Here is a 115,343-nt window from a genome sequence, read left to right as displayed (position 1 = left end):
AACGATACTGTTTTCCTGCATAGCCAGTTCATTACCAATAACAACCCGTTGACCTTCGACATCGCCTGAGACACCTTTACCCGACGGCGCATTGAAATGAGTGACTGCGGGTATTGCGATCCCCTTTTCCTGTGCTGCTTTAACTACTGCCATACCCAGCGGATGCTGCGAGCCTTTTTCCACTGCGGCCGTTACACGCAAAAGAGATGTTTCCCCACCCGGATTGAGACTGATAATCCCTGTCACCGTCGGCGAACCTTCCGTGAGCGTGCCTGTTTTGTCGACAACCAGCGTGTCCACTTTTTCAAGACGCTCAAGGGCTTCGGCATTCTTGATTAACACCCCGGCCTGGGCTCCTTTGCCCACCCCCACCATTATCGACATCGGCGTGGCCAGCCCCAGCGCGCAGGGACAGGCAATAATCAGGACCGACACAGCCGCAATGAGACCGTGCGCCATCCTGGGCTCGGGCCCCCAGACAGACCAGATCATGAAAGCAACAACCGCGATAAGTATCACCAGAGGAACAAACCAGCCTGAAACGCTGTCAGCCATTCTCTGGATGGGGGCCCGCGAACGCTGTGCATCAGCGACCATCTGAACAATTCGTGAGAGCATCGTTTCATCACCGACTTTCTCTGCACGGATGATAAGACTACCTGTCTGATTAATGGTCCCCCCGATGACAGGGTCACCCTCCGTTTTGGTAACAGGCATAGATTCCCCGGTCACCATCGATTCATCAACGGTTGTTTTGCCTTCGACCACGATACCGTCGACCGGAATACTCTCTCCAGGTCTGATGCGGAGCTTATCGCCAGGCAGGACATCTTCCGCATTAATATCCGTTTCATGACCGTCATGATCCAGCCGTCTGGCGGTTTTGGGGGCAAGGTTCAGAAGCGCAGTAATGGCGCCTGAGGTTTGTTCCCGTGCCCGCAGCTCAAGAACCTGTCCCAGCAGAACAAGCACCGTAATAACTGCTGCGGCTTCAAAATAAACGGCCACCAGGCCATCCATGTTTCTGAACGATGCAGGAAACCAGGAGGGGAAGACGGTTGCAATGACGCTGTAAACCCAGGCTACGCCGGTCCCCATTGCAACAAGGGTAAACATATTCAGGGAGCGGTTACGTAACGACATTCCGGCCCGGGCGAAGAATGGCCAGCCACACCACAACACGACAGGAGAGGCCAGAAGCAGCTGCAGCCATGTGTTGTACTGTGGTGATACTGTATTCCTCAGCGCGGGAAACAGATGAGATCCCATTTCGAGAACCAGAACCGGAAACGCCAGCAACAACCCCAGCCAGAAGCGTCTTGTCATGTCGCGAAGTTCATCACTCTGCCCCGTGGATGCCGTGGCTACGAGCGGCTCCAGTGCCATTCCACAGACAGGACAGCTTCCAGGACCACTACGGCGTATCTCCGGATGCATCGGACATGTCCACACACCTTCAGAATTCTCTTTCTCCGCCTGGCGGTGAGACTGTTTTATCTTATCAGGGCTGACTTCGTGGTGATCGTGATGGTGATGGGAATATTCACTGGCATCTTCGGTAAGATACCGATCGGGATGGGCTTTAAATTTGCTCTCACAGCTGGCGGAGCAGAAATAAAGCTGATGGTCCTGGTATCGCATGCTGCTGTGTGCCTTGTTGGACAGGATAGCCATCCCGCACACGGGATCTCTCACCTTCTGCACTACGTGACTCTCGTCCGGGGATAATGTCTGTTCAGAAGCAGTCTGGTTGTTGTGTTCCACTGCATTGTCATTTTTCACAGTAACTCTCCTTATGCATACCTGAAGCATCTTCTGTCTTCAGGGTATGTCATGGATGCGATTACCACGAATGTCGCCGACATAAGAGAGCCTGCTGCCGGCGTCCTGTTATCAGCCGTTCCGCTGACTATTCGATTCGCTGGAAGACTTTTTTAGCTCCATCCGGTGAGAATGCGATAACATCGTAAGCCTCTTTTCGGGACCCCATCTCCATTCCCGGGCTTCCTGCTGGCATACCGGGGGTGGCGAGACCGTATATACCCGAACCAGACTGCATTGCCTTGTGTATCGTTGTCGCAGGCACATGGCCTTCAATGATCAAATTACCTGCTACCGCGGTATGACAACTTCGTAATCCCGCAGGTACAGCATGCTTTTCTTTCAGGGCTGACAGCGCCTGATCATTCATGACGTGAGTTCGCACTTCAAACCCGTCTTTTTCCATCGCCTTGCCCCACAGGGAACAACAGCCACAGTTTTCAGATTTGTACATATCAATCACTTTTTCACTCGCCATTGCGGGCAGTGAAAGGCCGAGAGCCAGGGCCACCAGGACCACTTTTTTCATACTCACCTCTGTATATTATCGATATAACCCCTGACGTCAGGATGAATCAGTACAGAAGGGCACCCACAGAGGATGCCCTTACAGGGTTATGACACGCTTTTTTTATGTCTGCGCAGCCAGATTAATTTGTAGGCGGCAGGAATTATGAACAGGGACAGCAGCGGAGCCGTGATCATCCCACCAATCATGGGTGCCGCGATACGGCTCATGACTTCTGAACCTGCACCGGTTCCCCAGAGTATTGGCAGCAGACCCGCAATGATCACCGCCACGGTCATGGCTTTCGGCCGGACACGCAGCACGGCACCATGATAGAGGGCTTCATCAAGACCTTCCGGTGTGAACGTCTCTTTACGGGACAATTCCGGGTGCACTTCAATGGCATGACGCAGATACATCAGCATGACCACGCCAAACTCTGCTGCCACCCCGGCCAGAGCGATAAACCCCGTTCCGGTTGCGACAGACATATGGAAGCCCTGCCAGTACAGGAACCATATCCCGCCAACCAGGGCGAACGGCAGGCTCATCAGGATCAGCAGGGCTTCATCAACCCGGCGGAATGCCAGATACAACAGGATGAAGATGATCATCACCGTCATCGGCACCATCAGCTTCAGTTTCTTGTTGGCATGCTCAAGCAGTTCAAACTGTCCGGAGAATGACACGCTGGTACCCGGTCTCAGTTTCACTTTCTGACTGATCGCCGTTTTAATGTCATTAACCACCGACACCATATCCCTGCCGCGCGCGTCAATGTAAATCCAGCTGGCTGGACGGGCATTTTCCGTTTTCAGCATAGTCGGTCCTGAAACGACCTTAATATCCGCAACATCGCCCAGCGTGATCTGCTGCTTCATCGGGGTCAGGATCGGCATCTGTTTCAGAGCCTGCGGGCTGTTCCGGTAATCCTGCGGATAGCGGATATTAATCGGGTACCGGGCCACGCCTTCAACCGTTTCCCCTACCGTCGCGCCGCCGATGGCTGATGAGATGAACAGCTGCACATCGCCCACCGTCATTCCGTAGCGGGAAGCTTTTTCCCGGTTGATATCGATATCGATGTAGCGCCCACCCTCAAGTCGCTCAGCCAGGGCAGACACCACGCCCGGTACCGTTTTGGCTACCGCTTCGATACTCTGCGCCGTTGCATCGATATCGGACAGAACCGTTCCGGACACCTTGATACCTATCGGGCTTTTGATCCCGGTTGAGAGCATATCAATACGGTTACGGATTGGCGGCACCCAGAGGTTTGCCAGCCCCGGTAAACGGACGGTCCTGTCGAGTTCTTCAATAATCTTGTCAATCGTCATGCCAGGACGCCACTGATCCTCAGGTTTGAGCTGGATCGTGGTTTCAACCATTTCGAGCGGTGCGGAATCCGTTGCGGTCTCTGCTTTACCAGTCTTGCCAAATACAGAGGCCACTTCAGGAACGCTTTTGATTAACTTGTCCGTCGTCTGCAGGAGCGCTGCAGCTTCTGCCGGAGAGACGCCCGGCAGGGTCGACGGCATATACAACAGGTCGCCCTCGTTAATCTTTGGCAGAAACTCACCACCCACCTGACTCAGTGGCCAGATAACGGTGAAAATGGACAAGGCCGCAACCAGCAGGGTTGTTTTTGGCCAGTGGAGGACCCGCAATAGTAATGGATGATACGCTTTTATCAGCATCCGGTTCAGGGGGTTACTGGTCTCGGCAGGAATTTTCCCCCGGATCCAGAATCCCATCAGAATCGGAATGACGATGATGGCCAGCGCGGCCGCGCCAGCCATGGAGTACGTTTTCGTGAATGCCAGCGGTCCAAACAGACGTCCTTCCTGACCTTCCAGGGTAAAGATAGGAATAAAGGACAGGGTGATGATCAGCAGGCTGATAAACAGTGCGGGTCCCACTTCCACGGAGGCGTCGGTAATCACCTTCCAGCGGGTGGCGTTGTCAATCTGCTCACCCGGATGCTGGTGATCCCACTCCTCAAGCCGTTTATGCGCATTCTCAATCATCACAATGGCGGCATCCACCATCGCACCGACGGCAATCGCTATTCCTCCCAGAGACATGATATTGGCGTTAAGTCCCTGGAAGTGCATGACGATAAAGGCGATACACAGGCCAAGCGGCAGGGAGATAATCGCCACCAGGGCAGAACGAACGTGCCACAGGAACAGGGCACAGACGATGGCCACCACGATAAACTCTTCCAGAAGTTTGGAGCTGAGGTTATCAATTGCCCGGTCGATTAACTGGCTGCGATCGTAGGTGGTCACGATTTCAACGCCTTCAGGCAGGCTGGCCTTCAGCGTCTCAAGTTTATCCCTCACTGCCGTGATAACGTCGCGCGCATTTTTACCCGATCGCAGGATCACCACGCCGCCTGCAACTTCTCCCTGGCCGTTCAGCTCGGCAATACCACGCCGCATTTCGGGCCCGGTCTGCACGCGGGCAACATCCCGCAGATAAACCGGCACGCCGTTCTCGCCTGTTTTCAGGACGATGTTATTAAAATCGTCGATGCTCTGAAGATAACCGCTGGCACGGACCATATACTCCGCTTCGGCCATTTCAACGGATGAGCCACCGGCCTCCTGGTTAGACGATTCAAGGGCCTGTTTTACTTCGGGCAGGCTGATACCGTACTGGGACAGTTTTACCGGATTGACCTGAATCTGGTACTGTTTCACCACGCCGCCAACCGAAGCGACCTCAGCCACGTTCGGGATGGTTTTCAGCTCAAATTTCAGGAACCAGTCCTGCAGAGAACGCAGTTCTGAAAGGTCGTGTTTTCCGCTGCGATCGACAAGGGCATATTCAAAAATCCAGCCCACACCCGTGGCATCCGGACCGATTTCAGAACTCACCCCGGCGGGCAGTTTTCCCTGAACCTGATTCAGATATTCCAGCACGCGGGAACGGGCCCAGTACAGATCGGTGCCGTCTTCAAAAATGACATATACATACGAATCACCGAACTGTGAAAAACCACGCACAGTTTTTGCGCCAGGTACGGAGAGCATGGTGGTGGTAAGTGGATAGGTGACCTGGTTTTCTACAATCTGCGGGGCCTGGCCGGGATAGCTGGTTTTAATAATGACCTGCACATCTGACAGGTCAGGCAAGGCATCGACCGGCGTGTTAATAATCGTCCATGTACCCCAGATGCTGAGAAACAGGGCCCCCATCATGACCAGGAAACGGTTGGCGACAGAGCGCCGGATAATCCATTCAATCATCGTCGTCTCCTCAGTGCCCTGAATGCATATTTACAGGCTGGTCAGACATTGCTGGCATACTGCTTTCTGTTTTTTCAGGGTGGCGCATACGTTCCAGCGCGCCCGTAATATTGGCTTCGGAGTCAATGAGGAACAGGCCACTGACCACCACGGTATCGCCTTCATTCAGGCCGGAACCGATGCCGGACTGTTGCTGTGATTCATGCAGAACGTGGATCTGTTTCGGCACAAACTTGCCTTCATCATCAACAGTAATCACGCGCTGTTCTTTGCCGGTATCGATAACGGCCTGGCTTGGTATCAGCAGCATCTCCTGGCTCTTGGTATTCAGTTTCAGATAGGCATTCATGCCCGGCTTGAGAAACTCATCCTTATTAGAAACCTGGAGACGGACCTGAAGCGTACGGGTTGTCTGATCCACGCTGGGAAGAATGTTCCATTTTTCGACATGGAATGTTTTATCCGGATAAGCCGGTACCGAAATTTCAAACTGCGACGTATCTTTCAGCAGATATGCGATAGATTCTGGCACTGCAGCGCTGATCCAGACCGGGTCCATCCCCTGAATCTGAGCCACTACTTTATCTTTCGAAATATTCATGCCGGTGCGCAGGTCAAACGCAGTAATGACACCATCAATAGGTGCTTTAATGGTAAAACGGGTCTGGATTGTGCGGGTTGAACGCAGCCTTTGAATATCCTCTTCCGGCATACCAGCCAGACGAAGTCGCTCCAGAACCCCTTTTATCTGGGTTGACGTACCGCCTGTACCGGATAACAGCAGGAACTCACTTTGTGCCTCAACCCATTCAGGAATGGTGATATCGATAAGCGGAGTGCCTTTCTTCACATGATCGCCAATCGTCAGGGGATACACTTTTTCGACGAAACCGTCAGAGCGCGCCTGCACAATGACAAACTGATACTCGTTGTAACTGACATTAGCCGGGATTGTCTGAGAATAATTCAGCATTCCTCGCGTGACTTTTTGCGTTTTTAATCCCAGATTCTGAACCTGCGTTGGATCGATACGGATCCCGCCACTGCTTTTATCGCCGCTTTCATCAGCATATTTTGGCACCAGGTCCATATCCATAAAGGGAGATTTTCCGGGTTTATCAAATTTGGTATCCGGTTTCATCGGGTCATACCAGAAAAGTACCTTTCGCTCGGGTGCCTTTTGTTCGGTTTGTACTGTTTTTTGTGATGAGTTTACATACTGCCAGGCAGTAACCGATATCAGCCCTCCTGCTATGAGGCTGCTGATAATTATTGCAGCATATTTTATCTTTAAAGAAGCCATACAATTTCTCGCTGAAAAATCAAAACACCTGGCATATGCGGCCGATCATTCATTCACAGTAATCCCTTAATGAATGTTCAGACGCACTGGATGTATTCGCTCCGGACAGTCAATCAGGATTGCGTAACGTTAATGCTTTTGAGTAAGGAGATATTGCCCTGCTGAATAAACGAGAAATCGACATGGTTGCCGGTTTTCAGGGCATTGATAGCGTCGTCTGCATTAACAAAAGTGAAGCGCATGGTCATTGCAGGCCAGCCCACCGCAGGGATTGCTTCGTGCGAAATGGTGATCTTTTTACTATTCATATCAATTTCTTTAACGATACCGGTGCCCTTGATAACCTGCTGTACCGAAGCATCACTGGCAGCATTCATATCGCCATGCTGATGTGTTTCAGCATGAAGACCGGCAGAAAACATGACAGAGAAGGCACCAAATAAAACGGCTTTAAGTGAATTACGCATTTTTAATTTCCTGATTAATTGAATAAATTTACTCTACCCAACCGCCACCCAGCGCGGTAAACAGATTAATTTCGTTAACCTGTCGGGAATAGGTAAGATCGAGAATGGTTTGCTGCGTCGCGAAGAGGGAACGTTCTGCATCCAGCACTTCGATGTAACTGACAGCACCACTTGCATACAATCCTCTGGCACGCTGTAGAGTTATCTGTAGTGAATCAAGATAACGCTGCTGTGACTCAAGTTGCTGGCTAAGGCTGTCGCGCAGCGCAAGCGTGTCGGAAACATCCTTAAAGGCTGACTGAATTTTTTGTTCGTAATTAACCACCGACTGTTGCTGGCGAATTTCAGCCAGCTTCAGATTGGCTTTGTTCCTGCCAGCATTAAATATAGGAATTTCAATTTTAGGAATAAAATTCCACATTCCACTTCCTGACGTAAAGAGGCTGGACAGCTCCGTACTGCTTGAGGAGAGACCACTGGTCAGGGTAATGGACGGGAAAAAAGCCGCTCGCGCTGCGCCAATATTGGCATCAGCCGCTTTCAACTGGTATTCCGCTTCCATAATATCCGGACGCTGCAGCAATATTTGTGACGACAGATTTGGTGGCAATTTTACTGGTGCGATCTCCCCACCTTTCATCCCTTTTTCTGACGGAACTGCGCGGTACGTTCCAAGCACCAGTTGCAGGGCATTGTTTGCCTGAGCCAGATCGCCTTCTCGTTTGGCTATTTCGGCGCGGGTACTTTCGATTTGTCCTCTCGCCTGTTCAAGTGCCAGAACGTTCGTACTCCCGGTCACGAGCTGTTGCTCAACGAAAGCATAGGACTGTTCATAATTTTTCAGCGTTTCCCGCGCAATACGGAGTTGTTCGTACGCCAGTTGCTGGCTGAAATAGCTCTGTGAAACGTTGGAGACCAGCAGGATGTGTACGGCCCGACGGGCTTCTTCGCTGGCAAAGTAGTTCTGGCGGTCAGCATCACTCATGTTCTTAAGTTTGCCGAAAAAATCGAGCTCATAGCTGAGCTCCAGTCTCGTGTCGTACTCCTGTGTGGTCGGCTTGTCACCTTTCAGACCACCGCTGTATGTTATCCCGGATGAGGCATTCAGCTGGGGATAACGATCTGCATCCGTGACGTTGAACTGGGCTCGGGCCTCTTCAACCTTCAGGGCAGCCATTCTCAAATCACGGTTATTAGTCAGAGCTTCACCGATCAACCGGGTAACCTGGGGATCGACAAAAAAGTTACGCCAGCCCGTATCCTGATAGCCATTTACCGCTGGCGTCAGGCTGTTATGGGACAGTGAAAACTGCTGGGGTACCGGTGCTGCGGGCCGCTGATATTCAGGCGCAAGCGACACGCAGCCTGCCAGGATGAATATCGTGCTAATGCTGAGTAATTTTAATTTGAACATAACGCTTCTCGTCCAGGCAGACCTGGTAAATGGTTCAAATGAAGTCCAGAGTATTGATAGGGGTACTTTACCTAACGCTCTCTGTTTGCCGGGTGACAGGATAATGACAATGTTGTCATTTTTGCTGTAATCCGTTGATAACGATCGTGGGCGCAATAGAATGACATTAGCAGCCAGCCGGGGAGCAAGATGAAAATATTGATCGTCGAAGACGAAATTAAAACAGGTGAATATCTCAGCAAAGGGCTTACAGAGGCAGGGTTCGTAGTGGATCACGCTGATAATGGTCTTACCGGATATCATCTCGCCATGACAGCCGAGTATGATTTAGTCATTCTGGATATCATGCTACCTGATGTGAACGGCTGGGATATCATCCGCATGCTGCGCACTGCCGGAAAGGGTATGCCGGTCTTACTGCTGACAGCCCTCGGCACGATCGAACATAGGGTCAAAGGACTGGAACTGGGTGCGGACGATTATCTGGTTAAACCCTTTGCGTTTGCCGAACTGCTCGCCCGGGTGAGAACCCTTCTGAGGCGGGGAAACACGATGATCACGGAAAGCCAGTTTAAGGTGGCTGACCTCTCGATTGATCTCGTATCCAGAAAAGTCAGTCGCGCCGGAAACCGCATTGTGCTCACCAGTAAAGAGTTCAGCCTGCTGGAATTCTTCATTCGCCATCAGGGAGAGGTTCTTCCCCGCTCCCTGATTGCCTCTCAGGTCTGGGACATGAATTTTGACAGCGACACTAATGCGATCGATGTCGCAGTAAAGCGACTCCGCGCTAAAATAGACAACGATTACGGGACAAAGCTGATCCAGACAGTCCGGGGCGTGGGCTACATGCTGGAGGTCCCGGATGCATAGCAAACCTTCCAGACGCCCTTTCTCACTCGCTCTGCGGCTGACCTTTTTTATCAGCCTGTCCACGATACTGGCTTTTATCGCCTTCACCTGGTTTATGCTGCATTCTGTTGAAAATCATTTTGCCGAGCAGGATGTCAGCGATCTTCAACAAATCAGCACCACACTGAACCGTATACTGCAGTCCCCGGTGGATCCGGATGATAAAAAAATAAGCAAAATAAAGGAATCAATTGCCAGCTACCGCAACGTTGCCCTTTTGCTCCTCAATCCCAGGGGTGAAGTGCTCTTTAGCTCAGCTCAGGGGGCGGCACTACGCCCGGCAGTGAATTCAGCAGATTTTAGCGAGCACAGCCGCGCACGGGATGTCTTTCTCTGGACGGTGGAGGATCCTGCGGGACCGATGGATACCGGGTCCGAAATGAAGATGGAAACATACAGGATTATCGCCTCCTCTGGTCAGGCGATATTTCAGGGCAAACAGCAGAACTATGTCATGCTGACTGGCCTATCCATTAATTTCCATCTCCATTACCTCGATGCGCTGAAAAAGAACCTGATTGCGATTGCCGTCGTGATAAGCCTGTTGATTGTTCTGATCATTCGAATCGCTGTCCGTCAGGGGCACCTGCCCCTTCGTAATGTCAGCAATGCCATTAAAAACATCACCTCCGAGAATCTTGATGCGCGACTGGAACCGACACGCGTTCCCATTGAGCTGGAGCAACTGGTTATCTCGTTCAATCATATGATTGGAAAGATTGAGGATGTCTTTACCCGCCAGGCCAATTTCTCTGCCGATATCGCGCATGAGATCAGAACGCCCATCACCAATCTGGTGACGCAGACTGAAATCGCACTGAGTCAGGATCGAACACAGAGGGAACTTGAGGATGTCCTCTATTCCAGTCTTGAAGAGTATAACCGGATGACCAAAATGGTCAGCGATATGCTGTTCCTGGCACAGGCAGATAATAATCAGCTGATACCTGACAGGGTCATGTTTGACCTCAGAGCGGAAGTCATGAAAGTCTTCGAGTTTTTCGAAGCCTGGGCCGAAGAACGCAATATCACGCTCAAATTTAACGGGATGCCCTGCCTGGTTGAGGGAGATCCACAAATGTTCAGAAGGGCGATCAATAATCTGTTATCCAATGCCCTGCGTTATACCCCGGAGGGACAGGCAATCACCGTCTCAATAAGAGAGCAGGAGAGCTTTTTTGACCTTGTGATTGAAAATCCGGGGAAACCGATCCCTGAAGAACATTTATCAAGGCTGTTTGACCGTTTTTATCGGGTGGATCCATCCAGACAACGAAAAGGAGAAGGCAGCGGCATCGGCCTTGCGATTGTGAAGTCAATCGTGGAAGCACATCACGGAAGAGTGCAGGTGGAATCAGACGTACGCTCCACGCGTTTTATCTTATCCGTGCCCAGACTGGAGAAAATGATCGGCTTTGTTGAATAAATCAGATTTCGGGTAAGTCTCCCCCGTAGCGGGTTGTGTTTTCAGGCAATACGCACGCTTTCAGGCATACCTGCTTTCGTCATTTTGTTCAGCGCTCGTACCAGGGCCATAGCCTCCGCAACCTGACCATCGTAGTCACGCAGCGTCAGTGAACCCCCGAACAGCTGTTTTACCCGGTACATCGCCGTTTCCGCTATCGAGCGACGGTTGTAATCTGTTGTCCATTTCCACCGCGCATTACTCCCGGTCATTCGCTGATTAGCCACTGCACGGTTACGGTCTGCATATTCACCGGGCCAGTAACCTGCACCTTTTCGGGGAGGGATAAGCGCGCTGATTTTCTTACGCCGCAGTTCATCGTGACAGAGCCGGGTGTCGTAAGCGCCGTCTGCCGCTGCTGCCCTGATTTTTCTGTGAGTCTGCCGGATAAGACCCGGGAAGGCTTCTGAGTCCGTCACATTGTTCAGCGACAGGTCTGCACAGATGATTTCATGTGTGTTGCTGTCAACTGCCAGATGCAACTTTCGCCATATACGACGGCGTTCCTGGCCATGCTTTTTGACTTTCCACTCGCCTTCACCGAAGACCTTCAGCCCGGTGGAATCAATTACCAGGTGTGCGATTTCACCCCGGGTGGGCGTTTTGAAACTGACATTAACCGACTTTGCCCGCCTGCTGACACAGCTGTAATCCGGGCAGCGTAGCGGAACGTTCATCAGAGAAAAAATGGAATCAATAAAGCCCTGCGCAGCGCGCAGGGTCAGCCTGAATACGCGTTTAATGACCAGCACAGTCGTGATGGCAAGGTCAGAATAGCGCTGAGGTCTGCCTCGTGAAGAAGGTGTTGCTGACTCATACCAGGCCTGAATAGCTTCATCATCCAGCCAGAAAGTTATGGAGCCACGGTTGATGAGGGCTTTATTGTAGGTGGGCCAGTTGGTGATTTTGAACTTTTGCTTTGCCACGGAACGGTCTGCGTTGTCGGGAAGATGCGTGATCTGATCCTTCAACTCAGCAAAAGTTCGATTTATTCAACAAAGCCAAAATGATCCCGGAAACCCAATGCTGAAAATAAAGATGTAAATGACAAAGATGTCATTAGCCTGTCATGCAGCAAACAGAAGCCATTCGATATAATTAGTGCAACTTATCAGGAAGGCTGGATTGCTTCATCAATACCCGGCGTCAGAGTACGCCAGGAAATGAATATCCAGCCCTCTTCCGGAGAAATAAACGCTGCCGAACTTGTTTCAGTTATGGAACTGAAAACACCGGTTGTACTTCCCCGGACATCACTAATTCAGAAATGGAGAGTTATCATGAAAAATATCGTATTAGCATCTTTGCTGGGCTTTGGTTTAATTTCATCGGCCTGGGCCACTGAAACCGTGAATATCCATGATCGCGTCAACAATGCACAGGCTCCTGCTCACCAGATGCAGTCTGCTGCGGCTCCTGTCGGGATCCAGGGGACTGCTCCTCGTATGACCGGTATGGACCAGCATGAACAGGCCATTATTGCTCATGAGACCATGACGAACGGCTCGGCGGATGCGCACCAGAAAATGGTGGAAAGTCATCAGAAGATGATGGGAAATAACACGGTATCCACGACCGTCCCGTCAACGTCTTACGCGGCGATGAATGAGCATGAAAGAGCAGCGGTTGCCCATGAATTCATGAATAACGGGCAATCCGGCCCACATCAGGCCATGGCCGAAGCGCACCGCCGCATGATCAATGCAGGCTGAATGCGACGGTAGTATCCGTGCTGTTACCTTTTCCCTGATAGATTTTCCTGAAACAACGTTGCTACATTTTTGCCCCCCGTCAGGGGGCTTTTTTGTCTGACTCAGCTACACTTAACCGGTACCTGTCTGAAAGGAATTATTATATGAAAATCAAAAACACCCTTTTTGTAATATTAATGTTATCCCTGCCAGCCATTTCTGCTGAACATTCGGAAATGAAAATGTCAGATATGCACTCATCGGCATCATCACAGGAATATATGGCTGGCATGAAAAATATGCATGAAAAAATGATGGCCGCCGTTAATGAATCCAATCCCGATAAGGCCTTTGCAAAAGGTATGATCGCACACCATGAAGGGGCAATCGCAATGGCTGAGACCGAGCTCAAATACGGAAAAGATCCCGAAATGAGAAAGCTTGCGCAGGACATCATTAAAGCTCAAAAAGGTGAAATTGAGCAGATGAATAAATGGCTTGACAGTCATAAATAATGAACACTGGAGTGTTGTCTTGCGCACCCTCTTAGGGGTACCCCCGGACACGAAAATATATAGCACTTAACTAATTAAAAACCCGAATAATTTCGGGTTTTTAATGTAACTTTCTTTTCTGAACGGAAATAATAGTCATACAATTTAATTTTCTTGTAATTACTCCTACTTTTAATCAGGTACTGGACGATGGATAACGACTCCCGCCTGAGAGGGAAAATCCGTCTGGTTACTTGGCGCTATACTTAACCGATTGATCGACATGCCATGCTGGTAAAATATTAAAATCCTCCCCCATAAATCTGAACCACATGACAGGATTGATAGTCAGGCAGTATTTCACATTCATTGCTAAAAAATAAAAATAAGCATGCATCTTCTCGAAGATTAATTACCTTCCATCTTGTAAAAAAGAATCAAATCCTCTAATAATATCTCGATTCCCGCTTTTTTTAATACATCTTTCCGCTCGGCATATATTTTCCTCAACATATCTTCAAACCCCTTGCCAAGATGAATTTGTTTATGGCAGTTGCAACATAGTGATATGATATTCTCTTCCACATCCAGTGAATTCTCAAAATAGTCTTGCTTTGACATCGGGACAATGTGATGAGGTTCTGTGTAATTTAGAGGAGAGTTTCGCCTTCTGAACGTTGGATGGTCGCAATTAATTTCACATTTATAATCAGCTTTGTTAAGCGCATTTTTTGAAAAAGATTTACTTCTTGGGTATGAGAGTCCATTTTTGACTTCTATTGCAGCTTTCTTAGGTTTCGCTTTTTCGCTATACTCAAATGTCTGAGTAACGTCAAAGTGATTACTTTCTTCTAGAGCAGTGATCAAATCATTATCTGAGTAAAAATCAATGCTTGAGCTTTCGTTCGTACTAAAAAAATCTAGTTCTTTTATTGCCTGAACAAGTTCTTCACGGATAGTCCATAAATTTCGCTTTGGGTTTCCTTTAATTTCTCTACTTTTCATGACTGTAATGAATTTTGTCCCGGAAGCAATCTTTCCGACTCCTTTAACCTCGAATCGGCCAAGCTGCTTCTGAACTCTTCCACCCAACCCATTGATTACACCATTAGCACTCATACTGTGCAGGTCGTACTTCTTGCCGATATCGAAACATGTACAGGAATGGTCTGGCTCAATGAACCATTTTTTTAACGCTGCAATACTTTTGTCATCAAAAACTTTTTTATCCCTTAATAAAATCTTCCATTCTTCAACGCTAATATCTATATCACAGACGTATTCACCATCAATTACTTCACATATTTTTTCAATCATGTCCATAACTCTCTTGTAACACAGGCTTTGTAATAATGTAAAATCCGTTACACGGCGTTGTATCTAATGTCATTGTCTCTTGGACTCCTACAGTCCAAAACAACTTTGTGTTTTGTTGTCCAAAAACTTTTTGTTGCCGTGAGTTCTCACTGAGATAAATCTCGCCTTGAGCGTATCACATCAGCAGACTTCCTCTCAACCTTATGGACTTAACCCGGTCATTCTTCACGACAAAGAAAGTACGGCATTTTACATGACGAAGAGACGGTCTCAGCTTCACATGACCGGATAACGTTTTTAATGTACTTCATTATTACGGCACGGGTGTTCAACGAGTATTTTTAAATATTAATCATTTTGTTTAACGGGTGGATACCTACAAATTTTAACATTTACTAGGCTTTGTTGAATAAATCAGATTTCGGGTAAGTCTCCCCCGTAGCGGGTTGTGTTTTCAGGCAATACGCACGCTTTCAGGCATACCTGCTTTCGTCATTTTGTTCAGCGCTCGTACCAGGGCCATAGCCTCCGCAACCTGACCATCGTAGTCACGCAGCGTCAGTGAACCCCCGAACAGCTGTTTTACCCGGTACATCGCCGTTTCCGCTATCGAGCGACGGTTGTAATCTGTTGTCCATTTCCACCGCGCATTACTCCCGGTCATTCGCTGATTAGCCACTACACGGTTACGGTCTGCATATTCACCGGGTCAGTAACCTGCACCTTTTCGGGGAGGGATAAGCGCGCTGATTTTCTTACGCCGCAGTTCATCGTGACAGAGCCGGGTGTCGTAAGCGCCGTCTGCCGCTGCTGCCCTGATTTTTCTGTGAGTCTGCCGGATAAGACCCGGGAAGGCTTCTGAGTCCGTCACATTGTTCAGCGACAGGTCTGCACAGATGATTTCATGTGTGTTGCTGTCAACTGCCAGATGCAACTTTCGCCATATACGACGGCGTTCCTGGCCATGCTTTTTGACTTTCCACTCGCCTTCACCGAAGACCTTCAGCCCGGTGGAATCAATTACCAGGTGTGCGATTTCACCCCGGGTGGGCGTTTTGAAACTGACATTAACCGACTTTGCCCGCCTGCTGACACAGCTGTAATCCGGGCAGCGTAGCGGAACGTTCATCAGAGAAAAAATGGAATCAATAAAGCCCTGCGCAGCGCGCAGGGTCAGCCTGAATACGCGTTTAATGACCAGCACAGTCGTGATGGCAAGGTCAGAATAGCGCTGAGGTCTGCCTCGTGAAGAAGGTGTTGCTGACTCATACCAGGCCTGAATAGCTTCATCATCCAGCCAGAAAGTTATGGAGCCACGGTTGATGAGGGCTTTATTGTAGGTGGGCCAGTTGGTGATTTTGAACTTTTGCTTTGCCACGGAACGGTCTGCGTTGTCGGGAAGATGCGTGATCTGATCCTTCAACTCAGCAAAAGTTCGATTTATTCAACAAAGCCCATTTACTAATCAAGATAGCAGTTATACGTACTTTCCCGGCAAAAATCCTGAGGTTTACAGATTCCCTCACCGTAACAGACCCGGTCATTCCCCTGGTCCTCCGGAGAGTCTGGTACGAGTGATAAACGTGAATTCCTGTACCTGAAGTTCAGCCGCTGGCAGATAAGTCGTGAACTATAATTACACTCAGTCAGATCCAAACACCTTTTCATCTGCATATATACTTTGTACATACTAGGAGATTACATGCAGGCACCCGGTATACCGGAGAATGAAGAACAGAGGCTGAAGTCCCTGTATATTACCGGCCTTCTTGATACCCGTGACGATGAGCGTTTTGAACGCCTGACGCGGCTGGCCCGCAAAGCCTTTCAGGTCCCGGTGGCCCTGATAAGCCTGCTGGATCGCGAGCGCCAGTGGCTCCTCGCCTGCCAGGGCGTCGGCGTGCGCGAAACTCCACGTGATATTTCGTTCTGCGGGCACGCCATTCTGCAGGAAGGGCCTTTTATCATTCACGATGCGGCTGCCGATGCGCGATTTCACGATAATCCCCTGGTTACCGGTGAGCCACACATCCGGTTCTACGCCGGCCAGCCGGTGAGCCTGCCGGACGGCACGGTGGCCGGCACGCTGTGCCTGATCCACACCGTTCCCCGCGCCTTCACGGATGAGGACATTGCGTCCCTCCGGGACCTGGCCTGTATCGTGGAGGACGAATTCGAGGCCATCAGCATGGCCATGACGGACAGCCTGACGGGCATTCCCAACCGGCGCGGGTTTTACCGCGCCGGCGAAAAACTCTTCCGCGCAATGAACCGGCAGGATGCGTCGTTCAGCCTCATCTATTTCGATCTGGACAGGTTCAAACCGGTTAACGATCTCTGGGGACACGCGGAAGGTGACGAGGTGCTGAAGATCTTTGCCGGCTTTTTACATCAGCACCTTGAACCGGGTGAAATAGCAGGCCGCCTCGGCGGGGATGAGTTTGCCGCCCTGATCCGGCGAAACGGTAACACTCAGTCTTATCTGCACGCGCTGAGTGCCAGTCTCGATCATTACAATGACACCTCGGGCAAGCCCTACAACATCAATTATTCCTTTGGCGAACTGATCAATAACGCAGACCATTATACGACACTGGCGGAGATGATCGGTAAATGTGACGAAGTGATGTACCTGAAGAAAAAAAGAAAGACCCTGTCGCGGAAAACAGAACCGTGACGTTCTCCTTCCCGGCTGATCCCCTGACCCGGGGTTCAGCCGGACGGCATGAACAATATATTTAACCGCAGGACGCATAAAGTCATTTATATTTGCTCATGGTGCAATAGTCCACTCATCGCAACAATTACTCGTTTTTTGTGTCCATGCTGCAATAATTCCTCTTCTCCACTTCTGAGATCCGAAAAAAGGTAAAGTCGGATCTCTGTAACACACATGTATTTTCCCCGGAAAGTAACGGACGTATACCAGCGTGACAGCGTCATCTGACACTTTCACACATTCGATTTTCCGAATGTATGGTTGTTTTTTTTGTCTCCGGGCGTATGCTTTACGCAACCGAACAGGAGGAATAATGACCCTTACAGCCCTTAAGCTTTTCAAAAACCTGTCCGATGAAACCCGTCTGGGTATTGTCCTGCTGCTCAGGGAGATGGGAGAACTGTGCGTCTGCGATTTCTGCACGGCGTTGGATGAGTCCCAGCCCAAGATTTCCCGTCATCTGGCAATGCTCCGGGAAAGCGGTCTATTGCTGGATCGCAAGCAGGGGAAATGGGTTCATTATCGCTTATCCCCGCATATTCCTTCCTGGGCTGCTCAGGTGATTGAGCAGGCCTGGTTAAGCCAACAGGACGACGTACAGGCCATCGCCCGTAAGCTGGCATCGGCAAACTGCTCTGGTAGCGGTAAGGCTGTTTGCATCTAAAAAAAATTTGCCTGAACATATGTGTTTTTTCGAATGTATGAGGTATTCAGAATGAAGACGTTAACGGTGTTTGACCCGGCAATGTGCTGCAGTACCGGTGTATGTGGTTCAGATGTCGATCAGGTTCTGGTTGATTTTTCTGCTGATGTGCAGTGGCTGAAAGAACGTGGTGTACAGGTTGAACGTTACAACCTGGCGCAGCAGCCCATGAGCTTTGTTCACAATGAGAAAGCGAAATCCTTCCTCGACGCATCCGGCGCAGAAGGGCTTCCGCTGCTGTTGCTGGACGGCGAAACGGTGATGGCTGGGCGATACCCAAAACGCGCTGAGCTGGCTCGCTGGTTCGGTATTCCGCTGGAGAAGGTAGGGTTAGCTCCCACCAGTTGCTGTGGTGGTAATACTTCCTGTTGCTGAATATGTCAGGAGGACATATGAAATTCTTACAGAATATCCCGCCTTACCTGTTTTTTACTGGCAAGGGAGGTGTAGGAAAAACTTCCATTTCCTGCGCGACGGCTATCCGCCTTGCCGAACAGGGTAAGCGGGTTTTGCTGGTCAGTACCGACCCGGCCTCCAATGTTGGTCAGGTATTCGATCAGGCTATCGGTAACACGATTCGCCCTGTGACAGCAGTTCCTGCACTTTCCGCACTGGAGATTGACCCGCAGGAAGCCGCCCGGCAATATCGGGCCAGAATCGTTGATCCTATCAAAGGTCTTTTGCCTGATGACGTTGTTAACAGTATCAGCGAGCAGCTTTCAGGAGCCTGTACGACTGAGATTGCTGCGTTCGATGAATTCACGGGCTTACTAACAGACGCTTCCCTGCTGACCCGCTTTGATCACATCATTTTTGATACAGCGCCGACGGGCCACACGATTCGTCTGCTCCAGCTTCCCGGTGCCTGGAGTAGCTTCATTGAAAGTAATCCAGATGGTGCTTCCTGTCTTGGCCCAATGGCCGGGCTGGAAAAGCAGCGTGAGCAGTATGCTCATGCGGTAGAGGCTTTGTCCGATCCTGAACGTACCCGCCTGGTTCTGGTTGCACGACTGCAAAATTCTACACTGCAGGAAGTCGCCCGCACTCATGAGGAACTGGCTGAGATTGGCCTGAAAAATCAATATCTGGTGATTAATGGTGTGCTGCCTGAAGCCGAAGCTGAACATGACGCCCTGGCCGCGGCGATATGGCAACGTGAGCAGGAGGCACTGGCAAATCTTCCTGCCGGTTTATCTGAGCTACCGACAGATACCCTGTTACTCCAGCCAGTCAATATGGTTGGTGTTTCAGCATTGAAGGGACTGCTGGATACCCGTTCTGAGGCATTACCGCTCCCGGTAACGAATATCCTGTACACGCCTGAAAACTTATCTCTCTCTGGCCTGGTCGATGATATCGCTCGCAGTGAACACGGCCTGATTATGCTGATGGGCAAAGGTGGTGTAGGGAAAACCACGATGGCTGCTGCCATCGCCGTCAGGCTGGCAGACATGGGATTTGACGTGCATCTCACGACCTCTGATCCTGCTGCGCACCTGAGTACAACGCTGAACGGCAGCCTCAAAAACCTGCAGGTCAGCCGCATCAACCCTCACGATGAAACCGAACGCTATCGCCAGCATGTTCTTGAGACGAAGGGAAGAGATCTGGACGAAGCAGGGAAACGGTTACTGGAAGAGGATTTACGCTCTCCCTGTACAGAAGAAATTGCCGTGTTTCAGGCCTTCTCCCGTGTAATTCGTGAAGCGGGTAAGCGCTTTGTTGTCATGGATACCGCCCCTACCGGACACACGCTGCTGTTGCTGGATGCGACCGGGGCTTACCACCGAGAGATTGCCAAAAAAATGGGGAGTAAAGGTCATTTTACTACCCCCATGATGCAGCTTCAGGACCCGGATAGAACCAAAGTTCTGCTGGTTACGCTTCCTGAAACCACACCGGTCCTGGAAGCGGCAAACCTGCAGGCTGACCTTGAAAGAGCGGGGATTCATCCGTGGGGCTGGATTATCAATAACAGCCTTTCCATTGCGGATACGCGTTCTCCGTTGCTTTGTCAGCGTGCTCATCAGGAATTGCCTCAGATTGAGGCTGTTAAGGATCAGCATGCTGACCGTATAGCGCTTGTTCCGGTGCTGGCGTCAGAGCCCGCCGGTATTGAAAAGCTCAGAGAGTTGATGAGCTAATTTTTTGACATATACAGGGCGACAAAGTCGCCCTGTCAGGAGGTTTTATGTTACTGGCCGGCGCTATTTTTGTCCTGACCATTGTTTTGGTTATCTGGCAACCAAAGGGATTAGGGATCGGCTGGAGTGCAATGCTGGGCGCGGGACTGGCTCTGATATCTGGCGTTGTGCATGTGGGCGATATTCCGGTGGTGTGGAATATCGTCTGGAACGCGACGGCGACCTTTATTGCCGTAATTATTATCAGCCTGCTGCTTGATGAGTCCGGCTTTTTCGAATGGGCGGCATTGCATGTTTCGCGCTGGGGTAACGGTCGTGGCCGTTTGCTCTTTACGTATATCGTTCTGCTTGGTGCAGCGGTGGCGGCACTGTTTGCCAACGATGGTGCGGCACTTATTCTGACGCCGATAGTCATCGCCATGCTGCTGGCATTAGGGTTCAGCAAAGGCACGACACTGGCATTCGTCATGGCTGCAGGGTTTATTGCCGATACATCCAGCCTGCCGCTTATCGTGTCCAACCTGGTTAACATCGTTTCTGCAGACTTCTTTGGACTGGGCTTCACCGAGTATGCGTCGGTAATGGTGCCGGTGGATATTGCAGCCATTGTTGCCACGCTGGTTATGCTGCATCTGTTCTTCCGCAAGGATATCCCACCGACTTACGACCTGTCTCTTCTGAAAGCACCGGCAAAAGCGATTAAAGATCTGGCAACCTTCAGAACCGGCTGGATAGTTTTAATACTTCTGCTGGTTGGGTTCTTTGTCCTTGAGCCGCTCGGTATTCCCGTTAGCGCGATTGCGGCTGTTGGCGCTGTGATCCTGTTTGCAGTAGCTAAACGAGGCCATGCCATTAACACTGGCAAAGTGCTGCGCGGCGCGCCATGGCAGATCGTCATCTTCTCATTGGGGATGTACCTGGTGGTCTACGGTCTGCGCAACGCCGGGCTAACCGAATACCTTTCAGGTGTGCTGAATGTACTGGCGGATAAAGGACTCTGGGCTGCGACGCTGGGTACTGGCTTCCTGACGGCCTTCCTGTCTTCCATCATGAACAACATGCCTACCGTGCTGGTTGGCGCTCTTTCTATCGATGGAAGCACCGCAACAGGCGTTATCAAAGAAGCGATGATCTACGCCAACGTGATTGGCTGCGATCTGGGACCTAAAATTACACCTATTGGTAGCCTGGCAACGCTGCTCTGGCTGCATGTCCTTACACAGAAGAATATGACCATCACCTGGGGATACTATTTCCGCACCGGGATCGTTATGACTCTGCCTGTGCTGTTTGTAACGCTGGCAGCGCTGGCGCTACGTCTCTCTTTCACTTTGTAATGAGATACTGATATGAGCAACATCACCATTTATCACAATCCGGCCTGCGGCACGTCGCGTAATACGCTGGAGATGATCCGCAACAGTGGTAATGAACCGACCGTTATTCATTACCTTGAAAATCCACCGTCACGCGATGAGCTGGTCAAACTCATTGCAGATATGGGCATTTCAGTCCGGGCTTTGCTGCGCAAAAACGTCGAGCCTTATGAAGAGCTGGGGCTTGCGGAAGATAAGTTTACTGACGATCAGTTAATCGATTTTATGCTTCAGCATCCGATCCTGATTAACCGTCCGATTGTGGTGACACCGTTGGGAACGCGTCTGTGCCGCCCTTCCGAAGTGGTACTGGATATTCTTCCGGATGCGCAAAAAGGCGCATTTGCTAAGGAAGACGGCGAGAAAGTAGTAGATGAGGCAGGGAAACGGCTGAAATAACCGAAAGGGGGCGATGCCCCCTTTCTCCTGCCTCAGCGTCCGGGTACCGGACTGTCCGGCAGCGTACAGCTCCCTTTTCCCAGCTGACACTGCAGCAACACCGTGTCCAGCCAGCGGCCATGCTTGAAACCGATGTCCTTCAGCGTGCCGATTTCAGTAAATCCGGAGCGAAGATGCAGCGCTACAGACGCGACGTTCGCACAGTCCCCCACAACCGCTATCATCTGGCGGTATCCCTGAGACCGGGCCCATGTTAAGGCATGATCGAGTAAGGCTTTTCCGCCCCCCTGCAGGGCGATATACCAGGGAAATCCACGTGACTGAACGTTTTTCACCCGGGCAAGCATTTCCTGCGTGTTCGGGGGGGCCGTCTCGAAGCTGCCTGTGCCGTGCAGGACATGATGGGCGTAAATACGGCGTATGGCGGGAATGTGCTGCTCTTCAGCATTGATAATGTGCATTGTATGACTCCTGTGACGTTGACTGACACACTACCGGAATTCGCGACGGCAGATTAAGCGCTTCATCTTATGACCTGTATAAGGAAATGTTTTAAGTGGAGGTGGGGCGTCGCCCCACCTGTCAGCCCGCCATTTCAGCCAGCAGGTCCACGCCTACCGGGTCGTCCTTCAGCAGTGGCGTCAGGGCAATGCGCTGTGCATAATGCCCGGCAACGTCGTCGATCAGCGGCAGTTCGCGACGGGCACGGGTGACCAGGAACGGGGAGGACGGCTTCGCGGCCGCGAGGCTGTTATTGATGACCCACGCCCAGGGGTCAATCCCGGCCCGGCGTAAGTCCTGCTGCAGCCCGGCCGCTTCCAGTACCGGCGTGGTTTCGGCAAGCGTCACGATAATGACTCTGGTCTTCTCCGGATCCTGCAGCTGCATCATTGGCGTTATCACGTGATCGTGAGCATGCCCCATCTGGCGCACCATTTCCCGGTGATAGGCCCCGGTTGCATCCAGCAACAGCAGCGTATGCCCGGTGGGCGCAGTGTCCATAATGACAAAATGGTCGTTGGCCTCTTTGATGATCCGGGAGAATGCCTGAAACACGGCAATCTCTTCGGTGCAGGGGGAACGGAGATCTTCCTCCAGTACCGCCAGTCCCTCCGCATCCAGCCCTTTTCCCTGATTTTCCAGCACAAAGCGACGATAGCGCTCAGTCTCTGCCTTTGGATCGATACGGCTAACCTGAAGGCCTGGCAGCGAGCCATCCAGGGTGTAAGACAGGTTGGCTGCCGGATCGGAGGTGGTCAGGTGGACTTTATGACCGCGTCTGGCCAGCGAGACCGCGACCGCAGCCGCCACCGTGGTTTTTCCCACGCCCCCTTTTCCCATTGTCATGACCAGCCCTTTTCCCGCCCGGCTGAGGTCCTCCACCAGGGAGGCAAGCTCCGGTAAATCGACCGTCGTGAGCGTGGCTCCCGGATCCGGCAGAACAGGTGTGCTCTCTGTAAACAGCGCCCTCAGGGCGTCCAGACCAACCAGATTAAAAGGCTTCAGATACAGCATCGACCGGGGAAGATGCGCGAGGTTTTCAGGCATGGCCCGTAAGGCCCGTTCCTCCCGCGCCAGAATACTGTGCGCCAGCGGATCCCGTTCACCGGCAAAGGGAGGCAGCACGCCATTGATGGCAAGGTGCTGATGCTGCAGACCGATAGCCGACAGCTCCTCGTGGGTATGGGAGACCTCTTTCAGGGTCGACGCCTGGGCGCGGGCAACCAGAACCAGTCGCGTGAGTGCCGTATCAGAGAGGGCTTTCACTGCGTCAGCGTACTGGTCCTGTTGTTTCTCCAGCCCTACCAGAGGGCCGAGGTTCGCCGCAGCATCAGGATGTGCATCGAGATACCCGCTCCAGGCGCCCGGCAGCTCAAGCATACGGATGGTGTGTCCGGTTGGTGCAGTATCAAAGACGATATGATCATATTTTTCGCGCAGTTCATGACTGGTCAGCAGTGCGGTAAATTCATCAAATGCCGCGATCTCCGTGGTACATGAACCGGAAAGCTGTTCTTCAATGCTGCTGATGACATCGGCAGGCATCAGTTCACGAACAGGATCGAGCACGCGATCGCGGTAAGCCTGCGCGGCCGCCATCGGGTCAACTTCCATTGCCGCAAGGTTTTCCACGGTGCGGATACCAGTGATCCGGTGGCCCACAGTCTGGCTGAAGACCTGACCGACATTGGAGGCCGGATCGGTACTGACCAGAAGCGTTCTCCGGCCCTGGTCAGCCAGCCATACCGCCGTCGCGCAGGCCAGAGAGGTTTTCCCCACGCCGCCTTTGCCGGTGAAGAAGATAAACGGGGGGATATTCTGTAAAAATGGCATCGTCATTGTTGAGCTCCTCCGGGATTAAGGCATACGGGGAATGCTGCAGCAGCGCGGCTGCGTGCTGTCTTCATTCCAGTCCTGCGTGAGGGAAATACCGGCCCAGCGGGCGATATCTTCCCGGGACGGGAGCTTGCCCGCCATCACCAGCTGGCCGTCAAGCAGGGTAGCGGGAAGGGACTCCATTCCTGACGTGTTCAGGAAGGCCCTGATGACGGGCGTATTCAGGAACTGCTGCGGGTTCTTTGCCAGGCTGTAAAGCTGAATATTCACACCATGCTTTTTCGCCCATTCGGCGCTGGAGTTCCATTTGACGGCTTCATCGCTGACCACGACGCTGCTGGTCGCACAGCAGCCTGCGGCTTCAAAGATCTCAATTTTTGACATGGACTGTTTACCTCAGTGTTGAATGATGGGGCTTTACACTGAGGTAAACGAGTGAGGCGGGAAAAAGATGCGCGGTTAATCCATTTTTTTATGGCAGCAGACGGAAGACGCATCATCCGCTTCCACCTGGCAGAGTTCCGTCATCGTCTCCTTCAGATGTTTCCGGGCGCGAAGCAGGCGCGACTTAAACGCCGTCAGCGTGATCCCCAGCTCGTCGGCCAGGCGCTGCTGGGGACGCCGGTTCAGATCGGCCTCTTCTATCAGCCATCTTTCCTCGTCAGGTAAGGCCTGCAGGGTTTCAGGCAGGCAAATCTCCAGCGTTGAAACCGCATCATGGAAGGCGTCAGGCAGCGGGATCTCGTCTTCCAGCACCACGACGTCTCTGGCGGCACGGTACTCATCCGTCAGCAGATTCCTCGCCGTCCGGTACAGCCAGGCCCGCGGGTTCTCCATTTCACAGAAGCGGTCTGCACAGGCCCGGGCGCGCAGGAAGACTTCCTGAAGCAGATCGGCTGCCTGCTCCCGATCGCCTGTCCTTGATGCCAGAAAACGGGAGAGCTCTGCTTCATGCTGTTGCCAGAACACGCTCATGCAGTTGTTGAATGCCGTTACATCACTCATACCAGCCCTCAGATTTTGCTCTGATTCACCCGCCGGGAAAGTGCTTCTGCCGACTCTTTACGTTCACTGTAGCGATCGACGAGATACGCTGCATACTCCCGGGTCAGCAGGGTAAACTTCATCAGCTCTTCCATTACATCCACAATACGGTCGTAGTACGGGGATGGTTTCATCCGTCCGTCTTCATCAAACTCCTGCCAGGCTTTCGCTACCGAGGATTGATTAGGTATAGTGATCATTCGCATCCAGCGGCCAAGAATACGCATCTGGTTTACCGCATTGAAAGACTGGGAGCCTCCGCAGACCTGCATGACGGCCAGGGTTTTTCCCTGAGAAGGGCGTACTGCGCTCTCTGATAGTGGTATCCAGTCAATCTGGGCTTTCATAATGCCGGTCATCGCACCATGACGTTCAGGAGAGCACCATACCATCCCTTCAGACCAGCGCACCATTTCGCGAAGTTCCATAACCCTGGGGTGCGTATCCGCTGCATCATCCGGCAGAGGGAGACCGGAAGGATTAAAGATGCGGACATCCGCACCCATGGCGGTAAGAAGCCGGGCAGCCTCTTCGGTGGCCAGACGGCTGTAGGACCGCTCTCGAACGGAACCGTACAACATCAGGATCCGGGGAGGATGGTCAACTGTCTTTACACCCAGGCGGACCCCGGTGAGACCTGTATCAAACAGCTCAGGAACAACATTTTTCAGTTCAGCAATCATTTTGTCTCCGGTGGTGACATAAAACCAGGCGGGGCATATTCGTCTGCACAGCACTCTTCTGTCAGAAAGGCAATCAATGCAGCAAGGTTGTCATAACAGGCGTGGCAGAACAGTGTTCTCCCCTGCCTTTCCTGGCGAACCAGTGAGACGGATATCAGTGATGAAAGATGATGACTCAGGGTCGAGGCCGGAATGGCGAGATGTTGCTGCAGTTCCCCCACGGGCAGTCCCTGACGTCCGGCCTTAACGAGTGTTTTGTAAATATCGAGACGAGTGGTGTGGCCAAGTTCTTTCAGCACCATCGCGGCGATTTTCAGCTCCATCCCATTCCTCGTAATTTTACTTCTATATTTCCAGAATAATAGAAATATATAGTGAGCGCAACCACGTCCATAATATGACTCCATCTCCGGGGCCTTACACTTACGCGGCATGGAGAAAACATGATCGGTGTTTATACCTCTCAGAAATGAGGTACGTCACAATATATATGGAAAAATGCATATGAATCCGTCACAGTAGAAACCGATTCCCGCTAAAAATGAAATGACCTTCATCCTTTGCTGACGGGCGCATTATGTCCCGCCGCCGGGAAGCCCAGGCAGGCTCGTTTTCTGACTGCCTATGAATACAGCAAACATACGGTACAGAGAAATGGCAGAGATCATCATTAGAAAAATGCACGAAGAGGACTGGTGTGCAGTCAGGGAAATTTATCAGGAAGGAATTGCAACAAGGAACGCCACCTTTCAGACCGCAGCACCTGAGTGGCTGGAATGGAATGAAGGGCATCTTCAGGACTGCCGCTACGTCGCCACTGTTGATAACAGAGTGGTGGGATGGGCTGCGCTATCTCCTTTTTCCCGCCGGCATGCATACCGCGGTGTCGCAGAGCTGAGCATTTATGTCAGTACTCATTTTCAGGGAAAAGGCGCAGGCAGGGCTTTGCTCTCCGGGCTGATAAAGGGCTCGGAAGGTGCGGGTTTCTGGACGCTACTTGCTGGCATCTTTCCGGAAAACCAGGCCAGTGTTGCTTTACATCGCAGCCAGGGATTCAGGGAAGTCGGCTGCCGGGAAAAAGTGGGTGAAATGAACGGAAAATGGAGAGATGTTCTCATTCTGGAAAGGCGTAGCCGGACAGTGGGTTGCTGAAAAAAAGAATGCCTCTGTTCATCAGAGGCATTCTGTCCTGGAAGGGACTTTATTCCGGTGAGGGTGACTTCAGTTGCGGCATAAACAGCTGGCAGCACGCAACAGCTGCAAGCCCGCCAGACAGCGGAGCGGCCCAGTACAGCCACTGATTATCCCAGTATCCCATGGCCAATGCCGGCCCGAAGCTACGGGCCGGGTTCATGCTTGCCCAGGCTTTGTTGAATAAATCAGATTTCGGGTAAGTCTCCCCCGTAGCGGGTTGTGTTTTCAGGCAATACGCACGCTTTCAGGCATACCTGCTTTCGTCATTTTGTTCAGCGCTCGTACCAGGGCCATAGCCTCTGCAACCTGACCATCGTAGTCACGCAGTGTCAGTGAACCTCCGAACAGCTGTTTTACCCGGTACATCGCCGTTTCCGCTATCGAGCGACGGTTATAATCTGTTGTCCATTTCCACCGCGCATTACTCCCGGTCAGCCGCTGATTCGCAACAGCACGGTTACGGTCTGCATATTCACCGGGCCAGTAACCCGCACCTTTTCGGGGCGGGATAAGCGCGCTGATTTTCTTACGCCGCAGTTCATCGTGACAGAGCCGGGTGTCGTAAGCGCCGTCTGCCGATGCTGCCCTGATTTTTCTGTGAGTCTGCCGGATAAGACCCGGGAAGGCTTCTGAGTCCGTCACATTGTTCAGCGACAGGTCTGCACAGATGATTTCATGTGTGTTGCTGTCAACTGCCAGATGCAACTTTCGCCATATACGACGGCGTTCTTTGCCGTGTTTTTTGACTTTCCATTCGCCTTCACCAAAGACCTTCAGCCCGGTGGAATCAATCACCAGATGCGCGATTTCACCTCGGGTGAACGTTTTGAAACTGACATTAACCGACTTTGCGCGCTTGCTGACACTGGTGTAATCCGGGCAGCGCAACGGAACATTCATCAGTGTAAAAATGGAATCAATAAAACCCTGTGCAGCCCGCAGGGTCAACCTGAACACGCGTTTAATGACCAGAACGGTGGTGATGGCGAGATCAGAATAGCGCTGAGGTCTTCCCCGTGATGAAGGCGTTGCCGACTCATACCAGGCCTGAATAGCTTCATCATCCAGCCAGAAAGTTATGGAGCCACGGTTGATGAGGGCTTTATTGTAGGTGGGCCAGTTGGTGATTTTGAACTTTTGCTTTGCCACGGAACGGTCTGCGTTGTCGGGAAGATGCGTGATCTGATCCTTCAACTCAGCAAAAGTTCGATTTATTCAACAAAGCCAAACAGAAGCCACTGGAGCACCTCAAAAACACCATCATACACTAAATCAGTAAGTTGGCAGCATCACCTTTTGCGTCTATAGTCATGATGTCAAATGAACGCGTTTCGACAGGAAATCATCATGAATAAATATCAGGCAGTTATTATTGGTTTTGGCAAGGCTGGAAAAACATTAGCCGTCACGCTGGCAAAAGCAGGTTGGCGTGTGGCTCTCATCGAACAATCAAATGCAATGTATGGCGGGACCTGTATTAATATCGGCTGTATCCCAACCAAAACATTGGTTCATGACGCACAGCAGCACACAGATTTTGTCCGTGCCATACAGCGTAAAAATGAAGTGGTTAATTTTTTACGTAATAAGAATTTTCATAATCTTGCGGATATGCCCAATATCGACGTGATCGACGGCCAGGCGGAGTTTATCAATAATCATAGCCTGCGTGTTCATCGGCCTGAGGGAAATTTGGAGATTCATGGCGAGAAAATTTTTATTAATACCGGTGCACAAGCCGTGGTTCCGCCAATTCCTGGAATTACCACCACGCCTGGTGTATATGACAGCACCGGATTACTTAATCTAAAAGAATTGCCTGGGCATTTAGGTATTTTGGGCGGCGGATATATTGGCGTTGAGTTCGCCTCTATGTTCGCTAATTTTGGCAGCAAAGTAACCATTTTAGAGGCAGCTTCGCTGTTTTTGCCTCGGGAAGATCGGGATATTGCTGATAATATCGCGACGATTTTACGCGATCAGGGCGTCGATATTATCCTCAATGCCCATGTGGAGCGAATCAGTCACCATGAAAATCAAGTGCAAGTGCATAGCGAGCACGCCCAACTGGCGGTGGATGCACTGTTAATAGCTTCCGGTCGTCAACCGGCTACCGCTTCGTTACATCCAGAAAATGCCGGTATCGCAGTAAACGAGCGCGGGGCAATTGTCGTTGACAAGCGATTACATACCACCGCAGACAATATTTGGGCGATGGGAGATGTTACCGGCGGGCTGCAATTTACTTACATATCACTGGATGATTACCGCATTGTACGTGATGAGTTACTGGGTGAAGGCAAACGTAGTACTGATGATCGGAAAAATGTGCCTTATTCCGTATTTATGACACCGCCCCTGTCCAGGGTTGGTATGACAGAAGAACAAGCCAGAGAGAGTGGTGCTGATATTCAGGTGGTGACATTGCCTGTAGCTGCAATTCCGCGCGCCAGAGTGATGAACGATACCCGTGGGGTATTAAAAGCGATTGTTGATAATAAAACCCAACGTATATTAGGGGCATCACTGCTGTGTATTGACTCCCACGAGATGATCAATATAGTGAAAATGGTGATGGATGCCGGGCTGCCTTATAGCATATTACGCGATCAGATATTTACTCATCCGTCGATGAGCGAATCACTCAATGATCTATTTTCATTAGTCAAATAAACTCAAAATCAGACGCCAGAACAAATATTCTGGCGTCTCAGAGAAAAGAATCTTATTAATTCTCTGTTACTCTATAACTTCTTAATCACTTCATTGATGGTATTTTATATGTTTAAAAAATCGGTGATGCTGCCAACTTAATGATTTAGTGTATGATGGTGTTTTTGAGGTGCTCCAGTGGCTTCTGTTTCTATCAGCTGTCCCTCCTGTTCAGCTACTGACGGGGTGGTGCGTAACGGCAAAAGCACCGCCGGACATCAGCGCTATCTCTGCTCTCACTGCCGTAAAACATGGCAACTGCAGTTCACTTACACCGCTTCTCAACCCGGTACGCACCAGAAAATCATTGATATGGCCATGAATGGCGTTGGATGCCGGGCAACCGCCCGCATTATGGGCGTTGGCCTCAACACGATTTTACGTCACTTAAAAAACTCAGGCCGCAGTCGGTAACCTCGCGCATACAGCCGGGCAGTGACGTCATCGTCTGCGCGGAAATGGACGAACAGTGGGGCTATGTCGGGGCTAAATCGCGCCAGCGCTGGCTGTTTTACGCGTATGACAGGCTCCGGAAGACGGTTGTTGCGCACGTATTCGGTGAACGCACTATGGCGACGCTGGGGCGTCTTATGAGCCTGCTGTCACCCTTTGACGTGGTGATATGGATGACGGATGGCTGGCCGCTGTATGAATCCCGCCTGAAGGGAAAGCTGCACGTAATCAGCAAGCGATATACGCAGCGAATTGAGCGGCATAACCTGAATCTGAGGCAGCACCTGGCACGGCTGGGACGGAAGTCGCTGTCGCTCACAAAATCGGTGGAGCTGCATGACAAAGTCATCGGGCATTATCTGAACATAAAACACTATCAATAATTTTGAGTCATTACCCAGTTAGCAATAACCCCCGCTTGCGGGGGCCATACCCACCAGGAGCAAACGCAGAAAGCCCGAGATACTTCTGCTGTACCGGGGGCTGGCGACATTTCAGGCAACACTCATAGTTGACATCCTCCCCGCCCTAAAGGGCGGGGAGGATGTCAATAATAGCAGACCACATCATGATGTCATTCTGACCGACAGATGCCAGAAGCAGAGGATCCATCCCATTTTATACCTACCTTATAACACTTAGAAAAACAACATGTTAAAAATGTTTATTGGAAACAATTTTATTTCCAATTGTAATGATAACCATTCTCATATTAATATGGCTACGTGATAATTAACTTTTGATGCACTCCGCATGTCTGACCGTGCCACTTCCACAGCTTCCTTAACGTTCGAGTCGCTTTATGGCACCCATCACGGCTGGTTGAAAAGTTGGCTGACGCGCAAACTCCAGTCTGCCTTTGATGCAGATGACATTGCCCAGGACACTTTTTTGCGGGTAATGAGCAGCGAAACGCTCTCGACGATCCGCGATCCTCGCTCTTTCCTGTGCACTATCGCCAAACGCGTGATGGTGGACCTGTTTCGCCGAAACGCGCTGGAAAAAGCGTATCTGGAGATGCTGGCGCTTATGCCGGAGGGGGTAGCGCCTTCACCTGAGGAACGCGAAAGCCAGCTCGAGACCCTACAACTCGTCGACAGCATGCTGGACGGGCTAAACGGAAAAACACGTGAAGCGTTTCTGCTTTCGCAACTGGATGGCCTGACATACAGCGAGATTGCGCACAAACTCGGTGTTTCCGTCAGCTCCGTGAAAAAATACGTGGCGAAAGCCGTCGAGCACTGCCTGCTGTTTCGTCTGGAGCATGGGTTATGAATCCTTCGTTAACCGATTCCCGCCGTCAGGCGCTGCGTTCAGCTTCCCACTGGTATGCCGTGCTAAGCGGCGAGCGCGTCAGCCCACAACAGGAAGCGCGCTGGCAACAGTGGTATGAACAGGATCAGGATAACCAGTGGGCCTGGCAGCAGGTTGAAAACCTGCGCAACCAGCTTGGCGGTGTGCCTGGCGACGTTGCCAGCCGGGCGCTGCACGATACCCGCCTCACCCGCCGTCACGTGATGAAAGGATTACTGCTGTTGCTCGGCGCTGGCGGAGGCTGGCAACTCTGGCAGTCGGAAACCGGCGAAGGTCTGCGGGCAGATTACCGCACCGCCAAAGGCGCAGTCAGCCGTCAGCAACTGGAAGATGGCTCCCTGCTCACGCTGAATACCCAAAGCGCGGCGGATGTGCGTTTTGATGCGCATCAGCGCACCGTCCGGCTCTGGTACGGTGAAATCGCCATTACTACCGCGAAAGATGCGCAGCAACGCCCCTTCCGCGTCCTGACCCGTCAGGGCCAACTCACCGCTTTAGGGACAGAATTTACCGTCCGCCAGCAGGATAATTTCACGCAGCTTGACGTGCAGCAGCACGCCGTGGAAGTGCTTCTCGCCAGTGCCCCCGCGCAAAAACGCATCGTGAACGCTGGTGAAAGCCTGCAGTTCAGCGCCTCTGAGTTTGGCGCAGTGAAACCGCTGGATGACGAGAGTACAAGCTGGACGAAGGGCATCCTGAGCTTCAGCGATAAACCGCTGGGTGAGGTGATAGCCACGCTAAGCCGTTACCGCAACGGCGTGCTGCGCTGCGATCCCGCCGTTGCCGGGCTGCGCCTGAGCGGGACGTTCCCGCTGAAAAATACCGATGCGATCCTGAACGTTATCGCTCAAACGCTTCCCGTTAAAATTCAGTCTATTACGCGGTACTGGATAAACATTTCACCGCTGTAAGAAAAATAATTCTCATTTCGATTGTCCTTTTTACCCTTCTCGTTCGACTCATAGCTGAACACAACAAAAATGATGATGGAGAAGGTATGACGCCGTTACGCGTTTTTCGTAAAACAACACCTTTGGTTAACGCCATTCGCCTGAGCCTGCTGCCGCTGGCCGGTCTCTCGTTTTCCGCTTTTGCTGCACAGGTTGATATCGCACCGGGATCGCTCGACAAAGCGCTCAATCAGTATGCCGCACACAGCGGAATTACCCTCTCGGTTGACGCCAGCCTGACGCGCGGCAAGCAGAGCAACGGCCTGCACGGAGATTACGACGTCGAGAGCGGCCTGCAACAACTGCTGGACGGCAGCGGACTGCAGGTAAAACCGCTGAGAAATAACAGCTGGACGCTGGAGACCGCGCCCGCGCCAAAAGAAGATGCCCTGACCGTGGTCGGCGACTGGCTGGGCGATGCGCGTGAAAACGACGTATTTGAACATGCTGGCGCGCGTGACGTGATCCGCCGTGAGGATTTCGCCAAAACCGGCGCAACCACCATGCGTGAGGTGCTTAACCGCATCCCTGGCGTCAGCGCGCCGGAAAACAACGGCACCGGCAGCCACGACCTGGCGATGAACTTTGGCATCCGGGGCCTGAACCCACGCCTCGCCAGCCGCTCGACCGTCCTGATGGACGGCATCCCCGTCCCCTTTGCCCCTTACGGTCAGCCGCAGCTTTCACTGGCTCCCGTTTCGCTCGGCAACATGGATGCCATTGACGTGGTGCGCGGTGGTGGTGCGGTGCGTTACGGACCGCAGAGCGTGGGCGGCGTGGTGAACTTTGTTACCCGCGCCATTCCGCAGGACTTTGGTATCGAGGCGGGGGTGGAAGGTCAGCTCAGCCCAACCTCTTCACAAAACAACCCGAAAGAGACGCACAACCTGATGGTGGGCGGCACAGCGGACAACGGTTTTGGCACCGCGCTGCTCTACTCCGGCACGCGCGGCAGTGACTGGCGCGAGCACAGCGCCACCCGCATCGACGACCTGATGCTGAAAAGCAAATATGCGCCGAATGAGGTGCACACCTTCAACAGCCTGCTGCAATATTACGATGGTGAAGCCGACATGCCCGGCGGCCTGTCCCGCGCGGATTACGACGCCGATCGCTGGCAATCCACCCGCCCGTATGACCGCTTCTGGGGCCGTCGCAAGCTGGCGAGCCTGGGCTACCAGTTCCAGCCGGACAGCCAGCATAAATTCAACATTCAGGGGTTCTACACCCAAACCCTGCGCAGCGGCTACCTGGAGCAAGGCAAACGCATCACCCTCTCGCCGCGTAACTACTGGGTGCGCGGTATTGAGCCACGCTACAGCCAGAGCTTTATGATCGGCCCTTCCGCGCACGAAGTGGGCGTGGGCTATCGCTATGTGAATGAATCAACGCATGAAATGCGTTACTACACCGCCACCAGCAGCGGGCAGTTGCCGTCCGGCTCAAGCCCTTACGACCGCGACACGCGTTCCGGCACCGAGGCGCACGCCTGGTATCTGGATGACAAAATCGACATCGGCAACTGGACCATCACGCCGGGTATGCGTTTCGAACATATCGAGTCATACCAGAACAACGCCATCAAAGGCACGCACGAAGAGGTGAGCTATAACGCACCGCTTCCGGCGTTGAACGTGCTCTATCACCTGACTGATAGCTGGAATCTTTATGCAAACACTGAAGGCTCGTTCGGCACCGTACAGTACAGCCAGATTGGCAAGGCTGTGCAAAGCGGCAATGTGGAACCGGAAAAAGCGCGAACCTGGGAACTCGGTACCCGCTACGATGACGGCGCGCTGACGGCGGAAATGGGGCTGTTCCTGATTAACTTTAACAATCAGTACGACTCCAACCAGACCAACGACACCGTCACTGCACGTGGCAAAACGCGCCATACCGGGCTGGAAACGCAGGCACGTTACGACCTGGGTACGCTAACGCCAACGCTTGATAACGTTTCCGTCTACGCCAGCTATGCGTATGTGAACGCGGAAATCCGCGAGAAAGGCGACACCTATGGCAATCAGGTGCCATTCTCCCCGAAACATAAAGGCACGCTGGGCGTGGACTACAAGCCGGGCAACTGGACGTTCAATCTGAACAGCGATTTCCAGTCCAGCCAGTTTGCGGATAACGCCAATACGGTGAAAGAGAGCGCCGACGGCAGTACCGGCCGCATTCCCGGCTTCATGCTCTGGGGCGCACGCGTGGCGTATGACTTTGGCCCGCAGATGGCAGATCTGAACCTGGCGTTCGGTGTGAAAAACATCTTCGACCAGGACTACTTCATCTGCTCTTATGACGACAACAACAAAGGCATCTACGCAGGCCAGCCGCGCACGCTGTATATGCAGGGGTCGTTGAAGTTCTGATGTGTTAACGCCCGGCTTGCCGGGCTTTTAGCTGGAATGTGACTATGTTGGCATTTATCCGTTTTCTTTTTGCAGGCCTGCTGCTGGTGATCGGCCACGCCTTTGCCGCCACGGTTCAGGACGAACACGGCACGTTTACACTCGATAAAACGCCACAACGGATTGTGGTGCTGGAACTCTCGTTCGCCGATGCGCTGGCCGCCGTGGACGTCAGCCCGATCGGTATTGCCGACGATAACGATGCAAAACGCATCCTGCCCGAAGTGCGTGCGCACCTGAAACCGTGGCAGTCCGTCGGAACGCGCGCGCAGCCGAGCCTGGAAGCCATTGCTGCCCTGAAACCAGACCTGATCATTGCCGACAGCAGTCGCCATGCGGGGATTTACACCGCCTTGCAGCAAATCGCGCCGGTACTGCTGCTTAAGTCCCGCAACGAAACCTACGCTGAAAATTTGCACTCAGCGGCTATCATCGGCGAAGTGGTAGGTAAAAAACGAGAGATGCAGGCGCGTCTGGAACAACATAAAGAGAAGATGGCGCAGTGGGCCAGCCAGCTTCCCACAGGGACACGCGTGGCCTTTGGCACATCACGCGAACAGCTATTCAACCTGCATACCCAGGAGACCTGGACCGGCAGCGTGCTGGCTTCTCTGGGGCTGAACGTTCCCGCTGCGATGGCGGGCGCGTCCATGCCGTCCATCGGCCTGGAGCAACTGCTGGCGGTCAATCCTGCCTGGCTGCTGGTTGCCCACTATCGCGAAGAGAGCATTGTTAAACGCTGGCAACAAGATCCGCTCTGGCAGATATTAACCGCCGCGCAGAAGCAGCAGGTTGCTTCAGTCGACAGTAACGCCTGGGCGCGGATGCGCGGTATTTTTGCCGCAGAGCGTATTGCCGCTGACACGGTAAAAATCTTCCACCATCAGCCGCTTACCGATGTGAAATGACCGCGCTAAAACACCCGGTGCTGCTGTGGGGGCTTCCCGTTGCAGTACTTATTATTATTTTCTGGCTGAGTCTGTTTTGCTACTCGGCCATTCCTGTTTCCGGAGCAGACGCAATCCGCGCCCTGCTGCCTGGACACACGCCAACGCTACCAGAAGCGCTGGTGCAAAACCTTCGTTTGCCGCGAAGCCTGGTCGCCGTTCTGATCGGCGCAAGCCTGGCGCTCGCGGGCACGCTGCTGCAAACCCTGACCCACAACCCAATGGCCTCTCCTTCACTGCTCGGCATTAACAGCGGCGCGGCGCTGGCTATGGCGCTTACCAGCGCGCTGAGTCCGACGCCGGTTGCAGGCTATTCCCTGTCGTTCATCGCGGCATGCGGGGGCGGCGTGAGCTGGCTGCTGGTCATGACCGCAGGAGGCGGGTTTCGTCATACCCAGGACAGAAACAAACTGATCCTCGCGGGTATCGCGCTGTCGGCCTTTTGTATGGCCCTGACCCGCATCACCCTGCTGCTGGCCGAAGATCATGCTTACGGCATCTTTTACTGGCTGGCAGGCGGAGTGTCCCACGCCCACTGGCAGGATGTCTGGCAGCTCTTGCCGGTGGTGGTCACTGCAGTCCCTGTCGTGTTGCTGCTGGCGAATCAACTGAACCTGCTCAACGTCAGCGACAGTACCGCCCATACGCTGGGAGTGAACCTGCCGAGACTACGTTTGATCATCAATATGTTAGTGCTGCTTCTGGTTGGCGCGTGCGTCAGTGTGGCAGGTCCGGTGGCGTTTATCGGCCTGCTGGTGCCACATCTGGCGCGCTTCTGGGCAGGCTTCGATCAGCGCAACGTACTGCCGGTGAGCATGCTGCTGGGGGCCACGCTGATGCTGATGGCAGATGTACTCGCACGCGCGCTGGCCTTCCCCGGCGATCTGCCCGCAGGCGCAGTGCTGGCGCTGATTGGCAGTCCTTGCTTTGTCTGGCTGGTGAGGAGGCGAGGATGAAAATTGCGCTGGTCATTTTCATCACCCTTGCCCTGGCAGGTTGTGCGCTGTTATCACTCCATATGGGGGTGATCCCCGTGCCGTGGCGCGCGCTGCTGACCGACTGGCAGGACGGACGCGAGCATTATTATGTATTGATGGAGTACCGACTGCCGCGCTTGCTGCTGGCACTGTTTGTCGGTGCAGCCCTCGCCGTGGCGGGCGTGCTGGTACAGGGGATTGTGCGTAACCCGCTAGCATCACCGGATATTCTCGGCATTAACCATGCCGCCAGCCTTGCCTCTGTGGGAGCACTGCTTCTTATGCCATCACTATCCGTGATGGTGCTGCCGCTGCTGGCCTTTGCGGGCGGTATGGCGGGGTTGATCTTGCTGAAGATGCTGGCAAAGACCCACCAGCCGATGAAGCTGGCGCTCACCGGCGTGGCGCTTTCCGCCTGCTGGGCGAGCCTGACGGATTACCTGATGCTCCTGCACCCGCAGGATGTAAACAGTGCCCTGCTGTGGCTGACGGGTAGCTTATGGGGGCGCGACTGGCACTTTGTGAAGATTGCCGTGCCGTTGCTCATTCTGTTTTTGCCGCTGAGCCTGCGCTTTTGTCGCGATCTCGACCTGCTGGCGCTGGGCGATGCACGAGCAGCCACGCTCGGCGTGTCGGTTCAGCGCACCCGGTTCCAGGGGCTGATGCTGGCTGTCGCGATGACAGCAACCGGCGTGGCCGTCTGTGGCCCGATAAGTTTTATTGGTCTCGTCGTGCCGCACATGGTGCGCAGGATCGCCGGCGGGCGTCACCGCTGGCTGATGCCCGTTTCGGCCCTGACGGGCGCGTTGTTGCTGGTCATTGCCGATCTGCTGGCACGAATCATTCATCCGCCGCTGGAGCTTCCGGCAGGCGTGCTGACCGCCATTATCGGCGCACCGTGGTTTGTCTGGCTGCTTGTGAGAATGCGATAAATGAGATTACGTACTGAAAATCTGACCGTCAGCTATGGCGCACAAACCGTGCTGGATGGACTTTCTCTCGCCCTGCCTGCCGGAAAAATCACGGCCCTGCTCGGCCCTAACGGTTGCGGGAAATCGACGCTGTTGAACTGTTTTTCTCGCCTGTTAACACCAGACTCTGGCGAGATATTGCTTGATGAAAAACCCATAGCCGGTTTTTCCGCCCGCCAGCTGGCTCGCCGCCTGGCTTTACTGCCGCAACACCATTTATCCCCCGAGGGGATCACTGTACGGGAACTGGTTTCCTACGGCCGCAGCCCGTGGCTGTCGTTGTGGGGGCGACTCTCCGCGGAAGACAACGAGCGGGTCAACGTGGCAATGAGTCAGACCCGGACGCGCAATCTGGCTGACCGCAGGTTAACCCAGCTTTCCGGCGGCCAGCGCCAGCGTGCGTTTCTGGCGATGGTGCTGGCACAGGATACCCCACTCATTCTTCTTGATGAGCCTACGACCTACCTCGATATCAATCATCAGGTTGAACTGATGCGCCTGATGGTTGAACTCAAAAGGCAGGGGAAAACCGTAGTGACGGTACTCCACGATCTGAATCAGGCCAGCCGCTATTGCGATCATCTGGTGGTACTGGCAAGCGGTCGCGTGATGGCGCAAGGTGCTCCGGAAGCAGTGATGAAACCAGAGCTTCTAAAGACGGTGTTCAGCGTAGAAGCGGAAATCCATCCCGAACCGGTATCTGGCAGACCCATGTGTGTGGTGAAGTAGTCTGGCGAAGTCATAAGGATCATCACAGGACAGATAAAGGAAGTGATAACCACCTGCCAACAGGCACCAAAATCTGGCTGGTTGCCGGTATCACCGACATGCGCAACGGCTTCAATGGTCTCGCCGCAAAGGTGCAGACGATGCTGAAAGATGACCCGATGTCCGGCCATGTCTTCATCTTCCGGGGCCGCAGCGGCAGTAAGGTCAAACTGCTGTGGTCCACCGGCGACGGGCTGTGCCTGCTGACCAAACGGCTGGAACGCGGCCGCTTCGCCTGGCCCTCTGCCCGCGATGGCAAAGTGTTCCTGACCCCGGCGCAGCTGGCAATGCTTCTGGAAGGCATCGACTGGCGGCAGCCTAAAAGACTGCTTACGTCCCTGACCATGTTGTAGGCCTCTTTATCCTGGTTGTCGTTGAATAAGCCTGGTAAAATGCGGGCTTATGAACAACACCTCCCCCTGACGACATCCTTCTGCTGAAACAGCGCCTGTCCGAACAGGAAGCGCTGAACCGCGCCCTGCTGGAAAAGCAGGCCGACCGGGAGCGCGAAATAGACCATCTGCAGGCGCAGCTGGATAAGCTTCGCCGGATGAACTTCGGCAGTCGTTCTGAATAAATCTCCCGCCGCATCGCGCAGATAGAAGCCGACCTGAACCGGCTTCAGACAGAAAGCGATACGCTGACGGGTCGGGTTGCCGATACGGGCCGGGCCCCGTATCGTTTTAACCCTGAATATTCATCGCAGATATTGTTTCGGGTTTTCCGGTATACCAGCCCTGAACTAGGTAACCGGGGCCAAGAGAACGGACGAATTCAAACTGTCCTGGCGTTTCCACCCCTTCAAACACCAGTGGTTTGCCAGTACCACGTAACCCTTTCACCACAGAAACAAGTAGCGCTCGCTTCACCGGGTCATCAATATTGGCAATAAAAATACGGTCTATTTTTATCTCATCGAAATCCAGTACCGTCAGCCATTCAATATGGGGGCCGCTTGGCAAACGGAAAATATCCTACGTTAAGCCTGTTTCTTTAGCTGGCATTACAAAAAGCGAGCGTCTGCATGGTACAGACAGACACCCGAATACGATAAAAATGAGACGAAAAAAACAGGTTACTTAACCCGCTTCCCCGTTTCGTCAATGATCTTTTCGCCGTCCTCTTTGGTAAACGCTCCTTTCTGACCTTCAGGTAGAATATCCAGCACTATTTCTGAAGGGCGGCAAAGACGAGTGCCAAGCGGCGTAACGACTACCGGCCGATTAATCAGGATCGGATGTTGAAGCATAAAATCAATCAACTGCTCATCACTGAATTTCTCTTCATCAAGGCCCAGGTGTTCATAAGGCTCAACATTCTTACGCAGCAATGCACGCACCGTAATTCCCATATCTGAAATAAGTTTAATCAGCTCATCACGGGTCGGTGGCGTATCGAGATAATAAATAATGGTCGGTTCGTTACCGCTGTTACGGATCATCTCCAGCGTGTTGCGTGAAGTGCCGCAGGCCGGGTTGTGATAGATGGTAATGTTGCTCATATCTTTATCTCATTACAAAGTGATGGAAAGCCGCAACGCCAGCGCGGCCAGAGTGACAAACAGCACGGGCAGAGTCATGATAATGCCCGTGCGGAAGTAATAACCCCAGGTGATCGTTATATTTTTCTGGGCAAGCACATGCAGCCAAAGCAGGGTTGCCAGACTGCCAATCGGGGTGATTTTCGGGCCTAAATCGCAGCCAATCACGTTGGCATAAATCATTGCCTCTTTGACGACGCCAGTCGCCGTACTCCCGTCAATCGACAGCGCGCCAATCAGCACCGTCGGCATATTGTTCATCACCGACGACAGGAACGCGGTCAGGAAGCCGGTGCCGAACGTTGCTGCCCATAACCCCTTTTCTGCCAGCAGGTTCAGTACACCAGACAGATACTCCGTGAGCCCGGCATTGCGCAGGCCATAGACCACCAGGTACATGCCCAGCGAAAAAATCACGATCTGCCATGGCGCACTGCGCAGGACTTTCCCTGTGTTGATGCCATGACCTCTTTTCGCCACGATAAACAGTACTGCTGCGCCAGCAGCTGCTATCGCGCTGACAGGGATCCCCAGCGGCTCCAGAACGAAGAAACCGACAAGCAGCAATAACAGGACAATCCAGCCCGCCCTGAACGTTGCCGCATCCTTTATCACACTGGCAGGCGTCTTCAGCAGCGAAACGTCATACGTTGCCGGAATATCCCTGCGGAAGAAGAGATGCAGCATGATCAGCGTGGCCGCAATCGCTGCCGCATCCACGGGGATCATAACGGAGGCGTACTGCGTAAAGCCCAGATCGAAGAAGTCCGCCGAGACGATATTCACCAGGTTAGAAACAATGAGTGGCAGGCTGGCCGTATCTGCAATAAATCCTGCAGCCATGACAAAGGCCAGTGTCGTGCCCTGGCTGAACCCCAGTGCGAGCAGCATCGCAATCACAATCGGCGTCAGGATCAGCGCGGCGCCATCATTGGCGAACAAAGCAGCAACAGCGGCACCGAGCAAGACTATCCAGGTGAACAGCAGGCGGCCACGTCCGTTACCCCAGCGGGAGACGTGCAGTGCGGCCCATTCAAAGAAGCCGGACTCATCGAGCAGCAGGCTGATGATGATGACCGCAATAAATGCCGCTGTCGCGTTCCAGACGATATTCCAGACAACGGGAATATCAGAGATATGGATGACACCGGTTCCCAGCGCCAGCACAGCCCCGATACTCGCGCTCCAGTCAATACTCAGGCCTCTGGGTTGCCAGATCACCAGTACCAGCGTCAGTAAAAATATACTCCCTGCCAAAAGCATCTCAGACCCCATCATATATGATTTTGTAAATATGTTTTCCTGCCTCAGCAGGAGGTGCAGGCTGATTTGTCCAGCCATTCACGTACATCCTCGCGCAGACACTGCCAGGTCGTCGTGATTGTCTCTGCTGCCCACGCCGGAATATGGGGTGACAGACGATAGTGGATCCATTTGCCTTCCCGACGGTCAAGAACCAGATCAGCCTCGCGAAGGATAGCCATATGTCGCGAAATTTTGGGCTGCGATTCGGAGGTGGCAACGCAGATATCGCAGACGCACAATTCTCCGGACTCACGGAGAAGCATGACGATGGCTAGCCGTGTTTCATCCGACAGGATTTTGAAAAGCTGAACAGGTTGTAGCATTTTTCACTCCGTTCCCTTTAGAATACACATATGTTAGATCATATATATTAACTTTAAAATCACCTGTTCTCTCCGGAGGAGAAAAATGGAACAATTTCCAGCCCTGAATACTGACTGTTTTGATCAACATATTGCCGAACGTCTGCACCTGCAGGAGCCCCCACGGATTCTGATCCTGTATGGCTCAGTAAGGGAGCGCTCCTACAGTCGCTTTGCCGCGGAGGAAGCAGGTCGCCTGCTGACGGCGATGGGAGCGGAGGTGAAATTCTTTAACCCCTCCGGTTTACCCCTGCCGGATGATGCCCCGGATACGCACCCTAAAGTCTCCGAGCTACGCGGGCTGGTCAGATGGTGTGACGGGATGGTGTGGAGCTCGCCGGAACGGCACGGGGCTATGAGCGCGGTGATGAAGGCGCAGATCGACTGGATACCGTTGAGTGAAGGCGCGGTTCGTCCTTCGCAGGGCAAGACACTTGCAGTGATGCAGGTTTGCGGCGGTTCGCAGTCCTTCAATGCCGTGAACCAGATGCGCATTCTGGGCCGCTGGATGCGGATGTTCACAATTCCCAACCAGTCCTCGGTGGCGAAAGCCTGGCAGGAATTTGATGAGAACGGAAGGATGAAGCCGTCCTCATGGTACGACCGTATCGTAGATGTCGCAGAGGAGTTGTTTAAAATTACGTTGCTGCTCAGGGGACAAACCAGCTACCTTGCAGATCGCTACAGCGAACGAAAAGAGAGTCATCAGGAACTTTCGTACCGCGTCAATCAGGAAAAAATATAACGCCTTCTGATCGTATAAATACACACCATGAGCGTTTTCACAAAGTCTCCTTCTGCCAGGCAGCGGATAATCTTACATGTGTCTGTCGTTTTCAGAAGACGGCAGACCGGACTAAAACCATAGGCATATCATTTGCCTTCAACAAGTTCACCGAACAGCTCTTTCACCCTGTTTCTGGCGTCCGTTAGCGCTATGTGCCCTTGTCCGGTGATTTCATATACTCGCCGACTTCGTCGACCGGCCTGAACATGTCGTGAGGTGAGATACCCCTTCTTTTCCATACCGTGCAGCATCGGATACAGGGTACCCGGGCTGAGTTGATAACCGTGGTGTCGCAATTCCTCAATGATGCCCAGACCAAAGACGGGTTCTTTGGCTGCATGATGCAGGATGTGCAAACGGATCATCCCGCCGTAAAGATCTTTGTCGGTCACGCCCGGAACCTCACAGTGCTAAACTCAACAACCAACCCGCAACACCGCAACTCACTACGACCAGCCACGGCGGCAGTTTCCAGAACATCAGAGCGACCAGTGCCACAAGGGCAAGGCCGAAATCTTGCGGAGCGAGAACTGCGCTCGTCCATACTGGTTGATAGAGAGCTGCCAGCAGAAGGCCAACTACGGCTGCATTAATACCCTGCAACGCTGCTTGTGTACGGATATTGCGGCGCAGACTTTCCCAGAACGGCAATGCTCCCACAATCAGAAGGAAGGACGGTGCGAAAATTGCCAGCAGACAAACCAGACCACCCAGCCAGCCAGAAGGCACCTGGTTCATCGAAGCCCCGAGAAAGGCTGCAAAAGTGAACAACGGTCCAGGAACGGCCTGGGCAGCGCCGTAGCCAGCCAGGAATGTATCAGTGCTGACCCAGCCAGAAGGAACGACTTCAGTCTGCAGTAATGGCAGCACGACATGCCCGCCACCAAAAACCAGTGATCCGGTCCGGTAGAAAGTTTCTACCATTAACAGCGTCGGATTTGGGAATATCGCCGTCAGCAATGGTAACCCTGTCAGTAGCACAAAGAACAGCGTGAGCCAGAACAATCCGACGCGACGCCGTATTGAAACGGGCAGCGGATCATGTACCGTCGTCTGCTGAGGTTTGAACAGTAACATGCCAGTGACAGCCGCAGTGACGATTACTCCCACCTGTCCCCAGGCCGATGGCACAAGAAGCACAAAGCAGGTTGCCACTGCCATGACAGTAATACGCGGTATATCCGGGCAAAGATTTCGGGCCATGCCCCATACAGCTTGCGCGACCACCGCAACGGCTACCACTTTCAGCCCATGCAATACACCAGAGGGCATCACATCCCCGTAACTGGTCATCCCCAGCGCAAACAGGATCAGTGCAACTGCTGACGGTAGCGTGAAGCCGGCCCATGCTGCCAGCGCCCCGGTATAACCGGCCCGGGACAGCCCGAGCGCTATACCAACCTGACTGCTTGCTGGTCCCGGAAGGAACTGGCACAGAGCGACCAAATCTGCATAGCTGCGCTCGGTCAACCACTGCCGTCGCGTCACAAACTCATCGCGGAAGTAACCCAGATGGGCAATTGGGCCGCCGAAGGATGTCAGGCCAAGTCGGAAGAAAATCAGAAAGACAGCCCAGGGGCTGTGATCATTCCTGGCAGTATCGTTCATGGTCAGATCCTGATTGCTGGTTTTAGTGGCTATTATAATCGAATTTCGTTATCGAAATTCGATTATAATAGCCACTGCTCCCTGTGGATAGAATGATGTTTCATGCTTTCCAGATGTTTACTTCAAGAACAGTTTCAACTGCCTGGCCAGTTATGGGCTTTATTCACATTCAGTATTATTGCTGTCCTGCTTTTACCCGGAGTATGGTTTGCCGGGTGGTATTAAATTCTCTGGCAACCGCACTGATACTGGCCCCGGAATTAAGGCGCTCTGACACTATTTTTTTTTGCTCCTCGCTCAAGATGGGCGGACGACCGAAGCGTTTCCCGGCTGATCTTGCCCGAGAAATCCCTGAATGTGTGCGTTCAATCAGCAGATCCCTCTCAAACTCAGCCACAGCTGAAATCACCTGCATAGTCATTTTTCCGGCCGGGCTGGTTAAATCCGCACCTCCGAGAGCGAGACAATGAACACGGATATCTAAAGTAGCCAGTTGTTCAACTGTTTTTCGGATATCCATCGCATTACGGCCGAGTCGGTCAAGTTTGGTGACAATCAATACGTCACCGCTTTCCATTCGATCAAGCAACCGGATGAACCCTGGTCTTTCGCTGGCAGCAACCGAACCACTTATATGTTCCTCAATCAGCCGCTGGGGTCTGATGGCAAAACCCGCCGCTTCAATTTCATGGCGCTGATTTTCTGTATTCTGTTCCAGAGTGGAGACCCGACAGTAGGCAAAAACTCGTGACATAGGAAACTTTCCGTACGCAAAGGGTGTCCGAATTATAACGTATGTACGAAACAAATTTCGCTGACTTTCGGACATATTGTTTGCGAGGCGTACGAAACCGACCGGTTTCGGTCAGTGCGAATGATAACTTTAATGAACTATGTGCAGGGGAAGCATTTATGCCACGGAGACAAATACTCAGTAGTGAAGAAAAAGAACGCTTGTTGATTGTGCCAGATGATGACGTATTTCTGACGCGCATGTGCTTTCTGAGTGAACATGACCTCGCGCTCATTAATAAACACCGCAGGCCAGCTAACCGTCTGGGCTTTGCAGTTTTACTCTGTTATTTGCGAGGACTAGGGTTTCCTCCCGACAAAAGTATTTCACCTCACGACTGTGTTGTCTTCAGGCTGGCGGCTCATTTGAAAGTCCAGTCTGATTTGTGGGCCGAGTATGCATCAAGAGAGGTCACCCGCTGGGAACATCTGGCTGAACTCTACCGCTACCTGGAATTATCCCCTTTTAACCGGGCGCTGCAAAAAACCTGTATTCGCCACCTTTATCCCCACGCCATGCGGACAGACAGAGGTTTTTTACTTGCGGAGGAAATGCTCTCCTGGCTCCACAATAATAAGGTTATTTTCCCCTCTGTTGAAGTGATCGAACGAACCCTGGCCGAAGCAACAACACTTGCCGACAGGGCGGTTTTTTCTGCGCTTACCGCGCAGCTTGAACCAGGGCATAAAGCGGCACTGGACCGTCTGTTGGTATCTGAGGGTGAGCAACCTTCACGGCTGGCCTGGCTGCTCCAGCCTCCGGGAAAAATTAATGGTAAAAATGTCCTGCAACATATCGACCGGTTAAATGCGATTGAGTCGCTGGCACTCCCTGACGGCATTGCACTTTCCGTTCACCAGAACCGACTCCTGAAACTCGCACGCGAAGGCAGGAAAATGAGTAGCCGGGATCTGGCAAGATTCACGGATGTTCGCCGTTATGCCTCGCTGGTTTGTATCATATCGGAGGCCAGATCCACCCTGACTGACGAAGTTATTGATCTGCACGAGCGTATTCTGAGTAGTCTGTTCAGCAGGGCAAAACGTACTCAGGCCGAGCGGCTCCAGCAAACGGGAAAGCTGATTCAGAGTAAACTGAAGCAATACGTTACCGTCGGACAGGCATTACTTAACGCCAGAGAGTCCGGGGAAGATCCCTGGGCCGCAATAGAAGACGTCCTTCCCTGGCAGGAATTCATCAACAGCGTGGAAGAGACGCGGTTCCTGTCACGTAAGGACAACTTCGACCCGTTGCATCTGATCACAGAAAAATACAGTACGTTGCGTAAATACGCCCCCCGGATGCTGTCCGTGTTGCAGTTCAGGGCTGCACCCGCCGCAATGCAGCTCAGTGACGCATTGGATACCGTCAGAGATATGTATAGAAAACAACTCCGAAAAGTACCGCCTTCCGCGCCAATCGGGTTCATCCCGGAAAGCTGGAGAAAGGTTGTGATCACCCCCACCGGCATTGACCGAAAATATTACGAATTTTGCGTGCTGAATGAACTGAAGGGAGCCTTACGTTCAGGTGACACCTGGGTAAAGGGGTCACGCCGCTACAGGAATTTCGATGATTATCTGATCCCGTCAGACGATTTTGAAAAATCACTCCGGGATAACCAGTTACCCCTTGCTGTTCCGGCCGATTGCCATGAATACATCAAGAGCCGTTTGACGCTTCTTGCATCGCGTCTGGAAGAAGTTAACGCGATGGCGCTGGCCGGTGATTTACCCGATGTTGATATATCGGATAAAGGCGTGAAAATTACCCCGCTGGATAACAGTGTCCCTTCAGCAGCATCCCCTTTTGGCGATCTGGTTTATGGCATGCTCCCTCACCCTAAAAGGGGGCCGCTTGGAAAACGGAAAATATCCTACGTTAAGCCTGTTTTTTGAGCTGGCATGGCGGGCAGCTATGAGCGAAGTATAGTCATTCGCCCTATCTCTTTTGTCGCACTTTCAACAAGGGGGTCGCTTGGAAAGCGGAACGAGGTCAGTCTCCGCCCGGACTGCTCAGCTCTTTAAACAGCAAAAGAGAGGCATCTTATGAGAAGGGATTGTTCAGTATGTCAGGGCAGACTGCTTTTTCATCCGCAGGTACTGAGGGTAAATGCTCAATTCCGGTACGATTCTTACTCTATAGCCAGACAGAATTCAGCATTGTGCTGAACCCGAATCTTTTTTTACTCTGACAGGCCTGTTCATCAGAACCCTGAAAAAACAATTTTCCCGTTCACATTTTTATTTTCCATGTCCTCATGAGGGCTTTGTTGAATAAATCGAACTTTTGCTGAGTTGAAGGATCAGATCACGCATCTTCCCGACAACGCAGACCGTTCCGTGGCAAAGCAAAAGTTCAAAATCACCAACTGGCCCACCTACAATAAAGCCCTCATCAACCGTGGCTCCATAACTTTCTGGCTGGATGATGAAGCTATTCAGGCCTGGTATGAGTCAGCAACACCTTCTTCACGAGGCAGACCTCAGCGCTATTCTGACCTTGCCATCACGACTGTGCTGGTCATTAAACGCGTATTCAGGCTGACCCTGCGCGCTGCGCAGGGCTTTATTGATTCCATTTTTTCTCTGATGAACGTTCCGCTACGCTGCCCGGATTACAGCTGTGTCAGCAGGCGGGCAAAGTCGGTTAATGTCAGTTTCAAAACGCCCACCCGGGGTGAAATCGCACACCTGGTAATTGATTCCACCGGGCTGAAGGTCTTCGGTGAAGGCGAGTGGAAAGTCAAAAAGCATGGCCAGGAACGCCGTCGTATATGGCGAAAGTTGCATCTGGCAGTTGACAGCAACACACATGAAATCATCTGTGCAGACCTGTCGCTGAACAACGTTACGGACTCAGAGGCCTTCCCCGGGTTAATCCGGCAAACCCACAGGAAAATCAGGTCAGCCGCCGCCGATGGCGCTTACGATACCCGGCTATGTCACGATGAACTGCGGCGTAAGAAAATCAGCGCGCTTATCCCTCCCCGAAAAGGTGCAGGTTACTGGCCCGGTGAATATGCAGACCGTAACCGTGCAGTGGCTAATCAGCGAATGACCGGGAGTAATGCGCGGTGGAAATGGACAACAGATTACAACCGTCGCTCGATAGCGGAAACGGCGATGTACCGGGTAAAACAGCTGTTCGGGGGTTCACTGACGCTGCGTGACTACGATGGTCAGGTTGCGGAGGCTATGGCCCTGGTACGAGCGCTGAACAAAATGACGAAAGCAGGTATGCCTGAAAGCGTGCGTATTGCCTGAAAACACAACCCGCTACGGGGGAGACTTACCCGAAATCTGATTTATTCAACAAAGCCCCTCATGAGCCCGGCGAAGTGCTTTAGCATTCAGCCTGCCATACTCTGCCAGCAACGGAGGTTTGAGCTTACCGGAATCCAGCATGCATGAGAGTTTGTTAAGAATATCATGCTGTTTAGACATGTCCGCAGTAGCATGCATGGGGCGGGTAAACATTGCCTCCCAGTGAACAGAAACGCTCTTAAATTTGATCAAACGCAGATCCAGTGGTTCAGGGTCGTCGATGAGTCCGATACGGCCTTGTGGGGCAATAATTTCGGCCATATTTTCCCAGGCAGATGGCGTGGTGTACGTTGAGAAAATCCGGGTAATGGGAGGGAGTCCAGCAAGGCTGGCAACCTGTGGCGCAAGCGCACATGAATGATCCAGGACATAATGCGCACCAAACCCGCGAACCGCTCTGACACTCTCCTGCCGGGAGGCAGTCCCGATGATGTTCACCCGACTCAGAGTGCGGGCAAGCTGTATAGCCATACAAGGGACTCCGCCCGCACCGCCAAGCATCAACAGGGTCTGATCAGCATCTCCGTTCACTGACAACTGCAGACGATCAAATAACATTTCCCAGGCTGTCAGACCGGTCAGAGGAACCGACGCTGCAGCTTCAAAACTTAGTGCTGCCGGCTTTATCCCCGTAATGCGTTCGTCAACCAGCTGAAACTCTGCGTTGGCTCCCTGGCGATCGAGCACACCGGCATAGAAAACGTGGTCACCTGGCCTGAACAGCGTCACCTCTGGTCCGGTTGCTTCAACAACACCGGAAGCGTCGTATCCCATAACTACCGGATTGCCTGCAGAGGGACTGATGTTTCGCCGGCTTTTCAGGTCCCGTGGGTTAACCGCGACCGCCCTGACTCTGATCAAAAGATCACGCCCCTTGGGCATGGATGGGTGGGGAAGCGACAAATCTTCAATAACGGATGTACTTTCCCGGGTTGCCAGAAACCAACGGCTTTCATTCTGTCTCCTTAAAAAGGTCAGTCACCAGATAAATAAATGTAAAAGTGTGCGGAACGCGATACCCGCCAGTGCCCCCGGCAGTGCAAATCGAAAAATACGCGGAAAGCGGGCGCTGGGTAATGCTGTCAACCTGTTGATGACTATTTTAATCTGTAGTCATTCAATCCTTGTAACATCAGGATGATCCTGGTGTCAGTGAAAATACGAAATCAACACGTTGGTATCATTACCCACCTGTGAACTGACGTCGGCATTTTGAATCTCACTTCGGCGTGCCCCCTCCGAATGGCGCAAAACATTTCGTGGTATGGCATGATAGCACCCGAAGAGAGTCAATTCAGGGTGGTAAATGTGAAACCAGTAACGCTATACGATGTCGCAGAGTATGCCGGTGTCTCTTATCAGACCGTTTCCCGCGTGGTGAACCAGGCCAGCCACGTCTCTGCGAAAACGCGGGAAAAGGTGGAAGCGGCGATGGCGCAGCTGAACTACATTCCCAACCGCGTGGCACAACAACTGGCGGGGAAACAGTCGTTGCTGATTGGCGTTGCTACCTCCAGTCTGGCCCTGCACGCGCCGTCGCAAATTGTCGCGGCGATTAAATCTCGCGCCGATCAACTGGGTGCCAGCGTGGTGGTGTCGATGGTAGAACGAAGCGGCGTCGAAGCCTGTAAAGCGGCGGTGCACAATCTTCTCGCGCAACGCGTCAGTGGGCTGATCATTAACTATCCGCTGGATGACCAGGATGCCATTGCTGTGGAAGCTGCCTGCGCTAATGTTCCGGCGTTATTTCTTGATGTCTCTGACCAGACTCCCATCAACAGTATTATTTTCTCCCATGAAGACGGTACGCGACTGGGCGTGGAGCATCTGGTCGCATTGGGTCACCAGCAAATCGCGCTGTTAGCGGGCCCATTAAGTTCTGTCTCGGCGCGTCTGCGTCTGGCGGGCTGGCATAAATATCTCACTCGCAATCAAATTCATCCGATAGCGGAACGGGAAGGCGACTGGAGTGCCATGTCCGGTTTTCAACAAACCATGCAAATGCTAAATGAGGGCATCGTTCCCACTGCGATGCTGGTTGCCAACGATCAGATGGCGCTGGGCGCAATGCGCGCCATTACCGAGTCCGGGTTGCGCGTTGGTGCGGATATCTCGGTAGTGGGATACGACGATACCGAAGACAGCTCGTGTTATATCCCGCCGTTAACCACCATCAAACAGGATTTTCGCCTGCTGGGGCAAACCAGCGTGGACCGCTTGCTGAAACTCTCTCAGGGCCAGGCGGTGAAGAGCAATCAGCTGTTGCCCGTCTCACTGGTGAAAAGAAAAACCACCCTGGCGCCCAATACGCAAACCACCTCTCCCCGCACGTTGGCAGATTCCTTAATGCAGCTGGCACGACAAGTTTCCCGACTTGAAAGCGGGCAGTGAGCGCAACGCAATTAATGTGAGTCAGCTCACTCATTAGGCACCCCAGGCTTTACACTCTATGTGTCCGGCTCGTATGTTATGCGAAAATGTGAGCGGATAACAATTCACGCAGGATACAACTATGACAATGATTACGGATTCACTGGCCGTCGTATTACAACGTCGTGACTGGGAAAACCCTGGCGTTACCCAACTTAATCGCCTTGCGGCACATCCCCCTTTCGCCAGCTGGCGTAATAGCGAAGAGGCTCGCACCGATCGCCCTTCCCAAGAGTCGCGCAGCCTGAATGGTGAATGGCGCTTTGCCTGGTTTCCGGCACCAGAAGCGGTACCAGAAAGCTGGCTGGAGCGCGATCTTCCTGACGCCGATACTGTCATCGTCCCCTCAAACTGGCAGATGCACGGTTACGATGCGCCTATCTACACCAACGTGACCTATCCCATTGCGGTCAATCCGCCGTATGTTCCCACGGAGAATCCGACGGGTTGTTACTCGCTCACATTTAATGTTGATGAAAGCTGGCTACAGGAAGGCCAGACGCGAATTATTTTTGATGGTGTTAACTCGGCGTTTCATTTGTGGTGCAACGGGCGCTGGGTCGGTTACGGACAGGACAGTCGTTTGCCGTCTGAATTTGACCTGAGCGCATTTTTACACGCCGGAGAAAACCGCCTCGCGGTGATGGTGCTGCGCTGGAGTGACGGCAGTTATCTGGAAGATCAGGATATGTGGCGGATGAGCGGCATTTTCCGTGACGTCTCGTTGCTGCATAAACCGAGCACGCAAATCAGCGATTTCCATGTAGCCACTCACTTTAATGATGATTTCAGCCGCGCTGTACTGGAGGCAGACGTTCAGATGTACGGCGAGCTGCGCGATGAGCTGCGGGTGACGGTTTCTTTGTGGCAGGGTGAAACGCAGGTCGCCAGCGGCACCGCGCCTTTCGGCGGTGAAATTATCGATGAGCGTGGTGGTTATGCCGATCACGTCACCCTACGTCTGAACGTCGAAAACCCGAAACTGTGGAGCGCCGAAATCCCGAATCTCTATCGTGCGGTGGTTGAACTGCACACCGCCGACGGCACGCTGATTGAAGCAGAAGCCTGCGATGTCGGTTTCCGCGAGGTGCGGATTGAAAATGGTCTGCTGCTGCTGAACGGCAAGCCGTTGCTGATTCGCGGCGTTAACCGTCACGAGCATCATCCTCTGCATGGTCAGGTCATGGATGAGCAGACGATGGTGCAGGATATCCTGCTGATGAAGCAGAACAACTTTAACGCCGTGCGCTGTTCGCATTATCCGAACCATCCGCTGTGGTACACGCTGTGCGACCACTACGGCCTGTATGTGGTGGATGAAGCCAACATTGAAACCCACGGCATGGTGCCAATGAATCGTCTGACCGATGATCCGCGCTGGCTACCCGCGATGAGCGAACGCGTAACGCGAATGGTGCAGCGCGATCGTAATCACCCGAGTGTGATCATCTGGTCGCTGGGGAATGAATCAGGCCACGGCGCTAATCACGACGCACTCTATCGCTGGATCAAATCTGTCGATCCTTCCCGCCCGGTACAGTATGAAGGCGGCGGAGCCGACACCTTCGCAACCGATATTATTTGCCCGATGTACGCGCGCGTGGATGAAGACCAGCCCTTCCCGGCTGTGCCGAAATGGTCCATCAAAAAATGGCTTTCGTTGCCTGGAGAGACGCGCCCGCTGATCCTTTGCGAATACGCCCACGCGATGGGTAACAGTCTTGGCGGCTTCGCTAAATACTGGCAGGCGTTTCGTCAGTACCCCCGTTTACAGGGCGGCTTCGTCTGGGACTGGGTGGATCAGTCGCTGATTAAATATGATGAAAATGGCAATCCGTGGTCGGCTTACGGCGGTGATTTTGGCGATACGCCGAATGATCGCCAGTTCTGCATGAACGGTCTGGTCTTTGCAGACCGCACGCCGCATCCGGCGCTGACGGAAGCAAAACACCAGCAGCAGTTTTTCCAGTTCAGTTTATCCGGGCGAACCATCGAAGTGACCAGCGAATACCTGTTCCGTCATAGCGATAACGAGCTCCTGCACTGGATGGTGGCGCTGGATGGCAAGCCGCTGGCAAGCGGTGAAGTGCCTCTGGATGTCGCTCCACAAGGTAAACAGTTGATTGAACTGCCTGAACTACCGCAGCCGGAGAGCGCCGGACAACTCTGGCTAACGGTTCACGTAGTGCAACCGAACGCGACCACATGGTCAGCAGCCGGACACATCAGCGCCTGGCAGCAGTGGCGTCTGGCGGAAAACCTCAGCGTGACACTCCCCTCCGCGCCCCACGCCATCCCGCAACTGACCACCAGCGAAACGGATTTTTGCATCGAGCTGGATAATAAGCGTTGGCAATTTAACCGCCAGTCAGGCTTTCTTTCACAGATGTGGATTGGCGATAAAAAACAACTGCTGACGCCGCTGCGCGATCAGTTCACCCGCGCACCGCTGGATAACGACATTGGCGTAAGTGAAGCGACCCGCATTGACCCTAACGCCTGGGTCGAACGCTGGAAGGCGGCGGGCCATTACCAGGCCGAAGCAGCGTTGTTGCAGTGCACGGCAGATACGCTTGCCGACGCGGTGCTGATTACCACGGTCCACGCGTGGCAGCATCAGGGGAAAACCTTATTTATCAGCCGGAAAACCTACCGGATTGATGGAAGTGGTCAAATGGCGATTACCGTTGATGTTGAAGTGGCGAGCAATACGCCACATCCGGCGCGGATTGGCCTGACCTGCCAGCTGGCGCAGGTAGCAGAGCGGGTAAACTGGCTCGGATTAGGGCCGCAAGAAAACTATCCCGACCGCCTTACTGCGGCCTGTTTTGACCGCTGGGATCTGCCATTGTCAGACATGTATACCCCGTACGTCTTCCCGAGCGAAAACGGTCTGCGCTGCGGGACGCGCGAATTGAATTATGGCCCACACCAGTGGCGCGGCGACTTCCAGTTCAACATCAGCCGCTACAGTCAACAGCAACTGATGGAAACCAGCCATCGCCATCTGCTGCACGCGGAAGAAGGCACATGGCTGAATATCGACGGTTTCCATATGGGGATTGGTGGCGACGACTCCTGGAGCCCGTCAGTGTCGGCGGAATTCCACCTTAGCGCCGGTAGCTACCATTACCAGTTGCTCTGGTGTCAAAAATAATAATAACCGGGCAGGCCATGTCTGCCCGTATTTCGCGTAAGGAAATCCATTATGTACTATTTAAAAAACACAAACTTTTGGATGTTCGGTTTATTCTTTTTCTTTTACTTTTTTATCATGGGAGCCTACTTCCCGTTTTTCCCGATTTGGCTACATGACATCAACCATATCAGCAAAAGTGATACGGGTATTATTTTTGCCGCTATTTCTCTGTTCTCGCTATTATTCCAACCGCTGTTTGGTCTGCTTTCTGACAAACTCGGGCTGCGCAAATACCTGCTGTGGATTATTACCGGCATGTTAGTGATGTTTGCGCCGTTCTTTATTTTTATCTTCGGGCCACTGTTACAATACAACATTTTAGTAGGATCGATTGTTGGTGGTATTTATCTAGGCTTTTGTTTTAACGCCGGTGCGCCAGCAGTAGAGGCATTTATCGAGAAAGTCAGCCGTCGCAGTAATTTCGAATATGGTCGCGCGCGGATGTTTGGCTGTGTTGGCTGGGCGCTGTGTGCCTCGATTGTCGGCATCATGTTCACCATCAATAATCAGTTTGTTTTCTGGCTGGGTTCTGGCTGTGCATTCATCCTCGCCGTTTTACTCTTTTTCGCCAAAACGGATGCGCCCTCTTCTGCCACGGTTGCCAATGCGGTAGGTGCCAACCATTCGGCATTTAGCCTTAAGCTGGCGCTGGAACTGTTCAGACAGCCAAAACTGTGGTTTTTGTCACTGTATGTTATTGGCGTTTCCTGCACCTACGATGTTTTTGACCAACAGTTTGCTAATTTCTTTACTTCGTTCTTTGCTACCGGTGAACAGGGTACGCGGGTATTTGGCTACGTAACGACAATGGGCGAATTACTTAACGCCTCGATTATGTTTTTTGCGCCACTGATCATTAATCGCATCGGTGGGAAAAACGCCCTGCTGCTGGCTGGCACTATTATGTCAGTACGTATTATTGGCTCATCGTTCGCTACCTCAGCACTGGAAGTGGTTATTCTGAAAACGCTGCATATGTTTGAAGTACCGTTCCTGCTGGTGGGCTGCTTTAAATATATTACCAGCCAGTTTGAAGTGCGTTTTTCAGCGACGATTTATCTGGTCTGTTTCTGCTTCTTTAAGCAACTGGCGATGATTTTTATGTCTATTCTGGCGGGCAATATGTATGAAAGCATCGGTTTCCAGGGCGCTTACCTGGTGCTGGGTCTGGTGGCGCTGGGCTTCACCTTAATTTCCGTGTTCACGCTTAGCGGCCCCGGCCCACTTTCTCTGCTGCGTCGCCAGGTGAATGAAGTCGCTTAAGAAATTAATGTCGGATACGGCGCGAGCGCCTTATCCGACCAACTTATCAGGACGGAATGTTAAAAATGAACATGTCGATGACAGAAAAAATAAAAGCAGGCAAGCTATTTACCGATATGTGCGAAGGCTTACCTGAAAAAAGACTTCGTGGGAAAACATTAATGTATGAGTTCAATCACTCGCATCCATCAGAAGTTGAAAAAAGGGTAATGACTCCAACTTATTGATAGTGTTTTATGTTCAGATAATGCCCGATGACTTTGTCATGCAGCTCCACCGATTTTGAGAGCGACAGCGACTTCCGTCCCAGCCGTGCCAGGTGCTGCCTCAGATTCAGGTTATGCCGCTCAATTCGCTGCGTATATCGCTTGCTGATTACGTGCAGCTTTCCCTTCAGGCGGGATTCATACAGCGGCCAGCCATCCGTCATCCATATCACCACGTCAAAGGGTGACAGCAGGCTCATAAGACGCCCCAGCGTCGCCATAGTGCGTTCACCGAATACGTGCGCAACAACCGTCTTCCGGAGCCTGTCATACGCGTAAAACAGCCAGCGCTGGCGCGATTTAGCCCCGACATAGCCCCACTGTTCGTCCATTTCCGCGCAGACGATGACGTCACTGCCCGGCTGTATGCGCGAGGTTACCGACTGCGGCCTGAGTTTTTTAAGTGACGTAAAATCGTGTTGAGGCCAACGCCCATAATGCGGGCGGTTGCCCGGCATCCAACGCCATTCATGGCCATATCAATGATTTTCTGGTGCGTACCGGGTTGAGAAGCGGTGTAAGTGAACTGCAGTTGCCATGTTTTACGGCAGTGAGAGCAGAGATAGCGCTGATGTCCGGCGGTGCTTTTGCCGTTACGCACCACCCCGTCAGTAGCTGAACAGGAGGGACAGCTGATAGAAACAGAAGCCACTGGAGCACCTCAAAAACACCATCATACACTAAATCAGTAAGTTGGCAGCATCACCGAATGCCTGAATGAGCACTGGTTCAGCGATATCGTTCACGCAAGGAAAATCATTAATGACTGGCGGCAGGATTATAACGAGTGTCGTCCACATTCAGCACTGAATTATCAGACGCCATCAGAGTTTGCAGCACGGTGGCGAAATGGAAAATGTGAAGGTAAACAAACCGACCTTACTAACTGACGGTTGTATCTAATCCTGGGGGCAGGTCACGCGTACCGGTCACGGCCCACAAATGCTCGTGAAGAAAAAGACCAATCCTAGTTCCTCAGTGATTGGTCGTCTACGTGATCAGTCGGAGATTCGTGGAGTTGAAGTAGCCCTGAAGAGAAGGTCTTTCTTGCAGGATTAATGCCTGGCAATAAACCGTTCTTCCGCTATCCGTAAGGTCGGCTTATTCGACCACATGTCATCAATTGATTCAGAAACTGGTGACTTTCCAGTGATACTCAAACGCGACTTCACTGGCGATTTTTATTTTGTCTTCCGCTGGTTGATGAAGTGCAAAGGCAATTTTGTCGACTAAAGCGCTCATCGTTTGTTTAGATTGTTCCGCAAAATCGGGGTCGACGGCCTGGTCGTCATATCTGAGAACGTATGACCGTGCTGCCACGCCGATTAAGAAATAAACCGCGGCATTTTCCTTATCTGCGTTCATTAACTCGAAGGTCTCGTTGTACAGCCCGCGGAAAGCATCAGTTCCCGTACCTGCTCCAGCAAATCGTTCTTTGATCTCATCAAACGTCATAGTGCCTCCAGTACCTCAATTTCAATCATTTCTACATACCTGTTTACAACGTTTTCTGAAATAGATTCAGAGCACATGTCTTAGCAGATATCCTTTAACAGTTTTCTCAATAGATCGGCCCCCTCTCGTCCCTTATGGGCTTTTCTCCATAATCTGATCATCAGATCTTCATGTTTTTTTACCGCTTCTGGCGCATAGGTTACAGTACCTATGCCATTGTAAACATTTGGCATTTCCCCCAATCTGAAGGGACTTGTTACCATCACGCTGTGCGAGGGGCCTGACAATACCTGAAACGATGAAGACGGCATGGCCTCATCAATGATGCCAATCTGGATATCCAGTGGCTCACTTTCCATCAGATCGGCCAGCTTTATCACTTCATGGCGTGCCGCTTTTACCCGTTGTGAATAGATATCTTCTGGTAAATCAAGTCGCCCTACCATACCTGTGTGAATAAATCGCTCCAGTTCACGTAACCCAACTAAGCTGATGATGTGGGGTTTACGTTGCTCAAAGTAAGTACGGCGTTCAATCAGAATACTAATGATCGCATCAATATTCTTTTCGTCAGCCTCACCATGACTTTTACTGGTTTTGCTCTCTTTTAACATTTTCCTGAGGACGTCGAGATAACTGTCCGACGTCAGCAGCAATGAAACAGGTTCGAAGTGGGCTAAAATTCTGTCGCTCACGCTTTCCAACTGGCGCATTCTTTCAAACAACCCCAGCGCCGTGGGGTAGTATTCCGATTCCACCCCCAACAGTGATGCCAAAGACGTTTCCAGAACCTGAGCCAGTCGATCCAGCGTCTCAATTTTGACAATATCCCCCCGTTCAATACGGTAGATCACCGCCCGGGAAACACCCAACTGTTCCGCAACGTCTTCAGCCTGGAGCGATGCGCCAATCCGGTATGCTTTGAGACGCTCGCCTATCGCAACATAATCAATCGATGAATTCCAGTTATCAGCCATTTTGTTTTAATTCATGTCAGTAGTATCAAAATAGAGAATACAGACCCTTTCAGGAATAACAACTCCCTGCTCGATAAAAGGGTCCACTGACTGGTCAGAATCAGCAAAAATAACCGTCCTCTAACGTCACTGCCTGCAGGAGCATCTTCCCCGCAGAGTGGCGTTTATTCGTTGCCGACCAGACGCCAGTTTAAGGAGACCTCGCCGGGAAATGGGTCTATCTGAACATGCTCAGTCACTACCAGCGGTTCAGGCAGAATCAACGGTTGTCGCGCTAAGGTGACCGTCCCCGTGTTTAACGGCAGTCCGTAAAACCTTGCCCCATATTCACTGACGAAGGCTTGCAGATGTGGCAGTGCACCCGCCGCTTCAAACGCCGTGGCATAACATTCGAGTGCTGATGGAGCATTGAAAATACCGGCACAACCACAAGCGGCTAGTTTGGCCGTACGAGGATGAGGGGCGGAATCCGTGCCGGCAAAAAAACGACGGTCACCAGAGGTTGCGGCCTTCAACAACGACTGACGGTGATACTCTCTTTTCAAGACCGGCAGACAGTAATAGTGGGGCCGAATCCCCCCGTTAAACAGCACATTGCGGTTGAAAAGCAGGTGCTGAGGCGTGATAGTTGCCGCAGTCAGGCCATCCTCTTGCTCTTGTATGTAGCGAACAGCATCCTGGGTGGTAATATGCTCAAGCACTATTTTTAACTGTGGATAATTGCACCGTAGTTCCATCACCGTATCTTCAATAAAAACGCGTTCCCGGTCAAAAATGTCCACGTCCGGGCGAGTGCTCTCACCGTGGATGAGAAGTGGGATCCCCAACGCCTGAAGTATATCGAGACAGCCGCGTATTCTACTAACAGACGTGACACCGTATTCTGCATGGGTCGTCGCCCCTGCGGGATACCATTTCACGGCGGTCAGAATGCCCTTCTGATGCCCGACACGTATGACTTCCGGCAGAGTGTCATCGCAGAGATATAGCGTCATCAAAGGCGTAAAATCATGGCCTTGCGGCACCGCGGCAAGGATGATTTCGCGATAGGCTTCCATTGCAGCCACTGTTGTGACAGGCGGATTCAGGTTAGGCATAACCACCGCACGGGCAAACTGCTTTGTAGTAAAGGGCAGAACAGCCTTTAGTATTTCACCGTCACGTAGATGGAGGTGAAAATCGTCAGGCCGTCGCAACGTCAATAATCCGTTTTTCTCTGCTGATACAGGAGTTTTGTTCATTTCCACTCCTCAAGCGTCTGCTGAATGACTCCGACACCCAGCAGAAAATCGTCCATTTCCATTGCCTCATGCGGATTGTGCGACCCGTTCTGATTCCGGACAAACACCATGCCGCTCGGGATCCCCTGGCGAGCAAAAATTGCGGAGTCATGGCCCGCGCCGCTGGCTAATTCCAGGTGATTGACTGCCAGCGCCTCACAGCTATGTTTGAGGGCGGCAAACACGGAATGGTCTAACGTAGCGGGCTCCGTGAGTACCGGGCTGTCAAACCTGAATGTCACGCCTCGCGCCTCACTCACTTGATGTGCCGTAGCCATAATCTCCTCAGCAAACGCAGTCAGGGTGTAGGAATTAAGACTTCGCGCCTCGAGGCTGAAACTGACATGCCCTGAAATTCGGGTCACCGCATGTTCTTGCACATCGGTCTGAAAGATCCCGGACGTGACAACAAGGTCGTCCCCCGCAGATAACCGTGACTGCCAGCGTGCATCCAGACGCATAATTAAGTCGGAGACGCCGCAGACCGCATCGTGGCGAAGATCGCGAGGAACGGTGCCTGAATGCTGGGCATCCCCAAAACAGTGAATAGTGTTAAAGCGGACATTCCCCCGAATCCCGTTGACCACGGCAAGCGGCAGCGATTTTTCAACCAGTACCGGCCCCTGCTCGATATGTAACTCAAGCCAGGCGAGAATATTTTTTGTCTCAACCAACGGTTGCTGGGCGCAGATAGCCTCGATATCAGCGCCCAGCTTTCCAAGGCTGTTGCCAAGCGTCTCACCACTGATTCGCTGCTGACGTTGTAGATCTTCCGCCGTTAAGCGGCCAAATATCGCACTGGATCCCATATAAGCCCGACCATACCAGGCACTTTCTTCCCCTCGAAAGGCCGCCACTTTAACCGGCACAGGCAGCCGGCGGTTCTCTCGCTGGCTGGCAACCAGAATCAGCAGTCCAGCAATAACGCCCGCAAGACCATCGAAATTTCCCCCCTGAGGGACAGAATCGATGTGAGAGCCGATCCAGACTGCAGGAGTATCCTCATTGACGCCCTTCTGACTGAAAATCAGATTAGCGGCACGATCGATGTGGACGCTCAGCCCTTCTTCTCTGGCGAACCGGCTAAGATAATCTGCTACGGCCGTCTCGCCTGGCCCGTAACTTTGCCGAGTGACGCCCACACCATCGAAGCTCAGCTGGTAAATATCTGAGAATAAATTCGTTGCTAACTGTCGGTAATCAGAAATAAACATTTCAGCTCATTAACCTTTCATTGACGCCCTGGAGGCTCACTGCGCAAATTCATACCAGCGGGAGGCGAGTTGTTCATCAATATTGACCTGACCGATGATGTCGCGGACGCGGCTGATGCGGTGTTCGGTGCAATAATCCTCAATGCCATGAATGATTTTCTGCATTATCCCCGGATCGATAAAAGATGCAGTTCCCACCTGGACTGCCGTGGCGCCAGCCAACATGAATTCAATCGCATCGTCGGCGCAGGCGATCCCCCCGCAGCCAATGACCGGGATCTTCAAAGCGCGATAACACTGATGAACCATGCGCAGTGCGACAGGCTTTATCGCCGGCCCCGATAATCCCCCCATCACATTCCCAAGACGGGGTCTGCGAGTGTGGATATCAATTGCCATAGCTAACATCGTATTCCCCATCACCACCGCGTCGGCTCCTGCAGCTTCTGCGGCCAGCGCGATGTCAACCACGTTACCGGCGTTCGGGGTGAGTTTGGCCCAAAGCGGAAAATCACTTTTCCGTCGGATAGTGCTGATGACGTCAAAGGTTGTGTCTGGAGACATGGCAAAGGCCATTCCGTCTGCTTCGAGGTTGGGGCAGGAGATGTTCACTTCAATTGCCGCAACCGAAGGTAGCGCCATATCAGCGACTGCGCTGGCAAATGATTCTGAGGTGTCGGCGGAAATAGACACGATCAGCGGTGTGGAAAAGGCCGAATAGGCAGGAATGATCTGCGACCGGTGATATTCAAGCCCCTGACTGGGAATGCCGATTGCATTCATCATGCCACCCCGAGTCTCACAGACACGAGGTACAGGGTTACCCGGGCGTGATATCGGGGAAACGCTCTTCAACACCATTGCACCCAGTTGGTTAAAATCGAGCGCTTCACTGTACTCAATAGCAAAACAGCCGGAAGCAGGCATCACAGGATTTTTGAGCGCCAGTGCGCCGAGGCTCACATTAAGTTCAGGCAAACTCCACCTCCCCGACAACAGAACGAATAGGAAAGACGGGGCCTTCACGGCAGACACGCAGAAATTCAATCCGTCCGTTCTGCTGGATCGGCCTCACGCAAGAGAGACAAACGCCCATTCCACACGCCATGCGTTGTTCAAGCGCGACCTCGCCTCCAGTATCAGGGAACACCTCCAGGATGGACTGAAGCAGGCGAAGTATACGGTGTGAGCCGCAGGTATAAATCATGTCGTGGTGATGCTTGCCAAGAATATCATGCAGTAACTTATCCAGCGCACTCATTGCCGAGGTGCCATCGCTGTCATAAAGGCAATGAACATCAGCATCGATGCCGCGCAGGAACGCATTACGCATCAGGTCTTCCGGCGTTCGTGCCGACATAACAATGGTGAGAACGATACCGGCACGAGCAGCTTGCTGCAGCAAAGGAGCCATAGTGGCAAGGCCCACACCACGTGCAACCACCATAACCCGACGGAATTCAGGCTTTAGAGTGAAGGTATTACCGAGCGGCCCGACAATATCCATCTCACTACCTTCAGGCAACTCAGCCAGCCCTTGTGTCCCCGCCCCTGCGACATTGTACAAAAACTCGATGGTTCCAGGCGCAGGCCCGGTACCGTAAACGCTCATGGGCCTGAGCAGGAAAGGATGTAACGACTTCACATTGGGGCATTTAAGCATATAAAACTGCCCAGGCAGGGTCGCGCTATGGAGATCCACCGCTGCGGAGAGGCGCAAATATTTATAGCGTTTGTTAACCCAGCGATGCTCTGACACCAGGCAGCGATGTGACGCTACCTGGCGGGCATGACGATTGAAACAGCTTGTGTCACCCATTATGAATACCCATCTACGTGGTGAATAGAACGATTGTGAGTATTATATATGACACAAGTATCAAAATAGATACAAGTGTATTTTTTTATACGTCCTCAATGACGGCATCAAGATCTGAAATCGGTTCTTTTCGGCAGTCATCCGAATATAAAATAACGAATAAATTCATACCGTTACTTAAAAACAAAATTCTTAAATCTCTTCGAGACCAGGCATCCTCCCTTTATTTCATCTCATTATTGGCATTAAAATTGCTACACACCAGTATCAAAAACGATATTTATATCATAATTAACCGCAAGTGCACCATGATGAAGCAATTCCTAATTTTGTGTGCACCAAAATGGTCTTAAGGAGCGTAATAGTGGATTCAATGAATAATGTTCGTTCGTCGGAGGGATGCGGAACGGCTTCCTCAGAGGAAATTACCGGTTACAGCTGGAAAGCGCTGCTTGGCTCGGCGATCGGTTATGCAATGGATGGTTTTGACCTGCTGATCCTGGGGTTCATGCTGCATGCTATTTCAGCAGATCTTAACCTGACCCCTACACAATCAGGTTCCCTGGTAACATGGACGCTGATTGGCGCTGTTGCGGGAGGCATTATTTTTGGCGCTCTGAGCGATCGCTATGGCCGCGTCCGCGTTCTGACCTGGACAATTGTGCTATTTGCTACCTTTACCGGATTATGCGCTTTTGCCACCGGTTACTGGGACCTACTGATTTACCGCACCATTGCAGGGATCGGCCTTGGTGGCGAGTTCGGCATCGGGATGGCGCTGGCTGCCGAAGCATGGCCAGCACGTCACCGCTCACGCGTTTCGTCATATGTTGCGTTAGGCTGGCAGGCCGGCGTCCTGCTTGCCGCCGTGCTTACGCCGATGCTCCTGCCGTTTATCGGTTGGCGCGGCATGTTCATTGTGGGTGTAATTCCGGCATTGATTGCCTGGTTTATCCGCCACCGTCTGCATGAGCCTGATGTTTTTGTTAACCAGAGCGCTGCAGAAAAAACCTCCATGCTTGAGTCGTTCCGTTTACTGGTAAAAGACAAGGCAACGACCAAAATTAGCGCAGGGATTGCGATCCTGACCTCAGTCCAGAACCTGGGCTATTACGGGATAATGATCTGGATGCCAGCCTATCTCGCCAAACAGCTGGGTTTTGGTCTGACAAAATCGGCAATGTGGACCACGGTCACTATACTCGGGATGATGGCGGGGATTTGGGTTTTTGGCCAGCTTGCCGACCGTATCGGAAGAAAACCTGCTTTTATTCTTTTCCAGGCCGGTGCTGCGGTATCTATTGTGTTTTATGCACAGCTTACCGATCCTTTAACTATGTTATGGGCCGGCGCTCTTCTGGGGATGTTTGTTAACGGCATGCTTGGCGGATATGGGGCGTTGATTTCTGAAGCATATCCTACCGCTGCCCGTGCAACCGCCCAAAACGTATTATTTAATATTGGCCGAGGTGTTGGTGGATTTGGCCCGGTGCTGATCGGTGCGATTGCCGCAATGTACTCTTTCCATCTGGCGATTGCCCTTCTGGCATCGATTTATGTTATCGATATTATTGCCACGATATTCCTTATCCCTGAGTTGAAAGGTAAGGAACTGGATTAATTAATAAACCTTTATATTTCTGAATAACGATAACGCCCCGTATGATTTATATCATGGAATTACGGGGCCACAGTATTCCACTCACGAAATAGTTATTAACAGAAAAACATCTGCGCTTAGCCATCCTTATGGCGGCATGTTTTTGCAATTAATTAACTGTATGGTTTTCTCAGGATATGACTCAATTTAAAAAACATCATCAGGAGTGATAAATGCGCTATAAAATGATATCGGCAGCTGTATTTTTTTCTATATATATGCAGGGAGCGGTTGCGGATCCTGTTGACAGTAATGCGTGCTCAACAACTAATAGCCAGAGCCTGATTCAGGCTATTGGTTGTGGCAGTATTCACGGCAGCGCCCGACTGTTTTCTTACTCAACCCACAACGCCTATTTCGCACGTGGACTCAATCAGGACTCCACCACTCTTGGCGGATATATCACGTATACCACAGCACCTTTTTATGGTTTTCAGGCTGCCGTGGGAGTAGAAGGACAAACCAACCTGCTGGCAGGCTCGGACTCGGTCGCTGAACTGGCCCATGACAGTGGGGGCGTTGATGAAGCTTACCTCAAATGGCGCCAGGGACTGTTGTCGATCACCGCCGGTAACCAGCATCTTAACTTGCCTTTCCTCGGCGACTATTCCAATGCCCGGGTACTACCTTACCTTTATCGTGCAGTTGACGTGAAGTATGGTAATGACACTGATTTTATCCGCGTGACACGGGTTTTCAGTTATAAAAGTTATGCTGATTCAACATTCACCCGCACATCACGTCTGGCTCAGGACAATACCTTCAGCGGAAAAACTGATGGCCTGATCGCGCTGGGGCTCGCGAAAAAACGCGATCTTGGTCAACGCTACTTCACTTCTCAGCTATGGGGTGAGAAATACGCCGATATTACCAATATTGTCTGGGCTGAAGTGCATTACGTAGCCCCTGATATTCTGTGGAAACCAGATCTGGGGATACAGGGATTTTATGGCAAAAATACCGGTGACAGTGTGCTAGGAAAAATTGAGAACCGCACGCTCGGGATGCAACTGGTCGTTTACCCGCTGAACACTCTCAGTTGGCAGGTGGGCTACGATAAAATATTTCCCGAAGCCGACGCTTACAAGAATGGCGCGTTGGTTACGCCTTATGCCTACAAAACCTCTTCCGACCCTTATTTTGCAAAACCCTATTTCACCAGCACCCCGATGACCGGTGCCGGAAATGCTTTTTCGACGCAACTTACATGGTCTTATTCTGATAAATGGACGCTAGGATCTCGTTATTCCTTTCTGGATGTCAAACCCGCGAAAGATGCCAAAAGCATCAACCAGTCTGAATATCTGCTATTTGCACGTTATAACTTTGGCAATGAGTTGAAGGGGCTGAGTATTTCAGATTACTTCGGCATCCAGACATCGCCATTATATGAGCGCGAGTTTATTCAAAATAGAGTGCAATTAGCATATGATTTTTGATTAATAATAACTGTAGCATACGTTGCGTTTTTAAGCACATCAAACACCAATAAGCTTCTGGAACTTTTATACACTCAAATTCCAATATTGTATTTTGGAGTACGTATGCCATTAAAATCTGACAGAGCCATTCGGATGTACTGATACAGTATATTTATACACTTGCCATATTTACCATATCTTTTGCCGCCTTCTGGCGGCAATTACACTTTAGTCTGCTTTCTGTAAATATCCCTGGAAAAAGAAACGTTCTCTTTTAGGGACCCTATGACATGTGGAATAGATTACCCATAAAGCTAGCTTCCGCTCTTCGCTCAAAGCAGCCCCAACGCCACGCCCCACCCGCCCCCTGTCAGAAGCGGACGTTGCTAAAATCAGTCTGCGTTCATTAAGGGTAATAAGTGCAGCATCAGAAGAAAAAACAACCAAGGTAAGATGAATGAGAGAACAAACAGGAGGATTATGGACAAGCAAAAGAAATCGGACGGTTTTCTTGCAGCCAGTCATTGCATCGCTTTAAAGGAAAAAGGGGCTACCGGCGAACGGTAACCCCTTCATAAAGGCGCTTCAGGCATGTCAGACCAACGCAGCCCTGAAAAGGCGGGGTTTCCCCCGCCTTCAGGTTGCTACTTACCGTTGGATTCGTAAGCCAGGCTTGCCGCGACCTCCCTGTTCCCGTCCTTTAGCCGGACTTCGCATAACCGGTTCCGGGTCAGGCATGTGAATATCAAGAGCGTTAAACACACGATTAATACGCACCAGACCAGGGCGTTTCGCGGTAGTTTCATGGTTTACTCCTCCTGTGTAAGTTCACAGAGATATTGCAATTGCCTCAGAACACTAAAGGAGGGATTGCCAGATGTTGATGCAGCATATCGGTGTCGGCTATTTTGGGTATTACCGAGCAACTGCTTATGCGATGAAACACTCTCTTATGCCCGAGATTGCGAAGTTAAGAATGAAGGCTCTGAACTTCTGGGATAAGCACGGGATCCGTGCCGCAGCTGATGCTTTTGACGTATCAACGCGAACACTCTACTGGTGGCGCCGGTTACTGCGCACCGGTGGTCCAGAAGCACTAATTCCAAGAAGCAAAGCCCCTCTGGTTCGCCGTTCAAGGCACTGGCATCCTGATGTACTCAAGGAGATCAGGCGTCTGAGAACTGAGTTACCCAATCTCGGCAAAGAGCAGATTTTTGTCAGGCTGAAACCATGGTGTGAAGCGCGGCATTTTACCTGTCCCAGCACGTCAACCATTGGAAGGATCATTGCCGGAGCTCATGATAAAATGCGGATGATCCCCGTACGCCTCAGTGCCAGGGGCAAAGCCCGGTTGATAAAAAAACGCTCAGTGAAGCCCAGAAGACCAAAACAATACCGCCCGGTAAAAACAGGCGAACTCATAGGGATGGACGCGATTGAACTCAGGATGGGGGACCTACGCCGCTATATCATTACCATGAAGTGGTCAACAAAAACTGGCCACCGCGTTAGAGTTTTTCCAGTATCGGTTTTCTGATTCGTTTGGCGGTAACCCACCATTATATTCGTGCGGTCTTAGTGCGCTGTAATATCCAACGATATAGTCCGTTATTGCGTGAGCTGCATCGCTGAAGCTTACATAGCCCGTCGCCGGCACCCATTCGTTCTTCAGACTCCTGAAGAAGCGCTCCATTGGGCTGTTATCCCAGCAGTTTCCACGCCGACTCATACTCTGCCTGATCCGGTATCGCCACAGTAACTGCCGGAACTGCCTGCTCGTATAATGGCTGCCTTGGACGCCCTTCTAAGAGTCAAGCTGTTATCGGGATACTGTTGATCCGCCTGTTTTGATTGCGCAGTAACGTGTAAACTTCGCGGGAGATATATCGCTTTAGACAGCGTATCGCTTCCATTTTTGTATGTCCTTCGGCTACACGCCTGGCGACATATTCCTTTGTTTTTGCGTCAGTTCGTAAGCGTCCGATGGCGATGATGTGAAGTGCACTATTTGCAGCACGATCTCCACCACGATTAAGTCGGTAACGGTTCGTTTTTCCAGAAGAAACGGGGACCGGGCTGACACCACACAGTGCCGCAAATCCTGATTCTGATCTTAACCGTTGAGGATTGTCTCCGGCAGTGATCAGCAACTGTGAAGCGCTTTCGTATCCGATAGCATTACGTTTAATCAGCTCAGGTGCCAACTCGTCGACAATTGCCGCAATCATGACATCCAGATCAGCGATTTCGTCATGTAACTCGAGATAGCGTCGGGCAAGGGACTTTAATGAAATGCGATAAACGTTGGTTACATTGCGGTATTCACTGGCATCAGGTCTCCAGGAACCCAGGGTCCTGATGAGCTGCATGCGCGTCATATTTCTGAGCTGTTCACGTAATTCATCCGGGGCAGAGATAATATTTGAATGGATAATCTGGAGAGCGACTCTGCGGGCTGATATTGCTGTTTTTCGGCAAGTTTTTAATACCCGCAGGGACTCAATCATGCCATCACGCGTTTTGGGAGTAACTGTCCTGATGCCTGAGAATGCTGCATGAGCGGCACATTCAGCATCAATTGTGTCACTTTTACCCCGTTTGCGTCGCTCCATCCGGTCTGGAGCAGTCACCTCAAGAACTTCTAACCCGGCGTTCTGAAAATAACGAAGCAAACCGGAACCATAGGTACCTGTGCACTCAACACCAATTCGCTTTAATGTCCCAAACGAGGTCATCCATGCCAGCATCTGCCGGTAACCTTGTCGTGTTGTGGAGAAATACTGAGTCCCAAGGACTTTATTGTTCTGATCTACGACAGCGGCAACGTGCAAATCTTTATGTGTATCCACGCCACCCACAACGGCAGCTTCGGTAACTTTATCAACCATGACAGAGCTCCTGTGAGGAAACAGAGTTGAATCTCCAGACAGATAACCCGGACAGGACAGTAACGAGACAAGCCGTCAGGCCCTTCTTGAGTCACGCGCATCGGTGAGGAGATGCCTCGCATGAAGGCGCTTCCGGCAACCGACGGGTCCAGGGCAGGACACAAAAGGTCGATCGCTGTGTGAGTCAGGATGCGGGAAGGTCTTCACTGCATCAGTAATCACACCAATCTGGTTAAACGGCAAACTAAGTGGTGGTAAAGACTGACATCGGCATTATTACTGTTCCCTTTGCGTGACATACTCTGGGTCACTCCGGCATCTGCCAGCATTGAACGCCACATCGGCGTCCGGTACTGCCAGCCCTGGACGCCCTTCTAAGAGTCAAGCTGTTATCGGGATACTGTTGATCCGCCTGTTTTGATTGCGCAGTAACGTGTAAACTTCGCGGGAGATATATCGCTTTAGACAGCGTATCGCTTCCATTTTTGTATGTCCTTCGGCTACACGCCTGGCGACATATTCCTTTGTTTTTGCGTCAGTTCGTAAGCGTCCGATGGCGATGATGTGAAGTGCACTATTTGCAGCACGATCTCCACCACGATTAAGTCGGTAACGGTTCGTTTTTCCAGAAGAAACGGGGACCGGGCTGACACCACACAGTGCCGCAAATCCTGATTCTGATCTTAACCGTTGAGGATTGTCTCCGGCAGTGATCAGCAACTGTGAAGCGCTTTCGTATCCGATAGCATTACGTTTAATCAGCTCAGGTGCCAACTCGTCGACAATTGCCGCAATCATGACATCCAGATCAGCGATTTCGTCATGTAACTCGAGATAGCGTCGGGCAAGGGACTTTAATGAAATGCGATAAACGTTGGTTACATTGCGGTATTCACTGGCATCAGGTCTCCAGGAACCCAGGGTCCTGATGAGCTGCATGCGCGTCATATTTCTGAGCTGTTCACGTAATTCATCCGGGGCAGAGATAATATTTGAATGGATAATCTGGAGAGCGACTCTGCGGGCTGATATTGCTGTTTTTCGGCAAGTTTTTAATACCCGCAGGGACTCAATCATGCCATCACGCGTTTTGGGAGTAACTGTCCTGATGCCTGAGAATGCTGCATGAGCGGCACATTCAGCATCAATTGTGTCACTTTTACCCCGTTTGCGTCGCTCCATCCGGTCTGGAGCAGTCACCTCAAGAACTTCTAACCCGGCGTTCTGAAAATAACGAAGCAAACCGGAACCATAGGTACCTGTGCACTCAACACCAATTCGCTTTAATGTCCCAAACGAGGTCATCCATGCCAGCATCTGCCGGTAACCTTGTCGTGTTGTGGAGAAATACTGAGTCCCAAGGACTTTATTGTTCTGATCTACGACAGCGGCAACGTGCAAATCTTTATGTGTATCCACGCCACCCACAACGGCAGCTTCGGTAACTTTATCAACCATGACAGAGCTCCTGTGAGGAAACAGAGTTGAATCTCCAGACAGATAACCCGGACAGGACAGTAACGAGACAAGCCGTCAGGCCCTTCTTGAGTCACGCGCATCGGTGAGGAGATGCCTCGCATGAAGGCGCTTCCGGCAACCGACGGGTCCAGGGCAGGACACAAAAGGTCGATCGCTGTGTGAGTCAGGATGCGGGAAGGTCTTCACTGCATCAGTAATCACACCAATCTGGTTAAACGGCAAACTAAGTGGTGGTAAAGACTGACATCGGCATTATTACTGTTCCCTTTGCGTGACATACTCTGGGTCACTCCGGCATCTGCCAGCATTGAACGCCACATCGGCGTCCGGTACTGCCAGCCCTGGACGCCCTTCTAAGAGTCAAGCTGTTATCGGGATACTGTTGATCCGCCTGTTTTGATTGCGCAGTAACGTGTAAACTTCGCGGGAGATATATCGCTTTAGACAGCGTATCGCTTCCATTTTTGTATGTCCTTCGGCTACACGCCTGGCGACATATTCCTTTGTTTTTGCGTCAGTTCGTAAGCGTCCGATGGCGATGATGTGAAGTGCACTATTTGCAGCACGATCTCCACCACGATTAAGTCGGTAACGGTTCGTTTTTCCAGAAGAAACGGGGACCGGGCTGACACCACACAGTGCCGCAAATCCTGATTCTGATCTTAACCGTTGAGGATTGTCTCCGGCAGTGATCAGCAACTGTGAAGCGCTTTCGTATCCGATAGCATTACGTTTAATCAGCTCAGGTGCCAACTCGTCGACAATTGCCGCAATCATGACATCCAGATCAGCGATTTCGTCATGTAACTCGAGATAGCGTCGGGCAAGGGACTTTAATGAAATGCGATAAACGTTGGTTACATTGCGGTATTCACTGGCATCAGGTCTCCAGGAACCCAGGGTCCTGATGAGCTGCATGCGCGTCATATTTCTGAGCTGTTCACGTAATTCATCCGGGGCAGAGATAATATTTGAATGGATAATCTGGAGAGCGACTCTGCGGGCTGATATTGCTGTTTTTCGGCAAGTTTTTAATACCCGCAGGGACTCAATCATGCCATCACGCGTTTTGGGAGTAACTGTCCTGATGCCTGAGAATGCTGCATGAGCGGCACATTCAGCATCAATTGTGTCACTTTTACCCCGTTTGCGTCGCTCCATCCGGTCTGGAGCAGTCACCTCAAGAACTTCTAACCCGGCGTTCTGAAAATAACGAAGCAAACCGGAACCATAGGTACCTGTGCACTCAACACCAATTCGCTTTAATGTCCCAAACGAGGTCATCCATGCCAGCATCTGCCGGTAACCTTGTCGTGTTGTGGAGAAATACTGAGTCCCAAGGACTTTATTGTTCTGATCTACGACAGCGGCAACGTGCAAATCTTTATGTGTATCCACGCCACCCACAACGGCAGCTTCGGTAACTTTATCAACCATGACAGAGCTCCTGTGAGGAAACAGAGTTGAATCTCCAGACAGATAACCCGGACAGGACAGTAACGAGACAAGCCGTCAGGCCCTTCTTGAGTCACGCGCATCGGTGAGGAGATGCCTCGCATGAAGGCGCTTCCGGCAACCGACGGGTCCAGGGCAGGACACAAAAGGTCGATCGCTGTGTGAGTCAGGATGCGGGAAGGTCTTCACTGCATCAGTAATCACACCAATCTGGTTAAACGGCAAACTAAGTGGTGGTAAAGACTGACATCGGCATTATTACTATCGCTGTGGAACATCACCCCGACGGGCTTACCACGGGTTTCCCATGCCATTTCCAGTGCTTTCATGGTGAGCCTGCTGTCCGGCGAGAACGACATGGCCCAGCCCACTGGTTTTCTTGCGAACAGGTCGAGAACAACGGCGAGGTACGCCCAGCGCTTACCCGTCCAGATATAGGTCACATCACCGCACCACACCTGATTTGGTTCCGTTACGGCGAACTGTCGCTCAAGATGATTCGGGATAGCAACGTGCTCATGACCGCCACGCTTATACCGGTGAGTCGGCTGCTGGCAACTGACCAGCCCCAGCTCTTTCATGAGTCTGCCAGCAAGCCAGCGCCCCATCTGGTAGCCTCTCTGGGTTGCCATTGTGGCGATGCTTCTTGCTCCGGCAGAGCCGTGGCTGATGCCATGCAGTTCAAGTACCTGGCTGCGTAATACAGCCCGTCTGCCGTCTGGCTTTTCAGGACGGTTTTTCCAGTATTTGTAGCTGCTGCGATGGACCCCGAACACATGGCAGAGAGTGGCCACAGGATAACGCGCCCTGAGTTTCCCGATTATCGAGAACTGTTCAGGGAGTCTGACATCAAGAGCGCGGTAGCCTTTTTTAATATTTCATTTTCCATTTCAATACGTTGTAGCTTTTTCCTGAGCTCACGGATTTCAATTTGTTCCGGGGTAATGGGGGAGGCTTTTGGTGTTTTTCCCTGCCGCTCATCACGTAATTGTTTCACCCATCGCGTCATTGTGGAAAGGCCGACATCCATAGCGCTGGCTGCATCTGCCACGGTGTAGTTCTGGTCAACGACCAGTTGAGCGGATTCGCGTTTAAACTCTGCGCTGAAATTTCTTTTTTTCATTATGACACCTGTGTTGTTCTGAGGTGAGCATATCACCTCTGTTCAGGTGGCCAAATTCAGTAAACCACTTCAGTTAGCGATCAGTTTACTAAAAGCATGCTCAAAGCTATTAATAATATGATGCTCGATATGCTTGCTGCGATTTCAAGAAAAGATTATGAAGACAGAAGAAGGAGGCAAAAAGAGGGTATCGATAAAGCCAGAAGTACCGGCGCATATCCTGGGCGGCAACCTGACCTTAATAAACATGAGCTGATTAAAACCTTGCGACTGATCAATGGGAAGTCAATAAACGAAACCGCAAAACTAGCAAATGTATCGAGAATGACAGTAATACGAGTATGTAAAAATACAGAGTAGTAATAGTCCTTGTAGCTCCGTAAATTATTCGTGCGATCAGATTTTTCGAATGAAAGGTAGAGATTAGGGCGGGATATTAATATTAAACATTACGGTTAAATCTAATTAATTTTAAACATCCCGAATAATACTTTATTACAGTCCAAAGTTTTAAGTTCCCAGTCCAGTGAGTACTGGGAACTTTTACGATTAATACATCGACGAATTGAATCAATCAACTTCACCGCGAAAGTAAACTTGTTTTATATACCTACCGCGACCATCACCATGCCCTAAGTCCATTGAAACTAAAGCCTCAGCTTCTTCACGACTCATTCCATTATTAACATGAAAACTTACGGCATCACGCGAATATGCATAACGCAAACTGTGAGGTGCATCTTTACCGGTCATTCCAGCTTCGCGAACAATATTTCTGTATCTGTCAATTGCTGTATGTAGTGAAGGGCGATCAATTAATTTTCCATTATTACTTTCACAATATTTAATCGCCGATTCAATTATAGCCAGAACCTTCTCTTTATTAAATGCGGTAGTTTCCCGGACACGCCCACCTTTTGTTCCGAAAATAACGCGTATACGTTCATTGCCTTTGAGCAATTCACTGCGCCACGTTTTTAACGATTTAGCTGACTGAATAGTTTCTTCTGTACGAAGCCCAAGATAGCGAGCCAATTGAATACCTAATGCCACGCCTTTATCTTTACGTTCTGCAAATGTAATTACGGCATTTAATTTATCATTTGATATTGGTGTTTTAGTTCCATCCCTACTTGCCCCCGAAATGCCGAGAGCTCGATTATTTAACTGCTCGTGATTTGGATCGGCCATTTTAGTTTTACCTGCCGACATCAAGACAGAACGTATTGCGGACATCTCGTTTTGTATGGTTCTGAATGATAAGTTTTCGGCCTTCCTGCTTTCAATATACTTAATGATATGAGACGTCTTAATGTGTTTTACGTCTCTAATTTGAATATTAAGCATCGCCAGACGATCTGAGAGCCGTTCAGAGATTTTTGAACGGTCAGCTACAGTCTTGAAACTTCCTCCTCCCTGACGGGAAAGAGTGACTAGTTGCTTGGTTAGTAGCTTACTGAATTTGGACATTGCATTACTCTCCCTGGAACACACATCCCCCAGCTTTCTCGAAAGCTGGCCAATCTGCATTCCATATGTTCAATCCCGACGACACGGTTACTTTTGCGCTTCCTGCGTCTCAACTGGTATCTGTGCATCGGGATGGCTGAATGTTGAGTTCTTGCGAGGCACCCCAGGTCGCTGACCTGTTTGCTGCTAATGCAGAGCTGACGCTAGTTCAGCTGCCTCCGGCGCTACTTTCGTAGTGCCGCCATCGATACCGAGTTGATTACTCTCCTTATTTTAAGTTGGACGTTCAGACGGGCCTCCCGTCGATATTACGTTGTTGTTTAAATGAGTTTTAAACCGTAAAAACACGCACTACGTGTGTGTCAGATGGTAGTAAAACGTTGAAAACCACGTCATACGTGGATTGAGACGTTATGCGCTACGCGCGTCACTTGGTAGTGTCTTCGCCACTTCACAAGTGACGCCGCGCAGCTTCGTGCTCCTAATGCAACTCCGTAAGCGGCCAAATGTACCAAATGGCCTTATCCGTCGATGCAAAAGTCGTACGAAACTCAGGGCGTATCCCTGAAAAGAATCATAACGTAGTGAAAGATCAGAGCCTGATTCAGCTCCTTTGTAGACAATTCATCATCATAAAGACGTGAATCATTGATGTGATAGCCGGTCATTCTCAACCGGTAACCTTGACCAGATTCTGGTTCCCGTTTTCAAAGGTTAAACGGGTTTCCCGCCCAAAGGCGTCCCTCTCAGGTTTTCGGGACTTTAGCTGGCAGTCACCCGAAGGCGCTTCTCTCAGACCGCTGAAGCATTAGCTGGTAACCGCCCGAAGGCACCCCTCTCAGGTTACTGGGGTTTTGGATGGTCGCCGTAGCGACTTCTAAGCAAAGTGGATATTAGCAATGGCTCAAATAACCGTCAACTATCTTGCATTATTTATAATCAGGATCTGGATAAATCACCATGGCAATTGACTTTAGCTCATCAATATCATTAGCCAGGAAAGGTATAAATGATTTTTTTTGAATTTTTTCAATTATTCTATCTCCCAGAATCATGGGTACATACTGATGACCAGGGAAAATTTCATCAGGCTTACCCACCAACACTCCCCCTGCTAATTCATGACAATCAGAATAAAAACCAGCAATACTACTCAGATAAGAAATATCGATTAAATGACCCGTATCTGTTGTGTACCACGCATGGAGATTTAAAGCTGGTCTGTTCAGAAAGTCCTCATGCTGAAATCCCTTCCTGGACCATCTTTCAAACTCATCATATGATGGATTATAAATACTTTGATCCCCTTTCCATATTTGTCCAACAGTTGTCCATATTCTGCAACCTAAAGCATCTTCAAAATAAGGTTTTAAAAAATGACACCACTTAATACATTGCCCTGCTGAAGATTTGAAATCTCGCAAGCCCGTTGCAGAGCACACATACTCCATCATTTTTTCAAACTTAAGCGGCCTTTCATTTATATCTTTAACCGTGCCTTCGTTAAATCCTAATTTTTTCGTAAAGTTTAAAGCATGCTCAAAGTTAGCAACATAGTCCAGCGTGTCACTATATCCTAAAGGACGATATCCTTTGTTTTTTCTGAGAGATGATAAAAGTTTAAACATAGTTCCCCTATTAAATATTGAGTGCGGATTCACCTTATCCACACTCATATAAATATTATTTTCCTTCAGCAGAGCTTTTAATATTTTTCATTAAGTCCTGCAATCCGGAACTCGCAAGTCTTTTTTGAGATGATGAGCTATATGTTATAAAAAGACGGCTCCCTGAACCATTTTTTTCGAGCTCAATAGTAAGGTGATCATCATAATCACCCCAGTCAGAGCCCATTTTATAATAGCTGCCGGGCATTGAATCCCATTCCTGATGGCTGTCAGTTATTGCGCCAGCTACCCACTCGCCGTCGTTATTCCTTTCTCTGATCGACCTTAATTCATCATTGGATAAAAACTTATACTTTCGTTTTATTCTGGCCGCTGCCGTATCAACATCAACAGGGAGCTTGAAACTTTTTGAAGTGGATTCTTTTTTTTCTGACTGACGAGGAGTCATGACCTTCGAAGAATTATCTGAGCCATCCCCTCTTAAAGAGCTCATTAAACCTGATGCACCATCACTAATTTTTTTATTTGTTTCTGCTATCTCACTCATACTACAGGCAGTCAGTAAAACCGGCAGTATAAAGGCAAGTCCGAAACTCCTCATATTCACTTTCCTCCATAAATTAATAACTTTTGCACAATGTAACAGGCCGTAAAACCCTGCCGCATTGTTCAATGAAAGTCAATAATTCGGAATTGCCGGTTGAGCACATTAATAGAACTACCTCGCCTTGATGATGTCATCCAGCCTGGTTGTAAAGGCAGGCGAAAGTCTTTCTCTTCGCATCTTCCAGCCTGTGGCATCACTTTTAATGCCCTGCCCTGCAAACCAGACCGAACCTTTACCTGAGTGATTAATGCTATCGATTAATGTCATCAGCTCTTCGCTGTTTCGATGGGGCTGAAAGTCATCAAAAAGAGTTAATTGAGATACGGCTGCGCTTCTAAAATCACAAAGTATTACGCCAGCACGATGGTAGCGGTGTCCTGGAACAAATATCGTGTCAAATGCCTTGATGGCTGCGTTGATGATATCCCGGGAGTCCTGAGCAGGTACAGCAAGCTCTGTTATTGCCTGATTTTTATAAAACACCTCATTTTCTGAGAAAGGGCTGGTACTAATGAACACTGCTACCCGTTTACAAAATTGATGCTCTGCACGGAGTTTTTCTGCTGCACGTTCAGCATGAGCGCAAATGGCCTGATGCAGACTGACTTCGTCCGACGGTTTTTCTCCAAAAGATCGGGAGCATATGATTTGTTCTTTTGGGGCAGTAAATTCTTCTAAACCGAGGCAAGGAGTACCGTTCAGCTCTCTGACCGTGCGCTCAACAACTACTGAAAACTGTTTACGAATGAATGAAGGCGACAGCTCAGCCAGCTGAAGTGCATTGTTAATACCCATAAACTGTAATTTTTTACCCAGCCGCCGTCCGATACCCCAGACCTCCTCAACTGGTACTAAAGCCATTAACTTACGCTGACGCTGTCTGTCACTGAGATCTACCACACCTCGCGTTGCGGGCCAGCGCTTACTTGCATACTGAGCCAGTTTGGCGAGCGTTTTTGTAGGGCCTATTCCCACTCCCACAGTCAGATGTGTTCTTCGCTTAATCTGAGCACGTATCTGGTGGCCAAACACCTCAAGCGATAACAGATTACGCATACCAGTAAGATCACAAAAAGCTTCGTCGATACTGTAAATTTCCACTCGCGGAGTCAGTAACTGCAAAATAGTCATCACTCTGTCTGACATATCAGCATATAAGCTGTAATTACTTGAAAATGCTACAACGCCCTTTCTCTCAGCCTCACGACCAACCTTGAACCAGGGATCGCCCATTTTTAACCCAAGTGATTTTGCTGCTGAGGAGCGGGCTATTATGCAGCCATCGTTATTAGACAGCACCACCACAGGTTTGCCACGGAGATCGGGTCTGAAAACTGTCTCGCAGGAAGCGTAAAATGAGTTAACATCGACCAGGGCGAACACTGTTAAGCGTCCTTGAACTTGAATGAATGCACAAGATGGCGTACCACACCGAAGACAACTGTTTCGATGTCATCAGTCAGGGGTATTGCTGAATATGCGGGATTAGCTGGCACCAGGGCTGGAGAAGGCAACAACTGCAGTCGTTTACAGGTAAATTCTCCATTTACAGCTGCAATGACAATATCACCGTGCTTGGCCTCACGAATACATTCAACTATTAATAAATCTCCATCTCTGATACCGGCGTTACGCATCGAGTCCCCTTCTGCTCGCACCAGGTAAGTACTTTCTGGATAGCGGATACAAAGGTCATCCAGGGAAAGACGCTTTTCGACATAATCCTGAGCGGGAGAAGGGAAACCACATGAAACCCCATCGCCAAACAACGGAACGCATGCCAGTGATGGATTGCTACCTGTAAGTCTGGCGATCGCCGCCATCATCAAAACCGGTGTGTTGGCTGAATTTTTCTGCGAAATTTTATCCCAACACATCGTCTGTTCTAAAGGAATCGGCATGGTTCGCCCCCTCAAATTGCACTGTATATAAAAACAGTATAATGATGCATTTTTGTTGATGACAAGTCGTAACGCGTTGGAAAAAATTAACCTGATGATTTCTAGAGAATTTATTTTGTAGCTCTGGGTACTGAAGCAGTAATTAGTAATTGCTCAAAAAATCCGCTATAGTCGCACAATAATTCTCTAACTCAGGACAGGAGCCTAAAATGCATCTGAACCAAGAGGAACGAGCCAGCCGCCGAGGCGAACGTATTGCGTTTTATTGGAAGTTCCTAAAAAGAAACTTCTTCCATTTGAATCATAAGTTTGTCTCATGGGCCACTAACCATAATATGCCCGGCTGGGTTGGAAATATCCCGGCGGTTTTATTATTTTCTTTAGTTATTTTAGCGTTCATATTATGCGGAATGCTTATCGCAGGATCGGCACTACTTTTGGGAGGGCTAGTTTTTGTTGGCTCAGCTCTCTTATCTAGTTCATCAACAACTAAGGATATGGATGAAAATAATCCCATATCCGGTCAAAAGCCAACTATGGAATACAGGGCTCATGGAGATGCAGGTTCAGGATGGTATGCTTCTGGTATAAAACTTGAAGACGACGACTAAAGCATCAGTCGTCGTCTTATCTTTTATTTTCCTACTTTATTAACAACCAAATTTGCGCCCGCTTCGCCTAACTTCCCTCCTGAGTTTTTGCTTTCAGCCGTACCGCTTACAAAAGCATTGCTTAGCGATTGAGCGATATTGACTCCTGCCCATGATAAAGCGCCTAGCCAAACAGCAGGCAGTACGATAAACATCGCTCCCATCACCAGATTCATAATGAGGTCATCTGAGCTGTTCTGCAGTCCCGCCATATTAAAGCGGCTATGTGTATCTGAACTGTACAACGCTGTCAGGAGCCAGCTGTCGAGCCAGCGCGCCAGTTCCCACCAGAACGTCAGGAAGTTCAGAGCGAATATTACAAAAGTCAGAGTGATAACGGTCTTGAACTCGTAAGCCGCAAACGCGAGAATCAGCGGCAGCATGACGTAGATTGCCATCAGCAGGATAGCCTGCACCATTGGCAGCGCCTGTCGCATCGCATCGAACGCCGGGAACGCCGCCAGACTGCCGAGAGATGTACCGCCAATAGCCGCCACGCGTGCCGCGGCATTATCCAGGGTAAAATCGGCGTTGCCGCCATAGCCGGCATACACGTGACCATTCTGTGAGACCGTCAGGCTTTCCGGGCTGACCAGACGACGGATGACGGCTTCCTGATAGTCACTGTCGTTAAAGCCTGACATTTTCATTGCGGCCGAGATACGCAGCCACATATCGGGGTCGGCCTGGTCCTTCACCCGTGCTTTCAGTCCTGTGTCCGAACTGCTCCACCACTCGCTGCAGGTGGGATAGCCCCCTCTTCCTGTATTGGGCCGGCCGCTGTCCCGGTTGTCGGTCCACGGGAACGCAGCCCGGGGCAGTTTCGACTGCAGCGACGGATAGTACCGGCTCAGGAATGTACTGCTGCCAATCCATTCGATATCACGCAGCGTGGTTTTATCTTTTGTCTGTCCCTGGTCCTGCTGCTTCCACAGGTACAGCGCAACCGAATAGCAGTCGTTGGTGAAGTCCTGCAGCTCCTGCGCCAGCGCTTTGTTGTCGATACGCGTATGCTGCACTTCAAAGCGGATCTGCCGCATGTCAGGGCGGCAGGGAATGGTCGCCACCGCCGCCTGGGTTACCCCTTTCGAGAGTTTATGAATCAGCACCCACCATACCGGTGCTGCAGCCGTCTGGTCGTTGAGACTGGTGACCACGCCGGCATAGCCGCTTTCATCCGGCGCTTTTGGCGTCCACACACCACAGCTCTTTGCCCGGGTTGTGTCGTACTGCATCGTACTGAGGCTGACATTAATCAGCGGTACGCAGCAGGCAATCATCACCAGGAAGCCAGCATACAGCGCGTTCTCGATACGGGGCAGCGACAGCATCCCCTTGTTGCCTTCATCCTCCCCCTCTTCCCGGACCCTGAGCCAGATACCCACCACCTTAAACGCCAGCGGCAGGACAAAAAGGCCGGTGCTCAGCAGGACATTCCACAGGCCATTGTTGATGACCCAGCCGAGCAGCGTGAGAAAATACTCAAGATAGCTGTTTGTTGTCATCGTCAGACTCCCGGACCGGTAAACATCGCGTACTCACACAACGCGATAAAAAGCACACTGACCACGCTGATGCGCAGCAGCGGCCGCCGGAACTCCTCCCGAAAACCCGGCGCATGCCGGATTTTCCACAGGCCCCACGCAACCAGCGCATACAGCGCCAGCCGCCATATCAGCCAGCCGTAACGCGTCGACTGCATCCAGTGCCGGAATGCAGCAGCCTCCCCCGGGTGTTTCATGGCGGTGTCCGCCACCATCAGCGAAACCACCATGAACAGCGCCATGCAGGCCAGAAAGATGCCGGCACGGGTCAGGACTTTCCTGACAGTCATTTTATTGTGCATACCTGTTCCCTCATTCGGCCTGTTTCGGCGTGGCCATCTGATTGAAGCGGCTGTCGGTATTGTCATCAGACTGGGTCTGCGGGTTGGTTTCAACACGCTGGTTTTCGCGCTCGATAATGGTCAGCACCGAATTACGGGACAGCTCACGCTTCATCTCCATCTCGGTTTTGAGCGCCGCGATTTCCCGGTCCAGCGCCCCGATGCGCTCACCGGCAGCACTGATAGCTTTTGGCTGGGCGGCAGCATTGGGCTCTGACATGCCCGTGACCATCATGCGGCGCATCAGCAGGGCCGTTTCCACCGTGTCGGACATGGCCAGCTCGCCGGCAAGCCGGGCGGTCAGGGCCGCATTATCCGGATCACGCTGCAGGGCTTTAATCACGCCGGCCGTCACCGGCAGTCCGCCGGTTTTCAGCTTCGCCAGATTCGCGGCCGTGGGCTTCTCCGTACCGTTGACCAGTTTCACCAGCTGCTCAGCGTTGGCTTTGGTTGCGTCTTCCAGCAGGGGCGCAAAGCCGGTCCCTGCAACCGTCGTCCCGGGCTGGTTCCCGGCATCACCACTGGTGCATTCGCTGGCGTTGGCGCAGGTACGCATGGATTTGTCGCCCAGCACCTTCACCGTCATGGCCGCCGCCTCCTCAGCGCTGCCGAATTTAGAGCATGCGCCGCCGTTACAGCTGCTCTCGCCCACCGTTGAGTTAGCCGTAACCGGCAGACCGTTCATCATGTTGTAGCCGGCAGCGATCAGGTCATGGGTAACGCGGATGGCAGGCTGGCCCGCGCCGCCGCGTTTCTCTCCTCCGATCCAGTTGCTGCCCGACGCGCCGGTGGCGTTCCTGCCTGCATCATCGGCCCGGACCGCATCAGCGTCGCCGCTGTTCACGATGGATTTGTATTCATCCATCATGGCCTGCTGTGTCCAGTTACTGCTGTCGCTGAAATCCATCATCTTTTTCGCCATGTTCTGGCAGTTGAGCTGCGCCTTGTCGAATGACACATTGGCCTGAAGCACGCCGTTGGTGAGCATGTCATACAGACCGGGGTTAGCCCGCTGAATGACCATCGCCGGCAGACTGGCCACCGCGCCGGTGGCCCCCTGAATCACGTCGCCCATCAGGTTTTTAAAGCCGGATGTGACGCCGTTGAGCTGGTTGCCGACGGTGGTTTTCAGGTCAAAATTGCCGCACATCAGGTCACTGCTCCAGCCGGTATTCAGCCCCAGCTTCTGCATATTGCCGCGCGTGGCCGGCTGGGAAATGACCGAACCGCCGCCGAGGGTGTAGAACAGTTTGTCCGACACCGCACCATCGACGGATTTGCCGTAACCGATGGCGCTGTTGTTCACCTGCGGCAGGGACATGCCCAGGATGGTATTGTCATCATCGGCCGCGTGTGCGCCCGGGAGGACAGTCAGCAGTGAGCCGGTCAGCAGCAGGCTTACGCGAACGGCTGAAAATGAAGGTGTTTTTTTCACGGTTTTCCTCATCAGATATCAGTGCTGCCCAGAAATTTCTGCCCGCGCTTTTTGCAGCAGCTGTAGGGCTGCCAGAGCGCAAAGGCTTCATTGTTATCGCTCGCGGCGGTATAGCTCCCATCCGGGAATACGGCACATGACTGAGTCATGTGGGGAGCCAGCCGCTGCCATTTGTGATTTTGCGTGCCGGTGTTTTCCGTAACCTCGCCCGGTGGCCAGTACCCGTCATGGCGGTTGCCCTTAAGCACCTGATACACATGCGGCTGGCCGGCGCGGGTGATAATGTCTGCCACACGCTGCGCCACCACGGCAGAGGCTTTGTCATCATCGGTCTGGCTGATAAACCCCGAACGGGGATAGATGTTGCCCCACATATTGGCTGCGGCCTGACTGCCGATTTCCCGCTGGCCGGGCACAAGCGCTTCCGGATACAGGGACTCCGGCACGCCCGTGCGCCAGGCCGCCGAATCCAGCGTACTCAGGAAGTAAGGCATTAACGGGATGGCTGCGGTATCACAGGAATAGCCCGGAATACTGCCGCCAATCAGGGAGGTGGCCGGGTGGCCAATCGCATCGGCATACTTGAAACGAACAGCGGACTTGCGCTGGCCGGGTTTTTTCATGTCGGCCGGATTGGCTCCTCCGGCAGAAACACCGGAAAGCCCGCTGGTCACGGCACTCTCTAACCCGCCGGCGGTCTGGCTGACAAACGCCATTTCCTGCCACGGGTTGCCGCCCGGGGCGACATAGGTTGACACCACCGTCTGAGGAATGAAGTGAGTGACTTTGACCGACGTGCGCACCTTGCAGCCAAAGGGGGTGCAAAACAGCCAGTAACAGATGCCACTGACACGCCAGCTGATACAGTTTTGCGACACGGCGCTGGCAATAATCTGCGCCGTGTTAAGTGCTGCAACAGCTGCCGGCGCGGTTGCCGTACCCAGTACCGTGGCAACCGCCAGCGAGCACACCGTGGTTCTGATGCGGGAAGGTGTTGTATTCACTGACCACCTCCCCGGTTACGCAGGGAAGTGGCCACGGCAACATCCGTGGTGCCGTACACCACATCGCGGTCATCAAACACCACGGCCGGCACTTTTTTGATGCCCAGTTCCCAGGCCCGGACCACCTGCCGATAAGAATCGTTTAGTTGCAGCTGTTTTTGTTGCCAGGCAGGAGACGTCATAACCTGCCTGACCTGTGCTTCGGCCTGCTGCGGGTCTGCAGGCAGTTCCCCGAACATGTCGGCCTGCAGCCGGTCAGGACCATCAAGAAGGACCACCGGCACGTCCGGCGGCAGATTTGTCGGCAGATGTTGACTGTCGGTGAAGACGACCGTGCCGGCCAGTACGGATGCCGGCAGCAGAGCCGGCAGGAAAACAAGAGAGGTCAGTTTCATGAATCGGGCTCCGTCAGACTGAATCGCCTGACAGCGTGCCCGTGGCCGCTCAGAAAAGCCGCAATAAACTGTTTTTCCGTTAACGGAAATTATTTGAAAACCGTCTGGCGAAGAGGAAAACTACCGGTTAAGGAGCGAAGATGAGCTTATTCATCATCACGGCTTTTAATTCTGATAGCATAATCCTTGTCAACCATTCCCGCAGAACTGTTTGCATTCACCATGGAAGGTCTCACCCAGTGAAGTTTGTCATTTCTGCGACGTATATGACCTCTCCGAAGGTGCATTCTTTTACTGCCCCCTTTGGTGCCTTCACCACTTGATTGAGCAGCGACTTTCTCATCTGAAAGCTGCAATACCTTATACGTGTAAGCGGGTAAATCCTTTTTCTCCATAGGCTTTACACGCCTTCCATTAACGAATTTTTTTTGCGGTTTAGCGCTCAACGTTACAGGTTTGACGTTCTCACAGTTCAGAACGCTACACGCCTGTATAAAAGCCTGAAGTTCGTCTCTGGTATCGATAAGTATCTGCGCATAAAGTCGGTCAAGACTGCCTGCCTGGGCGCTCATCTCATCTTTGAACTCCGGGCAGGCAACAAATGGTTCAGCTTTAAACTGAGCACTGCCAGGAGTGAGAGATCCCGAGTCCCGTAAAACCTCCAGCGCAATTTTCGACGCAGGAAGTTGCTCTTCATCAGCTACTCTTTTACGTAATGTATTTTCATGGGGGAAGAAGACCCCTCCAATACCTAAAATCCACTGGCTAATTGAGTCGGACCAGGAAATTGGGAGAATAAATACTCCACCATCGGTAAAACTTTTGAGAATTTGATTGCATCCGGGAACAGGTTCAAACCCGGCTCGACTCTCCCAGCACAGAGCGATTCGTTTAGTGGAGGGTAAAGTGGAAAAACCAGGGACATCTTTATCGGGCTCGTCCTTAACCCAGGGAATCTCAAAAACGACTACTGGATAGGGCAATCTCGCTAAGTCAAGATGAGCCTGCCTGTATTCATCAGGCTCAATGATGTCACAACAATTGGGGAGAATAAACTTAGGACTTTCATGTAATAAATCAATCACCTGCCTCATAACATAGGCAGTGTAAGGTGCATTTTCACGTATCCCCCGCTCCATAATTTTCAAATCTTTTATAGCTTCGACGGTATAATTCAGGGGTTTAACCGTTTCTGTATACACTTCAGGGCTCCTTATTCAATGATTCAAACCACATCCTAGAAAAGGAGTAATCATTCTTCAATGCCATACGGACAAGTAAAAAATAACCCCTTAAAATCCGTCTCTTATGGCAGGGTTTACACCGAAAAAAAACCGGCCCCAGCGGCCGGTATTAAAAAAAGCATTATGTTATTTTTATTATCAGGCCCTGGTGAAGGCAAGTCTGTAGTTACACGTCCAACCCGTTAATCCACAACATCAGGTACACCAGGTCAGCCGAATCCGGCACCGTGATATACCAGCGCGGATGCGCGTACTCCTCTTCCTGCGGCCAGCTCGTCTGTCCCGTCACGGTGATAAGAATATTCACCGCCTGCTTCAGCTTTCCCTCAAGATAGATGGCCACGCTGCTGCTGAGTCCCACCCGATGCGGGTGACAGGTCATTTTGACCGGCCCGGTCAGACGCTGCCTGAGCATCGCCCGCAGCCTCACCAGATGCTGATGTGTCGCCGGGAGCACGCCGGGCTCCCCCTGAGGCGACAGAGTGAACAGCGCACCGCCACTGTGCTCATGAATGGCGGGTTCAGGGTACTTCAGTGTCATCATACCGTGGCAGGCTCCTGTGGTTTCTCCGTCAGACCGCGCAGACGGTCCAGATTCTGCGCGACGCGTTTTGCCGCCTCCAGTTCGCTGCAGTGAAATTCATTCATCAGCGCCCGGCGCTCGGCTTTCTCTTCTTTTTCCGTCATTCCCAGTGCCAGGAAGAGACTAGGGGGTACGGCACGAAACAGCGCTTCAATCCGTTTCGCCAGCACCACCCCTTCCGTATAACACCCCGACAGTTTACTGGCGGAAAGCAGCACCGATTCCTGCTCCGGCGTGAGCGCGCGGAAACGGCTGATATCTTTGACCTCCTCCGGGGGCATGGTCAGACAAATCCACCATTCCGCCATGTTCAGCATTTTTTCGGCAATATCCGGGTAGTCTTTAAGGTTCTGGGTGGCCAGCCACAGCCAGGCACCGAGCTTACGCCACATCTTGACCACCTTCGTCATGTAGGGCGACAGCAGCGGGTTGACCGTGACGATATGCGCCTCATCCACCGTGAAGACAATATCACGGCCCAGGAACTGGTCACGCTCCGCGATGTTGTTGATCATGTTGGTCATCGAGACCATGGTCAGGGCCATCTGCGCCTCGTAACCCTCACGCGCCAGATGCCCCAGGTCGACCAGCGTCACGTCCGCTTCCGGCCACAGCTCCCCTTCGCGGTTGAACAGCTCCGCTTCAAAGCTCCCGGCCTGAGTGAACATGCCCAGGGATTCCGCCATTTCCGCCGCTTTCGCCTTGCGCTGAGCATTGCGGACATTGATGACGCCCTCATCGTTGTCAGAGGCAATGTCGTACAGCGCCTTCTGCAGGTCAGACGGCAGCATCTGCCGCCCTTCCTTATACGTGGCATGTGCCGCCATCAGCAGCGCCTCACGTATCATCGCCCTGTCGGCACGCTTAAGGTCGGCCTCTTCTTTCGGGTCGCCGCCGGTGATCATCATGCGCGCGGAGATTTCCATTTCACCGAGAACGTCACGCTTGTCATCCTCGCCATCGTCGTCCGTGTCGATATCAGGCAGGTCGCTCTCATCCACGGCCTGGGCGGCCAGGCCTTCTTCCACCAGTTTGTGAGCATCAGCAAACGGCGGCAGACTGACGCCGCTTCCGGGTTTGACGCTGATTTTATTCACCGTCAGCCCGAGGCTGTCAAAGAAGTCGGCCAGCAGGCCGAACGAGTTCCCGGCCTCCGCAATAAACAGCCGCGGACGATGGACGGCCATCAGCTGGGAGAGCGCGGCACACAGCGTGGCCGACTTGCCCGCCCCGGTCGGGCCGAACAGCAGCAGATGCGCGTTCTGGGTGCGGTCGAGCTTGTTGAGCGGATCGAATGTCAGGGTATCCCCGCCGCGGTTGAAAAAGCTGAAGCCGGGGTGCCCCGTGCCGGTTTCCCGCCCGGTTACCGGCAAAAGTCCTGCCAGGTGCTGAACCCATGTCAGACGGGTATACCAGTGTTTTTTGTCGCTGTCCGGGTTAAAGCACATCGGCAGCGCCCGCAGCCAGCTGTTCAGCGGACCTTCTTCAAACTCCGGCCGTACCGGCTGCAGACCGGCCCCGAGCAATACGGTGGACAGCTCCAGCCGCTTGCGCTTCAGGCTGGTCATGTCATCGCCGCGCAGCAGGAAGGTGATCCCCGCCCGGTACAGCTTGTGCCGGTTGCCCAGATACTCTTTGACCGTCTTCACATCCTGGCGGACGCGGCCCGACTCGGTATTCTCACCGACCGCATTTTTCGACAGCCGGTTAAACTGCTCTTCAAGCCGGTCCTGGGGCTGCACCACCACGGTCATGCACACCATGGTCCCTTCCGGAAACATATCCATCAGGGCATTAATTTTCTTTTCACCCCGGCTTTTCTCGCCGGTCAGGGTGCCCGGCTCCGGCGGCGTACGCAGTTTTTCCACCGCCACCGCGCAGTGCGGCTTGTTGTCAATCCACCACACGCCGTTTTCCGGGTCTGAAACCGGCGGCGTGAACCACAGGGTTTCGGCAAAATCATTGCTGACCGGCACGGTGCCTTCAGGCGTCTCGCGCGGGTCTGCGTAAGCAGCCTGCCGATAGAGCGTGGTTTTCTCCACCCAGTCCGGTGACGGATTGAACAGCCGCAGCAGCCAGCCATGCACCTGAAGGCCGTTCTGCCGGGTGCAGCGGATCCCCGCCCCGCCCAGGGCATTAACGACCCGGTCGCACACCTGGTTGAGCATCGCCACCGGCGGCATCGGATCCCGGCTTTTCCCCAGCCAGCGATAAACAACCATCCGGGTGCGGCGCTGCTGCCCGCGCCACGGCTGGCCGGTAATCAGCGAGTCAGTAAAAAGTCCCTCAGGCCGGGAGATACTGCGAATATGGCGCTCCATTTCACCCAGCCAGGCGTCGGTAAACGCCGTGCGCTGTGCATGTGGTTTGACATACCCGCGCAGCCTGTCCAGGTACGCGTCAGTGTCGTCCTCGTCCTGGCAGAAGAACTGCACGACCCAGGGATTCACGTCATGTTCATCAAAGCTGTCCTGCAGTGCATCCTCAACCGAGTCCCGGATCTGCTCCAGGCGCTCTTCGGTTCGCCCTTCGGTCGCCACCGGTGTCACATCATAAACGGCCCCCACCGACACGCCGTCATCAAGCAGGAGACACTGCTCTTCATCGAGAAATTCTGCCCAGGGCAAAAAGTCAATGATGGATGGATTGGCGTGATAAACCTTCTCCTCATCCTGGCGCGTCATTTTCCCGGGGCGCTTCAGGGGTTGCCGGCCCTTCACGGCCGCGGTCAGGGTTTCATCTGCCTGAACGGACTGGCCGTCATCAACCGGCGTCTGCCGGTCGGTGGATTTATTACGCGTAAACAGTGAAAGCATTACAGGGCCTCCGTGCGCTCACCAGGCATGGCATACTGCGTCTGGCTGTAGAACGGGAACACAGTGCTGTAACCCGGCACCGGCGTGTTACCGTCGGCCAGATGGGGATACAGGTACATCACCATGTCGGGGTTGGGCAGCCGGGGAAACTGCTGGGTGATTTCGCTTTCCTGAGTACGGCTGTAGCTGCGGTCGGCCTGCGCGTCCGCCTGCGTTTCGCTGCCCGTCAGCGGCCGTCGCAGCGTGTCGCGGGCCGCCGCAGACTGGCGGGAAGTACTGCCGCCACCGTCCGCCCCGTTCCACAGTTCCAGCATGGTGTTATCGCCCGCCGGCAGCATTTCCTCTTTGGAGGTTGAGCAGCCGCTGAGCATTACACAGCTCAGGGCCAGAATGAAAACCGTTCTGTACATTACCGGTATCTCCTTTGTGAGGCGGCCGGATCGTAACCGCCGCAGATAAAAACGAACGCACTGACATTCAGCAGGTGCCCCAGCTCCCGTAATGTCATACGCGGGCAGTAAAGCCGGCGCGGGATTTTCGGGCTGCGCCACGAAACGGCACACTCCCGGGCACTGAGCGGCAGGGAGAACCTGCCGATATCCAGTAAAAGCTGGCCATCGCGCCAGCGCAGTAAAGGTGCGCCGGCAGGCAACAGCGCTACGGGTCGCAGCAACAGAACCGCAGAAGACGCAGGGATCACGTCAATATGCCAGCCTGCCCCGTCGCTGAACGTCCAGCACACGGATGAAAGAGGGAAAAACGTTATCTGTCCCGCCATGGTCGTGTACTCAGTCCAGTCCGCCGTTGTCACTGACGCCACCCGGCAGGGTGAAGTCGTAGCGCACCTTACGGCCCTTATCTTCATAATCAATGGCCAGCTGACGGGTGATATGCACGGCGAGCCGGGCACCGGGCGGCACATAAATGGCATCAAACGTCATCCCGTAACGCTGTTTGATCCAGTCCGTGGTTTCAGACATGCCGCCGGAAATGGCTTTCCCCAGCGCCGCCTGTCCGGCGTCGCCGGTCATGGTGGCAGAAATGCCATTCACGTTGTTCTGCGTCGTGTACTGCCCCTGGCTCATCGCTTCACCCGCCGCACCGGCAGCCGACAGGCCAAAGATGGTGGGCAGGTAGGTGGAGGCGTTGGACTTACGTTCGCCGCCAATGCACGGGATCCCGTTTTCATCCGAGATCCAGCCGATACCGCCACTGGTGCCGGTATCCTGTTTAGCCTGAGCGTTATTATTTTGCCCGCCGGCGTTGTTACTGGTGTCCGGTCTGGGGAGGGTGCGTACCGTACCGTCGGAAAAGACAAAGGTGACGCTGTTAACCTGCCCGCGCACACAGGACAGTGTCCAGTCACCGCTGGCCGTCCCCGAAACAATCGCCCCTTCGACGTCCGGCAGCTCGATGCCGTTTGCCGTCAGGTTATCCTTACCGATAAGCACCTTGAACGGATAAGGATCGGTCACGGTGCCGTTAATGGGCACCCGGCCAAGGAGTGCCGTCATGGCGCGGCTGCCGACCAGCGTGGAATTTTCCGGCAGCGTGTAAACCGGCTCTGCGCTCTCTTCCGCCCCTTTTTCATTGGTACGTCCCTTCACTTTCTCCTCATAGGCCGCTTTCTGTCGGGTCAGCTCATTTTCACCCAGAAAAGAAGTCGGGAACTGAGGTGATGCCTTGCCGCTGGCCGCGTCCCGCGGATCCGTCTCTTTCTGGTCCGTCGGCGCGACCCACATCATGCCGTCGCTGCCCTGAGACGCCGCCCCGCCGGTGCTGCTGCCCATGCCGTCCAGGCCCAGCCCCAGCGGGATATCGCTGTCCGCCGTTTTTTTCTCGGTGTCAGGCTTTTTGAGTTTGTCGGTCAGCTCCTGGATTTTCGCCGTCAGGCTCAGTTGTTCGTTCTGAAGCTGCGCCTGCCGCTTGTCGTACTGCTCGCGCAGACCATTAACGGCCTCATTCACCTGTCCTGAAACGTCCTGATTGCGTCGGCGCAACCGCTCGTTTTCTTTCACCAAATCCGCGTTCTGCTTATCCAGCGTTTTCTGGCGGTCACGCACATCGTTCAGCCGGCCGATGAGCGTGCGCAGGGTGTCCTCCGGCGTGTCGCCTTCCACACCCAGCGCCTTCAGTTCATCTGGCGAGAGATTATGCAGGGGGCCGCCGCTTTGTTTTGCCTGGGACGGCTCTGCCGGTTCGTTTTTGCAGCTTTTAAGCCCCACGGCCAGCCCGGCAATCACCACGGCCGGCACGATAAACTTCACCAGGGCATTAGATTTAATCTGCATGGCGGGCCTCCTGTTTTACCGTGCGGGTCGCTTTACGCAGTGCAGACGGCTCAGCAATGAATGCGCTCTCCGGACGACCGGCGGTCACCACATACACCGTGGTGGTGTCTTCAGGCGTGCCGGCCGGACCGACCCAGCGGTGCTGGAAGGTGGCGGACACAAACTGTCCCTGCAGCGCGCGCGGATCCAGAACGACCTTACGGCTGCCGGTGTTCGTGAGCCTGAGTGCCACCACGCTGCGGTTTGCCACGCCCCAGCCAGCCAGCGGCGTGACCGTTAATGGTTCAGAGGGATACAGCGTGCTGACACGTCGGGGCAGATGAGGATTGACCGGATGAATACCCGGGACCGCCTCGACCGTACGTGCCGGAGCATAAAGGCTCTGAGCGGCATATCGGGTCAGCAGCACCGGGATGGGGGCGCTGTAGCGGATTTTTTTACGCTTTGCCTGAGTACCGTCATCGCTGCCGGTGGGAGCAGATGAGCCTGATCCGGAAGCAGCCCGGTCTGCACCACCTGGCTGACCGGCCGCATCGCCGGCGTGACTCAGCGTGCTGACATCACCGCTGTAGACCAGCCGCACCGGCTCAGTCGGCCCTTTTTCACCGGCGGCGATATCAAACAGCAGAACCTCGCCGCTTTCCACATCCTGCAGCTGCACCCGCGTCTGCGGAAAGGCGCTGTCGGCTTTCAGGTAGACGGCTCCCCCGGTGCTCTGCACACGGAGTTTACCGTTAAGCGCCGGCGGAAAACCAACGCGGACGTTTTTGTCCACAAAGACCACCCGCTCCTGCCCCACCTTCAGGGGGATCTGCAGCGGAATACGCTCCCATTTCATCAGCTCATCTGCGCCGGCAGGACGTGATACCAGCGTCGCCAGGGGCAGCAGGGCGAAGGACAGCGCCATCAGCCCGGCGCGGTAGTGGGGGTTTTTACTCATCACTGAAACACTCCTGACTTCTCCGGTTTAGGTGCAGGCGGTGCCGCCTCCAGACGCTGGGGCACACCGGCATAACAGTCCAGCGCCAGACCGAACGGGTTGCGCTCCGCATCACCTTCCCAGCGCACCACTTTCAGCGGGTAACGCACCAGGGCGCGTTTGACCGGCTCGGCATGGAAATATTCATCGGCCACCACGTCCAGGCGGGCTATCCAGTGATCGCGATCCTGTACGGTCACGCTCTGTGACTGGTAACCGCGACCGGGCACTTCATACACCACGCGCACGCGGTCGGTGAGTTCCCCGGCGTCACCGCGTTTCTTTGCATCCGCTTTCAGGAAATCCTGACAGGACGGCGTCAGATACGGCGACAGCGCATTGATTTTGGCGGAATAGTCCACCTCGCCGTTTTTCGGCCAGGCATTGAGCTGCTGAAAAATGTAGAACGCAAAGGAGTAGACCGTCGGGGGCGGCACTTCCCACCAGGGCCGCGTACTGCCGGTACGTAAATCCGGCGGGTTATGCACGGTCAGCTTGCTGGGCGCCAGCATCCAGCCGGCACAGGTGAATAAAAGGAAAAAGGCGAGCACGGCGCAGGCGATGCGCAGCGTCTGAATATGCTGGTCGCGGTCTTTTACCGCATGGCGATAACGGCTCATGAGGCTCTCCTGTTACGTTTCACTGACCAGCCCCGGGCATCCACAATCAGTTTCGGATTGCCCATCCCCAGCCGGCGTTTTTTCGTCTCCAGTCGCTGCCAGAGCCAGTTCTCGGGCTTACCGCGCTTGAGCCTGGCCATCCAGCGGCCGCCGAACCAGACGAGCAGCAGCGGCATGACCAGCAGGCCGGTGGGAACGACAACCCAGCCGGCAAGCGGGATAAACGGCAGTGACAGGAGCAGACCCGCACCCGCGCCGGCAAGGGCTGCCAGCCCCATCTCATGGGTGGTAAACCCGCGAAACACCACGGGCTCACTGTTGAGACGGTCAGGTAAAAAACGAATGGTCTGCATCGTCGCAGGCTCCTACAACAGAATGTCGGCAGACTTGCCGAGCAGCCAGATAACGGCAACCAGCAGCACCACACCCACCACCACAATGGCCCCGAATTTGGTCCAGGTGGCTTTCTCATTGCGGACTTCGGTGAAGGTGTGCAGGGCGGCAATGGCAACGTTGATAAAGGCAACGGCCGCCACGACCAGCCCGCCGATAACAATGCCGTCCTGCAGGTAGCCCTTGATTTGTCCGGACAGCCCGCTTCCGCCTCCGGACTCCGGCGCTTCAACGCTTGGCAAGTCCGCAAAGGCCGGTTTGCAGGTGAGCCAGCCCAGGAGGGCAAGCGTACCGGCGCGGGTCAGCGTACGACTGGCGAGACGGCGCAGGCGGGCAACAACAGACTCAGAATGGTGCATGGAATTCATCTCCTGACTTAACGTTAATAATCGGGTTAACTGGCAAACATCCAGATACACACAAGCAACAGCAGCACGGTGCGGACAGCAAAACGCCCCAGGGCCGCGTCCCGCACTTTGGTGTTACTCCAGCCGGTCCAGACATCCGACAGCGCCCACGCGGCCCATAAAAAAAGAAATGCCAGCAGTGCCCCGATGCAGAGCAGATGAAGGATGTTCACATCAAGACTGCCGGAGCCGGCTTTAAACGCGTTCGTTTGTTCGGATGTCATGGACATCAGGGCCGCTCCCGCCGGTAATTACCGGCCACAAAAGACGGGTCGCGCGGTTGCGCGCGGGAGGGCTCCAGATAGCGGTCAATGCCGCTACGAATGGTGTTGAGATCGGATGTGGCCTGACGGTAATCAAAGAAAAAGCGGCCATGGTCAGCCGGGTCGGCCTGTGCAGCCGCCACGCGGGCCCGTTCAAGCGACGCCTGAACCTGGTCCAGCTGACGCTGAACAGACGCAAGCTCGTCTTTCTCGGATGCCTGTGCAGCAGCTGATGCCAGAAAGGTCAGCAATACCAGGCCAGTGATGCCCGGGACACGACGGTTGCGCCGCATGGCCGGACGATTTGAGTTCATACGCACCTCCAGAAGGATTAAGGGGTGCGAACAGGATGCGGGAGCACGTTACTGAGGTCTGCGATAAACCCAAACTGCAATCCTGAAAATTAATCCTCTGCGGCAGGTGCTGCCGGAACAAAGGTTGCAGGCAGGAATTCAGGAGGAAAAATCACAGCCGGCCAGAGTTTGATTAGCCATGTTATTGCAGGTTGAGCGCCAGTAATCTGGGCAGGATTTTACCGAGAGGAGATGATAGATATGAATGGCACTTTATTGTTAATAGTGAGCTTTATCGGTTTAGCGGTTTCCCTGACGGTAAGATTCCGTTATATCAACAGAGATGAAAAAAGCCGCGAGTATTACCGTGGAAGCTACTTCCCTGCTCTCGTGGATCTGCTGATCGTTATCGCGGTAATTGGCATGCTGATGGGAGCCGTCAGCACCTCAGGCCCATTTATATACAGGGGATAACAGGTTGCTCCGCTGACGCGCCCGGGCAGGTTCTCCCGGGGCTTGTCTGCTGACGGCAGGCGCACAAAACAAGTTTTGCACGCCTCCGTCCAGCTCTGATTAAAGGTATTTTTTGAAGGATGCTGTCGTCACCGTCACCGCAATACCAAGCAGGATCGCAGCCGGAAGCAACAGCAGATTGGGATAAACCGCTGTAGGCCATGACAGATAAAGCATCGCGGGTACAATCGCTGCAGGCCTGACCATTTTCTTGGCATGATGATAGACAAACGAACTTTCATACCCCGCGCCGTACCGCCGCAGATCACGCCGCCCCAGCCCCTCAACCAGCGCCACCACCACGACCAGCACAAACAACGGCACGGACAGCACCAGGATGGTGACGCGTACCAGGGTGATAATGCTGATCCATACCGTGGCCAGCAGGTATTCACGCAGGTAGCCGGCAAGCCAGCCGCTCCAGCTGTTGATTTCCCGGGTGACGGCATTGTCACTGTGCATCTGGTGTGCATACTGCTGCCGGACCCAGTCCAGGAAGCCACTGTCCACAAAGGCCCACTGATAGGCGGTGCTCACCCAGCGCACAACCGTCACCGATGGTTCAGACAGCAGCAGGCTGCGGGTGAACTCTGTGGACAGCCACCCCAGCTCGGTGTTCATGACCGCTTCACTGTGCGCCGCCCCGGCTTCCGGCCAGAAGAAGGCGATGCCGATATATTCAATCAGCAGGCTCAGCAGCAGCGAGGACAGCACCACGCCCACCAGGGCCCATGGCCAGCCCCAGAGCAGATTATACAGAATGCCGTGCTTGCGTTCCGGCAGCGTCTGCTGCTGTGGGGGACGTTTTACCTCAGCCATTCGCCCCTCCTGTGACCGGCACGTTCAGGGCCGGACCGTCCCGCCACCAGGATTCGCCGCTGTGATAGCTGCGCCGCATCTCCTCCGCTATTTTCTCGATGCTTTCCGGCATCAGCACATCATCAGCATCCCCGGCAGGCAGCGGCATGCGGATTTTCCACAGTTGCCCGCCTTCCAGCAGGGCAAACGCCTGCCCTTTTGGCAGCGTCACGATATCGGCCGGCTCCAGTAGTGGGACTTTTACCGTCCCGACGCGGTCCTGGGTGCTTGAGGTGAAGTCCTGGTCTGCATTGACATCCGCCGTGTCCTGGTGCCCGGAGACCAGCGTTTTGGTGTAAATCTCCACCTGCGGCAGCTGCGTGGTCAGCAACTCGGCGGTGCGGTTCTCCCTGACGCGCAGCATAATCAGGTTGTTAAAGTTACCCTGTACCTGGGCCGTCTTGGCCGCATTCCCGATGCGTGCCTCAATATCAGAAGACGTCTGGGTATAGGCCGTCACCTGCATGCCGGCACCGCCCCCTTTGTTGATGAGAGGAATAAACTCATCCCCCATCAGCTCGTTAAACTCATCGCAGTGCAAATTAATCAGGGACTTCCCTTCTTTCCCGCCCGGCAGGCCCGCATTGATACCGTGTTTATAAATGTGCCCGGCCACACTCACCAGATCGGCGAACATGGAGTTACCGACCGCGCTCGCCACTTCACTGTCACTGAGCGCATCGAGCCCCACATACACCACGGCTTTTTTACGGATGATCTGTTCCCAGTCAAAAATCGGCCGCGTGTCGTCAATGTCCTGATAATCCGGCGACAGCAGCTCGGCGGTCTTGCCGGTGGTCAGTTTTTCCAGCAGCGGCAGCAGCGACGCCACGATTTTGTCAAAGTAAGTACGGTCATAACGTACCGCTGACCGCAGCCCGTCAAGGATGGGATCATAGAGTTTTTTACCCTCTTCTGAACTCAGGGCAACCTCAATGGCCCAGATACGTAAGGCATCCGGCTGACCCTGCATGTTACGGGGCACGTCGTCCTCTCCCAGCACCTGCTGATTATTCTCAATCTGCGTCTGCAGGGAGGGCAGCTGCGCATGGATGATTTTTTCCGCATAGCGGATATAAAGATCGGCGATATTGTTCACGTAGCGCATAATCAGCGTGTAGTCAGGGCGTTCCCCCAGGGCGACCAGCGCACGAGCGATGATGTTGACGAACCGCCAGGCAAATTCGCGGAATGCCGCGCTGTTCCCCTCACCCGACAGCTGACCGGCCACGCGGGACGCCACCTCTGACACGCGACCAAAACGCCCGACGGCATTATAACGGGCTGAAATTTCAGGCCAGCCAAGATGAAAGATATACAGCTCGTCCCCGCGTCCGGCCCGGTGGGCCTCTGCCCAGACGCGTTTCATCAGGTCTGCGTCGCCTTTCGGATCAAACACGATGGTGACTTCACCCCGCCGGATATCCTGGGTGACCAGCAGCTCTGCCAGCCGGGTCTTCCCGACGCGCGTGGTGCCGTACACCACCGTATGGCCAACGCGCTCCCCCAGAGCCAGGGTGACGTCTTTTTCGTCGGGCTCGATGCCGTGCAGCGCCGGATTCCCGCCCACCGGCGGTAATGGCCGCACCGGGTTCAGCGGCGTATCAGCACTCAGCAGCTTACCCAGCCAGGGCAGACGGTGCTCTGTCAGCATTTCAAGCTGACGCGCGCCCTGATAAAAGCGGTTCGGCTGCAGGTAGCGGGCCACTTCCGGGCGCAGCGTATCCTGCAGGCGCTGGGTGTGTTTCTGGGTCCAGCGGAAACCCCGCCCGAGAAACAGGCGACGATGACTGACGGGGATCTGTTTAGTACTCATGACATAGCGCGGCAGGCGGCGGAGATTCCGGCGGTAGCGAATAATCTTCATCCCCTGATGGGTGCGGGTGACGGCCAGCGCCGCAAACCCGGCGGCAGTGACATAGCTGACAGAGGGTGCCAGGGCGACAGCCCAGGGTGCCTGAACACAGACATACGCCGCCATGCCCGACACCACGGCGGTATTCAGCTCAACGGCCGGACGCAGCAGGGCTTCAATAACGTAACGGTTACTCATCGCCTGCCTCCTTTATGACTTTACCGTCAGCCATGCGGATATACGCCCCCTTTCCGGCGCCGGCTTCCCTGCGGGGCAGGCAGTGGTAATGCAGAGCATCCGCCAGTAAGCGCCAGAGCACATACAGAACATTCGACAGAATGAAAAAAATGAACCATACGGCCCGCAATGACAGCAGATAGTTATGCACCGCGGTTTCCGTGGAGACGGCTGTGACGGTGCAGTCTGCCTGCTTTACCTCAGGCTGAGCCGCATTATCAGGTACCGGGCATTCCTCCCACATGTAGTGTCCGGGCGGCGCGGTGCGCCATGCCGTTGCCTCCTTCTGCAACTGGTCGTTCAGGTCACTGACCGGATGGCCGAAAACAAGCCAGGCGAGCAGGCAGACACCGCCCAAAGCGGCAGGCACGAAAACGGCATGACGGAATAAACAGAACACAAGCCACAACGCGTAGCGCAGGCTGTTCAGGATGATGTGCATAAATGATTCCTCAGAGATACTGCCGGACGTCCTGCCCGGCGAGAATGGTCAGCAGGCGTTGCCCGCTGATGATGCGCAGGCGCGGTGATGTCGTGCGAATGGCGCGGCTCATCTTCCCGGTACGGCCCGTGTGGACAAACAGACCGCGGCGGCCGGTCTGCAGGAGAAGCCGGTCAAAGTCCTCAACATGTGCGGGGGAAACAGCACGGCTGTACCGTTTAGCCTGAATCAGCCAGTATTCCCCGTCGATGATAACCTGGCCATCAAGGCCGCCGTCAGCGCTGTAGGAGGCATTACGCACCACGGTCAGCCCCTGACGTTCAAAGGCAGACAGCAACAGCTCTTCAAAGACATAGGGGCTGATTTTGCGCAGATAGGTCAGACGCTGTGCATCTCCCGGCAGGCTGGTCAGTTTATCCAGTACCCGACCGGCCGTTGCCCGGTATCGCCTGTGACGGCGGGTGCTGGCGTTCTCCCGCCGCCGCAGGTTGAGAAAGGCCATCACCACCAGGAAGAGGATGGCCAGCATGGCAATCCCTACGGGGTGCCCTGTCAGCAGACCGTTGAGCGGTGTCGCTACCATTACGGCCTGACCTGCTGCGTCAGGCCGGCATCAGTGATGAGTACCGGATAATGCGCGATCTGCAGGCGACGGGCCAGCTCGCTGCCGGAAGCCGGGGCCAGGCTGACACCGGGTGCCAGCTCGCGCAGCTCGCGCACGGCAGCCATGTCCGTAACGTTGACGATCATCCCGGCCGCATGCTGTTCAGCCAGTGCGCCGGCATTGGCCTTCAGCCAGTCACGGGACAGGGCATCATCCCCGATCAGAAACAACGCCCCGATGCCGGGCAGCTGCAGCGGCCGGTCGGCCACGCTGCCCGGGCGCAACTCCGGCGTGAATACCGGGAGCATGGCGGCCTCGCCCTGCAGCACGGGTGACGGGGGTGAAGGTGCGGTGTCGTTTTCCGTGCTCATGCCGGGCTGTTTATTAACGGCCTCAAAATACGGCGCAGCATCCTGACCGCCCAGATCAGCAATCACGTTCAGTTCAGCATGGCCGGTCAGGGGAAGGAGGGTAAACAGCAGTAAGGACAGCCTTTTCATCAGGGTTATCTCCCGGGTTCAGTCCAGACGAAGCCTGGATCGGGGGTGAGCGCAGCAACCGAACGGGGCGCTTCAGCTGCCGGCGCAGAAATGCGGGGTGCAGGGCTGATTTTTGCCAGATGCCCTCTCACAATGGCGCGGTAACGTGCAGCAGGCTGACCACCTGCGGGATGGTGGTAGCAGCCGGCCGCATCCAGCCAGCTGCCGGGCTTACGCGCCCAGCACTCACGCAGAATGGTGGCGGCGGCGTTCAGGTTGGTGTAAGGGTCAAACGCATCCCACGTCGAGGCAAAATGATGACCGTTCCAGCCCAGATTGACCTGGGCAATACCGACATCGATGCGCTTAAGCGGGTGACGCTTCATAAAGACCTGCAGCGCCTGCAAGGCCTGCAGACGTGTCTCATAGCGATACCCTTTGCCTGCCACATTGATGGTCCAGGGCCATGGACGCACGCCGCGGGGAAGTTTGCGCGAAGACTCGCTCAGTGAGACCGAGTAAAGCGCTTCCGGGGGCACGCCGTGCGCCATGGCCACGCGGACGTAACCCTCCGGCACCGTCTGGTCAGCATGGCCATCAGGGACGGCCGCCATCAGTAAGCCCAGCGCCAGCGCGCCGGTCAGAACGCTGCGATTACCCATTTACCGTCTCCCGCCTGCTGCAGTAAAACCGGCATCAGGCCGTTACCAAAGCGCATCCACCGTCCGCCGTCGTGGTTAAGCGTGATCTGGCGCTTGCGGACCTTTTCCACGGGAATGTGATGGTCCCGCGCCCAGCTGCGAAGCGCATCATCACTGCCCTGGCTGTCGACCAGATAGATGTCCACCGGCCGGTTGTCAGCCAGCACGGCAGACAGTTTCGCGTCGCAGGTGGCGCAGTCTTTTGACCTGACGAACAGCGCCAGCCGGCCACCACTGTCGTGCGCCACGCCGGAGGCGTTCCCCATATTGACCGGCAGTGTGCCCGGATACAGGCGCTGCCAGGCCGCGTTCACCTCACGCTGGAAATCAAGCTCTTTCTGGGTGCGGGCAAACTCTTCCTTCACCCACTTTTCCGCAAACTTACGGCGCTCTGCCGGCGTCTGCGCCTCAATACCCAGGGTGGAAAGCGGATCGAGACCGGGCGACTGGATACCCCGGGGTCCCTTCATCAGTTGCTGATACCGCTGATAATCGTCGGCACTGAGTCCCCACTGACCGGCCTGCTGCTGCAGGTTTTGCTGTGCGGAGTCGGCCCGTTGTGTTGATGCCTGCTGACTGACATCGATCTGTCCTGATGTGGTCGCAGCCTGAGTCAGGGGACTCAGCAGCATGGCGGCTAAAAAGGTATGTTTCAGTTTCATTATTCGCTCCGTTATTCTGCTCTGAGCACGGTCAGGCGGCCGTTAACCCGAAACGTCGCCTCACCATAACCGGCACTGACCAGCGTCCAGCCGGCAACGGTTTCGCCCTCTCCGACCAGGGCCACCTGCGACAGGCTGCTGTAGCCCCGGGGCGCGATGGCAGCCCAGGACTCTGCCCCCCGCTTCTCCACGCCCGTCAGCACAAAAGGCGCGCTGCGGGCCACGCGAAGGGACGGAGCAGCACGACGTGTGTCAGCGGGACGGGGCTTTTTTGCCGCAGGCTCGTTTTTTTTGACCGGTGCGGCGACAGGTGCGGCGGGTGCGGGTGCCGGCTGTGATTTCAGCGCTGTCAGCTGCTCAGTCAGCGCACTCAGGCGGGTTTCCAGCCCCTGCTGTGCCTCCTGAAGAGTTCGCAATGACTGACGCACGGCGTCGTCGCTGCCGGCCTGTTTCGCTGCTGCGCTCAGCTCCTGCTGCATCTCACCAAGTTTTTTCCGGGTGTCCTGCAGACCGGCTCTGAGCATGGTCACATCTGACTGCAGGGCCGCGACTGTCTCAACAGTGGCCGCTGTACTGCCCTGAGATTCAAGGCGTGCAAGGCGTTCATCAAGGTTCGATATGCCCAGACTGAAGGCGGTGTAGCCCAGCGCCAGAATGCCGGCCAGCGCCACACCGCCGGCAGCGCCCCAGATGAGGCGGCGGCGGGGACGCCAGCTGAATCTTTTACGGGCCGGAGCGGGGTCAGTATGGAATGGTTGCTGTTCGCTCATTTTCTCAGAAACCCTCCGCTGACAGGTTTAACGGGGACGGACTGAGGGGCGCTGATGGCCGGTTGTGCCACGGCTGACGGCGCAGGCGTGGACCAGGTGCTGACCGGCGGCGGAAGCTGGGAGACTGGCAGCTGGTAGCCGTCGCGCAGGCTGTGGCAGACCACACGCTGTACATCATCCACCTCAAGCTGCCAGGCCGGACCGGCCAGGACCTGCAGGGCAGTACGCAGGCGCATCGGGCCCAGCTGGTACTGAACCGCCGGCAATGCCTGGCGGTAAAGCACGCCGTTGGCGGAGCCGGTCGCGCACAGGGAATAACCGGACTGGCGCAGGGCGTAACGCAGCGCATCCGCCACGGTAGGATGCAGGGATGACGGGATGCGAATATCAATAATCTGCGAGAGAGGGTCACGCTGGGCCGCCTGCGGATCAGTACTGACCAGCAGATAACGATCGTAGCGCACCACTTCCGGCGTCCGCGCATACTCGTCCGGAGAGACCGGCTGAACGTTACGGGTGACGGTGGTGCCGGGTGTCGGGTCGGCAGGCGCGCGTTGCTGCAACTTTTGCGGCTGGGAAACACAGCCCGCAAGGAGCAGCAGGGGAAGAACAGTGGCAAGCCTGCCTGGTGAAAATATGTTGTGAGAGGTGTTACGTTTCATCCGGAATTTTCCTGTACAGTGATAAAACAGCCCTCACTGTGCGGAATCGGTCCGGTTTCACTCAATTAACAACTGATTTTCCGTTGATGAAAAAAAACGCCACCCGAAAGGATGGCGTTGCGGTGAAACAGACAGTAATCAGTCCGGGTAAAACTCGTTACTGAGAATAGTATCTGTTGTCCAGATGCTGTCTTCAGGAAAGATATCCAGACCTATGCCGGTTTCTTTGGAAGCATCGGCGCGGGCGTCAAACCACACATCCGCAAGCCATTCAGGATCAGAAAACGCGCTTTTCAGCGCTCGGCGTCTTGTTCAGACGTCGTACAATCAAATCACGCTGACCTTTAATGGTTAACTCCCAGCTTATACCTCGATGGGTTGGCTGAAACTTCCATTTAAGAAGGTGGGCCAGTAAGACAGCCATACGGCTGGCCAGCTCACGCTTTTCACTTTTGCCCACGTCTTCAATCTCCTCGGCGATGTTCTCAATATCAATCTGACTGAGCTTTCCGGCACGCAGTAAAGCTGCCTGTTCACTGGCCCAGGCAACAACGTCTGAATCGTAACGTGCTCCCATACAAGCCTCCGTTAGTCAAAAAGTGAAGAAACCGCCAGAACAGATATGCTCCGGGGATAACATAAGATGCAACATAAAAAGTTGCTTCCTGAAGTTTGTCAGAGACAGTCATAACAGTCAAAGCTCCATTAATTCAGAGGGCGTGAATTGCCACTCTGGAACAGTCATACCCGAGGCCAATGAACGGTATATCATCGTCAAAGTCCATCGGTGGCGCACCGGCACTGCTGCCGGAGGCCTGGCCACTGTGAGCCGGTCCTGAAGGTTGCTGAGGCTGCCCCCAGTCATTCCGGGAAGACGTATTCTGACCGCTGCCAGACTGCCGGCCGCCAAGCATCTGCATGGTGCCACCAATATTGACCACCACCTCTGTAGTGTATTTCTCCTGGCCGGCCTGATCGGTCCATTTGCGAGTGCGCAGCTGGCCCTCGATGTAAACCTGGGAGCCTTTGCGCAGATATTCACCCGCAATTTCTGCCAGCTTGCCGAAAATAACCACCCGATGCCATTCGGTCACTTCTTTCTGTTCACCGGACTGCTTATCGCGCCAGCTCTCAGACGTGGCCAGCGAAAGGGTGGCAACTGCACTGCCGTTAGGGATATAACGAACTTCAGGATCCTGGCCGAGGTTTCCGACAAGAATAACCTTGTTAACGCCGCGTGAGGACATAGTCATTTCTCCTGTAAGGAATAAAGAAACACCCCGCGAACGGGGTGTGTCAGGTGCGCATCAGAATGAGTTTTCTGCGTAGTCGCGTTGTGCGGCAGAGCCATTCTGTGGCGGCACGGAGTCAGATTTTTCAGTCTTATAAACCATGTCCTGGCCTATTTTGATCCAGTCCACCTTTATCAGGCGGGCTTTCAGACTGACGCGCTGTTCGCCGGCATGGTCGCCTTTGTTCAGCGTAAATATGTCCGTGGACGGGTTACTCAGGTTAAAGCCCAACAGGACTTTCTTGTCTTCATCGACGGCTTTCTGGCAGCGGGCGATAAGGCTGGTTGCCTCTTTACCTGCGACAGAAATGTCAAAACGGACGTAGGCCGGATTATCAGTCGGACCACTCAGTGCATTGATTACGCAGCTGAGGAACGAGCCATTCTGATGGTTAACCTGGCGGATGTTGCTGAGATACCCGATGCCTTTGATAGTCAGGTTGAAGTACTCAGATTTTGCAGATGCAGAAGTATTGTTTGCAGACATGATGTTTTCTCCATGGAGGTAAAAAAAGGTACGGCGGAGAAACCATCTGCCCTGACGGGAGTGGTTTCCCGTCGGGGGTCAGGATCGGTTGAATCCTGAGAGTCTGGTATGTTGAAAGGACCTCAATCACTGTGCAGTGATATCCGTTTCCAGAGGTTAAACGGATTTACCACCCGAAGGTATCCTCTCTCAGGCTGCGAGGATTTTCCGGTCACCCGAAGGTGTTTCTCTCAGACCGGTGAAACGTTAGCTGGCAGTCACCCTAAGGCGTTTCTCTCAGACTGCTGAAACTTTAGCTGGCTGTGAAAAACAGCGGTAAGCACTGTTGATTTTTAAACCAAACAAGCCTGGTGTCAACCTATAAAACCAGAAATGAAAACGGCGCTGCATATGCAACGCCGTGGGGGCTGTACCAGACCTTAATGTATCTCACTACTCCGGGGATCCGTTCCCGACGCGATTTTCACGGAGCGCATGCGTCTTACAGTTCCTGCCAGATGTGCGATGGCAGACCGTCGTGCCGGTTGCCAGATTAATCCCGTTAAAGTTAAGCTGGCTGCCTCCGGCAAAGGGGTACATATCGAAGCGTAGTCACATTAGCAGAACCCGGCCCGGGGTTGTACAGTGAAATAACTCATCACTGTGCGGATGATTCTGTTTTTGTCCCTGTTGCTGCTTTTTTGCGCTTTGTGGTCTTTTTCCCGTTGGTGTTAATAATACCTTTGCAGTCTGGGTAACGCACGCAACCCCAAAAATCTCCTTTCTTACCTTTGCGTTTACGTGTGGGCCCTTTACATAACGGGCAAGGGGGCGTGACGGGAGCGGTGATTTTCACACTGTCCTGGCGGCCTTTTTCGACAAGGTGACGGGTCCACTGCAGCTGCTTTTGCATAAATACCGCAAGCGACATTTTCCCCTGCGAAATATCATCCAGTGCCTGCTCCCATAATGCGGTCATGCCCGGGCTCGTCAGCGTTTCCGGCAGGGCCGCAATCAGCTCCCGGGCCATCTGCGTTGAGTGGATGTGCTTCCCTTTTTTCTCCAGATAGTGTCGTTTGAAGAGGGTTTCGAGTACTGCCGCACGCGTCGCCTCTGTGCCCAGACCTGCGTTATCACGCAGCACTTTCTTGAGCTTCGGGTCACTGACGAAACTGGCCGCGTTCTTCATGGCAGCAATCAGCGTCCCCTCCGTGAACGGTTTAGGCGGACTGGTTTTCATATCCTTAACCTCAGAACCGGTGACAGCGCAAATACCCCCTTTTGCGAGCGCCGGCAGCGCCATACTGTCACCCTCGACGTCCTCTTCATCGTCATCTTTTTCAGCCTGGAACAATGACTTCCAGCCCGTCACCACACCGACTTTTCCGCGTGTACGGAACAGCTGGCCACCGATATTGAAAGACGCCTCCGTCACGTCAGATTCCTGCAGCGGAAGGAACTGGGCGAAATAATGCTGGCGAATCAGCTGGTAGACCTTCAGCTCATCGGCGCTGAGGCGCGACAAATCAAATGCCTGTCGGGTGGGAATGATGGCATGGTGCGCGGTGATTTTCTTGTCATTCCAGACGCGCGAGACAAACTGCCTGTCCAGCTGATTCAGTACCGGGGCCACAGCGGGATCGGATTTCGCCACTGCTGCCAGCACGTCGGGAATTTCCTGCTGCATGGAGGTTGGCAGAAAACCGCAGTCTGTCCGGGGGTAGGTGGTCGCTTTATGGGTTTCGTAAAGGGACTGGGCTATGGCGAGCACATCATTTGCGCCCATGCCGAATTTTCGGGAACAGACCTGCTGAAGGGTGCCCAGGTCAAAACAGAGGGGTGCCGCCGTTTTCTCCCGATTCTGTGTCACCTCCAGTACTGTAGCCCTGCCCTGCTGCTGACAAAGCTGTCCCACCGCCCGGGCTGCCTGAGGATTGATGCAACGCTTTTCCTCGTCACAGTACTGCTCAACGGGCACCCAGCCAGCCCGGAACCGGACGCCCTCTTTTTCAATAAGCGCATGTACCTGCCACCAGGGCTTTGGCACGAAGGAAGTGATTTCATTATCCCGGTTAACCACCATGGCAAGCGTCGGCGTCTGTACCCGCCCGACGGACAGCACTTCTGACACCCCTGAGTCACGGGCTTTGAGGGTATAAAGCCGGGTCAGGTTCATACCGATGAGCCAGTCAGCCTGGCTCCGGCCCTTGCCGGCATCATACAGCAGGGCTGTTTTTTCCCCCGGAAGAATACTGCTCAGTGCTTCCTTCACACTGGCCTCATCCAGGGCTGATAACCAGAGCCGGCGCACCGCGCCACTGTAGTGGCAGTATTCCAGCAGCTCACGCGCGATCACCTCGCCCTCGCGGTCGGCATCGGTTGCGATGACCACCTCAGACGCCTTTTTGAGCAGCTTACTGATAACGGTGAACTGCGATTTTGTCTGCTCTTTGACAACCATTTTCCAGGCCTCGGGCAGCACAGGCAGAACATCGGCACGCCATGGCCTGCCATACTGCTCACCATAGGCTTCAGGGCTGGCAGTTTCGAGTAAATGGCCGACCGCCCAGGTCACAACGATGTTACCGCCGCTGATAAATCCCTGCTCACGCTTGCTGATACCCAGCACGCGGGCAATATCCTTTGCCTGGGAGGGTTTTTCACACAGAAAGAGTTGCATGTGTTGCCTCCCGCGTCAGCGTTTTTCACCCGCCGCAACAGCGCGGACATCATTCATCAGCTTCGTGACACCGGACCCGGCCAGACGCTGTGATGATGATGAACGATAGACAACATAGAGCCTGCTGCCGGACCCGTTTTTCTCGATTTCGATATCCAGGTGATCACGTCCGTTCCAGTCGGAGCCCATTTTGTAGTAGCTGCCCGGCATGGCGTCCCAGACGGGATGCGCATCATCTTCAGCAGCCGCTTTCCAGCCCCCGTCATTTGCGGCCTGCCGCAGTGCCTCAAGCTCCTGCGTGGAGATAAATTTGTAATGGCGCTTCAGGCGGGCCGCCGCGGTATCCACATCGACCGGCACGGAGAACGTTTTATCGACGGACTGCATGGCCTGTTGCCCTGCCGGGCTCATCAGCGGCATCCCGCCACTTTCTCCGCTGCTGTTGCCGCCCAACGTTTTTGTCAGGTTTGCGGCTGTGTCACTGACCTGTTTATTAATCGCAGCCCAGTCCGTTGTTGCGCATCCGCTCAGTAAAAAGAAGGAGGTGAGGAGGAACACAGGGCGAATCATATTATTTCTCCTCCTGAACGGCTTTTCTCAGAGGTGGAGAAAAGGAAGAGCGTTTCTTACCAGTAAGAATGGCAGTATCGGGCATGCCCAGTTGTTCTGTTGCCTGTTGTGCTTCTTTAGTCTGGATTGCTATGTCAGCACGGTTAACCTTGACGGTTCGATAAAGGCGTAGCACACCATATACTTTTCTGATTAAGTGAGCGCAATGGCTCAGTAGTTCATCGCGACGGTTGCGGGATATGAGACCGTAATGAGCCGCCTGGAATGCTTTAAGGGCCATCTGGTCATATCCGACGAGTACCCATACACATCTGTAACCCAGCGGAGAACGACTGTATACGCCTATATTAAGTGGAGACGAGGAGGCAATGTCAGAAAATGAAACAGCAGGGGGAACTGATTTCAATATGACCTCAAGTTCTTCTACCCGGCTTTTAATATGGTCTCCAGCTTCATTCAAAAGCGTTTCAACCCTGAACATCGCCTCATCTGCCCATGGGTTATCTGCCAGGGAATCCTGATAAATAATTCCTGAGCGCTTAATAGCCTGGGGCATACTCATGATGGCATGCTTAACTTTCTTTACACCCTCCTTCGCCTGAGCCTGCGGGCGTCCTTCCCAGAGACGGATAGCATAGTTTGAGTGGATCTCGATTTTCAGGGAGGATGTGAGTCCGCCCGGTTTGTCGCTTCGCGTTTCATTTTCAGTGGTCATGAAATCATCTCCTGTAAGATCCCGGTCAGGTTCGACCTGAGTCAGTGATACTCTTCAGGCAGGAGCCTGGGGACAACCAGAAACCAGATCCCTAATCTCGGAAATTCACTTATATGGCTTCATAGCGGGCTAGCTCAGGGCGTTAATGTAGTCAGTTATATAAAATGACATCTCAAACTACTTAAAAATCAAAAGATAAAATCTTTCATGTTTTACTCAAACTAGACCCATGCAGTGCTGTACATTTTTTATCCGCTGCTGCCACTCGCAGCACTGCTTACTTTTTAACCACTGCTGCCACTCGCAGCAGTGGTTGTTTTTTAACCTCCAGTTCCAGAAGCAGCTATCTATCGTTTAGCTTTTTACGAATATCTCTAACCAAATTTCGTATGTTCTCTTCCGATACAGGATGGACAGAAGAACGTGGTTCTGGCTTCCACAGCTGTTGTTCAGGACGCTGAGCGTTTTTTTGCACGGCACTCTCAGGCGAATCATCAGCCTGACGGGGCGCGTATAACCTGCCCTCACGCGCCTTCTTCATCACGGCCAGCAACCAGCCAACCGGGTTGCTGAGCTGCTGGCGTGCCATCACCTTTTGCAGGCTGAGCAGCACAAGTTGTGCCTGTTCTTCAGGCAGCGCCTGCAGCTGTGCGGTCAGCATGGCAATATCTTCTGCCGGCACAAGTTCATGCAGACTGTCGGGAAGCACAGGTTTACCCGGTACGTACGTATTTTTATTCACACTGTGTGTGATACTACGTACGTAATGGTTCGGTTTCCGAACCCGGTCATAACTGCCTGTTTTTACTGGCAGTACGGATTCCGAACTCAGTGAATTGTTGTATCTTTCTGGGCTGAGTTCGGTATCCGAACCCTGTTTTTTAGCGACGATTCCTGGCCGTTTATGACTGAGTTCGGTTTCCGAACCCGGTGCGGGACAGGGTATTCGGTGATGATGTTTCGACATCTGGCTGGGCGTCTGTGGGCTGTCCAGACGCGATTCTATCAGCGCAAGATGGCTGCGATAATGGCGCATGGTGGGGTCGTTTTTTATATCGTCGAGCACTTCGCGGGCGGTCTGGCTGATAGTCCGGTTTTTACTCAGGCAGGCATCCGCCACCACATCAAGGAAGCGGGGGTCGAGCATTTCCGCATCGCTGAACGTCAGGGGCTCATCGTGCTGAGCATAGATATTCCCCCGCACCCGCCCTTTATCATCCCGCACGCGTTTACAAAGGCTGAGCCAGCCGGTTATTCGCAGCATCAGCAGGACGCGGCTTACCGTTTCCCTTGAGGCTTTCCCCTTTCCGGGTGATGCAAGCTGCAGCTGCAGTTCGTCATAGCTGGGGAAAACCGCCCCCTCATTATTTTGTGCATACAGCCGGATCATCATCCAGCCCATCTTGTCCAGTGGTGACAACCGCGTGTCGAGCAACAGCCGGCGGGGAATGGAATCATGCACATTTCCGGTAAACAGCAGGCCGTTACGTATCCTGCCGTCATCCCGCCGGGGACTGGCCGCAAGGCGGGCATTCATTTTATCCAGCGTATAAGCAATCAGGCTTTCTGCAGGCAGACTCATTATTTTTCCTTTTCGGCCGCCATCACGGCCGTTCTGAACTGTCAGTATGCTTAGTACTGCACCCGCGTACGGGTGCAGGGTAAACAGGCTGTCGTGCTGCTATTTCCGTATGGCGCTGTTATAGCGTTCGTGGCTGAGAAGAAGCCATGTCCGGCCTTCGTTGCGACTTAGCAGACGCCAGAACGGGCCGAGATCGATTTTGTAGTAACCACAGCCTTTCTCATCGAGCCGGGTGTAATTACGCGCCCCCTGCCGGAAACGGCGAACCTGACGTAACGCCTTCTGACAGCATTGCGGCGGCGTACCATGGGGAGCCCGCAGGCCCGGCGCAACCATCCTGTATTTCATGCCGTCTTCCTTACCGGCGTTCGGGCCGGAGAAGGCTGCCGGGTCTTGTGCCAGCCACGGACCGCATGCCAGACAGACGTCAGCGAGACGTTCATCTGTTCTGCAGCCAGCATCATCACGTCCAGCCCGTCAGCACTTTCCGCATCTTCAACGCCGGACTTTTGCCACTGTCGCCACAGGGCGGCGTTTTCCTCATCACCCAGTGCGTTACCGCGCCCCGGCCGGACATCGATACCGGCAATACGACGGCGGGCCGCCACGTCCGTACTGGAGAGCCCGAAGTAATTGGCCATCAGTTCAATGGAGCCGCCCAGCGCCAGCGCCCGATCGATACGCTGGAGTCGTTTCTGTTCCGTCCGGGCCTGCTGCAGCATGCGCACCAGATTGCCGTGATTGATGCCCACACTGATGATCGACACTTCGCTGCCGGAAAGGTAGTGAAGCTCTTCGAGCGAGAGTCCCTGCAGCATCTGCATTTCCTCGCGGTTCAGTCCCAGCGATTCGCAGCGGCGCAGATAGCCACTTCTCAGATCCATAACCAGCTGCATCAGTAATCCGTTGGCAGCCTGAGATAAACTGTTCATCATTCCCCCTTAATCCTGACGGTAACCAATGGCTGCCGGACCCCGGCCGCTGACCCCCTGATGAAGACGGGCATTTTGCCCGGCTTCATACCCCTGATAACGTGCTGTATCCGCCCCGCGGCAGGTTTTCAGTTCACGGGTTGTGACTGTCTTCATACTGCGGCTTTCCAGCCAGTGGCTCATCACCTGCTGCTCCTCGCTGCTGATGTCAGTCGCCGATATCACCTCACGCACCCCACATACCTAGCCGTCACGGAACTGCTCCGCTCTCGCCCGGCGTGTGGCCAGTTTCAGCCGCTTGCTCTGGGTTTTGAGATAAGAATTTGTGGCATCTTTCAGCTGGCGCGTCAGCACATCAAAGGCATAGGCTGCTATCTCAGGTTTTTCACTGAATCCGTAAAAGGTTACCGAACGGCGATACCCGGCAGAGGTCTGACGCCATGAGTAATAAGCGCGGCAGCCAAAGGCATGACAGACGCCCCGGACAAGGGTCACCATCCATTCCGGAACTTTTTCAGCATCCGAAGGGGCCGTGCGGGAAGACGCCTCGCGCACAGATGTAAGACCGGCATCAAGCTCGCTGATACCGTATCTTGCCATCAGCTTCTGGGCACGCTGCAGGGCCAGTCCTGCCTCATGGGCATTACTGTTGCTGCGGCCCAGCTTCAGCAGTTTCCTGACAAGATTCAGCAGTCGCAACTGTCGCTGTGAGTTATTCATCACTGTTATCCTCCCCGTACGTCAGACCGCGTTGCAGCTCCCGAAGACGGCGCATAACGCGCATCAGGCGCAGCAGTTTCAGAGCATCTTCATCTGTCAGTGCAGGTGCTTCCCCCTCACCCGGGCCGCCGGTGAAAAGCTCCGGCAGGCCACACACTCCTGCCGCAGGATGCAGCACAGGCGCTTCGCCGGTCAGGCCCAGCAGAAATGCGGCGGCTTCAGAACACACCTCACCTGCCCCGACGTAACCGGCAGACATGTCGTTGTCGCGTTGAGGAAGAATTTCATCTTCGCAGCCAAGGACCTCACCCAGCTCCCAGGCCAGACGAAAAGCGGTATTCTGCAGGTGTTCGATATCGTCCTGATGGGCCGGCACATGCCAGATGCTGCCATTAGTCACCGGCGCGTCATCCTGCAGGACAACTTCAGGTTCTGGTGTTAAAAGAGAAAGCAGGCCATCCTCACCATTGTCCTCTTCTCCACCATTCTCTTCTCCGTACCCATCGGAGAGGGTAACCAGCCCGCTAACATCCCCGCTCTCACCTGAAATGACCGGCGCGGCACCGTACATATCTGGCTGAACCTCATGCCGGGGGGGCTGATTATCCAGTTTTTCAGGTGGGGTATTATCCGGGGCGGGCGTTACCGGCTCTCCTGAGATTTCACGACGTGGACTGGAGAAAGGCTGCGCGACCTCAACAGACTTCTGCGCCGGTGTGGCCTGACCTACAGAGTCAGCGGTGACGAGGCTGTTTGCGGGAGGGATGGACACCGGTTCTGGATCGCCGAAGTGATGTCTGCGGTTACGTTCTTTAGGATCCAGTTCCATCATCCAGCGGTCATAATCCAGCTCCGGATGGGGCAGCGCATGCAGTAAATCACCAATTAATTCATCGCGAAACATCTCAAGAGACCACAGTTCCGGTGAGTTGAAACGGCCACAACACTGACCAAAAACATCGCTGAAGGATTTTTCGCTGACATCTGAAAGCAGGCTAAACTCATCCCACACGCGTTCAGCATCATGCCGGAGCGCCAGCAGCGCCGTTATCTGCGGCCTGCCGAGCCCGGACTCAAGCAGGTCTGGGATCCACGGGAAAAGATATTTCAGTGCATCTTCCATACGGCTGATAGTTGAATTATGTACCGGCAGACCTTCACGGGTCAGAAGCTCTGACAACTGTCGTAAAGAGACTGGCTTTCCTAACTGCTCTTCATATATAGAGCGGGCTTTGTGGATCCCCTGCGCTTTTTCAATAAAACTCAATTCCCCGCGCACTTCATTCTCTGCCAGATGGCCGATAACACACTGCAGCCGTCCCGGCCACGGCTTGAACAACACATGGACACGGAAAAAACGGTCTTCTCCGGTCTCCTGCCACAGTTCTGACAGGATCTGATAACGTGTATTACCACCGTCGCTGAAGATGTACATATCGGGCTCACCATCCGGGTCACGGGTGACTTTGGGTACGGTGTCCAGCCCGCGCGAACGGATGGAAGCCTTGATATCGTCATAACGCGGATTGCGTGATGTTCGCGGATTATCAGGATTCGGGCTTAACTGGTCGAGCGTCAGGACCATGGGCATTTCAGCCGCCGGCATGACGCTGATATTGCCGGCCGCCTGCGACTGGCGTCCGGGCTGCAGCATGGCAGCCCCCACATCAGAACTTTTACGGCTCATGCCTGTTTCCTCCCGCTGTGGTAACCGAAGTCATAGCTGCCTTCCTGAAACTCCGAAAAGAGGGTATAACGCCCGTCAAATTTGACTTTCACCGTGCCGGTTGGCCCCTGCCGCTGCTTGCCGACAATGATCTCAGCCACCCCGGTATCAGGAGTGCCAGGGTTATAAACCTCATCCCGGTAAATAAACATGATGAGGTCTGCATCCTGCTCCAGCGCACCAGAGTCACGCAGGTCACCATTATTAGGGCGTTTATCGGCCCGCTGCTCCACCAGGCGGTTGAGCTGGGAAAGCGCCAGTACCGGACAGCCCAGCTCTTTACCGAGCGCCTTAAGCGAGCGGGAAATTTCCGCTATTTCCTGCGTGCGGTTTTCCTGCTCGGGGGAGCGGACAAGCTGCAGATAGTCCAGCATGATGAGAGAGGGTCTGCCGTATTTGCGGACATAGCGACGGGCGCGGGCGCGCAGTGTAGCCGGGGTCTGGTAACTGGTATCATCAATGATCAGACGGTTTTTCCATTCAATAATGCGACCGGTAGCTGCGGACACGCGAGCCCAGTCTTCATCATCCATGTTGCCGCTGCGAAGCCGGGACAGTTCCACCCGGCCTTCCATCGCCAGCAGGCGCATCATCAGCTGCTCTGAGGGCATTTCAAGACTGAAAACAAAGACGTGATCGTCAGGTTTTGCGCCCACGGCCGCGGTGCAGGCGGCCATGGCCAGCGACGTTTTCCCCATGGAAGGACGGGCGGCCAGCAGGGCCAGATCGCCGGGCTGGAGACCACAGGTCATCGCGTCCAGTTCACTGAAACCGGTCGGTGTCCCGGTGAGGCCGTCACTGGCGGACATACTTTCCAGCTGCGTCAGCAGTTTATCCAGCGCCTCGTTAACGCCGGTCTCACTGTTAAGCTGCATGGCTCCCTGTTCGGCAATGTTAAACAGCTTACCTTCGGCCGACTCAAGGATGCCGGCCGAGCTGGCTTTCGGGGCCTGCACATCGGAAAGAAGACTGTTACCCACTGTCATCAGCTGCCGCAGGCGGCTTTTCTCCGCCACCACCCCGGCGTAAGCCAGGATATTGGCTGCAGATGGCGTGTTTTTACTCATTTCAGCCAGATAAGCAAAGCCGCCACACTGTTCAAGGTCGCCTCTGTTCTCCAGCCGTTCCGTAATAGTGATGAGATCGAGCGGTAGCCCTTCTCCGGTCAGCTCGGCCATGACGCGGAAGACCATACGGTGCGGCCGGGAAAACAAATCTTCCGGGGAGATTTGCAGTATCACCTCATCCCACCGGTCGTTATCAAGCATCAGTCCGCCCAGTACGGCCTGCTCAGCCTCATAAGAGCAGGGCATCATCATCTCAGACATGACGCACCTCCCGGGTCAGAACGTCACTGAAATGGCTCTGCCACTCAGGGAACAGTTCACACGCGAGGTCGTGCATGGTGACGGCTGCGGCCGGACCTTTACGGCGTGTTTTGTATTCCAGACGATGCACGGGCTGCTGTTTTACGTGCCCCAGTTTGAAAATATCCAGCGCCTCGATACGGGTATTGAGTAAACGATAAACGTCACGGTTGCCCAGCGCAGAGGCGTCGTAATGTTTTTCGTTAATGATGGCGGCAAGACCGTCCATTGCTTCACGGTCAAGCAGAGTGTTTTCGATACAGTTGACGAGAATGGAAATATCAGGAAGGCGGATACCGTAATTTTCATAGGTTTTCAGGCGGGTAAGCATGTGAAGGGAGCCGCGGATAAATTCACGGACATCCGGAAGGATGGGTTTAACAACGCCCATCACATTACCGGTAGAGGACAGGAGGGAAAGCTCAGTCATAACGCCTGTTGCGCCTTTAGAATCCACAATAATGGCGTCATAACGGTTAAAGAAAGGATGCTGAAGTATGTTACGCAGGCGAAGACGGCCATCTGCAGCGTGGAGCATCGCGGTCGGCAACAGTTCGTCCGGGTCGTTAGAGTAGATGACATCGAGATTTTTTATGGCGGTCTGCGAAATGCATTGCGTATGGTCACTGACCATCTGCATCAACAATTCATAGAGACCGAAAGGGGATTCATGCTCCAGCGCGAAGATACTGCTGGCTGTGGGCTGGGAATAGTCTGCATCCACAAGAAGGGTATTCAGGCCAGCATCGGCAAGAAAACCGGCAAGGTAAGCAGCAAACGTGGATTTGCCTTCTCCACCTTTGGGAGAGATAACGGGAAGTATTGTCATTTTGCACATCCAAAACAATGGTTTGGATGTATGCGTTAGCGATTATTCACATCTCTGTAACACAAAGGCAAAAAATTTAACTTTCCGGCAATGGGATTGAAAATCCCCGTGTCCTTGGTTCGATTCCGAGTCCGGGCACCACTATTTAAAGAACCCGCCCTAGAGGCGGGTTTTTGCTTTTATAGTTTCTGATACTTTCCAACCGATCATCTCTCAATATCTTTACTGCTCTACCCCTCACAAAATCCATACGTAAGATTAGTCGTGCCTGTTAACAAGCTGACATCTGGGTTCTATAAGAAGATGGGGTTTAACGTGATGGGATGTACAGAGGTCCGCGATCCTGAGCGACAGTACCTGTTACTCAATCCCGTGCACGGATAGCAGGCAATGTGCTGCCGGGAGAGCCAGGTGTGCTGCGCTTCTCAGGCCTGCACACCGGTTACAACATGATGGGCTGGATAAAATGGTACGCTGCATCCGGCAGTTTTCATTCCCTGCAGACGCAAAAAAGCCCATCCGGCAGGATGGGCTTCTTCACTTGTTTGATGCCTGGCAGTTCCCTACTCTCGCATGGGGAGACCCCACACTACCATCGGCGCTACGGCGTTTCACTTCTGAGTTCGGCATGGGGTCAGGTGGGACCACCGCGCTACAGCCGCCAGGCAAATTCTGTTTATCAACACACCTCTCGGGTCTGTCGATGTAATCTGTAATCAAGCTGAATATCGTGTCTCTTTCGCCAAAACATCTTCGGCGTTGTAAGGTTAAGCCTCACGGTTCATTAGTATCGGTTAGCTCAACGTATCGCTACGCTTACACACCCGACCTATCAACGTCGTCGTCTTCAACGTTCCTTCAGGACCCTTAAAGGGTCAGGGAGAACTCATCTCGGGGCAAGTTTCGTGCTTAGATGCTTTCAGCACTTATCTCTTCCGCATTTAGCTACCGGGCAATGCCATTGGCATGACAACCCGAACACCAGTGATGCGTCCACTCCGGTCCTCTCGTACTAGGAGCAGCCCCCCTCAATTCTCCAGCGCCCACGGCAGATAGGGACCGAACTGTCTCACGACGTTCTAAACCCAGCTCGCGTACCACTTTAAATGGCGAACAGCCATACCCTTGGGACCTACTTCAGCCCCAGGATGTGATGAGCCGACATCGAGGTGCCAAACACCGCCGTCGATATGAACTCTTGGGCGGTATCAGCCTGTTATCCCCGGAGTACCTTTTATCCGTTGAGCGATGGCCCTTCCATTCAGAACCACCGGATCACTAAGACCTGCTTTCGCCCCTGCTCGAGCCGTCACTCTCGCAGTCAAGCTAGCTTATGCCTTTGCACTAACCTCCTGATGTCCGACCAGGATTAGCTAACCTTCGTGCTCCTCCGTTACTCTTTAGGAGGAGACCGCCCCAGTCA

At 53.2% G+C, this 115,343-nt stretch carries 105 protein-coding genes, 2 rRNA genes and 15 pseudogenes (1 of these 122 running past the window's edge); 36 read left to right on the top strand and 86 right to left on the bottom strand.

Going from position 1 to position 115,343, the window contains the following annotated elements:
* The 6 genes from silP to silC form a co-directional block, all read right to left on the bottom strand.
* A protein-coding gene (silP, locus tag WC7_RS23670; RefSeq protein ID WP_155849767.1) for an Ag(+)-translocating P-type ATPase SilP crosses the window boundary here: on the bottom strand, window positions 1-1,812 show its 5' portion. It extends 663 nt beyond the left edge of the window; only the first 1,812 of its 2,475 coding nucleotides appear in the window; it begins with the start codon at window positions 1,810-1,812; its stop codon lies beyond the left edge, outside the window.
* 97 nt (window positions 1,813-1,909) lie between these two features.
* Entirely contained in the window at window positions 1,910-2,350 is a 441-nt protein-coding gene (locus tag WC7_RS23675) for a DUF411 domain-containing protein (RefSeq protein WP_016151363.1), read from the bottom strand.
* Window positions 2,351-2,436: 86 nt separating this feature from the next.
* Entirely contained in the window at window positions 2,437-5,583 is a 3,147-nt protein-coding gene (silA, locus tag WC7_RS23680) for a Cu(+)/Ag(+) efflux RND transporter permease subunit SilA (protein WP_016151362.1), read from the bottom strand.
* Between the two features lie 10 nt (window positions 5,584-5,593).
* Window positions 5,594-6,886: a Cu(+)/Ag(+) efflux RND transporter periplasmic adaptor subunit SilB gene (gene silB, locus WC7_RS23685; protein ID WP_004098959.1), complete on the bottom strand. Its 1,293-nt coding sequence runs from the start codon at window positions 6,884-6,886 to the stop codon at window positions 5,594-5,596.
* A gap of 113 nt (window positions 6,887-6,999) precedes the next feature.
* A complete protein-coding gene (cusF, locus tag WC7_RS23690; protein ID WP_004098961.1) occupies window positions 7,000-7,353 on the bottom strand; it encodes a cation efflux system protein CusF in 354 nt (117 codons plus the stop codon).
* Window positions 7,354-7,381: 28 nt separating this feature from the next.
* The gene (silC, locus tag WC7_RS23695) at window positions 7,382-8,767 is read right to left on the bottom strand and encodes a Cu(+)/Ag(+) efflux RND transporter outer membrane channel SilC (RefSeq protein WP_016151361.1); all 1,386 of its coding nucleotides are present in this window, start codon (window positions 8,765-8,767) and stop codon (window positions 7,382-7,384) included.
* 189 nt (window positions 8,768-8,956) lie between these two features.
* On the opposite strand from silC, the gene silR reads away from it, so the two are divergent.
* Complete coding sequence (gene silR, locus WC7_RS23700; RefSeq protein ID WP_000697969.1) at window positions 8,957-9,637, top strand: copper/silver response regulator transcription factor SilR; 681 nt, start codon at window positions 8,957-8,959, stop codon at window positions 9,635-9,637.
* Window positions 9,630-11,102, top strand: a complete 1,473-nt coding sequence (gene silS, locus WC7_RS23705; protein WP_016151360.1) for a copper/silver sensor histidine kinase SilS — start codon at window positions 9,630-9,632, stop codon at window positions 11,100-11,102. Before silR ends, silS begins: the two co-directional genes overlap by 8 nt.
* A 41-nt stretch (window positions 11,103-11,143) precedes the next feature.
* Here silS and WC7_RS23710 read toward each other — a convergent pair whose 3' ends face one another.
* Window positions 11,144-12,112 carry an IS5-like element IS903B family transposase gene (locus tag WC7_RS23710; RefSeq protein WP_016151359.1) on the bottom strand — a complete coding sequence of 323 codons (969 nt, stop codon included), beginning with the start codon at window positions 12,110-12,112 and terminating at the stop codon, window positions 11,144-11,146.
* Window positions 12,113-12,421: 309 nt separating this feature from the next.
* On the opposite strand from WC7_RS23710, the gene silE reads away from it, so the two are divergent.
* Together silE and WC7_RS23720 are read left to right on the top strand one after the other, a co-directional pair.
* The gene (gene silE / locus WC7_RS23715; RefSeq protein ID WP_000790483.1) at window positions 12,422-12,853 is read left to right on the top strand and encodes a silver-binding protein SilE; all 432 of its coding nucleotides are present in this window, start codon (window positions 12,422-12,424) and stop codon (window positions 12,851-12,853) included.
* A 143-nt stretch (window positions 12,854-12,996) separates the two neighbouring features.
* On the top strand, window positions 12,997-13,347 hold the full coding sequence (locus WC7_RS23720) for a CopM family metallochaperone (RefSeq protein WP_000694953.1): 351 nt from the start codon (window positions 12,997-12,999) through the stop codon (window positions 13,345-13,347).
* 387 nt (window positions 13,348-13,734) lie between these two features.
* Here WC7_RS23720 and WC7_RS23725 read toward each other — a convergent pair whose 3' ends face one another.
* The gene (locus tag WC7_RS23725; RefSeq protein WP_016151358.1) at window positions 13,735-14,643 is read right to left on the bottom strand and encodes an HNH endonuclease; all 909 of its coding nucleotides are present in this window, start codon (window positions 14,641-14,643) and stop codon (window positions 13,735-13,737) included.
* Between the two features lie 454 nt (window positions 14,644-15,097).
* Window positions 15,098-16,066: pseudogene (locus WC7_RS0124245) on the bottom strand (IS5-like element IS903B family transposase).
* A gap of 279 nt (window positions 16,067-16,345) precedes the next feature.
* Here WC7_RS0124245 and WC7_RS23730 point away from each other — a divergent pair.
* The 6 genes from WC7_RS23730 to arsC (WC7_RS23755) all read left to right on the top strand — a co-directional run bounded on the left by WC7_RS23730 (window position 16,346) and on the right by arsC (WC7_RS23755) (window position 21,984).
* On the top strand, window positions 16,346-17,320 hold the full coding sequence (locus tag WC7_RS23730) for a GGDEF domain-containing protein (RefSeq protein WP_004213565.1): 975 nt from the start codon (window positions 16,346-16,348) through the stop codon (window positions 17,318-17,320).
* A 355-nt stretch (window positions 17,321-17,675) separates the two neighbouring features.
* Window positions 17,676-18,026 carry an As(III)-sensing metalloregulatory transcriptional repressor ArsR gene (arsR, locus tag WC7_RS23735; protein ID WP_004206664.1) on the top strand — a complete coding sequence of 117 codons (351 nt, stop codon included), beginning with the start codon at window positions 17,676-17,678 and terminating at the stop codon, window positions 18,024-18,026.
* Between the two features lie 51 nt (window positions 18,027-18,077).
* Window positions 18,078-18,440, top strand: coding sequence for an arsenite efflux transporter metallochaperone ArsD (gene arsD, locus WC7_RS23740; protein WP_004206665.1), 363 nt, complete (start codon window positions 18,078-18,080; stop codon window positions 18,438-18,440).
* A 17-nt stretch (window positions 18,441-18,457) separates the two neighbouring features.
* Window positions 18,458-20,209 (top strand): arsenite efflux transporter ATPase subunit ArsA, encoded by a 1,752-nt coding sequence (gene arsA / locus WC7_RS23745; RefSeq protein WP_016151356.1) that lies wholly within the window; start codon window positions 18,458-18,460, stop codon window positions 20,207-20,209.
* A gap of 47 nt (window positions 20,210-20,256) precedes the next feature.
* A complete protein-coding gene (gene arsB, locus WC7_RS23750) occupies window positions 20,257-21,546 on the top strand; it encodes an arsenite efflux transporter membrane subunit ArsB (RefSeq protein ID WP_016151355.1) in 1,290 nt (429 codons plus the stop codon).
* 12 nt (window positions 21,547-21,558) lie between these two features.
* A complete protein-coding gene (gene arsC, locus WC7_RS23755; RefSeq protein WP_007779002.1) occupies window positions 21,559-21,984 on the top strand; it encodes a glutaredoxin-dependent arsenate reductase in 426 nt (141 codons plus the stop codon).
* 32 nt (window positions 21,985-22,016) lie between these two features.
* Here the strand turns inward: arsC (WC7_RS23755) and WC7_RS23760 are convergent, their stop codons facing one another.
* The 6 genes from WC7_RS23760 to WC7_RS23785 form a co-directional block, all read right to left on the bottom strand.
* On the bottom strand, window positions 22,017-22,445 hold the full coding sequence (locus tag WC7_RS23760; RefSeq protein WP_004206671.1) for a GNAT family N-acetyltransferase: 429 nt from the start codon (window positions 22,443-22,445) through the stop codon (window positions 22,017-22,019).
* 121 nt (window positions 22,446-22,566) lie between these two features.
* The gene (gene arsA, locus WC7_RS23765) at window positions 22,567-24,324 is read right to left on the bottom strand and encodes an arsenical pump-driving ATPase (protein ID WP_016151354.1); all 1,758 of its coding nucleotides are present in this window, start codon (window positions 24,322-24,324) and stop codon (window positions 22,567-22,569) included.
* A gap of 18 nt (window positions 24,325-24,342) precedes the next feature.
* Window positions 24,343-24,705, bottom strand: a complete 363-nt coding sequence (locus tag WC7_RS23770; RefSeq protein ID WP_016151353.1) for an arsenic metallochaperone ArsD family protein — start codon at window positions 24,703-24,705, stop codon at window positions 24,343-24,345.
* Window positions 24,706-24,780: 75 nt separating this feature from the next.
* Window positions 24,781-25,326, bottom strand: coding sequence for a sigma-70 family RNA polymerase sigma factor (locus WC7_RS23775; protein ID WP_016151352.1), 546 nt, complete (start codon window positions 25,324-25,326; stop codon window positions 24,781-24,783).
* A gap of 8 nt (window positions 25,327-25,334) precedes the next feature.
* Window positions 25,335-26,048: an arsenical resistance protein ArsH gene (gene arsH, locus WC7_RS23780; protein WP_016151351.1), complete on the bottom strand. Its 714-nt coding sequence runs from the start codon at window positions 26,046-26,048 to the stop codon at window positions 25,335-25,337.
* On the bottom strand, window positions 26,045-26,371 hold the full coding sequence (locus WC7_RS23785) for an ArsR/SmtB family transcription factor (RefSeq protein WP_016151350.1): 327 nt from the start codon (window positions 26,369-26,371) through the stop codon (window positions 26,045-26,047). The genes arsH (WC7_RS23780) and WC7_RS23785 overlap by 4 nt, the downstream gene beginning before the upstream one ends.
* Before the next feature lie 331 nt (window positions 26,372-26,702).
* Here WC7_RS23785 and WC7_RS23790 point away from each other — a divergent pair, with 331 nt between their 5' ends.
* Window positions 26,703-27,200, top strand: a complete 498-nt coding sequence (locus tag WC7_RS23790) for a GNAT family N-acetyltransferase (RefSeq protein WP_007871777.1) — start codon at window positions 26,703-26,705, stop codon at window positions 27,198-27,200.
* 49 nt (window positions 27,201-27,249) lie between these two features.
* On the opposite strand, the pseudogene WC7_RS0124240 reads toward WC7_RS23790, so the two are convergent.
* A pseudogene (locus WC7_RS0124240) lies at window positions 27,250-27,408 on the bottom strand (aquaporin); the annotation flags it as partial.
* A 59-nt stretch (window positions 27,409-27,467) separates the two neighbouring features.
* Window positions 27,468-28,436, bottom strand: coding sequence for an IS5 family transposase (locus WC7_RS23795; protein ID WP_016151349.1), 969 nt, complete (start codon window positions 28,434-28,436; stop codon window positions 27,468-27,470).
* A gap of 153 nt (window positions 28,437-28,589) precedes the next feature.
* On the opposite strand from WC7_RS23795, the gene rclA reads away from it, so the two are divergent.
* The 11 genes and pseudogenes from rclA to WC7_RS24955 form a co-directional block, all read left to right on the top strand.
* Window positions 28,590-29,915, top strand: coding sequence for a reactive chlorine resistance oxidoreductase RclA (gene rclA / locus WC7_RS23800; protein ID WP_007896426.1), 1,326 nt, complete (start codon window positions 28,590-28,592; stop codon window positions 29,913-29,915).
* Between the two features lie 177 nt (window positions 29,916-30,092).
* A protein-coding gene (locus tag WC7_RS0124235; RefSeq protein WP_229297609.1) for an IS1-like element IS1A family transposase occupies window positions 30,093-30,790 on the top strand; the annotation gives its coding sequence in 2 pieces (ribosomal slippage) (window positions 30,093-30,342 and window positions 30,342-30,790; 699 coding nt in all).
* A gap of 370 nt (window positions 30,791-31,160) precedes the next feature.
* Window positions 31,161-31,682 carry an RNA polymerase sigma factor FecI gene (gene fecI / locus WC7_RS23805; RefSeq protein WP_016151347.1) on the top strand — a complete coding sequence of 174 codons (522 nt, stop codon included), beginning with the start codon at window positions 31,161-31,163 and terminating at the stop codon, window positions 31,680-31,682.
* Window positions 31,679-32,632, top strand: a complete 954-nt coding sequence (gene fecR / locus WC7_RS23810; protein WP_004118237.1) for a ferric citrate uptake sigma factor regulator FecR — start codon at window positions 31,679-31,681, stop codon at window positions 32,630-32,632. The genes fecI and fecR overlap by 4 nt, the downstream gene beginning before the upstream one ends.
* 86 nt (window positions 32,633-32,718) lie before the next feature.
* The gene (gene fecA, locus WC7_RS23815; protein ID WP_016151346.1) at window positions 32,719-35,043 is read left to right on the top strand and encodes a TonB-dependent Fe(3+) dicitrate receptor FecA; all 2,325 of its coding nucleotides are present in this window, start codon (window positions 32,719-32,721) and stop codon (window positions 35,041-35,043) included.
* Window positions 35,044-35,087: 44 nt separating this feature from the next.
* The gene (gene fecB, locus WC7_RS23820; RefSeq protein WP_004118241.1) at window positions 35,088-35,990 is read left to right on the top strand and encodes a Fe(3+) dicitrate ABC transporter substrate-binding protein FecB; all 903 of its coding nucleotides are present in this window, start codon (window positions 35,088-35,090) and stop codon (window positions 35,988-35,990) included.
* Entirely contained in the window at window positions 35,987-36,985 is a 999-nt protein-coding gene (gene fecC / locus WC7_RS23825; RefSeq protein WP_004118243.1) for an iron-dicitrate ABC transporter permease FecC, read from the top strand. Before fecB ends, fecC begins: the two co-directional genes overlap by 4 nt.
* Window positions 36,982-37,938, top strand: coding sequence for a Fe(3+) dicitrate ABC transporter permease subunit FecD (gene fecD / locus WC7_RS23830; protein WP_004118246.1), 957 nt, complete (start codon window positions 36,982-36,984; stop codon window positions 37,936-37,938). Before fecC ends, fecD begins: the two co-directional genes overlap by 4 nt.
* Window positions 37,939-38,706 (top strand): Fe(3+) dicitrate ABC transporter ATP-binding protein FecE, encoded by a 768-nt coding sequence (gene fecE / locus WC7_RS23835; RefSeq protein ID WP_004152282.1) that lies wholly within the window; start codon window positions 37,939-37,941, stop codon window positions 38,704-38,706.
* A 53-nt stretch (window positions 38,707-38,759) separates the two neighbouring features.
* Window positions 38,760-39,098 (top strand): IS66 family insertion sequence element accessory protein TnpB, encoded by a 339-nt coding sequence (gene tnpB, locus WC7_RS0124230; protein ID WP_029497456.1) that lies wholly within the window; start codon window positions 38,760-38,762, stop codon window positions 39,096-39,098.
* Between the two features lie 49 nt (window positions 39,099-39,147).
* Window positions 39,148-39,406: pseudogene (locus tag WC7_RS24955) on the top strand (IS66 family transposase); the annotation flags it as partial.
* Window positions 39,407-39,428: 22 nt separating this feature from the next.
* On the opposite strand, the gene WC7_RS0124225 reads toward WC7_RS24955, so the two are convergent.
* The 4 genes from WC7_RS0124225 to WC7_RS23850 all read right to left on the bottom strand — a co-directional run bounded on the left by WC7_RS0124225 (window position 39,429) and on the right by WC7_RS23850 (window position 41,913).
* Window positions 39,429-39,707, bottom strand: coding sequence for an EAL domain-containing protein (locus WC7_RS0124225; RefSeq protein WP_007898884.1), 279 nt, complete (start codon window positions 39,705-39,707; stop codon window positions 39,429-39,431).
* A 113-nt stretch (window positions 39,708-39,820) separates the two neighbouring features.
* Complete coding sequence (gene arsC, locus WC7_RS23840; RefSeq protein ID WP_007898882.1) at window positions 39,821-40,246, bottom strand: glutaredoxin-dependent arsenate reductase; 426 nt, start codon at window positions 40,244-40,246, stop codon at window positions 39,821-39,823.
* A 12-nt stretch (window positions 40,247-40,258) separates the two neighbouring features.
* Window positions 40,259-41,548 carry an arsenic transporter gene (locus tag WC7_RS23845; protein WP_032946870.1) on the bottom strand — a complete coding sequence of 430 codons (1,290 nt, stop codon included), beginning with the start codon at window positions 41,546-41,548 and terminating at the stop codon, window positions 40,259-40,261.
* A 44-nt stretch (window positions 41,549-41,592) separates the two neighbouring features.
* Window positions 41,593-41,913, bottom strand: a complete 321-nt coding sequence (locus tag WC7_RS23850) for a transcriptional regulator (protein ID WP_004206577.1) — start codon at window positions 41,911-41,913, stop codon at window positions 41,593-41,595.
* Window positions 41,914-41,998: 85 nt separating this feature from the next.
* Between WC7_RS23850 and arsH (WC7_RS23855) the strand changes: the two genes are divergently transcribed.
* Complete coding sequence (arsH, locus tag WC7_RS23855) at window positions 41,999-42,697, top strand: arsenical resistance protein ArsH (protein ID WP_016151343.1); 699 nt, start codon at window positions 41,999-42,001, stop codon at window positions 42,695-42,697.
* A gap of 128 nt (window positions 42,698-42,825) precedes the next feature.
* Here arsH (WC7_RS23855) and WC7_RS23860 read toward each other — a convergent pair whose 3' ends face one another.
* From WC7_RS23860 to WC7_RS23870, 3 genes are all read right to left on the bottom strand, one after another.
* A complete protein-coding gene (locus WC7_RS23860) occupies window positions 42,826-43,131 on the bottom strand; it encodes a PadR family transcriptional regulator (protein ID WP_004206574.1) in 306 nt (101 codons plus the stop codon).
* A gap of 10 nt (window positions 43,132-43,141) precedes the next feature.
* Window positions 43,142-44,347, bottom strand: a complete 1,206-nt coding sequence (chrA, locus tag WC7_RS23865) for a chromate efflux transporter (protein WP_004206572.1) — start codon at window positions 44,345-44,347, stop codon at window positions 43,142-43,144.
* A gap of 175 nt (window positions 44,348-44,522) precedes the next feature.
* Window positions 44,523-45,101, bottom strand: coding sequence for a recombinase family protein (locus WC7_RS23870; RefSeq protein ID WP_016151342.1), 579 nt, complete (start codon window positions 45,099-45,101; stop codon window positions 44,523-44,525).
* 158 nt (window positions 45,102-45,259) lie between these two features.
* Here WC7_RS23870 and WC7_RS23875 point away from each other — a divergent pair.
* Both WC7_RS23875 and WC7_RS23880 read left to right on the top strand, forming a co-directional pair.
* Window positions 45,260-46,987 (top strand): annotated as a pseudogene (locus tag WC7_RS23875) (Tn3 family transposase); the annotation flags it as partial.
* A gap of 450 nt (window positions 46,988-47,437) precedes the next feature.
* Window positions 47,438-48,406 carry an IS5-like element IS903B family transposase gene (locus WC7_RS23880; protein ID WP_072201439.1) on the top strand — a complete coding sequence of 323 codons (969 nt, stop codon included), beginning with the start codon at window positions 47,438-47,440 and terminating at the stop codon, window positions 48,404-48,406.
* Window positions 48,407-48,451: 45 nt separating this feature from the next.
* Here the strand turns inward: WC7_RS23880 and WC7_RS23885 are convergent.
* Window positions 48,452-49,422: pseudogene (locus WC7_RS23885) on the bottom strand (zinc-binding alcohol dehydrogenase family protein).
* A 352-nt stretch (window positions 49,423-49,774) separates the two neighbouring features.
* Between WC7_RS23885 and lacI the strand changes: the two are divergent.
* The 4 genes and pseudogenes from lacI to WC7_RS24950 form a co-directional block, all read left to right on the top strand.
* Complete coding sequence (gene lacI, locus WC7_RS23890) at window positions 49,775-50,857, top strand: DNA-binding transcriptional repressor LacI (protein WP_007851507.1); 1,083 nt, start codon at window positions 49,775-49,777, stop codon at window positions 50,855-50,857.
* 121 nt (window positions 50,858-50,978) lie between these two features.
* Window positions 50,979-54,053 carry a beta-galactosidase gene (lacZ, locus tag WC7_RS23895; RefSeq protein ID WP_007894989.1) on the top strand — a complete coding sequence of 1,025 codons (3,075 nt, stop codon included), beginning with the start codon at window positions 50,979-50,981 and terminating at the stop codon, window positions 54,051-54,053.
* A gap of 51 nt (window positions 54,054-54,104) precedes the next feature.
* Window positions 54,105-55,358: a lactose permease gene (lacY, locus tag WC7_RS23900; RefSeq protein ID WP_003846917.1), complete on the top strand. Its 1,254-nt coding sequence runs from the start codon at window positions 54,105-54,107 to the stop codon at window positions 55,356-55,358.
* Window positions 55,359-55,423: 65 nt separating this feature from the next.
* Window positions 55,424-55,564: pseudogene (locus tag WC7_RS24950) on the top strand (maltose acetyltransferase domain-containing protein); the annotation flags it as partial.
* A 14-nt stretch (window positions 55,565-55,578) separates the two neighbouring features.
* On the opposite strand, the gene WC7_RS0124220 reads toward WC7_RS24950, so the two are convergent.
* Window positions 55,579-56,276 (bottom strand): IS1-like element IS1A family transposase gene (locus WC7_RS0124220; RefSeq protein WP_100214959.1). Its coding sequence is split into 2 segments (ribosomal slippage): window positions 55,579-56,027 and window positions 56,027-56,276, totalling 699 coding nucleotides; the frame shifts between segments, so codons are not numbered across the junction.
* A gap of 55 nt (window positions 56,277-56,331) precedes the next feature.
* Here WC7_RS0124220 and WC7_RS24940 point away from each other — a divergent pair.
* Window positions 56,332-56,514: pseudogene (locus WC7_RS24940) on the top strand (transposase); the annotation flags it as partial.
* Between the two features lie 238 nt (window positions 56,515-56,752).
* Here WC7_RS24940 and WC7_RS23905 read toward each other — a convergent pair.
* The 6 genes from WC7_RS23905 to WC7_RS23930 form a co-directional block, all read right to left on the bottom strand.
* A complete protein-coding gene (locus WC7_RS23905; RefSeq protein ID WP_016151339.1) occupies window positions 56,753-57,079 on the bottom strand; it encodes a hypothetical protein in 327 nt (108 codons plus the stop codon).
* A gap of 80 nt (window positions 57,080-57,159) precedes the next feature.
* Window positions 57,160-58,056: a helix-turn-helix domain-containing protein gene (locus WC7_RS23910; RefSeq protein WP_004118106.1), complete on the bottom strand. Its 897-nt coding sequence runs from the start codon at window positions 58,054-58,056 to the stop codon at window positions 57,160-57,162.
* 164 nt (window positions 58,057-58,220) lie between these two features.
* A complete protein-coding gene (pyrC, locus tag WC7_RS23915) occupies window positions 58,221-59,297 on the bottom strand; it encodes a dihydroorotase (RefSeq protein ID WP_016151338.1) in 1,077 nt (358 codons plus the stop codon).
* Window positions 59,294-60,550 (bottom strand): Zn-dependent hydrolase, encoded by a 1,257-nt coding sequence (locus tag WC7_RS23920; protein WP_004118110.1) that lies wholly within the window; start codon window positions 60,548-60,550, stop codon window positions 59,294-59,296. Before WC7_RS23920 ends, pyrC begins: the two co-directional genes overlap by 4 nt.
* A gap of 36 nt (window positions 60,551-60,586) precedes the next feature.
* Window positions 60,587-61,528, bottom strand: a complete 942-nt coding sequence (locus WC7_RS23925; RefSeq protein WP_016151337.1) for a dihydroorotate dehydrogenase — start codon at window positions 61,526-61,528, stop codon at window positions 60,587-60,589.
* Complete coding sequence (locus WC7_RS23930; protein ID WP_016151336.1) at window positions 61,521-62,369, bottom strand: iron-sulfur cluster-binding protein; 849 nt, start codon at window positions 62,367-62,369, stop codon at window positions 61,521-61,523. The genes WC7_RS23925 and WC7_RS23930 overlap by 8 nt, the downstream gene beginning before the upstream one ends.
* A gap of 364 nt (window positions 62,370-62,733) precedes the next feature.
* Here WC7_RS23930 and WC7_RS23935 point away from each other — a divergent pair, with 364 nt between their 5' ends.
* Window positions 62,734-63,990, top strand: coding sequence for an MFS transporter (locus WC7_RS23935; RefSeq protein ID WP_004118116.1), 1,257 nt, complete (start codon window positions 62,734-62,736; stop codon window positions 63,988-63,990).
* Window positions 63,991-64,202: 212 nt separating this feature from the next.
* A complete protein-coding gene (locus WC7_RS23940; RefSeq protein WP_004118118.1) occupies window positions 64,203-65,468 on the top strand; it encodes a hypothetical protein in 1,266 nt (421 codons plus the stop codon).
* Window positions 65,469-66,094: 626 nt separating this feature from the next.
* On the opposite strand, the gene WC7_RS24935 is transcribed toward WC7_RS23940, so the two are convergent.
* Window positions 66,095-66,256, bottom strand: coding sequence for a type I toxin-antitoxin system Hok/Gef family toxin (locus WC7_RS24935; protein ID WP_004118124.1), 162 nt, complete (start codon window positions 66,254-66,256; stop codon window positions 66,095-66,097).
* Between the two features lie 71 nt (window positions 66,257-66,327).
* Between WC7_RS24935 and WC7_RS23945 the strand changes: the two are divergent.
* Window positions 66,328-66,930, top strand: a pseudogene (locus WC7_RS23945) (IS481-like element ISKpn28 family transposase); the annotation flags it as partial.
* A gap of 6 nt (window positions 66,931-66,936) precedes the next feature.
* Here WC7_RS23945 and WC7_RS26530 read toward each other — a convergent pair.
* The 7 genes and pseudogenes from WC7_RS26530 to WC7_RS26270 all read right to left on the bottom strand — a co-directional run.
* Window positions 66,937-67,245 (bottom strand): annotated as a pseudogene (locus WC7_RS26530) (integrase core domain-containing protein); the annotation flags it as partial.
* Between the two features lie 16 nt (window positions 67,246-67,261).
* Window positions 67,262-68,338 carry an IS110 family RNA-guided transposase gene (locus tag WC7_RS23950; protein ID WP_000227969.1) on the bottom strand — a complete coding sequence of 359 codons (1,077 nt, stop codon included), beginning with the start codon at window positions 68,336-68,338 and terminating at the stop codon, window positions 67,262-67,264.
* Window positions 68,339-68,583: 245 nt separating this feature from the next.
* A pseudogene (locus WC7_RS27255) lies at window positions 68,584-68,703 on the bottom strand (IS3 family transposase); the annotation flags it as partial.
* Window positions 68,704-68,719: 16 nt separating this feature from the next.
* Window positions 68,720-69,796, bottom strand: coding sequence for an IS110 family RNA-guided transposase (locus WC7_RS23955; RefSeq protein ID WP_000227969.1), 1,077 nt, complete (start codon window positions 69,794-69,796; stop codon window positions 68,720-68,722).
* A 245-nt stretch (window positions 69,797-70,041) separates the two neighbouring features.
* Window positions 70,042-70,161 (bottom strand): annotated as a pseudogene (locus WC7_RS27250) (IS3 family transposase); the annotation flags it as partial.
* A gap of 16 nt (window positions 70,162-70,177) precedes the next feature.
* Window positions 70,178-71,254 (bottom strand): IS110 family RNA-guided transposase, encoded by a 1,077-nt coding sequence (locus WC7_RS23960; protein ID WP_000227969.1) that lies wholly within the window; start codon window positions 71,252-71,254, stop codon window positions 70,178-70,180.
* Between the two features lie 272 nt (window positions 71,255-71,526).
* A pseudogene (locus WC7_RS26270) lies at window positions 71,527-72,395 on the bottom strand (IS3 family transposase); the annotation flags it as partial.
* 63 nt (window positions 72,396-72,458) lie between these two features.
* Between WC7_RS26270 and WC7_RS0124210 the strand changes: the two are divergent.
* Window positions 72,459-72,755 (top strand): annotated as a pseudogene (locus WC7_RS0124210) (helix-turn-helix domain-containing protein); the annotation flags it as partial.
* 210 nt (window positions 72,756-72,965) lie between these two features.
* On the opposite strand, the gene WC7_RS23970 reads toward WC7_RS0124210, so the two are convergent.
* From WC7_RS23970 to umuD, 5 genes are all read right to left on the bottom strand, one after another.
* The gene (locus WC7_RS23970; RefSeq protein WP_016151333.1) at window positions 72,966-73,865 is read right to left on the bottom strand and encodes an integrase domain-containing protein; all 900 of its coding nucleotides are present in this window, start codon (window positions 73,863-73,865) and stop codon (window positions 72,966-72,968) included.
* Window positions 73,866-74,794: 929 nt separating this feature from the next.
* Window positions 74,795-75,541, bottom strand: a complete 747-nt coding sequence (locus WC7_RS0124205) for a hypothetical protein (protein WP_155849766.1) — start codon at window positions 75,539-75,541, stop codon at window positions 74,795-74,797.
* Window positions 75,542-75,548: 7 nt separating this feature from the next.
* Window positions 75,549-76,094 carry a hypothetical protein gene (locus WC7_RS23975; RefSeq protein ID WP_016151331.1) on the bottom strand — a complete coding sequence of 182 codons (546 nt, stop codon included), beginning with the start codon at window positions 76,092-76,094 and terminating at the stop codon, window positions 75,549-75,551.
* A gap of 117 nt (window positions 76,095-76,211) precedes the next feature.
* A complete protein-coding gene (gene umuC / locus WC7_RS23980) occupies window positions 76,212-77,483 on the bottom strand; it encodes a translesion error-prone DNA polymerase V subunit UmuC (RefSeq protein ID WP_016151330.1) in 1,272 nt (423 codons plus the stop codon).
* A gap of 2 nt (window positions 77,484-77,485) precedes the next feature.
* A complete protein-coding gene (gene umuD / locus WC7_RS0124200) occupies window positions 77,486-77,923 on the bottom strand; it encodes a translesion error-prone DNA polymerase V autoproteolytic subunit (RefSeq protein WP_196808004.1) in 438 nt (145 codons plus the stop codon).
* Window positions 77,924-78,210: 287 nt separating this feature from the next.
* Between umuD and WC7_RS23985 the strand changes: the two genes are divergently transcribed.
* Window positions 78,211-78,612: a hypothetical protein gene (locus WC7_RS23985; protein WP_016151328.1), complete on the top strand. Its 402-nt coding sequence runs from the start codon at window positions 78,211-78,213 to the stop codon at window positions 78,610-78,612.
* 23 nt (window positions 78,613-78,635) lie between these two features.
* Here WC7_RS23985 and WC7_RS23990 read toward each other — a convergent pair whose 3' ends face one another.
* From WC7_RS23990 to WC7_RS24070, 17 genes are all read right to left on the bottom strand, one after another.
* Complete coding sequence (locus WC7_RS23990; RefSeq protein WP_016151327.1) at window positions 78,636-80,156, bottom strand: conjugal transfer protein TraG N-terminal domain-containing protein; 1,521 nt, start codon at window positions 80,154-80,156, stop codon at window positions 78,636-78,638.
* 2 nt (window positions 80,157-80,158) lie between these two features.
* Window positions 80,159-80,497, bottom strand: coding sequence for a hypothetical protein (locus WC7_RS23995; RefSeq protein ID WP_016151326.1), 339 nt, complete (start codon window positions 80,495-80,497; stop codon window positions 80,159-80,161).
* A 10-nt stretch (window positions 80,498-80,507) separates the two neighbouring features.
* A complete protein-coding gene (locus tag WC7_RS24000) occupies window positions 80,508-81,983 on the bottom strand; it encodes an integrating conjugative element protein (RefSeq protein ID WP_032946781.1) in 1,476 nt (491 codons plus the stop codon).
* Window positions 81,983-82,975 carry a TIGR03756 family integrating conjugative element protein gene (locus tag WC7_RS24005; protein ID WP_016151324.1) on the bottom strand — a complete coding sequence of 331 codons (993 nt, stop codon included), beginning with the start codon at window positions 82,973-82,975 and terminating at the stop codon, window positions 81,983-81,985. The genes WC7_RS24000 and WC7_RS24005 overlap by 1 nt, the downstream gene beginning before the upstream one ends.
* Window positions 82,972-83,370 carry a TIGR03757 family integrating conjugative element protein gene (locus WC7_RS24010; protein ID WP_016151323.1) on the bottom strand — a complete coding sequence of 133 codons (399 nt, stop codon included), beginning with the start codon at window positions 83,368-83,370 and terminating at the stop codon, window positions 82,972-82,974. The genes WC7_RS24005 and WC7_RS24010 overlap by 4 nt, the downstream gene beginning before the upstream one ends.
* A gap of 146 nt (window positions 83,371-83,516) precedes the next feature.
* Window positions 83,517-84,572 (bottom strand): AcrVA2 family anti-CRISPR protein, encoded by a 1,056-nt coding sequence (locus tag WC7_RS24900; RefSeq protein WP_016151322.1) that lies wholly within the window; start codon window positions 84,570-84,572, stop codon window positions 83,517-83,519.
* A gap of 208 nt (window positions 84,573-84,780) precedes the next feature.
* Complete coding sequence (locus tag WC7_RS24020) at window positions 84,781-85,158, bottom strand: hypothetical protein (RefSeq protein WP_004115528.1); 378 nt, start codon at window positions 85,156-85,158, stop codon at window positions 84,781-84,783.
* Window positions 85,155-88,013 carry a conjugative transfer ATPase gene (locus WC7_RS24025; protein ID WP_016151321.1) on the bottom strand — a complete coding sequence of 953 codons (2,859 nt, stop codon included), beginning with the start codon at window positions 88,011-88,013 and terminating at the stop codon, window positions 85,155-85,157. Before WC7_RS24025 ends, WC7_RS24020 begins: the two co-directional genes overlap by 4 nt.
* Window positions 88,013-88,423 (bottom strand): TIGR03751 family conjugal transfer lipoprotein, encoded by a 411-nt coding sequence (locus WC7_RS24030; protein WP_006785978.1) that lies wholly within the window; start codon window positions 88,421-88,423, stop codon window positions 88,013-88,015. The genes WC7_RS24025 and WC7_RS24030 overlap by 1 nt, the downstream gene beginning before the upstream one ends.
* On the bottom strand, window positions 88,423-88,824 hold the full coding sequence (locus WC7_RS24035) for a hypothetical protein (protein ID WP_228744044.1): 402 nt from the start codon (window positions 88,822-88,824) through the stop codon (window positions 88,423-88,425). The genes WC7_RS24030 and WC7_RS24035 overlap by 1 nt, the downstream gene beginning before the upstream one ends.
* A complete protein-coding gene (locus WC7_RS24040; protein WP_016151319.1) occupies window positions 88,802-90,304 on the bottom strand; it encodes a TIGR03752 family integrating conjugative element protein in 1,503 nt (500 codons plus the stop codon). Before WC7_RS24040 ends, WC7_RS24035 begins: the two co-directional genes overlap by 23 nt.
* Window positions 90,294-91,244, bottom strand: a complete 951-nt coding sequence (locus WC7_RS24045) for a TIGR03749 family integrating conjugative element protein (protein WP_016151318.1) — start codon at window positions 91,242-91,244, stop codon at window positions 90,294-90,296. Before WC7_RS24045 ends, WC7_RS24040 begins: the two co-directional genes overlap by 11 nt.
* Window positions 91,244-91,903: a PFL_4703 family integrating conjugative element protein gene (locus tag WC7_RS24050; protein WP_016151317.1), complete on the bottom strand. Its 660-nt coding sequence runs from the start codon at window positions 91,901-91,903 to the stop codon at window positions 91,244-91,246. Before WC7_RS24050 ends, WC7_RS24045 begins: the two co-directional genes overlap by 1 nt.
* Entirely contained in the window at window positions 91,900-92,256 is a 357-nt protein-coding gene (locus WC7_RS24055; protein ID WP_004115534.1) for a TIGR03750 family conjugal transfer protein, read from the bottom strand. Before WC7_RS24055 ends, WC7_RS24050 begins: the two co-directional genes overlap by 4 nt.
* A 12-nt stretch (window positions 92,257-92,268) precedes the next feature.
* Entirely contained in the window at window positions 92,269-92,655 is a 387-nt protein-coding gene (locus WC7_RS24060; RefSeq protein ID WP_006785968.1) for a TIGR03745 family integrating conjugative element membrane protein, read from the bottom strand.
* A gap of 35 nt (window positions 92,656-92,690) precedes the next feature.
* Window positions 92,691-92,933, bottom strand: coding sequence for a TIGR03758 family integrating conjugative element protein (locus tag WC7_RS24065; RefSeq protein WP_004115536.1), 243 nt, complete (start codon window positions 92,931-92,933; stop codon window positions 92,691-92,693).
* Window positions 92,933-93,280, bottom strand: coding sequence for an integrative conjugative element protein, RAQPRD family (locus WC7_RS24070; protein WP_016151316.1), 348 nt, complete (start codon window positions 93,278-93,280; stop codon window positions 92,933-92,935). Before WC7_RS24070 ends, WC7_RS24065 begins: the two co-directional genes overlap by 1 nt.
* A gap of 231 nt (window positions 93,281-93,511) precedes the next feature.
* On the opposite strand from WC7_RS24070, the gene WC7_RS24075 reads away from it, so the two are divergent.
* A complete protein-coding gene (locus WC7_RS24075; RefSeq protein ID WP_155849765.1) occupies window positions 93,512-93,733 on the top strand; it encodes a hypothetical protein in 222 nt (73 codons plus the stop codon).
* 99 nt (window positions 93,734-93,832) lie between these two features.
* On the opposite strand, the gene WC7_RS24080 is transcribed toward WC7_RS24075, so the two are convergent.
* The 24 genes and pseudogenes from WC7_RS24080 to WC7_RS0124185 form a co-directional block, all read right to left on the bottom strand.
* Window positions 93,833-94,591: a TIGR03747 family integrating conjugative element membrane protein gene (locus WC7_RS24080; RefSeq protein ID WP_016151314.1), complete on the bottom strand. Its 759-nt coding sequence runs from the start codon at window positions 94,589-94,591 to the stop codon at window positions 93,833-93,835.
* A complete protein-coding gene (traD, locus tag WC7_RS24085) occupies window positions 94,584-96,683 on the bottom strand; it encodes a type IV conjugative transfer system coupling protein TraD (protein ID WP_016151313.1) in 2,100 nt (699 codons plus the stop codon). Before traD ends, WC7_RS24080 begins: the two co-directional genes overlap by 8 nt.
* Complete coding sequence (locus tag WC7_RS24090; protein ID WP_016151312.1) at window positions 96,676-97,164, bottom strand: hypothetical protein; 489 nt, start codon at window positions 97,162-97,164, stop codon at window positions 96,676-96,678. Before WC7_RS24090 ends, traD begins: the two co-directional genes overlap by 8 nt.
* Before the next feature lie 10 nt (window positions 97,165-97,174).
* Window positions 97,175-97,747, bottom strand: coding sequence for a restriction endonuclease (locus WC7_RS24095; protein ID WP_016151311.1), 573 nt, complete (start codon window positions 97,745-97,747; stop codon window positions 97,175-97,177).
* Window positions 97,747-98,268: an integrating conjugative element protein gene (locus tag WC7_RS24100; protein WP_016151310.1), complete on the bottom strand. Its 522-nt coding sequence runs from the start codon at window positions 98,266-98,268 to the stop codon at window positions 97,747-97,749. The genes WC7_RS24095 and WC7_RS24100 overlap by 1 nt, the downstream gene beginning before the upstream one ends.
* A 5-nt stretch (window positions 98,269-98,273) precedes the next feature.
* A complete protein-coding gene (locus WC7_RS24105; protein ID WP_016151309.1) occupies window positions 98,274-98,909 on the bottom strand; it encodes a lysozyme family protein in 636 nt (211 codons plus the stop codon).
* The gene (locus WC7_RS24110) at window positions 98,888-99,610 is read right to left on the bottom strand and encodes a TIGR03759 family integrating conjugative element protein (RefSeq protein WP_016151308.1); all 723 of its coding nucleotides are present in this window, start codon (window positions 99,608-99,610) and stop codon (window positions 98,888-98,890) included. Before WC7_RS24110 ends, WC7_RS24105 begins: the two co-directional genes overlap by 22 nt.
* Window positions 99,611-99,621: 11 nt before the next feature.
* Window positions 99,622-100,380, bottom strand: coding sequence for a coiled-coil domain-containing protein (locus WC7_RS24115; RefSeq protein WP_016151307.1), 759 nt, complete (start codon window positions 100,378-100,380; stop codon window positions 99,622-99,624).
* Complete coding sequence (locus WC7_RS24120) at window positions 100,377-101,042, bottom strand: PFGI-1 class ICE element type IV pilus protein PilL2 (protein ID WP_016151306.1); 666 nt, start codon at window positions 101,040-101,042, stop codon at window positions 100,377-100,379. The genes WC7_RS24115 and WC7_RS24120 overlap by 4 nt, the downstream gene beginning before the upstream one ends.
* Before the next feature lie 138 nt (window positions 101,043-101,180).
* A pseudogene (locus WC7_RS0124195) lies at window positions 101,181-101,619 on the bottom strand (DUF29 domain-containing protein).
* Window positions 101,620-101,752: 133 nt separating this feature from the next.
* The gene (locus WC7_RS24125; protein ID WP_016151304.1) at window positions 101,753-102,289 is read right to left on the bottom strand and encodes a single-stranded DNA-binding protein; all 537 of its coding nucleotides are present in this window, start codon (window positions 102,287-102,289) and stop codon (window positions 101,753-101,755) included.
* Between the two features lie 60 nt (window positions 102,290-102,349).
* On the bottom strand, window positions 102,350-102,820 hold the full coding sequence (locus WC7_RS24130; RefSeq protein WP_016151303.1) for an STY4534 family ICE replication protein: 471 nt from the start codon (window positions 102,818-102,820) through the stop codon (window positions 102,350-102,352).
* Window positions 102,821-103,457: 637 nt separating this feature from the next.
* On the bottom strand, window positions 103,458-105,479 hold the full coding sequence (locus tag WC7_RS24135; protein ID WP_016151302.1) for a DNA topoisomerase III: 2,022 nt from the start codon (window positions 105,477-105,479) through the stop codon (window positions 103,458-103,460).
* Between the two features lie 15 nt (window positions 105,480-105,494).
* Window positions 105,495-106,049 carry a hypothetical protein gene (locus WC7_RS24140; protein ID WP_016151301.1) on the bottom strand — a complete coding sequence of 185 codons (555 nt, stop codon included), beginning with the start codon at window positions 106,047-106,049 and terminating at the stop codon, window positions 105,495-105,497.
* Between the two features lies 1 nt (window position 106,050).
* The gene (locus tag WC7_RS24145; protein ID WP_016151300.1) at window positions 106,051-106,764 is read right to left on the bottom strand and encodes a PFL_4669 family integrating conjugative element protein; all 714 of its coding nucleotides are present in this window, start codon (window positions 106,762-106,764) and stop codon (window positions 106,051-106,053) included.
* A gap of 343 nt (window positions 106,765-107,107) precedes the next feature.
* Window positions 107,108-108,346, bottom strand: coding sequence for an STY4528 family pathogenicity island replication protein (locus tag WC7_RS24150; RefSeq protein WP_016151299.1), 1,239 nt, complete (start codon window positions 108,344-108,346; stop codon window positions 107,108-107,110).
* Window positions 108,347-108,445: 99 nt separating this feature from the next.
* A complete protein-coding gene (locus WC7_RS24155; RefSeq protein WP_004115572.1) occupies window positions 108,446-108,694 on the bottom strand; it encodes a ParE family toxin-like protein in 249 nt (82 codons plus the stop codon).
* Window positions 108,691-109,281 (bottom strand): DUF2857 domain-containing protein, encoded by a 591-nt coding sequence (locus tag WC7_RS24160; protein WP_006777722.1) that lies wholly within the window; start codon window positions 109,279-109,281, stop codon window positions 108,691-108,693. The genes WC7_RS24155 and WC7_RS24160 overlap by 4 nt, the downstream gene beginning before the upstream one ends.
* Window positions 109,282-109,287: 6 nt before the next feature.
* Window positions 109,288-109,998 (bottom strand): annotated as a pseudogene (locus WC7_RS0124190) (DUF2786 domain-containing protein).
* A complete protein-coding gene (locus tag WC7_RS24165; protein WP_016151296.1) occupies window positions 109,991-111,685 on the bottom strand; it encodes a ParB family protein in 1,695 nt (564 codons plus the stop codon). Before WC7_RS24165 ends, WC7_RS0124190 begins: the two are co-directional and overlap by 8 nt.
* Entirely contained in the window at window positions 111,682-113,052 is a 1,371-nt protein-coding gene (gene dnaB-PI / locus WC7_RS24170) for an SPI-7-type island replicative DNA helicase (protein ID WP_016151295.1), read from the bottom strand. Before dnaB-PI ends, WC7_RS24165 begins: the two co-directional genes overlap by 4 nt.
* On the bottom strand, window positions 113,045-113,920 hold the full coding sequence (locus WC7_RS24175; RefSeq protein WP_006777717.1) for a ParA family protein: 876 nt from the start codon (window positions 113,918-113,920) through the stop codon (window positions 113,045-113,047). Before WC7_RS24175 ends, dnaB-PI begins: the two co-directional genes overlap by 8 nt.
* Before the next feature lie 550 nt (window positions 113,921-114,470).
* Window positions 114,471-114,586 (bottom strand): 5S ribosomal RNA (gene rrf, locus WC7_RS24180).
* 97 nt (window positions 114,587-114,683) lie between these two features.
* Window positions 114,684-115,343 (bottom strand): 23S ribosomal RNA (locus tag WC7_RS0124185); the annotation flags it as partial.

This window comes from Citrobacter sp. KTE151 (assembly GCF_000398845.1).
GTDB classification, from domain to species: Bacteria; Pseudomonadota; Gammaproteobacteria; order Enterobacterales; family Enterobacteriaceae; genus Citrobacter; species Citrobacter braakii.
This window is presented reverse-complemented; position numbering and strand designations above follow the sequence as displayed.

What these genes read in the sequence shown, in the direction of transcription:
- WC7_RS23940 (WP_004118118.1), top strand. Translation starts at nt 64,203, where the DNA reads ATGCGCTATAAAATGATATCGGCAGCTGTATTTTTTTCTATATATATG.
- arsB (WP_016151355.1), top strand. Translation starts at nt 20,257, where the DNA reads ATGTTACTGGCCGGCGCTATTTTTGTCCTGACCATTGTTTTGGTTATC.
- arsD (WP_004206665.1), top strand. Translation starts at nt 18,078, where the DNA reads ATGAAGACGTTAACGGTGTTTGACCCGGCAATGTGCTGCAGTACCGGT.
- arsR (WP_004206664.1), top strand. Translation starts at nt 17,676, where the DNA reads ATGACCCTTACAGCCCTTAAGCTTTTCAAAAACCTGTCCGATGAAACC.
- silC (WP_016151361.1), bottom strand. Translation starts at nt 8,767, where the DNA reads ATGTTCAAATTAAAATTACTCAGCATTAGCACGATATTCATCCTGGCA.
- WC7_RS24165 (WP_016151296.1), bottom strand. Translation starts at nt 111,685, where the DNA reads ATGAGCCGTAAAAGTTCTGATGTGGGGGCTGCCATGCTGCAGCCCGGA.
- WC7_RS24125 (WP_016151304.1), bottom strand. Translation starts at nt 102,289, where the DNA reads ATGTCCTCACGCGGCGTTAACAAGGTTATTCTTGTCGGAAACCTCGGC.
- WC7_RS24040 (WP_016151319.1), bottom strand. Translation starts at nt 90,304, where the DNA reads ATGCAGATTAAATCTAATGCCCTGGTGAAGTTTATCGTGCCGGCCGTG.
- WC7_RS24000 (WP_032946781.1), bottom strand. Translation starts at nt 81,983, where the DNA reads ATGAGGAAAACCGTGAAAAAAACACCTTCATTTTCAGCCGTTCGCGTA.
- WC7_RS24175 (WP_006777717.1), bottom strand. Translation starts at nt 113,920, where the DNA reads ATGACAATACTTCCCGTTATCTCTCCCAAAGGTGGAGAAGGCAAATCC.
- WC7_RS23910 (WP_004118106.1), bottom strand. Translation starts at nt 58,056, where the DNA reads ATGGCTGATAACTGGAATTCATCGATTGATTATGTTGCGATAGGCGAG.
- fecE (WP_004152282.1), top strand. Translation starts at nt 37,939, where the DNA reads ATGAGATTACGTACTGAAAATCTGACCGTCAGCTATGGCGCACAAACC.
- WC7_RS24105 (WP_016151309.1), bottom strand. Translation starts at nt 98,909, where the DNA reads ATGGGTAATCGCAGCGTTCTGACCGGCGCGCTGGCGCTGGGCTTACTG.
- WC7_RS23790 (WP_007871777.1), top strand. Translation starts at nt 26,703, where the DNA reads ATGGCAGAGATCATCATTAGAAAAATGCACGAAGAGGACTGGTGTGCA.
- lacZ (WP_007894989.1), top strand. Translation starts at nt 50,979, where the DNA reads ATGACAATGATTACGGATTCACTGGCCGTCGTATTACAACGTCGTGAC.
- WC7_RS24020 (WP_004115528.1), bottom strand. Translation starts at nt 85,158, where the DNA reads ATGATGACACTGAAGTACCCTGAACCCGCCATTCATGAGCACAGTGGC.
- WC7_RS23960 (WP_000227969.1), bottom strand. Translation starts at nt 71,254, where the DNA reads ATGGTTGATAAAGTTACCGAAGCTGCCGTTGTGGGTGGCGTGGATACA.
- WC7_RS24140 (WP_016151301.1), bottom strand. Translation starts at nt 106,049, where the DNA reads ATGATTCGCCCTGTGTTCCTCCTCACCTCCTTCTTTTTACTGAGCGGA.
- WC7_RS24110 (WP_016151308.1), bottom strand. Translation starts at nt 99,610, where the DNA reads ATGAAACTGAAACATACCTTTTTAGCCGCCATGCTGCTGAGTCCCCTG.
- chrA (WP_004206572.1), bottom strand. Translation starts at nt 44,347, where the DNA reads ATGAACGATACTGCCAGGAATGATCACAGCCCCTGGGCTGTCTTTCTG.
- WC7_RS24065 (WP_004115536.1), bottom strand. Translation starts at nt 92,933, where the DNA reads ATGTCCATGACATCCGAACAAACGAACGCGTTTAAAGCCGGCTCCGGC.
- silE (WP_000790483.1), top strand. Translation starts at nt 12,422, where the DNA reads ATGAAAAATATCGTATTAGCATCTTTGCTGGGCTTTGGTTTAATTTCA.
- umuD (WP_196808004.1), bottom strand. Translation starts at nt 77,923, where the DNA reads ATGGCGGCGATCGCCAGACTTACAGGTAGCAATCCATCACTGGCATGC.
- fecD (WP_004118246.1), top strand. Translation starts at nt 36,982, where the DNA reads ATGAAAATTGCGCTGGTCATTTTCATCACCCTTGCCCTGGCAGGTTGT.
- traD (WP_016151313.1), bottom strand. Translation starts at nt 96,683, where the DNA reads ATGAGTAACCGTTACGTTATTGAAGCCCTGCTGCGTCCGGCCGTTGAG.
- WC7_RS24055 (WP_004115534.1), bottom strand. Translation starts at nt 92,256, where the DNA reads ATGCAGACCATTCGTTTTTTACCTGACCGTCTCAACAGTGAGCCCGTG.
- WC7_RS23760 (WP_004206671.1), bottom strand. Translation starts at nt 22,445, where the DNA reads ATGCACATTATCAATGCTGAAGAGCAGCACATTCCCGCCATACGCCGT.
- WC7_RS24135 (WP_016151302.1), bottom strand. Translation starts at nt 105,479, where the DNA reads ATGCAACTCTTTCTGTGTGAAAAACCCTCCCAGGCAAAGGATATTGCC.
- WC7_RS23785 (WP_016151350.1), bottom strand. Translation starts at nt 26,371, where the DNA reads ATGGAGCTGAAAATCGCCGCGATGGTGCTGAAAGAACTTGGCCACACC.
- fecR (WP_004118237.1), top strand. Translation starts at nt 31,679, where the DNA reads ATGAATCCTTCGTTAACCGATTCCCGCCGTCAGGCGCTGCGTTCAGCT.
- WC7_RS24100 (WP_016151310.1), bottom strand. Translation starts at nt 98,268, where the DNA reads ATGAAAAGGCTGTCCTTACTGCTGTTTACCCTCCTTCCCCTGACCGGC.
- lacY (WP_003846917.1), top strand. Translation starts at nt 54,105, where the DNA reads ATGTACTATTTAAAAAACACAAACTTTTGGATGTTCGGTTTATTCTTT.
- fecI (WP_016151347.1), top strand. Translation starts at nt 31,161, where the DNA reads ATGTCTGACCGTGCCACTTCCACAGCTTCCTTAACGTTCGAGTCGCTT.
- WC7_RS24010 (WP_016151323.1), bottom strand. Translation starts at nt 83,370, where the DNA reads ATGAAACTGACCTCTCTTGTTTTCCTGCCGGCTCTGCTGCCGGCATCC.
- dnaB-PI (WP_016151295.1), bottom strand. Translation starts at nt 113,052, where the DNA reads ATGTCTGAGATGATGATGCCCTGCTCTTATGAGGCTGAGCAGGCCGTA.
- fecB (WP_004118241.1), top strand. Translation starts at nt 35,088, where the DNA reads ATGTTGGCATTTATCCGTTTTCTTTTTGCAGGCCTGCTGCTGGTGATC.
- WC7_RS23720 (WP_000694953.1), top strand. Translation starts at nt 12,997, where the DNA reads ATGAAAATCAAAAACACCCTTTTTGTAATATTAATGTTATCCCTGCCA.
- WC7_RS24075 (WP_155849765.1), top strand. Translation starts at nt 93,512, where the DNA reads ATGATAGATATGAATGGCACTTTATTGTTAATAGTGAGCTTTATCGGT.
- WC7_RS23950 (WP_000227969.1), bottom strand. Translation starts at nt 68,338, where the DNA reads ATGGTTGATAAAGTTACCGAAGCTGCCGTTGTGGGTGGCGTGGATACA.
- WC7_RS23845 (WP_032946870.1), bottom strand. Translation starts at nt 41,548, where the DNA reads ATGCTTTTGGCAGGGAGTATATTTTTACTGACGCTGGTACTGGTGATC.
- fecA (WP_016151346.1), top strand. Translation starts at nt 32,719, where the DNA reads ATGACGCCGTTACGCGTTTTTCGTAAAACAACACCTTTGGTTAACGCC.
- WC7_RS23850 (WP_004206577.1), bottom strand. Translation starts at nt 41,913, where the DNA reads ATGCTACAACCTGTTCAGCTTTTCAAAATCCTGTCGGATGAAACACGG.
- WC7_RS24130 (WP_016151303.1), bottom strand. Translation starts at nt 102,820, where the DNA reads ATGTCTGCAAACAATACTTCTGCATCTGCAAAATCTGAGTACTTCAAC.
- arsH (WP_016151351.1), bottom strand. Translation starts at nt 26,048, where the DNA reads ATGATTGCTGAACTGAAAAATGTTGTTCCTGAGCTGTTTGATACAGGT.
- WC7_RS24025 (WP_016151321.1), bottom strand. Translation starts at nt 88,013, where the DNA reads ATGCTTTCACTGTTTACGCGTAATAAATCCACCGACCGGCAGACGCCG.
- WC7_RS24160 (WP_006777722.1), bottom strand. Translation starts at nt 109,281, where the DNA reads ATGATGAACAGTTTATCTCAGGCTGCCAACGGATTACTGATGCAGCTG.
- cusF (WP_004098961.1), bottom strand. Translation starts at nt 7,353, where the DNA reads ATGCGTAATTCACTTAAAGCCGTTTTATTTGGTGCCTTCTCTGTCATG.
- WC7_RS24070 (WP_016151316.1), bottom strand. Translation starts at nt 93,280, where the DNA reads ATGAACTCAAATCGTCCGGCCATGCGGCGCAACCGTCGTGTCCCGGGC.
- arsC (WP_007779002.1), top strand. Translation starts at nt 21,559, where the DNA reads ATGAGCAACATCACCATTTATCACAATCCGGCCTGCGGCACGTCGCGT.
- arsC (WP_007898882.1), bottom strand. Translation starts at nt 40,246, where the DNA reads ATGAGCAACATTACCATCTATCACAACCCGGCCTGCGGCACTTCACGC.
- WC7_RS23995 (WP_016151326.1), bottom strand. Translation starts at nt 80,497, where the DNA reads ATGCACAATAAAATGACTGTCAGGAAAGTCCTGACCCGTGCCGGCATC.
- WC7_RS23870 (WP_016151342.1), bottom strand. Translation starts at nt 45,101, where the DNA reads ATGTCACGAGTTTTTGCCTACTGTCGGGTCTCCACTCTGGAACAGAAT.
- WC7_RS24050 (WP_016151317.1), bottom strand. Translation starts at nt 91,903, where the DNA reads ATGAGCCGTTATCGCCATGCGGTAAAAGACCGCGACCAGCATATTCAG.
- WC7_RS24145 (WP_016151300.1), bottom strand. Translation starts at nt 106,764, where the DNA reads ATGACCACTGAAAATGAAACGCGAAGCGACAAACCGGGCGGACTCACA.
- WC7_RS23725 (WP_016151358.1), bottom strand. Translation starts at nt 14,643, where the DNA reads ATGATTGAAAAAATATGTGAAGTAATTGATGGTGAATACGTCTGTGAT.
- WC7_RS24155 (WP_004115572.1), bottom strand. Translation starts at nt 108,694, where the DNA reads ATGAAATACAGGATGGTTGCGCCGGGCCTGCGGGCTCCCCATGGTACG.
- WC7_RS23905 (WP_016151339.1), bottom strand. Translation starts at nt 57,079, where the DNA reads ATGACGTTTGATGAGATCAAAGAACGATTTGCTGGAGCAGGTACGGGA.
- arsH (WP_016151343.1), top strand. Translation starts at nt 41,999, where the DNA reads ATGGAACAATTTCCAGCCCTGAATACTGACTGTTTTGATCAACATATT.
- rclA (WP_007896426.1), top strand. Translation starts at nt 28,590, where the DNA reads ATGAATAAATATCAGGCAGTTATTATTGGTTTTGGCAAGGCTGGAAAA.
- WC7_RS23920 (WP_004118110.1), bottom strand. Translation starts at nt 60,550, where the DNA reads ATGTTTATTTCTGATTACCGACAGTTAGCAACGAATTTATTCTCAGAT.
- WC7_RS24935 (WP_004118124.1), bottom strand. Translation starts at nt 66,256, where the DNA reads ATGAAACTACCGCGAAACGCCCTGGTCTGGTGCGTATTAATCGTGTGT.
- arsA (WP_016151356.1), top strand. Translation starts at nt 18,458, where the DNA reads ATGAAATTCTTACAGAATATCCCGCCTTACCTGTTTTTTACTGGCAAG.
- silA (WP_016151362.1), bottom strand. Translation starts at nt 5,583, where the DNA reads ATGATTGAATGGATTATCCGGCGCTCTGTCGCCAACCGTTTCCTGGTC.
- WC7_RS24150 (WP_016151299.1), bottom strand. Translation starts at nt 108,346, where the DNA reads ATGAGTCTGCCTGCAGAAAGCCTGATTGCTTATACGCTGGATAAAATG.
- silS (WP_016151360.1), top strand. Translation starts at nt 9,630, where the DNA reads ATGCATAGCAAACCTTCCAGACGCCCTTTCTCACTCGCTCTGCGGCTG.
- WC7_RS23930 (WP_016151336.1), bottom strand. Translation starts at nt 62,369, where the DNA reads ATGGGTGACACAAGCTGTTTCAATCGTCATGCCCGCCAGGTAGCGTCA.
- WC7_RS23730 (WP_004213565.1), top strand. Translation starts at nt 16,346, where the DNA reads ATGCAGGCACCCGGTATACCGGAGAATGAAGAACAGAGGCTGAAGTCC.
- WC7_RS24080 (WP_016151314.1), bottom strand. Translation starts at nt 94,591, where the DNA reads ATGGCTGAGGTAAAACGTCCCCCACAGCAGCAGACGCTGCCGGAACGC.
- WC7_RS24115 (WP_016151307.1), bottom strand. Translation starts at nt 100,380, where the DNA reads ATGAGCGAACAGCAACCATTCCATACTGACCCCGCTCCGGCCCGTAAA.
- WC7_RS24120 (WP_016151306.1), bottom strand. Translation starts at nt 101,042, where the DNA reads ATGAAACGTAACACCTCTCACAACATATTTTCACCAGGCAGGCTTGCC.
- WC7_RS24095 (WP_016151311.1), bottom strand. Translation starts at nt 97,747, where the DNA reads ATGGTAGCGACACCGCTCAACGGTCTGCTGACAGGGCACCCCGTAGGG.
- WC7_RS23955 (WP_000227969.1), bottom strand. Translation starts at nt 69,796, where the DNA reads ATGGTTGATAAAGTTACCGAAGCTGCCGTTGTGGGTGGCGTGGATACA.
- arsA (WP_016151354.1), bottom strand. Translation starts at nt 24,324, where the DNA reads ATGACGATGCCATTTTTACAGAATATCCCCCCGTTTATCTTCTTCACC.
- pyrC (WP_016151338.1), bottom strand. Translation starts at nt 59,297, where the DNA reads ATGAACAAAACTCCTGTATCAGCAGAGAAAAACGGATTATTGACGTTG.
- WC7_RS23675 (WP_016151363.1), bottom strand. Translation starts at nt 2,350, where the DNA reads ATGAAAAAAGTGGTCCTGGTGGCCCTGGCTCTCGGCCTTTCACTGCCC.
- silB (WP_004098959.1), bottom strand. Translation starts at nt 6,886, where the DNA reads ATGGCTTCTTTAAAGATAAAATATGCTGCAATAATTATCAGCAGCCTC.
- WC7_RS23770 (WP_016151353.1), bottom strand. Translation starts at nt 24,705, where the DNA reads ATGTCAAAAATTGAGATCTTTGAAGCCGCAGGCTGCTGTGCGACCAGC.
- WC7_RS23975 (WP_016151331.1), bottom strand. Translation starts at nt 76,094, where the DNA reads ATGAGGAGTTTCGGACTTGCCTTTATACTGCCGGTTTTACTGACTGCC.
- silR (WP_000697969.1), top strand. Translation starts at nt 8,957, where the DNA reads ATGAAAATATTGATCGTCGAAGACGAAATTAAAACAGGTGAATATCTC.
- WC7_RS24060 (WP_006785968.1), bottom strand. Translation starts at nt 92,655, where the DNA reads ATGCACCATTCTGAGTCTGTTGTTGCCCGCCTGCGCCGTCTCGCCAGT.
- WC7_RS0124205 (WP_155849766.1), bottom strand. Translation starts at nt 75,541, where the DNA reads ATGAGTGTGGATAAGGTGAATCCGCACTCAATATTTAATAGGGGAACT.
- WC7_RS24030 (WP_006785978.1), bottom strand. Translation starts at nt 88,423, where the DNA reads ATGTACAGAACGGTTTTCATTCTGGCCCTGAGCTGTGTAATGCTCAGC.
- WC7_RS23985 (WP_016151328.1), top strand. Translation starts at nt 78,211, where the DNA reads ATGCATCTGAACCAAGAGGAACGAGCCAGCCGCCGAGGCGAACGTATT.
- WC7_RS23990 (WP_016151327.1), bottom strand. Translation starts at nt 80,156, where the DNA reads ATGACAACAAACAGCTATCTTGAGTATTTTCTCACGCTGCTCGGCTGG.
- WC7_RS23970 (WP_016151333.1), bottom strand. Translation starts at nt 73,865, where the DNA reads ATGTCCAAATTCAGTAAGCTACTAACCAAGCAACTAGTCACTCTTTCC.
- WC7_RS23775 (WP_016151352.1), bottom strand. Translation starts at nt 25,326, where the DNA reads ATGAGTGATGTAACGGCATTCAACAACTGCATGAGCGTGTTCTGGCAA.
- fecC (WP_004118243.1), top strand. Translation starts at nt 35,987, where the DNA reads ATGACCGCGCTAAAACACCCGGTGCTGCTGTGGGGGCTTCCCGTTGCA.
- WC7_RS24090 (WP_016151312.1), bottom strand. Translation starts at nt 97,164, where the DNA reads ATGCACATCATCCTGAACAGCCTGCGCTACGCGTTGTGGCTTGTGTTC.
- WC7_RS24045 (WP_016151318.1), bottom strand. Translation starts at nt 91,244, where the DNA reads ATGAGTAAAAACCCCCACTACCGCGCCGGGCTGATGGCGCTGTCCTTC.